Here is a 110,252-nt window from a genome sequence, read left to right as displayed (position 1 = left end):
CGGTGCAGGATGCGCTGCACGGTCTGGACCACCACCGTGGGCATGCGGCGCCGGCGCTGGATCGAAGCGAGGGTCCTGGTCCGTACATGCCCCTGGCGCAGGTCCGGCGCCATCCGTTCCGCGGCCGCCACGGCGTCCTGGATGGCCAGGTTGATGCCCACCCCGCCCGCGGGCGACATCGCGTGCGCAGCGTCGCCAATGCACAGGAACCCGTCGACGTACCATCGCCGCAGCCGGTTCAGCCTGACGTCCAGCCAGTGCAGGTCCGCCACGCTGCGGATCGAATCGACACGGTCGGCGAGGTCGGGACGGAGTGCTGCCACCCGTTGGCGGAACTTTTCCACGCCTCCTTCCCGGATCCTGGCGTCCGAGCCTTTGGGCGTCAGGTAGCCCATTTGGTAGTAGTCGGTGCGGTTGAGCGCGATCATGGCGTCCCGGTTCCCCAGCGAGGGCACCACGCCCGCAACGTCGCCCTGCTCCGAGGCGTGGCGGGGGATCTTGAACCACCACGTATCGAAGGGCACCGGATACTCCTTCGCCCTCATCCCTGCTGCCTGGCGCAACACCGAATGGCGGCCGTCGGCGGCCACCACAACGTCGGCATGCAGCACGCGTTCAACGCCGTCCACGGCGTCGCCGGTGGAGCGGTAGCGCACCCCGGTGACGCGACCGCCGTCGAACTCCAGGCCGGTGGCCTCGGTCTCCATGAGCAGGGTGAATGTCGGTTCCGCTGCGGCGGCCGAGGCCAGGAAATCCAGGAAGTCCCACTGCGGCATCATGGCCACGTAGTTGTACGGGGGCTTCAGGGAGTCGAAGGCCGCCAGCGTGACCAGCCCGGCGCCGGGGACCGGGACGGCTACATTGTCCAGCCGGCTTTGCGGCAGGGCCCGGAATCCGGCACCCAGGCCCAGCTCGTCGATCAGCCGGATGGTGGACGCGTGCACCGTGTCGCCGCGGAAGTCCCGCAGGAAATCCCGGTGCTTTTCCAGGACAGCAACGTGCACTCCGGCCCGTGCCAGCAGCAGGCCAAGCATCATTCCTGCGGGCCCGCCGCCCACCACGGCACATCCCGTCCGCTCCATGCCATAAAGCTACGCCGCGCGGGGGCCGGCCGGAACAGTTGAGGGTTGTTGACAGCGCTGGCTAGGCTGGACAGCATGCGCGAACTCCAGGCCAAGATCATTGAAGAAATGGGCGTTCAGCCCCGGATCGATCCCGCGGGGGAGGTGCGCAAACGCGTCACTTTCCTCAAGGAATACTTGAAGGCCACCCACACCAAGGGCTTTGTCCTGGGCATCTCCGGCGGCCTGGATTCCTCGCTCGCCGGAAGGCTGGCCCAGCTGGCGGTGGATGAGCTTGGGGCCGAGGGCGTCGAGGCCAACTTCGTTGCGGTCCGCCTCCCCTACGGCGTGCAGCACGATGAGGAGGACGCCCAGGCAGCGCTGGACTTCATCAAGGCCAAGACGGAATGGACGTTCAACATATCGGCAGCGGTGGACGGCTTCGAGGACGAGTTCGAGAAGACCGTGGGCTCGGAAATCTCCGACTTCCACAAGGGAAACACCAAGGCCCGCACCCGGATGATCGCCCAGTATGCGCTGGCCGGCGAGTTCAACTACCTGGTGATCGGCACGGACCACGGCGCAGAGTCGGTCACGGGCTTTTTCACCAAGTACGGCGACGGCGGTGCGGACATCCTGCCCCTGTTTGGCCTGAACAAGCGGCAAAACCGGGCCCTCCTGGCTGAGCTGGGCGCACCGGCCCGCGTGTGGGAGAAGGTGCCCACCGCGGACCTGCTGGATGACCGGCCGGGCCGCACGGATGAGGACGAGCTGGGTATCAGCTACGACCAGATCGACGACTACCTCGAAGGCCGCGACGTTCCGGACGCGGTGGCCGAATCCATCGAGCAAAAGTACCTCCGGACGCGCCACAAGCGCACCGTGCCGGTGACCATCTTTGACACGTGGTGGAAGGGCGAGGGTCCTGTGGAGCCCCGCGCCGGGCTGTAGCCTTCCGCTGATCTTCCCCACCTTTGGGACGTACGACGGCGGGCCGCGCCGGAAAAGCGCGGCCCGCCGTCGTGGTTTCACGCCAAAGCCGGGGAGACTCAGCGGGTGCGCCGGCCGCCGTCCACTCCCCCGCCCAGCTGCTGCGTGATCCGGTGGGCCTCTGCCATCAGCAGCCCGCCCAGCTCCTCCTGCCGTTCGGGCTTGAAGCGCGGTTCGATACCTGTCAGCGACAATGCCCAGGCGGGCCGCCCTGACCGGTCGAACACCGCAGCGCCCATCCCCCAGCTTCCTTCCAGGACCAGCCCCGGGTTCACCGAGTAGCCGGCCAGCCGGGTGCGGGCCAGGTTCTCCCGGACCCGATCGACCGTATGGTTCGCCGCGAACGCGCCGGCGTGCTCCACCCACCGGCCCAGCAGCTCCTCCTGCTCATCCTTGGGCAGGAAGGCCAGGATGGCTGTACCGGCCGACGCGACGCCCAACGGAAACCGGACTCCCTCGTGCAGGACAAAGGACCTGACGGGGAAGGTCCCCTCTTCACGCAGCAGGCACACCGTCTCATTTCCCCGGCGGATGGAGAAGAAGGCGCTTTCCCCCGTGGCCTGGGCAAGCCTGCGCAGGCTGGGCCGGGCGATGTCCTCCATGGGGAACCGGGCCGACGCCACCGATCCCATGAGCAGGATTTCCGGGCCAAGGACCCAGTTGCCCGTGACGGAATCGTGGTCCAGCAGGCCTTCCGCGGCGAGCGAGGCCAGGAGCCGGTGGACGGTTGGCCGGGTCAGGCCTGATTCCCGGACCAGGACCGCGAGAGGCAGCCCCTCGGCGCTGCGGCCCACCAGCCGGAGCAGTCCCGCGATCCGCGCCACCACCTGGGCGCCCTGCACCGGCGTCGATGCCATCACTTCCCCCTTGTCCACAATATGGATGCTTTTAGCCGTACTGTCCATACTGTATGCCATTTACCAGTGATTCTTGACACGTTCTCCCAGGCCGCCGTAGTCTCCAAACTCAGATCCCAAGCGTCCACAAAGTGGACTACCGCGCTCAACGAGGAGACGTCATGAAGAAACTCCAGGATTCTGCCGCCGCCGCCCTGGACGGGGCACTGCATGACGGCATCACCCTTGCCGTCGGCGGATTTGGCTTGAGCGGCATCCCGGCCGACCTGATCGAAGCCGTCCGCGACTCCGGAGTCCGTGACCTCACCGTGGTCTCCAACAACATGGGCGTGGACGGCAAAGGGCTCGGCATCCTGATCGAAGCCGGCCAGGTCCGCAAGGTGATCGCCTCCTACGTTGGCGAAAACAAACTGTTCGCCGAGCAGTACCTCGCCGGCAAGCTGGAGGTCGAGTTCACCCCGCAGGGCACCCTGGCCGAGCGGCTCCGCGCCGGCGGCGCAGGAATCCCGGCCTTCTACACCAAGACAGGCGTGGGCACCCTGGTGGCCGAAGGCAAGCCGCACGAGGTGTTCGACGGCGAAACGTACGTCCGCGAGCGCGCCATCGTTGCCGACGTCGCCCTGGTCCATGCGCACACCGCGGACACGGACGGCAACCTGGTCTACCGCTACACGGCCCGGAACTTCAACCCGGTGGTGGCCACGGCGGGGATCCTGACCGTCGCCGAGGCCGAAGTGGTCGTGGCGCCCGGCGACCTGGACCCGAACCACATCGCCACGCCCGGCGTCTTTGTCCAGCGGCTGGTGCAGGCCACGGACCGGGTCAAGGACATCGAGCAGCGCACCGTCCGGCAGCGCACCGGCCTCGTCTCCGCCTGACGGCCCACTCCTGCCCAGGTCCACGCCCGTCCCTGATCCACAGCACTCGATGGAGAGACAACCCTCATGACCACCACGCAAACCGACCACCCGGACGTCCGCCAGAAGGGTTTGGCCCGGATGGCTGAAACGCTGGCCGGCTGGACGCAGAAGTGGTTCCCTGACGCGTACATCTTTGCCCTCGCCGGCGTCGTGCTGGTGGCCCTCGCGGCGCTGGCCATCGGCGCGTCACCCAAGGCCGTGGTGGATTCCTTCGGCAACGGGTTCTGGGACCTCACGGCGTTTACCCTGCAGATGGCCATGGTGGTATTGACCGGTTATGTGGTGGCAACGTCGCCGCCCGTTGCCAGGCTGATTGACCGGCTGGCACAGGTCCCCAACTCCGCGCGCACCGCCGTCAGCTTCGTGGCTGTCCTGTCCATGTCCGTGTCATTCGTGAACTGGGGCCTGAGCCTGATCTTCGGCGGGCTCCTGGCGCGGGCGGTGGCCCGGCGGGCAGACCTGCACGTGGACTACCGCGCCCTCGGCGCCGCAGCCTTCATGGGCCTGGGCGCCGTCTGGGCCCTGGGCATGTCCTCCTCCGCCGCGCAGCTGCAGGCGACCAAGGCCTCCATTCCCCCGGCGCTGCTGAAGGTCACCGGCGTCCTGGACTTCGGCACCACCATCTTCACCTGGCAGTCCCTGCTGACCCTGCTCATCCTCATGGTCCTCACCACCGTCATTGCGCACTTTTCGGCACCGACGGGAAGCGCCGTGAAAACGGCGGCCGACCTCGGCGTCGACCTCGATGACCAGCCCGAACCGCCGGCCGAAAAGTCACGGCCCGGCGAATGGCTCGAATACAGCAGGGTCCTGCCCATCCTGGCCGGCGTGCTCACCCTCGGCTGGCTGGTGTCCCAACTGCTGACCCTGCCCATCCTCAGCGTGGTCAGCTCACTCAATGGCTACCTCCTGGTCTTCCTGATGCTGGGACTGGTCCTCCACGGAACCCCGCGCAAATTCCTGCAGTCGGTCACCAAGGCGGTCCCGGCAACGGCGGGAATCCTGGTGCAGTTTCCGCTATATGCCGCGATGGCCGCCATCCTGACCAAGGCCACCGGCGCCGGCGGCCTATCGGTATCCGAGCACCTGGCCCACTTCTTCACCAGCATCGGCGGCAACGGGGCGTTCGCCGTCATCATCGCCATCTACACAGCCATCCTGGGCATGTTCGTCCCGTCCGGCGGTGGGAAGTGGCTGGTGGAGGCACCCTACGTCATGCAGTCCGCCACGGACGTGAATATGAACCTTGGCTGGACCGTACAGATCTACAACATGGCCGAGGCCCTGCCGAACCTGGTCAACCCGTTCTTCATGCTCCCGCTGCTCGCGGTGCTGGGCCTGCGTGCCCGGGACTTGGTGGGCTTTACGTTCCAGCAGTTCCTGTTCCACCTGCCGGTGGTGCTGCTGCTCGCGTGGCTGCTGGGCATGACGTTCGAGTTCGTGCCGCCGGTAATACCCAACTAATCCAACGAGAACAGCTAGAAGACCAAGGAGAAACCCCATGGGATGGACCAGGGATGAAATGGCTGCCATCGCGGCCGCGGAACTGAACGACGGCGACTACGTGAACCTGGGAATCGGCATTCCCACACTGGTGGCCAACAACTTGCCCGAGGGCGTGCGGGTGGTCTTGCAAAGCGAGAACGGCCTGCTGGGCATGGGGCCGTTCCCCTACGACGGCGAGGAGGACGCGGACCTGATCAACGCCGGCAAGCAGACCGTCACGGTGTTGCCGGGCGGGAGCATCTTCGACTCGGCCACCTCGTTCGGCATGATCCGCGGCGGCCACGTCAAGGTGGCCATCCTTGGCGCCATGCAGGTCTCCGGCAACGGCGACCTGGCCAACTGGACCATCCCGGGCAAGATGGTCAAGGGCATGGGCGGCGCCATGGACCTGGTGGCCGGAACCCCGCGCGTCGTGGTCCTCACTGAGCACAACGCCAAGGACGGCACCGCGAAAATCGTCCGCGAATGCACGCTGCCGCTGACCGGGCTCAGCTGCGTGGACCGGATCGTCAGCGACCTCGCCGTGTTCGACCTTTACAAAACGGACGACGGCGGCCGGAAGCTGACGCTGACCCGGCTGGCCCCGGGGGTCACGGTAGAGGAGATCCGGGAAAAGACCGAAGCCGGTTTTGAGGTCCGGCTCGAGAACGAGGACGTGGCGGCATGAGCCTGAAGGAACAGTTCGGCAAGGACGTCCTGCTCACCGGCTGGGGCCACAGCCGGTTTGGCAAGCTGACGGAGGAGACCCTCGAATCCCTGATCGTCCAGGTGGCCACCGAAGCGATCGGGAACGCGGGGATCGAGCCCGGGCAGATCGACGAGATCTACATCGGCCAGTTCAATTCCGGCATGATGCCGCTGGCGTTCCCGTCCTCCCTGGCCCTGCAGGCCTCACCGGCCCTGGCCAACGTACCCTCCACCCGGGTTGAAAACGCCTGCGCTTCGGGTTCGGCGGCGTTCCAGCAGGGCACCAAGTCGCTGCTGGCCGGCACCGCCCGGACCGTCCTGGTGATCGGCGCCGAGAAGATGACCCACGCCGGTGCGGACGTGGTGGGCGCTGCCCTGCTCGGCGCTGACTATGACATGGCGGGCAAGCCCTCCACCACGGGCTTCACCGGGCTTTTTGCCGAGGTCGCGAAGCACTACGAAAAGCGGTACGGGCCCGTCTCCGATGTGCTGGGCAGCATCGCGGCGAAGAACCACCGCAACGGCGTGGACAACCCCTACGCCCAGCTCCGGAAGGACCTCGGCGAGGACTTCTGCCGCACAGTTTCGGACAAGAACCCGATGGTGGCGGACCCGTTGCGCCGCACGGACTGTTCGCCCGTCTCGGACGGTGCGGCCGCCGTCGTGCTGTCCGTCTCCCCCACAGGGGGCGCCACCGCCCCGGTCCGGCTCGCGGGCTTCGGCCAGGCCAACGACTTCTTCCCCGCCGAACGCCGGGACCCTACGGCTTTCGCCGCAACCCGCGCCTCCTGGCAACGGGCCATGGCGATGGCCGGCGTGGGCCTGGGGGACCTGGATTTCGCCGAGGTGCACGACTGCTTCACCATCGCGGAGCTGCTCATGTACGAGGCCATCGGACTCACCGAACCAGGCCAGGGTGCCCGGGCCATCGAGGAAGGCTGGGTCTTCAAGGACGGCAAGCTTCCCATCAACGTCTCCGGCGGCCTGAAAGCCAAGGGCCACCCAGTGGGGGCCACCGGAGTCTCCCAGCACGTCATCGCCGCCATGCAGCTCACCGGCACAGCCGGGGACATGCAGCTCGCGGGACCGCGCCGGGCGGCTGTCCAGAACATGGGCGGAGTGGGCATCGCCAACTACGTCAGCGTCCTGGAAGCCGTCTGAGCTGACGGCCCGCTGAATCTCCCCCCGGCTTCCAAGCCCGACGGCGGCGCGTCGCACCAAAAGTGCGGCGCGCCGTCGTCGTTATCCGGCAAAGGTGGGGAAACCCGGCGGTCCCGCACGCCAACGACCTAACCCCGGCCGCGGATCACGGCGGCTATCTCCGGATAACCGAGTTGCTCAGCGTTCTGCAGCGACGTCCGGCCTTTCGGGTCGCGGATTCCGGGGGGTATCCACTTCCTGCGGCTGGCCGGGACTGGCCTGGCACGCGGCCAGGTGCAACCCCAGCGCGGCCACGGCCATGAGTGCTGCGATGCTTCCGGGCCTCATGCGTCCAGCCTATTTCGCGGCGCCGGCGATGGCCTCAGCGCCGGCCGCCGCGCAGGCTTCATCCAGGGCGCCGTCAGGGGCCCCACCGACGCCGATGCCGGCCACGGAGACCCCGTTGATCTTCAGTGGGACACCGCCTGCGAGGAACAGGGTACCCGGCAGGTCCGCGATGGAGGGACCGTTGCCGTTGACGCGCCTGGCCAACTCGCTGGTGGGGGCACCGAACGCGGCTGCCGTATAGGCCTTCTGCTTTGCCGCTTCGATGGTGTGGGCGGCGGCGTTGTCGCCCCGGAGCAAGGCCTGGACAGTACCAAAGCGGTCAACGAGGGCCACCGTGACGAACGGCAGCTTGTCGGCCTGGCACTTCGCGAGCGCCGCCGTGACGGCCTGGGCGGAGGCACCGGCGGCAATGCGGTTTTGCTGCACCACCGTTTCCGGAGCCGGCTGGACATCAACGGCAGGTACGACGACGGGTGCTTCCACAGTGCCCGCGGTACCGGCGTTGGCGGCAGCCGTTGCTCCGGCAGTGATCAGGAGGGCGCCGGCAGCGGCGGCGGCGAGGGCTTTGGTGGACTTCTTCAAGGTGTTTCCTTAGGTCAGAAAGGGATCGTGTTGCCGGTTTCCATATTTCCGGGAAGAACGGGCCCTTCCATCGGGCCTTCGTCTGGTCCCGGCTCCGACGAAAGGCCAGCCGTATCAGCCAAAAGGATGAGGCACCGGACAACCGGTGAGCCCTAGCATGGAAGGCAGCACTTCCCGCCACCAGATCCGGATCCAGCATGCCCGCCAGAGCCACCCCCCAACGCATCGGGCCAGCCCAGGCCGCCGCCGGTCAGAGCGCCGGCTCCCGCCGTCCGCTGCATGGCAATGCCAAAGGCGGGCTGGGCAGCATCGAGGCAGCCGTCCACCTGGGTTTCGCCGTCCTCCTGGTGGCCTCGGTGGTCCGGTACGTCATGCGGCATACCCCGGCCGACAATCTCTTGGTCCTGGGGCTCGCCATTGCCGCATGCCTGCTCTACGCCGTCGTGGCCCTGCTCTTGGTACAGGACCGCCGCGGAACCCCGTGGATGGCTGCGCTGGTGGCGGTCTGGGCGGTCCTGGTTGTGGCTGCACCGAGTTTCGGGTGGTGTTCCTTCGCTCTTTTCTTCCTCTGCAGGAGCGCCCTGCGCGGTGCCGCGTCCTATCTCCTGGCCGGCGCCATCACACTCGCCACCGCCGCCGGCCTGTTCCGGCTGGGCAACGGTACCGACTTGGCCATGCTTTTGGGGCCCGTGGCCGTGGGCGTCATGCTGACACTGATTTACGACCGGATCCAGCACGACGCCGAGGAGCAGCGCCGCCTGCATGCGGACATTTCCCTGGCCCAGGGCCAACTGGCCGCCAGCGAGCGACGGGCGGGCACCATTGCGGAACGCGAGCGGGTGTCGCGGGAAATCCATGACACTGTCACCCAGGGCCTCGCCAGCAGCCTGCTCCTGCTCGAGGCCGCTGGCCGTGGATGGCCCAGTGCAGCAGCCCGTGACGGCCTTCTCCAGGCCACCAGCCTGCTCCGCGCGAACCTGGCGGAGACCCGGAGCCTGGTCCATGAGCTGGCCTCGCCCGGTTTGGAATCGGTTCCCTTGCCGGAGGCACTGCTGGCCACCGCCCGCCAGTACGTTCCCGGGATCACGCTGCTGGTGACCGGTGAGCTGCGGCCGGTTTCCCCTGACGTTCGCCACGCCCTGCTGCGCGTCGTGCAAAGCGCGGCGTCGAACATCCTGCTCCACGCTGCGGCGTCGGCGGCCACGGTAACGCTGGGCTTCCTGCCGGACGCCGTGACTTTGGATATTTACGATGACGGCGCCGGCTTCGATCCGGGGGCGGCAGCTCCGCCGTCGCACACCGGAGGCTACGGGCTGCGGGCCATGCGGCGGCGGGTGGAGCAGCTGGGCGGAACATTTTCCGTGCAGAGCGCCCCTGGCGACGGAACAATCGTGGCGGCGCAGCTGCCGGTGGTGGCGGGCGCATGAACAGCATCACCGTCCTGCTGGTGGACGACCACCTGGTAGTCAGGAGCGGACTGCGCGCATTGCTCAGCACGGAGCCGGACATCGAGGTGGTGGCCGAAGCCGCGTCCGGCGAGGATGCCGTGCAACTGTCCCAGGCGTTCTCCCCGGCGGTGGTGGTGATGGACCTTGCAATGGGGCCGGGCATGGATGGGCTCGAAGCGATCAGGCGGATCAGGGACCTCAACGGCCGGCAGGCCATCCTGGTGTTCACCACGTACGACTCCGACGCCGACATCGTCCGCGCCGTGGATGCCGGCGCCATGGGCTACCTGTTGAAGGATGCTGTCCCGGAGGAGATTTTTGCCGCCATCAGGGGGGCGGCCGTGGGCAGAAGCGTGATGAGCCCGCCGGTGGCATCCCGGCTGTTCCAGCAGCTCCGCAATCCCGAGGAAGTCCTGACGCCACGGGAGGCCGAGCTGTTGGGCCTCCTCACTGAGGGCCTCAGCAACCGCGAACTCGGCCGGCGGCTTTTTATCTCCGAGGCCACGGTCAAAACCCATCTGGCGCACATCTACGCCAAGCTCGGGGTGGACACCAGGGCCGCCGCCATCGCCACCGCGATACGGCGCGAGGGCATGCGTTGACGGCGCTTTATGGCGCATACCCTTGCACCCAGAGCCTGCGCCCCGTACGTTGGGGTCTGTGGGGGACTAACTCCCGCACACTCCGGGACGATCCCCGGGGAGAGAATCAGAGTCACATGAAGGAATGCAGCCATGGCAACAGGCACAGTTAAATGGTTCAACGCCGAAAAGGGTTTTGGCTTCATTGCCCCCGATGACGGGTCCGCTGACGTATTCGCCCACTACTCGGCAATCGCCACCAGCGGCTACCGCTCACTGGACGAGAACCAGAAGGTCGAATTCGATGTGACCCAGGGCCCCAAGGGTCCGCAGGCAGAGAACATCCGCCCGCTCTAAGTCTTCGGCGGCCTCCGGCACAGGCCGGGACCCCATCCAGCGGCCCCTCCAACCCAGGTTGGAGGGGCCGCTGTTTTTGTACCCGGCGTCTCTGGGTTTCCGCATTTGGGATAATTGATTCATGACCGGACAGGACCAGGACAGGGATCCTTGGGAGGAGTTTGACTCCCTTGGCCCCGCAGCGCCGGACCTCATCCCCGGGCAGCCCGGCGGGGAGCCGCACGGCTTCGGGTTCCGGACCGGGGTCCGCAGCGCCCGTGTGGCCGTGGGCTTCGCCGTCTATGCGCTCGGCCTGGGAACCGTCCTGGCCCTGACCGGATGCATCGTCTTCATCAGCCGCCAGCAGTGGCTGCTGCTGGGCCTGATGGTGCTCATTGAGGCCATCTTTGTCTTTGCGTTCACCCGCCTCGTGGCCCAGGCCAGGCACCGGGCCCCGCGGGACCGCCGGGCCGGCTGAACACCCGGAGTCGTTGCCCTTGACCTTGACGCAGCGTCAAGCCCTAGGCTCGCAGCATGCAGGATTTTTCCAACACCGGCGGCACGGACTGGTCCATCCAGGACGTAGCCAGGATCGCCGGCACCACCAGCCGCACGCTCCGTCACTATGACGACATCGGCCTGCTGAAGCCCAGCCGGGTAGGCCACAACGGCTACCGCTACTACGACGGCGCCGCCCTCCTTCAACTGCAGCGCATCCTGCTGCTGCGCGAACTGGGGCTGGGTTTGCCGGCCATCGCGGAAGTCTTCCAACGCCAGGCGGATCCCGTGGCCGCGCTGGGCCGGCACCTCGACTGGCTGGGGCAGGAGCAGCAGCGGCTGGCCCGGCAGGCTGAGTCCGTGCGGCAAACAATCGAAACAGTAAAGGCAGGAGGCCATCTGATGGCAGAGGACATGTTCAAGGGCTTCGACCACACGCAGTACAAGGATGAAGTTGAAGTGCGGTGGGGCAAGGACGCCTACGCGGCGTCCGATGCGTGGTGGCGCGGCATGGGGCCCGCGGAAAAACGGGAGTGGAAGTCCCGGGCGGAAGAGCTTGGCCGGGACTGGACGGCAGCGGCGGTTGCGGGTGTTCCGGCGGACGGGCCGGAAGCCCGCGAACTGGCAGCGCGGCATGTGGCGTGGCTGAAGTCCATTCCGGGAACCCCCGCAGCCGAAAACAGCGGCGACATCCGGGGATACGTCACCGGGCTGGCCGACATGTACGTGGAGGACCCCCGCTTTGCTGCCAATTACGGCGGAGCTGAAGGAGCCAGCTTCGTCCGGGAGGCCCTGCACAGCTTCGCGGCACAGTACCTCTAGGAGTTCCGGAAGCGGCAGTCAGCGCCGGGAGTCTTCCCGCTGGGCCTTGGCCCGCTTGGTCCGCCGGATGACCAGCAGGACCACGGCGACGGCCAGGGCCGCATAGACGGCATAGTTCAGGAACCGGGAATACTTCTCAATGAGTTGGTACTGGGTGCCCAGGAGGTAGCCCAGCCCAATGAGGGCGCCGTTCCACAGCCCGCTGCCGGCAAGGGTGAAGACGGTGAATGTTCCCAGCGGCATGGCCGCGGCGCCTGCCGGCAGGGAGATCAGGCTCCGGATGCCGGGCAGCAGGCGGCCGAAGAAGATGGACGACCTGCCATGGCGGCCGAACCACCCGGCGGCACGCTCAAAGTCTTCGCTGTCTACCAGCGGCAGCCTGGACAGCCAGCGGATGGACCGTTGCAGGCCCAGCTTTGCCCCGAGCAGGTAGAGCAACAGGGCCCCGAGGTAGGCCCCCAGGGTGCTGGTGGCAAAGACCAGGAGGAGGTTCAGGGACCCCTGCTTGGCGAGATACCCCGCCAGTGGAAGAATCACCTCGCTGGGAATGGGCGGCACGACCGTCTCCGCCAGGGTGAAAGCGCCTACGCCCCACTCGCCCAGCGTGTCGATGGCCCGGGCAGCGAAGCCCACGATTCCCGTGAGTCCTTCGGTGGGGCCGGCTGCACCGGCCACGGTTGTCCACGTCATCTGGCGGGTTTACCGGTGCTTGAATTCCGGCTGGCGCTTTTCGGTGAACGCCGCCATGCCTTCTTTCTGGTCCTCCGTGGCGAACAGGGAGTGGAAGAGCCGCCGTTCGAACACCACCCCCTGGGCCAGCCCGGTTTCGAAAGCGGCGTTCACGGCTTCCTTTGCCGCCATCGCCGCGGGCTTTGACTTTTCGGCGATGACGCCGGCCACCTTGAGTGCTTCGGACACTACCTCTGCCGCTGGAACCACCCGGGATACCAGCCCGCACCGTTCGGCTTCCCCGGCATCGATGAACCGTCCGGTGAGGATCATGTCCATGGCCTTGGCCTTCCCCACAGCCCTGGTCAGGCGCTGCGAGCCGCCCATGCCGGGGAGCACTGCAAGGTTGATTTCCGGCTGCCCGAACTTTGCGTTGTCCCCGGCGATGATCAGGTCGCACATCATGGCCAGTTCGCAGCCGCCGCCCAGGGCGAAGCCGGACACCGCCGCGATGGTGGGGATCCGCAGCCGGGTGAGTTCCTCCCAGCCCCGGAACCAGTCCGCGACATACATGTCCATGTAGCCCTGGTCCGCCATCTCCTTGATGTCGGCTCCCGCCGCGAAGGCCTTCCCGGAGCCGGTGATCACCACCGCGCCCACTCCGGGGTCGGAATCCATGGCCGTCACGGCGGCCACCACTTCCTCCATGGTGGCCTTGTTCAGCGCGTTCAGTGCCGCGGGCCTGTTGAGGGTGACCAGCCCCACCCTGCCCTGCTGCTCCACCAGGATGTTGGCGTACTCCGTCATTCGGGACTCCCGTCGTCGTGTGCTGTGGCGGCCGGACGCCGGCCCGGCGCCTCTGTGCCAGCGGCTCCTGCGGGGCCGTCCCCGGCCTGCCGTTCCGATGAGCCGCGGATGTCGGTGATGATGGCGGAGAAGTCGCGGCCCGCTCCGCCCCCTGCGGCAAACCTATCGTAGATACGGGCGGCGAGCGCTCCCATCTGTCCTGCCACCCCGGTGCTGTCCAGGGCGTTGACGGCAAGGTTGAGGTCCTTGGCCATGAGGGCCGCGGCGAAACCCGGCTGGTAGTCCCTGTTGGCGGGGCTGGTGGGCACCGGCCCGGGCACGGGGCAGTTGGTGGTCAGCGCCCAGCACTGCCCTGACGCGGCGGATGCGACGTCGAACAGGGCCTGGTGCGTCAGCCCGAGCTTCTCCCCCAGCACGAAAGCTTCGCTGACCGCGATCATCGAGACGCCCAGGATCATGTTGTTGCAGATTTTGGCGGCCTGCCCGGCCCCGTGGGCGCCGCAGTGCACCGCCCGCCTGCCCATGACCTCCAGGAGCGGCAGCACCTCCTCGAAGCCTGCCGCGTCGCCGCCTGCCATGAAGGTCAGGGTGCCTGCCTCGGCTCCCACCACGCCGCCGGAGACGGGGGCGTCAACGGACCGGTGGCCCGCTTCGATGGCCAGCTGGGCAGCCTCCCGTGCCTCGTCGACGTTGATGGTGGAGCAGTCGAGGAACATAGTTCCCCGTGGCGCGGCGGCCAGCAGTCCGGGCTCCCCCGGCTGCCCGGGATGTCCGGCGGCCCCCCGGTAGGCTTCGAGGACCTGCCGGCCGCTGGGGAACATGGTCAGCACCACGTCGGCGCCGGCAAGTGCTTCGACGGCGGTGGCCGCCACCGGCACGCCCTGCGCCCGGGCCGCTTCCACGGCTGCGGGCGACACATCGAACCCGGTCACCCGGTAACCGGCGCGGACCAGGTTCAGGGCCATGGGTCCGCCCATGTGTCCGAGGCCCAGGAACGCGACGCTGTCCTTTTCAGGCATGGTCCGCCTCCGCCCCTTCCATGTCCCTTCCGGGTTGCAGGTCAAGCTCCGGCCCGTCCAGCGGCTGGAAGAACCTGTCCACCTGGCCCGCCAGCACCTCGGCCAGTGTGCCCGGCTTCCACCGCGGGTTCCTGTCCTTGTCCACCACCTGGGCGCGGATACCTTCGCGGAAATCGGGGCCGGCGAGGAACCGCAGCCCGGCCCTGTACTCCTGGGCAAGGGCCTCATCAAGGGTCAGGTTCGCGGCCCGGCGCAGTGACGCCAGGGTGACCTTGACCGACGTCGGCGACTTGGCTTCGATGGTGTCCGCCGCCGCGGTGGCATCGTCCCGGCCGGGCCCGGTCCATGCCCGGAGCCTGGCAACAATGTCCCCGGCGTCGTCGCTGGCGTAGCAGGCATCGATCCAGTCCCGCTGGCCGGCCAGGGCAGAAGGCGGGGGCTGTTCAGCACAACGGGCGACGACGGCTTCCGGGGTTTCTGTTTCCAGTCCCGCCGCCAGGCCCGGCAGCGAGGCTGACGGGACGTAGTGGTCCGCAAGGCCCAGGAACAAGGCGTCGCCGGCGGCCAGGTGCGCCCCGGTCAGGGCCGCATGGGTTCCCGTCTCACCGGGTGCGCGGGACAGGAGGTAGGTCCCGCCGACGTCGGGCGCGAATCCGATGGTGGTTTCGGGCATCCCCATCCTGGTCCGTTCGGTGACCACGCGGACGTTCCCGTGAGCCGAGATTCCCACCCCACCGCCAAGGACCAGCCCGTCCATAAGGGCGACGTACGGCTTGGGATAGCGGGCAATGAGCGAGTTCATCCGGTACTCGGTCTGCCAGAAGCCAGCAGTCTGGTTTCCGCCGTGCAGCATGTCCCGGTAGATCGCCACGATGTCACCGCCCGCGCACAGGCCACGTTCCCCGGCGCCCTGCACCAGGACGGCGGCCACGTCGTCGTCCGTTGCCCAGGCGGTGAGCCGGCGCAGGAGCACGTCCACCATCCCCGCGGTGAGGGCGTTGACCGCCCGGGGCCGGTTGAGGGTGATCACACCGAGCCGGCCGCGGTGGCCGAAAAGCACCTCCGCGTCTCCGTTTCCTGCGCTGCTGTCCGTTGTGGTGCCCGTGGCTGCGGTCATCGGCTGGTGCTCCTTCGCATGGTGGCCGGGCGTGTGATCCAGGCCATTCTGGTGCGAATATACCCGCCGCCTGCTGCCCGGGACCAACCGTGCCCGCGCCGCGGCCGCGGCCTTTCGGGGGCTTTACCCGGTGCGTGGCCGCCAAGGTAAGTTAGGAACCGTGAAGATAGCTACCTGGAATGTGAACTCGCTCCGTGCCCGCGCCGACCGCGTTGAAGCCTGGCTGCAGCGCAGCGACTGCGACGTCCTGGCCATCCAGGAGACCAAATGCAAGGACGAGAACTTTCCGTGGGAACTCTTTGAACGGATGGGCTACGAGGTGGCCCACTTCGGGGTGAACCAGTGGAACGGCGTGGCGATTGCCTCCAGGGTGGGGCTGGAGGACGTGGAACGGACTTTCCTGGACCAGCCGTCGTTCGGCAAGGCCGGGAAGGATCCTGTCCAGGAGGCCCGCGCCATGGCTGCCACCTGCGGCGGTGTCCGCGTCTGGAGCCTCTACGTCCCCAACGGCCGTTCCCTGGATGACGAACACATGCCGTACAAGCTCAAGTGGCTCGAAAGCCTCCGGACGCACGCCCAGTCTCTGGTCGCGGAAAACCCGCAGGCGCAGGTGGCCCTGATGGGCGACTGGAACATCGCGCCTTTCGACGATGACGTCTGGGACATCGACCTGTTCATCGCCAACCGGGCAACGCACGTCAGCCCGCCGGAGCGGGAGGCGTTCCACGCCTTCGAGTCGGCCGGTTTCACCGATGTGGTGCGCCCCTACACCCCCGGGCCGGGCGTCTACACCTACTGGGACTACACCCAGCTGCGGTTCCCCAAGAAGGAAGGCATGCGGATCGACTTCATCCTGGCCTCCCCCGCCCTGGCCGCCCGCGTCACCGGCGCCTCGATCGACCGCGAGGAACGCAAGGGCAAGGGCGCCTCTGACCACGCCCCCGTGCTGGTGGAATTGGCTGACTGATGACCGCGACCTGGACCCATGCAAGGAGGCCGTCGTGACGGGGAACCTCTACCGGGGCCAGGCCGGCCTGCCTTTCTCCTCCACGCTGCGCGTCTACGAACCCTTGGAGGCCTTCCCGGAGGAACAGCGTCCGGACATCGCGGCGGCGGGGGCCCAGGCCGTGTCACGCGCCGCCGTCGAAAACGCTGAACTGCTCGCCTCGCTGGGACGGATCACCCGCTCCGGCGGGGACCCTTTCCCCACCGGACGCACCGACCTGGTGCGCGTCACCACGGCACCGGGGCCGGACGGCGGAACGGCCGACGACGGTGCTGGCGCCGGCATTGAGCCAGTCCTCCTGTATTGCCCCAGCCAGCTGGTCCTCCGCGCCGGGCTGGCAGCCAACGCGCTGATGGAGGGGATCCACGGGCCGCTTGCCGAGCTGCTGATCCCGGAGGAGCAACGGGACCGGCACCAGGAACGGATCGACCTGGTGAAGGCACGCGACGGGTCCGTCCGGGTCCACACCCGTGCATCCACCTGGGGCATCCCGTTCAGCTGGTTCTCGCTGTTCGCCGAATCCGACCGCAAGGATGTGGTGGAAGCCGGTGGACGGATCCTCACCGTGCGTGTCTGGACGCCCATCACCGATGCCCTGGAGCGGGCCCGCTACGCGGTGGCCAACCTGGCACTCGCCGCCCCGGACCTGGACATGCTCGATGACCTGGCGCAGCTGACCGAATGGCTTGAGCTGTTCCACGTGAACTCCATGGTGGAACTGGACTACGGGGCCGTGGCGGACAAGGTGTACCCGGACGAGTCTCCCATGGACATCAGGCTGGGCATCGAATGCCTGGCGGAGGGGGACATGACCGGCGCCGCGGCGGCCTACCGACGGCTGGCCTCGCGGTGGGTTCCCATCCGCCAGCTGGCCCGCGCTTCCTGAGCATGCCGGCTAGGGGGAACAACAGGCCCTAAACCTGTATCAGGTTTGGGGAGGCGCCGTGGTGCGCCGGATGATGAGTTCATGGGGCGCGACGGCGGAGCGGACAGCCCCGTCCTCGCCGTCCAGTTCATCCAGCAGCATCTTCGTCGCCAGTTCGGCTTGTTCGTCCGGGCGCTGCCCCACGGTGGTCAAGCCCATGGCGGCGGCGAAATCGTGGTTGTCGATGCCCACCACGGACAGGTCGCCAGGGACGCTGACGCCTATGCGGTTGGCTTCGAAGATGACACCCATGGCCATTTCGTCCGAGGCGCAAAATATGGCTGTTGGTTTCTGTCCCGGACCCGACCACAGCCGGCGGAAGGCCTCCTGGCCACTGCGGACGGTGAAGTCGCCCCATTCGTCCCATTCCGGCCGGGTGGGCAGCCCGGCGGCGGCCATGACGTCCTTGAAGGCCAGGATGCGGACCCGGGGAACGTCGAAGTTGAGGTCTGTCTCGTCGTCGCCGTGCAGCAGTGCGATATCACGGTGGCCCAAATCGATCAGGTGCCGGACCGCGGTTGACGCTGCGGCGTAGTCGTCGATGCCAATGTAGGGGCACTCCTCGACGTGCCCTCCCACCACCACTAGGGGGATGTCGATCTTTTGGAGGTGTTCGATTTCCTCGTGGCTGAGGGCCATGCAGAGCACCAGCAGGGCATCGATCTGCTTATAGACCATGGTCTTGCTGAAGAGCCGCTCGCGGTTGCTCCCGTGGCCGCCAAGGTTGAAGAGGGAAAGGTTGTAATTCCTGGCGTGCAGTTCGCGGTCTGCGCCCTCGATGGCTTTGGAAAAGAACCACCGGCTGACGAACGGGGCCAGGACGCCAATGGTTTTGGTGCGCCCCGTGGCCAGCCCGGAAGCGGAGGACGAGGCCACGTAGCCCAGGTTCCCGGCCACTTCCAGGATCTTCTCCCTGGTGGCCGGAGAAACCCTGGGCAGTCCGCGGACGGCACGGGAGACGGTGGCTGTTGAGACTCCGGCGGCGGCCGCCACGTCCTCGATGCTGACACCGTTATGGCCGCCCCGCTGCGACCTTTCCGTTGTCCGTGCCACCGTGTCCCCCTTTAACTCCTTTTCGGCGTAGGGCCGGCTGGCCCTGCGTTTACCCCCGGCCTTGTATTTTTCCATTCCGGGGACGGGCAGCGACTACCGACCCGGTGGCTGCGTCCAAGGTCACAGCCACCGGTATCCGGCGGTTTCTTCCCTATCGGCGGGCTGGAAGTTTCCGGCGCAGCCGTACCATGCCATACAGGGCCAGCAAGGTGGCCAGCAGGCCCAGCGCCCATCCAAGGGCAGGCTGGGCCGTGACTTCCATCCACACAGTGGCTACCAGGAGGACCAGCGCCCAGAACGCGAGGAAGCCGATGATGATGTCGAAGTCCTCCCCCGAGCGGACCAACCGGCTGCGGTTCCCCGCCCCCGGGGTCCGGGGGCGGGAACCTGCGTCCGTCACTTGACCGCACCTGCCGTGAGGCCGGCCACGATCTTGCGCTGGAAGACCAGCACCAGGATCACCAGCGGGATGGTGACGATGGTGCCGGCGGCCATGATGGCCGTGTACGGGATCTGGTTGGGCTGCGCACCGGCGAAGTTGGCGATCGCCACCGTCACCGGCTGGGTTGCGTCGCTGGACAGCTGGCTGGCAATCAGGAACTCATTCCACGACGAAATGAAGGCCAGGATTGCGGTGGTGAAGATTGCCGGAGCAGCCAGCGGCATGATGACCTTGCGGAACGCCTGCCCCTGGGTGCAGCCGTCAACGCGGGCTGATTCCTCGAGTTCCCACGGCATTTCCCGGAAGAACGAGGTCATGGTGTAGACCGTCAACGGGAGCACGAAGGAGATGTTCGGGATGATCAGCGCCTGGTACGTACCCATCCAGCCGATGTTGGTGAACAGCTGGAACAGCGGGGTGATCAGAGCGACGCCGGGGAACATGGATGCACCCAGGATGAAGCCGAGGACCAGGAATTTGCCCTTGAAGTTCAAGCGGGCCAGGGCGTACGCGGCGAACACGCCAATCAGCAGGGACACCACCGTCACGACGCCACCGATGAACACACTGTTCAGCAGGGCCTGGCCGAACCTGTTGCCGAACGAGGTATCGAAGGCGGTTATGAAGTTGTCCAGGGTTACGTGGGTGGGAAGGATCGAGGTGTCGTAGGTAAAGCCGACTTCGCGGAACGCCGTGACCACCATCCAGTACGCCGGGGCCAGGCACCAAAGCAGGACTATGACGGCGCTGAGGTAGGTCCGCCCCTGCGCCCACTTTTCACGGTTCTGGGCTGCCTTGCGGCCCTTGTCCTGCTGGGCCCGCAGCGCCGAGGCGTCTGCTGTTGCCGTGGTCATTTCTTCCCCTTTCCTGTGGCGCCGCTCTGCTCAACCACGTTCGCCCCAAGGAAGCGGACGAAGATGAAGGCGACGAGGAAGATGATGATGAACGTGATGGTGGACAATGCCGCCGCGGAGTTGAAGCCCTGCCTGATCTGGTTGATCACCAGGATGGACAGCGTGGTGGTGTTGTTCGCGCCGCCGGTGAGGATGTACGGCAGGTCGAACATGCGCAGCGCGTCGAGTGTACGGAACAGGATAGCCACCATCAGGGCCGGTTTCACCAGCGGAAGGGTGATCAGCCGGAACCGCTGCCAGGCCGTGGTCCCGTCCACTTTTGCTGCCTCATATACTTCTGCCGGAATCATCTGGAGGCCGGCAAGGATCAGCAGTGCCATGAAGGGTGTGGTCTTCCAAACGTCCGCGATGACCACGGCCCACTTGGCCGGCCACTCGCTGCCCGTCCACAGGATGGTGGTGTTGAACAGCTTGTTGGCGATGCCCTCAAAAGCGAAGATGAAGAACCAGAGCTTGGCCGTCACGGCGGTCGGGATGGCCCAGGGCACCAGGACAGCGGCGCGGACCAGGCTGCGGCCCCGGAACTCGCGGGCCATGATCATGGCCATCCAGAAGCCCAGGACCGTTTCAAATGCCACCGTCACCACGGTGAAGAAGAAGGTGGTGGCCGTGGCGGACCAGAACTGGCCTCCGAGGGTACCGGGCGGGCAGGCAACTGTTCCGCCGTCCGGTGACGAGCATTGCTGCGCGAGCCAGTTCACGTAGTTCTGGATGCCTGCCGAGCCGCCTGCGGTGAACAGGCCGGTGGCGGGATCAAGGCCGGCGTCCTTCTGGAACGACATGACGATGGCGCTGATGATCGGGTAGACGATCACGATGCCCAAGGCGACGATGGTGGGGGCGAGCAGCCAGGACGCCCAGCGTCCCTGGCTGGCGATCCTGTTGTCCTCGCCTACGCCCTTAGGCGCATGATGGACGGGGGTCCCGCCCGACGCCGGTGACTTTACCGGCGTCGGGCCTAGTTCGGTTGCCATGGCAGGACTACGATCCCGCACCGGCGGATTCGATGGATTTCTGCATGTCAGAGAGTGCGGAGTCCACTGTCTTTTCTCCCTTGATAGCGGAGTAGGCGTTGTCTTGGATTGCCTTGGTAACAGCCGGGTAGAACGGCGTCACAGGACGCGGTACGGCGTTCTGGATGGACGTCTTCAGCACCGGCAGGTAGGGCAGCTTGGCAACGAGTTCCTGGTCGTCATACAGCGATCCAAGAACCGGAGCCAACGAGCCCTGGGTAGCGTAGAACTTCTCGGTCTCCGCCGAGGTCATGAACTTCATGAAGTCAAGGGCAGTTGCCTTGTTCTTGGAGTACACGCTGGTGGCAAGGTTGTGGCCGCCGAGTGAGGATGCACCGGGTCCATCCTTGCCCGGGAGTGCAGCCAGCCCCGTCTTGTCCTTGACGGCCGACGAACCTTCAGTAGTGATCAGGTTGAAGGCGTAAGGCCAGTTGCGCAGGAACAGGAGCTTACCGCTCTGGAACGCCTGGCGGCTGTCCTCTTCCTTGTACGTGATGGCTTCCTTGGGAATGTTGCCGTCAGCGTATGCCTTGGCCAGGTTCCCCAGGCCGGCCTTGGCCTCGGCCGTGTTCAAGTTGGGCTTGCCGTCCTTGTCCAGGACGGAACCGCCGGCGGAGTTGATGGCCTCGGACGCATTGACCGTAAGACCCTCATACTTGCTGAACTGGCCCGCGTAGCATCCGATGTTGTTCTGCTTGGCGATGGAGCACATGCTCATCATCTCGTCCCAGGTCTTGGGAGGGGTGGGTACCAGGTCTTTCCGGTAGTAAAGGATGCCGCCGTCCGAGGTTTGCGGGGCCGCATACAGGGTGCCCTTGTAGGTTGCGCTGTCCACAGTCGGCTTGAGCATGGCGCTGGTGTCAATCGCCATCTTGTCCTTCAGCGGCTGCAGCCAGCCCTTGGCTGCGAATTCAGCGGTCCAGACGACGTCCACATCCACGACGTCGTAATCCGACTGCTTTGCCTGGAAGTGCTGGACCAGGTCGTCATGCTGCTGGTCGGCCTGGTCGGTCTGTTCCTTGAAGGTGACCTTTTCGTTCGGGTGGGCCGCGTTCCACTTGTCCACCAGGGGGCGCACAACGTTGCTGTTGTCTTTGCCCTGGACGTAGGTGATGGGACCGCGTCCGTCGAGGTTGGCGCTGGCGTCACCGCCTCCACCGCCGCCCCCGGTGGTGCCCCCTCCACCTCCACCGCCACAGGCGGACAACGTCAGGGCCAGAATGCCGGCAGTGGCAGCCGGAAGCAGGAATCTCGGGGTTTTCATTAGCTTGAAGCTCCTCGCTGAGTGACAAGTAAGTCGACAGAACGCTTGTAGGTGAGGTTGATGTGGTGACCATCACACTAGTAAGGTGACTGTCGGTAATGCAAGCGTTTACATCAAAAAGTTATCAGAGGGGAACCAAATGCCAGTCCCGTCCGTTCCCGCACCCTTCCGAGCCTCGTCACCCTGGTGGGCGGACGCCGTCGTCTATCAGATCTACCCCCGGTCCTTCGCGGACGGTAACGGTGATGGCATGGGCGATCTCCGCGGTGTCACGGGCCGGCTTCCCTACCTCGAGGCTCTTGGAGTGGATGCCATCTGGCTCTCCCCGTTCTACAAGTCGCCGCAGGCAGACGGCGGATACGACGTAGCCGACTACCGCCAGGTGGACCCGATCTTCGGCTCCCTGGAAGACTTCGACGCCATGTTGCGGGAGGCCCACCGGCGCGGCCTGAAAGTCATCGTGGACCTGGTACCCAACCACACCTCCGACGAACATGCCTGGTTCCAGGAGGCGTTGGCGGCACCTCCGGGAAGCCCCGCACGGGACCGGTATATGTTCCGGAACGGCAAGGACAAGGTGCCGGGATCCGGTGACGGCGGCCGGGCCCCCAACAACTGGAAATCCGTGTTCGGCGGACCGGCCTGGAGCCGTGTGCAGGAGGCGGACGGTTCACCTGGCCAGTGGTACCTTCATCTTTTCGATACCAAGCAACCGGACCTGAACTGGGACAACCCGGAGGTCCAGGAGGAAATGCGGTCGGTTCTCCGCTTCTGGCTGGACCGCGGCGCAGACGGCTTCCGGGTGGATGTTGCCCACGGACTGGTCAAGGAATCGGGACTTCCGGACTGGGATGGCGTCGCCGCCATGGTGGAGGGAACCTCCGCTGCACACTTGGAGAGCCATTTGCCCGGGGATGCACCCCACGCCCACACCGACGCCGAAGAACCCCACAGGGCCGTTTCCCCCATGTATCCGCCGTCTCCCTTTTTCGACCAGGACGGCGTCCACGCCATCTACCGGGACTGGAACCGCGTCCTGGCGGAGTACGACGGGGACCGCATGATGGTGGCTGAGGCCTGGGTGGAACCGGCCGAGCGGCTGGCCCGCTATGTCCGGCCGGATGAAATGCAACAGGCCTTCAACTTCGACTTCCTCCTGGCAGGGTGGAATGCCGATCGCATGGCTGAGGCCATCGACGCATCCCTGGCAGCGGCAGCGTCAGTGGGCGCTCCGTCCACCTGGGTGCTCAGCAACCACGACACCGTGCGGCACACCACCCGGTTCGGCCTCAAGGATCCCACCACCTTCCCCAAGGGCATCGGGGCCGCCGACGAACAGCCCGACCCGGCCCTGGGCCTGGCGCGGGCCCGCGCCGCGACGCTGGTTGCGCTGGCATTGCCTGGCTCCGCCTACCTTTACCAGGGCGAGGAACTGGGCCTGCCTGAGCACACGTCCCTTCCTGACGATGCCCGGCAGGACCCCACGTTCTTCCGGACCCATGGTGCCGAAATCGGGCGCGACGGCTGCCGGGTCCCGCTGCCATGGACGGCGGCCCAGCCCGGGTACGGGTTCTCGGGCGAGTTGTCCGGGCAGGCCCCAGGGCCGTGGCTCCCCCAGCCGGAAAGCTTCGGGCCCCTGGCCGCAGACCTGCAGGACGGCGAGGAGGGCTCAACCCTTGAGCTGTACCGGGCAGCCTTGGCTTTTCGGGCGGCACAGCAACTGGGCAGCGGCAGTGTGGAGTGGACGGATGAGCACGCGCCGGACAGCGGCCTGCTGGCTTTCCGGAATGGAGCCGTGACGGTCCTGTCCAATATGGGCTTCGCTTCCGCACCCGTGCCTGAGGGTTTGGCCGTGGTGCTGTCCAGCGGCCCCGAACCGGCCGAAGAATGGACCGCCATGCGGGAGGTGCCCGTGGACACCACCGTGTACCTCATGGGCGGCAGGTAGCAACAGCGAGCCCGGACGCCGTCCGGCGGCAGGTCAGCGGACGCGCTCAGCCCTGCTGAAGCGTGTCCGTGCCCCGGCGCCAATGTGGATCAGGACGGGAACCTCCTTGCCCACCACGGCCTCCAGGGCGTCCACGAGTCCGGCGACCTCGGCGGCGAGCAGGTGCGGGGCCACGCCCTGGCGCGGCAAGAGCCGGACCTTCAGAGCCGGCGCTCCCTTGACCTCATACGTGGTGACGGTGGCACCGGCGAGGTCCGGACGCCCTTCGAGGGCGTGCCGGAGCGCCTGTTCCGCCACTCCGCCTCCGATCCGCACGTCGCCGGGGGTCTCACCGGGATCGTATTCGGCGGCCAGCAGGCTTGACTTGCCCTTGCCCTGCTGCGCCATCCAGGCGACCATGAGCCCCATCAGTGCCAGCAGGGCCACAGCCACCACAATCCATAACCAGCTTTCCGGCCGGCCCGGGAACCGGGTGGAATCGAACAACTGGTTGATGCCGCCCCAGGCCCCTGAAGACCAGGAGTGCCACCAAGTGCCCACGGAGGGAACGGTGGCCAGCAGCACCAGGAGGAGCCCGGAGCCCAGCAGGAGCAGGCCCAGCGCGGTGAGCAGGATGCGGTTAAGCAGTGTCGGGGTGCTGTTCATGCCCCGATCACCCCCGATGGCGCCACATTGACGCGGGGAACGGGTGCCGGTTCCAACAACATCTGGTCCAGCTCATCCCGTACAGCCTCCAGTACCCTGTCCGGGTTTACCGGGACGCCGGAGGTAGGACGGACATTCACCAGCACCTGCCGTTGGGAGACGACCACCATGACCTGGTCCGGCGTGACATTGGCGGCGAGGCGCGCGCGGCGGGCCAGCGACGATGCGATGACCTCGTCGTCCACCACCACGGCGGGGAGCCCTTCCCCGGCTGCGCCGGCCAGCAGGTGGCGTGCGCGCTTTCCCGGGAGGATCCCGTTCAGCAGGAAGATCAATCCCAGCATGGCGAGCACGGCGCCGATCGCGGCCAGCAGCAGCGGGGGCATGCCGGCTGGAAGATCCACGATGCGCTGGGCAGCGACCTGCGGCTCCACCAGCCACGCCGGCTGCCCCACTGCGTGCACCCCGGATTCGAGGACGCCGTAGCCAGCCAGCACGAGGACCAGGACGGCGGCCACGACCGATACCACGGCCCTGCCGGAATGGGTCTCCCGGTAGACCACCCTGCGCATGTCCGGGCCGTTGCTTCTCCGCGACCCGCTGCCGGCCCGGCGGCTTTCCACGCTGCTGCTCACCGTACCCGCCCTTCTGTGCTGATCCTTGCCCCGCTGATGCGGATGTCCACCCGGCTCACCTGGGAACCGCTCAGTTCAGACACCTTTGCCAGGATGCTTTCCTTGGCGTTCACGGTTCGATCCCAGATGGATCCTCCAATTGCGCCGATCCTGGCCCGGTCTGCTGCCACAGCCTGTAACGGCGGGATGCTGATGGGGGCGACGAGGGACAAAGCCAGCAGGCCGTCGTCGTCCGTCCAGTCCGCACGGATGTCCTGGGCGTCGACGCCCAGCGCCTGCGCGGCCGCCGCCTTGGCAAGGCTGGTTAAAGCCTGCGTACTGATCCGGTTATGGCCGCTGAGCGCCTGCGCACGCACAACGGGCGCGGGCGAACTCATGAGGACGAGCGCCGGCCAACGATGGCATCGAGAATGCCGCGCAGGTCCAGCTTTCCTTCGGCCGCGCGGCCCAGGAGGGCCCCGATGGCCATGAAGAGAAGGGAGACCAGGAAGCCCCAAAGGCCGAACTGCAGGGACATGAACGCCACGAATGCGCCCATGGCCAGGCCTGTCACGGTGAGGTTCACAGCAGCGCCTCCCGTTCTGCAGCGGCCGGAACGGCGGTCTTGACCGATGGCGGGACATAGACATCGGTGATCTCGACGTTCACCTCAATCACCTGCAGACCCACCAGTTCTTCCACAGCCCGGTAAACGGCGGCACGGACGTCGTTGGCCAGCGCATGCAGGGGCGTTCCGTAGCTGGCCACCAGGGTGATATCGACGGCTACCTGGGTTTCGCCTACTTCCGCGTGGACGCCGGCGGCGTGGTCGGAGCTCCCCACGGCGTCGCGGATGGCGCCCAGGGCACGGGACGGGCCCGACCCCAGGGAGTAGACGCCGGGAACCGCGCGGGCGGCAATCCCCGCAACCTTTGCCACGGCGGTCTCGGAAATAACTGTCCGGCCCGGGCCGGGAGCCGGACTGGCGGCAGGACGGTTGGGCACCACGGGTTGTGGGTTCTGGTATTCCATCAGGCACTCCCCCTTCTGTTGGTTCCACCCTATCCCCAGCCTGCGACAGATGGGCTGGAAACTCGTCGGCGCCGCGGCACGGGACTTGGTCCAGGGGTGGTTGACGGAAAGCGGCTAAAAAACCAGGCGGGGAGCCGTGGGGCTCCCCGCCTGGTTTATGTACTGCTTGTAGCTGTCGCGGCCGCCTCGATCTACTTATAGAGGCCCTCGCCGCCGACCCTGACGTTGGTGGGCAGGTAGCCGAACGGGCCGAGGCCGTTCTTGCCGAAGCTGCGGTCCACCTGGGTCACGCCGTTCTTGAAGTTGATCTTGACGGTCGGGGACAGTGAACCGCCCCGGACGCCGTTGACGTTGTCGATGAACGACTGCACCAGGCCGCCCGGCTGGACGTAGTGCGAGTATGCCTGGAACTGGCGGCCGTTCTGCTGCCCGGAGATGGTGCCGCTCGGGTTGTTGGCCGGCATGTTGAGGTCGGTCGGTGAACCGAGCGCCAGGCCGCTGTTGTTCACCGGCTGGAAGTCGGAGCGGACTCCGTCGCCCACGAAACCATAGACGCCGTCGGGACCGCGCATGCCGTCCGCGTAAGTGAACTGGTGGCTGATCGTGTACAGGTAGTACTTGTTCTTGCCGTTCTCGTTCTGGATGAAGATCTGCGGACGCTCAGTCTGGTCGTTGACGCAGTTGGCCGACAGGATGGGCGGCAGGAAGGACCACTTGGTCAGATCCTTGTTGTCCGCCACGGCCAGGCCCACGCTGGCGGTCTGGTACTTGGCGCCGCTGTTCTGGACATCGGTCAGGCTTTCGGCATGCGGATCGCCCGGCTGGTAACCCAGGTCCCCGCCCTGGCACTGGTATTCGCCGCGGTTGCCGGCGGTGTTGCCTTCGAACACCATGTAGGTCTTGCCCGGGTGGGCAGGATCGGCGAAGGTGTACGGGTCCCGGAACGCGAAGCCCGCGTTTTGCGCCTTGTTCTGGTACAGCTTTCCGTCCGGCTCCAGGAGCTTGGTGTGCTGGAAGCCGTCGAACGTCACGCCGTTCTTGTCGGCGTGGATGTTGCCCAGTGCCTTCGCGATGGCCGCGTCCGGGGCGATGCCGCCGCCGCCCGCGTTGCGCTCCGCCTTGTCGTAGAAGGTGGTGGCTGTATAGAACACGTTCACGTGGTCACCCTGCATCAGGCGGGTGGAGCCGGACCATTCCGTGTTGCCGATGGACGTGTTGTCCAGGAAGAGGTGGCCGCCGTAGTTCCACTTGTCCTTCGCTGGGTCGGCGTTGGTCTTGCGGAAGAAGTAGCCGATCCGGGCGTTCCAGTGGCGCTGGTCGAAACCGTAGCCGGCGTGGCGGTCAGCGACCAGGGAGAAGATGACGTCCCAACCCTTGTAGCTGATCTGGTTGGCATTCTCGTCCGTGAGGGACCAGGTGTCCCAGACCCATACGTCGTCGTTCATGGCGGGGAAATCCTGCGGGATCTCCGGCATGGTGACGTCGGGGCTCATGGAGTTCTGGCCCGCTGCGACGTTGGGGTTGCTTTGCGCCATGATCTGCTTGGCGTCGGCGCGGGTCCACTTGGAGGTGAAGTCCGACGCCGGATCGAAAGCCTGCTGCGTGTGCTGCGTCGGCAGGGGGAAGCCTGGCGTGGGGGCAGGCAGCTGCTGGACTGCAGGCGGATCGGAGGGCTCGTTGGCGTGTGCCGAGGGGACGGCCAGGAAAGCCGACGCGGCCAGGGTCGCCGCCAGCGCTGCGGCGGCGGTGCGCCACCGCAGCAGCCGGGGTTGGGGGTGCTTGTGCATTTCTTGCTCTTCTCGCGGAGTTGTGACTTTTCGTGGAAGGCGGGCGTGTGCCCATGATCCCGAAACAAACCGCGACCCCGGAGACACCTCAGGAGTCATCGGGGACGCCGTTGTGCTGTGGGGAGAGACAGGCCTGGGTAGGGCCTGGCCGGCCGGTGGAAAGCATGCTGTCCTCCGGCCGCGCTCCACCGTAGACGGGGTGGAACGGACACTTCAAACCCTGTTTCACGGGCCAAAACGGGTTACCGGCGAGTATTGTGCAAGCGCTTACACACTCCAATGCGCGCGCGTGCCATATCCCTGCGGCAGGGGTCAAATGTTTCGTCGGGTGCCCAAAGATTTCTTTCGGGGGGGGTTGCGATGTTGCGCGGGCCGCAGGGCGGGCACCCCTCCGTGGCGGATGGCGGCGTCAGGACAGTCGCGAAGCCCGGGCAAGGTTGCCAGGGCCAGCGCTAAAGCTGCCACGCCAGCGTTAAAGCAGAAAAGCACCAGTTCCGAAGAACTGATGCTTCCCAGTGGTGGCTCCGACCGGCGTCGATCCGGTGACCTTTCGATTTTCAGTCGAACGCTCTACCAACTGAGCTACAGAGCCTAGGTGACTAGTCACCATGACAGCCGGAATTTCTTCCAACAATCAGAGCGACCCTGACGGGACTTGAACCCGCGACCTCCGCCGTGACAGGGCGGCGCGCTAACCAACTGCGCTACAGGGCCTTGCGTTTCTTGCTTTGCAGTATCTCTACCGCTTTTTTCAAGGCCTCCAGCCTACCAGACTTTTTTAGTCTGTTTGACCAGTTCCTTGCGTACCCCCAACGGGATTCGAACCCGTGCCGCCGCCGTGAAAGGGCGGTGTCCTAGGCCGCTAGACGATGGGGGCCAGAACCCGTTCGGAACAAAATAAAAGGCGTCAAGCGGGGCTTTCCGTCTTTGTCCTCTGCGTTTCTCCGAACTGGACTCTAAAACTATAGGGGCTAACCGGGAATATTCCAAAATCGGCGAAAATCCCCGCCGTTTGGCCCTGGTACGGGCCAAGATGGACGGATGGATGCCGTCGATGCGCTCAATGAGATCGCTTTCTGGCTGGAGCGCGGACGCGCCGCCACCTTCAAGGTGCAGGCCTTCCGCAAGGCGGCCGCTGCCATTGGCGCCCTGGAGCCGGAGGAGGTGGCCTCGCGCGCACTGTCCGGGCGGCTTAAGTCCATGAAGGGGATCGGGGACCGGACTTTCACGGTGATCCGGCAGGCGGTGGACGGCCAGGTCCCCGAGTACCTGGCAGACCTTCGGGAGAAGGGTGCCGAGCCGCTCGCGTCCGGCGGCGCGGAGATCGGCAGGGCCCTGCGCGGGGACCTGCACAGCCACAGTGAATGGTCCGACGGCGGCTCCCCCATTGAGCTGATGGTGGCGGCCGCTGAGGTGCTGGGCAGGGAGTACCTGGCCTTGACCGACCACTCACCCAACCTCACCATCGCCAACGGGCTCTCGCCTGAACGCCTGCGCAACCAGCTGGACGTGGTGGCAGGCATTAACGGCAATGGCGGCCGCACCCGGCTCCTGGCCGGGATCGAAGTGGACATCCTGGAAACCGGCGGGCTGGACCAGGAACCGGAGCTGCTGGACCGGCTGGACATCGTGGTGGCCAGCGTTCACTCAAAACTCCGGGCAGACCGGAAGACCATGACCGCCAGGATGCTCGGGGGCATCACGGCCCCGCAAACCAACGTCCTGGGCCACTGCACCGGGCGGCTGGTGGAAGGCTCGCGCGGAACGCGGCCGCCGTCGGACTTCGATGCCAAGGAAGTGTTCGCGGCGTGCGCGGAGCACAACGTTGCCGTGGAGATCAATTCCCGCCCGGAGCGGCAGGACCCGCCCGATGACTTGATCCAGCTGGCCCTGGAAGCCGGGTGCCTGTTCTCGATCGACAGCGATGCCCACGCCCCCGGGCAGCTGGACTTCCTGCAGTACGGCGCCGAGCGGGCGGCCCGCAACAACGTTCCGGCAGACCGGATCATCACCACGTGGCCAGTGGGAAAGCTGCTCGCCTGGGCTTCGCGGAGCTAGGCACGCCCCTGGAACCGCCAGCGGCGTGGTGCGCGGCTACTTGACGGCGTCGGCCAGCTTCTGGCGGAAGTCCGCCTTGGTGGACAGCGTGAGCTTCTCGCCATTGAGGAAGAACGTGGGGGTGCCGTTGACGCCGAGGGTATTGCCGTCCGCGATGTCGGCCAGGATGCGTTCCTCGGTGTTCGGGTCGGCCACCACGGCATCGAACTGCGCCAGGTCCAGGCCCAGCTGCCCGGCGTAGGTGCGGAACAGAGGCGCCTGGGACTGCTGGCTGCCGGACCACTGGGACTGGTTCTCAAAGAGCTTGGCGGCCATCTGCTGGTACTGGCCCTGCTGCGCGGCCGCTTCCGCCGCCAGTGCGGCCTGGCCGGAATTGGGGTGCGCAGAGAGCGGGAAGTACCTGTTGACGAACGTGATCCTGTCCCCGAACTCCGCCTTGAGCTCCTCCACGAAAGGGTGGACCGCTCCGCAGGACGGACATTCGAAGTCCAGGAACTCCACCAGCTGGGCCTTCTCCTCGGCGGGCGCAGTGAGGCGGTGGCTGTCGGCACGAACGAGCTGCTCGGCGCCCGCGGCCGGAGGCGCCGCCTGCTGGGGCTTCGTGGCGGTAAAGATGGCATACCAGGCGACGCCGCCCAGGACGATGACAGCCAGCGCGATCCAGGTGATTTTCCTGACCGGGCGCGGGGTGTCACGGGCGGGAACCGAGGGAGAAGCCATGGTCCGCATCCTAGCCCGGGGGCATCCACATGGCCGATTTCCGCCAGTCCGGCGCCTGCGGCAGCCGTACATTTGACTCATGCCTTCCACCAGCCCCGCCCGTCAGCCCCTGGCTTCCCCCACTGCAGCACCCACGCCCGTGAAGGCCCTTGGCGTGGCGGCCATGGTGGCCACCGTCGTGCTGTGGGCCTCCGCGTTCGTCGGCATCCGCGCCATCGGGCCCCACTTCTCCCCCGGCTCCCTGACGCTCGGCAGGCTGGCGGTCGCCGCCGTCGTCCTCGCTTTCCTGGTGGTGCCGCAACTCATCAGGAGCCGAGTGCTGCCCAGGGGACGCGAATGGCTGCCGATCCTCGCCTATGGCGTGATGTGGTTCGGCGGCTACAACGTTGCCCTGAACGCCGCCGAACACATCCTTGATGCCGGCACCAGCGCCCTGCTGATCAACGTCAACCCGATCCTGGTGGCCATCATGGCCGGCATTTTCCTCAAGGAGGGCTTTCCCCGCTGGCTGCTCATCGGCAGCACGGTGGCGTTCGCGGGGGTTGCACTGATCGCTCTCGGTTCCGGACAGCCGCGCAGCCCCGGGGAAAGTTCGACGGCGGACCTGGCAGGCGTGGCGCTTTGCCTCCTTGCGGCGGTGCTCGCCGCAGTCAGCGTCATCATCCAGAAGCCGGTGGTGCGGAAGTTCCCGGCGGCGCAGGCAACCTGGTTCGGCATTATCGTGGGCGCGGTGTGCTGCCTGCCGTTCGCCGGGCAGCTGGCGTCCGAAGTCCAGGCCGCCCCTCCGCAGGCCACGTGGGCGCTGGTGTACCTCGGCGTGTTTCCCACTGCGATCGCCTTCACAACCTGGGCCTACGCACTCTCACTCGTGGACGCCGGGAAACTGGCCGCCACCACCTACCTGGTACCGGGGACCACGGTGCTCATCTCCTGGCTGCTGCTTGGCGAGATCCCCACAGCCTGGGGACTGGTGGGCGGACTGGTATGCCTGGTGGGAGTGGGACTGACCCGGCGCAGGACGCGGACACGCGGGCAGCGGCCCGGGCGCTAGAGTCGGGGTATGCCAGCCAGCCTTCCGCCGGGACTGCCCATCATTCCTGAAGGGCCGCATGAACCGTCGGGTTTCACCATGTCTCCTGACGAATTCGAGGCAGCCGTCCAGGATGCCCTGGACAGCATCCCGGAGCGGCTGGCCCGCGCCATGGACAACGTGGCCGTCTTCATCGACGACGACTATGTGCCCGGCCCGGGGGAAGACCCGGATACCGTGCTCCTGGGGCTCTACGAAGGTGTCCCCCTGACTGAACGCGATTCATGGTGGGACGCCGGCTCGCTCCCCGACCGGATCACCATCTTCCGCGAACCCATCCTGGAAATCTGCGCCTCCCGGGACGAGGTGATCCACGAAGTGGCCGTTACCGTGGTCCACGAGATCGCCCACCACTTCGGGATTTCCGACGACCGGCTGCACGAGCTGGGCTGGGGCTAGCCTTGTAGGCATGGGACACGACCACAACCACGGCCACGGGATCACTGCCACCGGGCGGCACCGGAAACGGCTGGTGGCCGTCCTGGGGATCACGCTCGGCGTCGTGGTTATCCAGATCGTCGGCGCGGTGCTGTCCGGGTCGCTTTCCCTGCTGGCAGACGCCGGACATATGCTCTCCGACGCGGCCGGAGTCACCATCGCCCTGCTTGCCGCCTGGATCGCCGGCCGCCCGGCGAGCGACCAGCGAACCTACGGCTACCAGCGGGCGGAGGTGCTCGCGGCGTTGGCGAATGCGCTGATCCTGATCGTGATCTCCGTGGTGATTTTCACGGAAGCCATCCGCCGGTTCGGTGCACCCCCTGAGGTGCATACGGACATCATGCTGTTCGCAGCGATCCTCGGTGCCGTGGCGAACCTGGTGTCGCTGCTGATCCTGCGTGGGGGGCAGGAGGAGAGCCTGAACGTCCGCGGCGCCTACCTGGAGGTACTGGGCGATCTCCTGGGCTCGGTAGCCGTCATCATCGCCGCCGTCATCATCATGGCCACCGGTTTCCAGGCAGCAGACACCATCGCATCGGTCCTGATCGCCCTGATGATCCTGCCCCGCGCCTGGAGCCTGCTGCGCGACGTGGTGGACGTCCTGCTGGAGGCCAGCCCGAAAGGAGTGGAGGTCCAGATGATCCGCGAGCACATCCTGTCGGTTGCCGGTGTGACCGATGTCCATGACATCCACATCTGGACCATCACGTCCGGTGTCCCCGTTTTCTCAGCCCATGTGGTGGTGGAGGACGGGGTGCTCAACGCCCGGGGGGCCGACCAGTTGCTGGACAGGCTCATCACCTGCCTGGGCTCCCATTTCGACACCGACCACTGCACCTTCCAGCTGGAGCCTGCCAGCCATTCAGAACACGAGGAACACCAGCACGCCTGACCCCGACACACCCTGTGGAATTCCCCACCAAATGACATTGTTGTGGTTTATGTTATTGATGTGACTGCTGTTGCCAATGTGCATATCGTGACGTAACCTCGGACTGCTGGCGAGCAACTGAGGGGCACCGTCGTGCCGCATCCAGAACCTCACTCCCAGCCTTACCGTTGCGAGGTCTCTGCAGATGGCTTTACCCGGATCCGGCCGCAGGACTGCCGCGCTGTGCGCCGCCGTCGTACTCTTTGCATCTGTGGCCACGCCCGCGCTGGCGGTACCGGCACCATCCGCACCCGTGGCCCTGCCTGCGTCACCGGAGATCCCATCCCCGGACGACATCGCCGCCGCAAAGGCAAGCGAGTCCGCCACGGCGGACCAGGTCACCGCGATCGAGCGGATCCTGGCGGATGCTTCGACTGCCCAGCAGGCGGCCTTCGCGGTGGCCATGCAGGCCAACAACTCCTACAGTGAAGCGCTCGTGGAACTACAGCAGCGGACCGAGGCGGCTTCCGTTGCCGCCGCCAAAGCATCGTCCGCCCGCGACCAGCAGGACAGGACACGGAAGCAGGTGGGGCAGCTCGCCGGCGACCTGTACCGCAACGGCGGCTTGAACCCCACCCTTGGAACCCTGGCCAGCGGCAGTGACAGCCTCCAGCAGGCCGCCACCCTCGAGGCACTTTCCGCCAGCCGCAGCCGCGCATTCGAAGCTGCTGACGCCGCGGCCACCGCCTACCGCTCCCTGACCGCGGCCGCGGAGGACGCTGCCAAGGCTGCCGATGACGCAGCCAAGACCGCCGAGCAACGGAAATCCCAGGCGGAGCAGGCCAACGCCGCGCAGGCAAAGGCAGTCGCCGATGCCAAGGCGCAGCGGACCGTCCTGGTGGACCAACTGGCACAGCTCCGCAACACCACCGTGGCGCTCGAATCCGCCCGGGTGGACGCCCTTGACCGGCAGCGCGAAGAGGCACGCCTTGCCGCTTTGTCCGCCGCCGCCGACAAGGCAGCAGCCGATAAGGCACCACAGGACAAAGCCGCCCAGGACCAGGCCGCCAGCCGGAACAGTGCGGGACAGAACGGCGGCGGGCCGGTGGCTGCTCCTGCGGCTCCCGCTCCCGCCCCGGCAGCTCCCGCGCCTGCCGCGCCGGTGGCCGCCGCACCGGCACCCGCTGCTCCCGCCCCGGCACCCGTTGCAGCGGCCCCCGCCCCCGCCGCACCGGCACCCGCTCCGGCCCCTGCCCCGGTTGCACCGGCACCGGCCCCTGCACCTGTGCCTGCGCCTCCTGCAGGCTCAGGCACGTTCGAGGCAGCAATCTCCGTCGCCATGGGCAAGGTGGGCGCACCGTACTTCTACCAATGGGGCGGCACGGGGCCGTACGGTTTCGACTGCTCGGGCCTGGTGCAGAATGCGTTCGCCGCAGCCGGTACCTACCTTCCGCGCACCGCGTCCCAGCAGTACGCGGCAGCCCCGGTCCACGTTCCGATTTCGCAGGCCCGCCGGGGCGACCTGCTGGTCTGGGGTTCCGCCCCGAACTTCTACCACGTGGCCATCTACCTGGGTAACGGCCAAGTGGTCCAGGCGCTGAACCCGCAGGAAGGCATCACCGTATCCACCATCAGTTCGATGGTGGGCATGGACCTGTATCCGTACGCCGCCCGCTACTGAACTGCAACCTTGGGATGCAGCCTCTGAAGGCTCCCGCCGCCGTCGTCAGCTCAAAATGTCTTTGGTGACGAACTGGCCATAGGCGAGCACCCCGAATACCGCCACGTAGCCGGCCTGGAGCAGGGCGTTGCTGCCGAACGAGTCCCACACCAGTGGCTGGCGCAGCACGTCGGCGAAACCAAGCCAGTAATGGCTAAAGAGCCACGGGTGCAGCCACTCCAGCTGCGGAAGCTGATCCAGGACCTCGGAAACCACAGACACCACCACCGTGGCAGCCATCGCCCCGACCGGAACAACGGTCAGCGTGGACAGGAACAGCCCGATTGCCGAGAGCCCGGCGAGGGACAAGGCCAGGTAGGCGGCGATCAGCACTATCCGCAGGAAGGCTTCGCCAGGCTGTACCACCCCTCCGGAGAGCAATGTCACCGGGCCGACCGGGAACAGCGCGGCTCCAATGGCCGCACCAGCCAGGCCCACGGTCAACGGAGCCACGATGCAGAAGGCCAGCGCCCCCGCGTACTTCACCAGGAGAAGCCGCACCCGCCCGGCCGGGGCCACCAGCAGGTACCGGAGGGTGCCCAGGTTGGCTTCTCCGGCGATCGTATCGCCGGCCACCACCCCTACCGCGAGCGGCATGAACAACGGGACGGAGACCAGCATGGCGGTGAATGCCACAAACAGGCCGTTCTGGGTGATCCGGTCGAGGAATGCAGGGCCCCGGCCGGGCGGGACCGCGGAAGAAACCTTCACGGCCACCGCGATGAGAACCGGGATGGCGGCGAGCGCCAGCAGCAGCGCCCAGGTCCGCCGCCGCCCAAACAGCACTCTGAGTTCCGACCCCAGCAGGGACAGTCCCTGGCTGCGCGGCGTAGGAGCGGGCCGGGCGGCCTTGGCGGTTTCCGGAATGTCGGCGGGAACGCTACTGGGCAACGTCGAATCCTTCCCCCGTCAGGGCAACAAAGCGGTCCTCGAGGCTTTCGCGTTCGACGGCGAAGCCCCGGACGCGGACCCCAGCCTGCACCAGGGCCGCCACGACGTCCTCGGGCAGCACAGCGGGCTGGCCGGTTGCGTCCAGCGCCGCGACGATCGTCTCCCCGTCCGGTTGGGCCCTCCGTGGTTCCGGCAGCCCCTGCGGGCCTGGACGGCCCGAACGTTCAGGCTGGGCCTCGGCGTCCCCCTGCCCGGGTACCAGCCCGAGCCCAGCCAGGACCTGCCGCGCCGCACCGCCGTCGGGTGTTACCAGCCGGAGGCGTGTGCTTCCAGCCTGGCGCAGCTCGGCCAGCGGGCCCTGCGCCACCAGCTTGCCGGCGCTCATGACCGCAGCGTGGGTGCACATCTGCTCCACCTCGGCCAGCAGGTGGCTGGAGACAAAGACGGTGGTGCCCTGGTGCGCCAGCGAGCGCACCAGGTTGCGCACTTCGCGGGTGCCCTGCGGATCCAGGCCGTTGGTGGGCTCGTCCAGGACCAGGAGGTCCCGGGGCGAGAGCAGTGCGTTGGCGATGCCCAGCCGCTGCTTCATTCCCAGGGAGTACGCGTGCACGCGCTTCCCTGCGGCGTGTTCCAGGCCTACACGCTCCAGGGCCTCCTGCACGCGGGCCCTGCGGGTGGCAGGCACGGTGTGCGGGCTGGCGGAGTCGAGCCGGTGGAGGTTGGCAGCGCCGGACAGGAACGGGTAGAACGCAGGGCCTTCCACCAGGGCGCCGACGCGCGGCAACACCTCCTGGAGTTTTCCCGGCATCTCCTGGCCCAGCAGTGTCACGGTGCCTGCGGACGCGGCAGCCAGTCCCAGCAGCATGCGGATGGTGGTGGTCTTTCCGGACCCGTTGGGTCCGAGAAATCCGAAGACCGTCCCGTGCGGGACGGCCAGGTTTACTTGGTCGACGGCGGCCTGCTGGCCAAAGTGCTTGCTGAGGCCCTGGGTCTCAATCGCCAACTCCGAGTCAGCCTGGGCTGCTCCGGCCCGGCCGGCACTCCCCCGTCCGTCCAATGCCTACCGCGCTGCTGCTGCGGCCTGCAGCCCCTCAGGCGGCACCATGCCAGCGAAGATCCGGCCGTCGTCGGTCACCAAGATGTTTAGCAGCGCCGTGGAAAGCAGCCGGCCGCCGGGTACGGCGATGGCGGCCTGGGACAGCAACGGGTCCTGGAGCAGCGGTTCGGCGGCAGCGGCGGATCCGGCCGCCGTGCCCACTACCGTCTCCCAGCCGGTGCCGGTGACGGAAGCCTTCCCCTTCGCGTCGCCGTGCATGGCAGCGGGACCATGGGCATCGGCGGGATCATGCGACGTGGCGGGGTCATGCGGCTTGTCCGGGACCGGGAGTTCCTGCACCGTGCTGCCCGGGGGCGGGCTGAAGCTGAAGACTGACGGGTCCGGCGCATCCAGGGAGAGGCTGGTGAACCCGGAGGCGAAGGCAGGTTTGTCCGCGCCGCGCGCGGTCACCTGGACGGACAAGGGCATCCCGCTCTCACCGTCGACGGCGATGGCCACCTTGCCCACCAGCGTTCCGTCCGTACGGGGCTCGAGCAGCAGGTTGTAGGCAGCACGCCCAGCAACGGATACATCGGGGCCTACGGAAACTGCAGTACTCGGGTCCATCTTTGACAGGAACTGCTGGGCCAGTTCAGCAGGAGTGTGCATGCCGGGCGTGCCGTGCGGGTGGTTCGGCAGCCCGGGGGCGGTTGTATCGGCAGGGTCCTGGGCCTGCTGGGGCAACGCCAGATGGGCTGCCGAATTGTCCGTTGAGGAGTAGAACCAGACGTCGCTTCCGTGGCGCACCACGTCCCGTTCGGCCAGTTGGTCCATCATCTGGACACGGGCGTTGTCCTTGCCGTCCACGTAGATGCGCGCGGTATGCTTGCCCGTCAGGAGTTCAATCACCGAAGCCACGCTGCCGGCGGACATAGGACCGGACGCCGGCCCGGATGGCTTCCCGGCGGCCGGGAGTTCCGGCAGCCCCAAGTCAGCTGACTGTTCCACCGTGCCGGAGAACGTGTGCACCTGGTGGCTGGCCGCCAGCTCCAGGACCTGGGCGGGCGTCTTGGCGGGAAGCGGGTTGCTGGCGCCGGCCGGAAGCGACCCGACCAGGGCTGCGGAGGCGATGGCCACCGGAGCCGCGACCGCGGGAAGCCACCGCAGCCACGCCTTGCGGCCCTTGGCGCTGCTTCGTTGCACCGGGGTATGTCGAGACTGTCCGCTGGAATCCAGCCTGTGGGAGCCCATACACCAAGACTACGCCCGCGCAGGGGGGTCCGTGTCGCTGGGAACGGATCCGTTCCGGGGGGAACCGGTGCGTTCCGGCACGATGGTTCCCGCGCCGCCGTCGACCGTTATTCTTTGGCCCGTGCTGATCAGGCCGGTGGCATCCGGCACTCCGACCACCGCGGGAATACCGTATTCCCTGGCCACGACGGCGCCGTGGGAGTTGGCCCCGCCCATCTCCATCACCAGTCCTCCTGCCGTCAGGAACAGCGGTGTCCAGCCTGGGTCCGTGGACGGGGCAACCAGGATCTCGCCGGGTTCCAGGCGCGCCCCGACCGGGTCCAGGATGACCCGTGCCGCAGCGGTCACCGTCCCTGCCGAGGCCGGGCTGCCGGCCAGGGCTCCGTTGGGCAGGTTTCCATTAGGCGGGGTTCCATTAGGCAGGGTTCCGTTCCCGGTGGTTCCGACGGCGGTACGCACCGCTTCAGGTTCGGTGCCGTCCGAGAGCAGCACCCGGGGGATGTGCCGGCGCCTGAGCTCCACGGCATAGTCTTGGCGCCGTGCCGCTACGAGGGTCCGCAGGTCACGGAAGGCAGCCCCGTTGTTCCCGGCCGTTCCGGTAAGTGCCTGCCGGGCCTCGGCGAAGTCCAGGAAGAACACGTCGTCGGGCCGTTCCAGCGTTCCCGCGCGCGCCAGCTGGCCGCCCACCACAAGCAGTTGCCGGCGGACTTCCCCGAGGGCCACCACCAGCTGGTATTTTGGCAGCTCGCGCAGGCCGGCGAACAGCCGTGCCCTGCGGAGCGCGGCCTGCACCAGCCGTCCCCGGATCCTGCCGCGGGCGGAGGCCCTGGCCACAAGCCGGGCCACCTGCGCTTCCGCGTCCTCGGCCGCCTTGCTGAACTGGGCGTCAGGTGCGAAGGCCGGGTTCTCCAGCCGCAGGTAGTTGGCAAGGATCCCCAGGATGTGTTCCGGCTCCTCCGACCACCGCGGGAGTCCGACGTCGATCTCGCCCACGGCCCGGTGTCCGTACCTGTCCAGGAACCTCGTCAGGCCGGCGTCCAGGCGCGCCGGCAGCCGGCCGGCCTGGAAGGCGGCAGCCAGGGCAGCGGAATCACCGTCGAGCAGGGCAGTGCGTGAATCGGCATCCTCCTGGATTGCCTGCGCCAGGTGCCACAGCTCCAGGTCCATTTCCGTAGTGACGTTGTTGGGCAGGCCGCGGATCACCGGCTGCAGCTCGTCCCAGGAATCCCCGCCCAGCAGCTTTCCGGCAACACCCAGCATCGCGAAGCCAAGGGCGGGTAGGGGAAGGATCGCCGGAACGATCGGGAACAGGCGTGACCCCACGAGTGACTCTGCGTGCTCCAGGCGTGCCAGTGCGGTGGCGCCGTCGCCCAGGGCAAGGGAGGCATCAAATTCCCGGATGAAGCGGTCCAGCCGCCGGAAGGCCGCGCCGGGCCGGATCATCGCACGGAGGAAGTTGGCGGGGACCTCCGCACGGACCGCCACGGGCACAACGTGCCGGAGCAGCCCGAAGGGCGTCCTGGTGGTCACCGAAAAGGCGGGGTCCGCGAACAGTTGCCGCATGACCGTTGCCGTCCGGGCTTCCATGATGTCGAAGACGCGGGGGACGAGGCGGCGGCCCACGCTGCTGCGGATGGGCGTGGTGAAGTCGATGTAGATCCGCTGCCCCGCCTCAGCGTACGGGGACGGTCCTCCCCGGGGGTCGGGAACGGGGAAACCGGCAGTGGTGGCCACCGATGAGGCGATGAGCCGGATGGCCGCGAGGCCCATCGGCGTAAGCGGGCGGGTGAGTCCCTGCGCGAGGCTGAAGCAAAGGTACGCCCTGGTGCCTCCGCCGGTGGAACCCGGAGGCACCCGGCCGGCGGCACCGTTGCTCCTGGGGACCGGATAGAGGGTGGTGATGGGACGCGACTGGGTGAGCCACAGGGCGCCAGTGCCGTCGATGGCCCATTCCGTGTCCTGCGGGGCACCAAAATGTTCCCCGGCCCGCAAGCCGAGCCCCACCAGGCCCGCCACCTGCCGGTCGGTCAGGCAGGCGGCACCTTCGCGGCCGGGCACCTCGCGAAGCTCGGTTCCGCCGCCGGCGGCGGCCCGTATCTCAACGGTCTTGTCGCCGGGCGTGCTTTCCAGCATCCTCCCGGTCAGTGCGTCCACCACGAAGTGGTCCGGATTGACCGCGCCGGAGACCACGGCCTCGCCCAGGCCCGGGCTGGCATCGATCACCACCTGCCGGCGGCTGCCGGTGACGGGATTCGCCGTGAACATCACGCCCGCCGCCTCCGCGTCCACCATCCGCTGGACCACTACCGCGAGCGACACGGCTGCCGGGTCGATTCCAAGGGTTGCCCGGTACGCGGTTGCGCGGTCGGTCCACAGCGATGCCCAGCACCGCCGGACCGCATCCAGCACCGCGGCGGCGCCCACCACGTTCAGGTAGGTGTCCTGCTGGCCGGCGAAACTCGCAAAAGGAAGGTCTTCCGCTGTGGCCGAAGACCGAACTGCCACGGGGACCTCGGTGCCCAGGGCCGTGTAGGCCTGCTCCACAGCGAGGGCAACGCCAGCGGGAATGGGAGCCGCAAGGATTGCGGCCCGGGCCGTTCCAGCGAGTCCTGCCACGTCGGGTGGCCCCCCGCGGGCCGCCGCTTCATCCCCCAGCCCGGCGTGGACCGCAGCCAGCGCGGGCAGCACGTCATCGGGGGCGCCCGTAGCCTGCCGGTACGCGGCGGTGGTGAGGCAAAACCCTCCCGGAACCGGCAGCCCGGCCGACAACAGCTCCCCAAGGTTCGCAGCCTTGCCGCCCACCAGCGCCAGCATTCCGGCGTTGAGCTGGGCGAGGTCCAGCACCAACCCGCCGGATCCGTCATCGGTTGGGGTGCGCTGCGTCATGTCCGCGGTCCTCCGCCGGCTCGCCGGAAAGGCTCTCTACGCGGCGTCGCCCAGTATGGGGCCGAACCGTGCACGGTCCGCCAGTCGGGGGTCCTCCCTGTCCGGGACAGCCATGACAGGGCCCTTTGCATGGTGGAGCACGCCATCCGACGTTGAGCCCAGCAGCATCCCGGTGAAGCCGCCGTGGCCGCGGGTACCCACCACCACCAGCTCAACGTGCCGGCTTTCCTCGACGAGTACGTCCACCGGCGAGCCGTCCTTCAATTCGTACTCTGCCTGGAGCCTGGGGTAGTGGCTGCGGAGCCACGCCATGCCGGCTTCCAGGGTGACGCGGATATCGTCGAACAGGGCCTTGCGGTCCATGGGCGCGGGAACCCAGGCCAGCGAGCCGCTGTACTGGGGAACGGCACAGACCACGCGGAGGGAGGCCCCCAGCCGCTCTGCCTGGTCGGCTGCTTCGAGGACAGCGACGCGGGCCTGCTCGGAGCCATCCACGCCGACCACCACCACGTTCTCCACCGGCCGGTGGCCGGATTTGGCCTGTTCAGCCTTGACGCGGCGGTCCTCCGTTGGCTCCCCCAGCCGGTCCGAGCAGAACAAGGGAACCGTCACGGTGGGGCACTTCGCGTGGGCGGGCAGGGCACTGCTGACCGAACCAAGGAGCCGCCCCACGAAGCCACCGCGGCCGCGGGTTCCCACCACCAGGAGCTCAGCGGTTTCGGAGATCTCCAGCAGGACTCCGGCGGCGTCGCCGTTTTCCACCGAAGAAGTGACATCGACGTCGTACGCGGCAACCTTTTCCAGGGCCTGCCGGAGGATGGCCTCGGCGCCTTCGCGGATAACGGAGTCGTCCACGGTGGCGTATCCGCCATCCAGGCCGGACGCGGCGAAGATCGGCACCGAGTAGGCGGTGACGATATGGAGGGGACGGCGGCGACGCTCGGCTTCGCGCGCGGCCCACACCAAGGCGCACTGGCCATGGTCCGAACCGTCCACGCCGACCACGATGCCCCGCGGGGCGGAAGGTGTACCGCCGCCGTCCCGGGCCGGGTCCGGATGCAACTCTCGTGAGCCCATGGGGGCCGCCTCCTCGCGATACGCCTGATGTTGCGGCTATTCTGCCAGAAAACGGGCCGCTTCCTGCGCACCTGGCGCACCAACGGCGCCGGCAGGAACAGGACCGCTCCTGCTCCCCACTATTCTCCGTCCCCTACCGCTTAGCAAGCCTGTTCAGGGGCATGGGGGCGAAGTTATCCACAGGCTTTCGGGGCGTTTCCGGAAAGCGCCTCCACAGGCAGAAAATGTTTTCTCCATTGGTCTATCCACGGCCGCGTTTGTTCTGTAGTCTTCAGGACATTGTTGGTCCGGGACGCCAACTGCATCTTCCTGCCAGGACGGTCCCGGGCCATGCGCTGCGGCCGTACTGGGGGGTATCGGAACGCGGGCCGGCGAGGATGCCGGCACCTGCCGAAGCTCCAAAGGAGGGAAACTGTAGTGTCAAGCATGCCTGGAAATTCCGGGACCGAACAGACCACCACTGTCGTCATTGGCACTGGCCTGTCCGGACTGGCGGTGGCCGCTGAACTGCGCCGCCATGGGGTGGACTCCATCGTGGTGGACGGCCTCGATATCCTCGGCCAGGCACAGCCGGCAAACACTGCTTCACTGCAACGGTGCGACGCCGCGGACAGCGACACCCTGCGGGAACGCAACGAGATCCTGCGCCACCTCCGCAACTACGCTGCCAGCCACAGCGTGGATGTCCGGAACACCACGCGGGCGGTCCAGCTGACCATGCTCGAAACGCCGGACCAGGCGGCGCCCCAGTGGCAGGTACACACCCCCACGGGCGTCCTGGTGGCGGACCATATTGTGCTCACCCGCTGCGCCCACAGCCAGTTGCGGCGCATGCTCAACGATTTCGGCATTGCCGTAGGCCGGAACGTGGCTGCCGCCATGCGGGCCATCGGCATCTACCTGGTGGGCGTGGGCGAACTCATCACGCCATCACCGAAGGAAGTGCTGCGCCAGGCCAAGACCGTGGGCCAGGCCATCTCCGCCAAGGTCAACCCGGACAACGGACAGGCGTCCGGCGGCCGGATCTCCGGCAGCACCTTCCCGGCCGCGGGCGGCTTTGCGCTACTCACCTGCTGAGGTTCCGCCGAATGGGCGCCCGGCAGGATCCCACCGCCCCGGGCGGGCGGGACTACTCCCCGTCTTCCCCGTCCCCGGTGAGCCTGCGCCTGGCCATGACGCCGAGCGCTACCAGCAGGCCAACGGCGACCACCGCAAAAATCACGATGCTCCACTGGAACGGCTCGCCCGCGCCCGCAGGCTCCGACGGCTCTTCCGTGGTCCCCGGCTGCGCGGTGCCCATGCCCGGGACCGCGCCGGCCGCCGTCGAACTTCCCCCTGTGGGCGTCCCTGACGCTGCGGCGCCGGACGCCGCAGAAAAGGTGAAGGTACCCTCGATGGGGTGTGAGTCCGAGCTGACCACGCGCCACGCCACCGTGTACGTTCCCGCCGGGCCGCCCGGCCGGAGCTTTTGGATGGCCACGTTGTCCACGATCTGCACGGAGCCGTCAGCCCATTCGGTTCCGCCGGCGTCCTTGACGGAGAAGGACGATCCGATGCCCAGCGGCTTGCTACCGAACGTCACCGAAACCTCGGCGGGCGGGGCAGCCAGTGCCGCCCCCTGCGCCGGACTGGTGGACTCAGCGGCATCATGGGCGGAAGCCGGGGCCGCCAGGCCCAGTGCAGCGGCTGCGAGGACAAACACACCGAGCACCAGGCTCAGCAACTGGCGGTGGACTTGGCGCATGGTAGGGCTGCTCCTCGTGTTGGCTTCCTTACAGACTAGGCGAATTTGGCGGCCTGTCCCTGGCCGCACCATTAGGATGCAGGTATCCCCACACACTCCCCCGGAGGACTAATGCTTAAGCAAGGCTCTGCCCTGGACCGGTATTTCAGGGTCACCGAGCGCGGTTCCAACCTGTCCCGCGAGATCCGCGGCGGGTTCGCCACGTTCTTCGCCATGAGCTACATCGTAGTGCTGAACCCCCTCATCCTGTCCGGCGCGGACTCAAACGCTACGACCTTGGGCTTCACCGCCGTCGCCGCCGTCACCGCCCTGGTGGCCGGCGTCCTCACCATCCTCATGGGGGCCTGGGGACGGCATCCCTTCGCCCTGGCCACAGGCCTGGGCGTCAACGCCTTCGTAGCCGTCACCGTCGCCACCAACCCCGGACTGACCTGGCCGGACATGATGGGCCTGGTGGTCCTGTCCGGTGTCACCATGCTGATCCTGGTCCTGACCGGATTCCGCACCGCTGTGTTCAAGGCCGTTCCGGACGGACTCAAGACAGCCATCGTGGTGGGCATCGGGCTGTTCATCGCCTTGATCGGCCTGGTCAACGCCGGCTTCGTGCGGCGCATCCCGGACGTCGCGGGAACCACCGTGCCGGTTGGCCTGGGCTTCGAAGGCAAGCTCCTGGGCTGGCCGACCGCCGTCTTCGTGTTCGGCCTGATCCTGACCATCGCCCTGGTGGTGCGCAAGGTCAAGGGCGCCATCCTGATCGGCATCATCACCTCCACCGTGCTCTCCGTCATCCTCGAGATGACCCTGCACATCGGCCCGAGCTTCGACGGCAAGAACTTCAACCCGCAGGGCTGGTCCCTGGTGGCCCCGGCATTCTCCGGCTGGGCCGCCCCGGACCTGTCGCTGATCGGCAAGGCCAACCCGTTCGGCGCCTTCGAGCACCTGGGCTTCGTGGCCGCCACCCTGCTGGCCTTCGTCATCCTGCTCAGCATCTTCTTCGACGCCATGGGCACCATGGTGGGCCTGGCCAACGAAGCCGGCACGGTGGACGAGAACGGCAACATTCCCGACGTCGACCGCGTGCTCCAGGTGGACGCCCTCGGCGCCATCATCGGCGGCGGCGCCTCCGTCTCCTCCAACCAGATCTATGTTGAAGCCGGCGCCGGAATCGGCGAAGGCGCCCGCACGGGCGTGGCGTCCATCGTCACCGGCCTGCTGTTCCTGGTGGCCATGTTCTTCACGCCGCTGATCAACCTGGTTCCGTTCGAGGCCGTGGCGCCCGCGCTGGTGGTGGTGGGCTTCATGATGGTCTCCCAGGTGGGCAAGATCGACTGGCAGGACTGGGGCATCGCCATCCCGGCGTTCCTCACCTTCACATTGATGCCCTTCACCTACTCCATCGCCAACGGCCTGGGCGCAGGCTTCATCGCCTACGTCCTGATCCGCACCGTCCAGGGCAGGATCAAGGACATCCACCCGCTGATGTGGGCCGTGGCCGCAGCGTTCGCGCTGTTCTTCGCCATCGGCCCCATCGAGGCGGCCCTGGGAATGAAGTAACCATCTCCGGCAAAGGGCTGGTGCGGCGTCCGCCGCACCAGCCCTTTTGCTTGCCCGGGGCTTTCCGGGCCGGGCACCTACACCGGGGTGTTGGGGGCGAGCCCCTCATCGCCGGAGACAGCCAGCGCCTTCCGCTGCCGCAGCCGGTCCAGCCGGTTCATCAGGGGGGACGTGGTGGCTCCATGGATCACGATGGACAAGGCCACCACCAGCCCAACAAAGGACCAAAGCCAGCGCGCCTGGTCGGTAAAGTGGCCTTCGCCCAACGCAAAGGCGAGGTAGTACAGGGACCCGATTCCGCGGATGCCGAAGAATGACAGTGCCACGCGTTCCCGCGGACCGGTCTTGCCTCCCAGCAGGCCCAGCCAGCCTGCCAGCGGCCGAACCACCAGCAGGAAGGCAAGTGCCACCAGCAGTTCCGGCAGGCCGATCCCGGCCAGCAGCCCGCGGGCGATGGCCCCGCCGAGCAGGACCAGGATCACCACCGTGAGGAGCCGCTCCAGCTGTTCCACATAGGAGTGCAGCACCCGGTGGTAGCCGTGGGTGCGTTCTGCGGCGCGGATGGTCACGGCGCACACAAACACCGCAATGAATCCGTAGCCCTCCACCATTTGCGTCAGCCCGTACGCCAGGAACGTCGCCGCGAGGGCCACAAACCCCTCCGAGTGGTTGGAGAGCCGGAGGCTGTCGGCACGGGCTGAGAAGAACAGCCTGGCGAGCAGCTTTCCGGTGAGGAACCCCACCACGAGCCCGACAGCCAGCCGCCACACCACGTCCAGTCCGAACCATTCGCCGAACCAGGCTGCGGGGTCCGCTCCGGCAACGCTGATGGCAATGGCAAGGTAGACGAACGGAAACGCCAGCCCGTCATTGAGCCCGGCCTCCGAGGTCAGGCCGAACCGGACCTCGTCCTCCTTGTCGGTGTGGTCGTCCTCGTCGGCAGGTTCGCCCACCTGCACCTCCGAGGCCAGGACGGGGTCCGTGGGGGCCAGGCTTGCGGCCACCAGCAGCGCCGCACCGAGCCCCAGGCCCAGGAGCCACATCCCCAGCACGGTCAGCCCCACGATGCACAACGGCATGGCAATACCGAGGAGGCGCCACGTGGTGGACCACCGCCGGCGTCCCACGGGGCGGTCCAGGGCAAGCCCGGCGCCCATCAGCGAGATGATCACGCACACTTCGGCAAGGTGCATGACGAAGTCGCTGTGCTCTAGCGGGTTGGGACTTGGCAGCGAGGGGATCACTGCGAAGGCTGCCATCCCGGCGCCCAGGAAGACCATGGGCATGGACAGCGGAATGTCGCGCAGAAGCTTGGGCAGGACCGCCGCGATAAAGACGGCCAGGCCGGCGGCGGCAAAAAGGATGTCGGGGGCTTCAAACATGGGCTCTCCAGCCTGGAATTGTTTCGACGCCGGCCCGCAGCCATTCCCTGTGCCTGCGGTTCGGCCCGGTCTCACCCTATCCCCCATACCCACCGGCGGGACGTTCCCCACGAACGCCAGGCGCCTTCCGGATTCTTGGATTCCGGACAGGACGACGGCGGGCGTGCTGGTTTTCGCGCCCGGCATGCGGTGAGCTTGGAGCATGTCCCTCCAGCTTCCCGCCGTTGATGTCCCGCCCCAGCCCTGGAACGGAAGGTTCGACGGCGATGGGCCCGGCCACCGCCGCTGGTGGCAGGCGGTGAATTCAGCCCCAACGCCGGGCCCGGGAGCGGCGAAGGAGGCACCGGCAGACGGGATGCCGCATCCGTCCAGCGGGCAGCCGGCGGCCCTCCTGGGGTTTTCCAGCGACGAGGGGGTGCGCCGCAACAAAGGCAGGACCGGCGCGGCGGCGGCGCCGGCAGCGCTGCGGAAAGCACTGGGTCCGCTGGCCTTCCACCTGGACCGCTCCGTGGCCGACGCGGGCGATGTGGTGGTGTCCGGGGAAGACCTGGAGGCCGGCCAGGAACGGCTTGGCCAGGTGCTGGCGGAACTGCTGGATACCGGCCACCAAACCGTGGTGCTGGGCGGCGGCCACGAAACCGCCTATGCCAGCTACCTCGGCGTCAGCGCATCATTAGCTGTACGGTCCGGGCAGCGCCTCGGCGTCCTGAACCTTGACGCCCACTTCGACCTCCGGGACGAGCCGGTGGCCAGCTCCGGCACGCCCTTCCTGCAGATGGCCCGGGCGGAAGCGGACGCCGGACGGGAATTCCGCTACGCCGTCGCCGGCATTTCCGAGCCGAACAACACCCGGGTCCTGTTCGACACCGCGGACAAACTGGGGGTCCGCTACCTGCTGGACGAAGACTGCGACGCGGACCGGACCAGGGACTTCGTGGCGGAGTTCCTGGCAGACATCGACGTGCTGTACCTGACCATCGACCTTGACGTGCTGCCCGCGGCGGTGGCACCCGGCGTCAGCGCGCCCGCAGCCTATGGTGTGCCGCTGACCGTCATTGCGGCCGTCTGCCGGCAGGTGGCCCGGAGCGGGAAACTGCTGCACGTCGACGTGGCGGAGCTGAATCCGGCTTTCGACATTGACGGCCGGACCGCCAAAACCGCTGCCCGGCTGATTGACACGCTGCTGCGCTGAGGGCTGGTTCCCTGAGACGCGCCCGCGGGCCGTTTCAGGGTTTCAGCACGTACCGCCGTTCGGGCCGCCCCACCCCGTACTTGAGCCGCACGTCCAGCGTCCCTTCGTCGTGCAGGTACTCAAGGTAGCGGCGGGCGCTGACGCGGGAGGTTCCAAGTTCCTCAGCCACTTCCGCTGCCGACACGTCTCCGGTGGCGGCGTTCAACGCTGCCTCCACCAGCTTCAGCGTCTCGATGCTGCAGCCTTTGGGCAACGGCCGTTCGGCGCGGTCCAGCCCGAACACCCGGTTCACGTCCGACTGTTCGGCGACGTCCTTGGATGCATCCAGCCCCTGGTACGCATTCCGGTAGTGCTCCAGCCGCTCCTGCAGGTCCGTCTGGGAAAAGGGTTTGATCAGGTAATGGACAATGCCGCCGCGCAGGGCCTTGCGGACGGTCTCGACCTCGCGCGCGGCACTGATGACCAGTACGTCCAGCTCCGGGGCGACAGCGCGCAGGCGTTGCATCAGGTCCAGGCCGTTGATGTCCGGCAGGTGGATGTCCAGCAGCACCAGGTCCGGCTGGAGCCGCCCGGTTTCCGCGACGGCCTGCGCCCCGGTATGGGCGGCCCCCACCACGGTGAAGCCGGGGGTGCGCTGGATGAAGCCGGCATGCACCTTGGCCACCATGAAATCGTCATCGACGATCAAAACCTTGATCACGGCCGGGTACTCCCTCGTTTCAGCACGGCGGTAAAGACTGCACCATTATTGTTCGCCACCGTCAAGTTCCCGCCGCTGCGGCGGCACACTGCCCGCGACAACGCCAAGCCGAAGCCGCGGCTGCCAGCGGGGCCGGGGTCCTTGGTGGTGAAGCCCTGGCGGAAGATCCGGTCGGTGGCACCCCCGGGGACGCCGGGACCGTTGTCCCGCACCGTCACCACAACGTCCCCCGCCCCCTTGCCCTCCACCAGCACCCTGACGGCTGCCTGCGGAAGTCCGGTGACGGCGTCGAACGCGTTGTCCACCAGGTTTCCCACCACGGTGGTGAGGTCCCGGGACAACCCCTCATCCACGCTGTCCAGCACGGAGTCCGGGTCCAGCTGCAGGGCCGCGCCCCGTTCGGCGGCGAGGCTCGACTTCGCGATCAGCAGGGCAGCGAGCGCAGGATCCTTGATGCGGGCCGACACTTCGTCGTTGAGCCGGGTCCGGTCCACGGTGGCACCGTTGACGAACTGGACCACGGAATCGTACTCGCCGATCTGGATCAGGCCGGAGATGACGTGGAGCTGGTTGGCGAACTCGTGCGCCTGAGCCCGGAGGGTGTCCGTGGCGGTGCGGGTGGTGCCGAGCTCATGCTCCAGTTCCGAGAGCTCGGTCCGGTCGCGAAGGGTTGTCACCGAGCCGATCACCCGGCCGCGGGACTGGAATGGTACCCGGTTCATCACCACCAGCCGGTCCCCCACCAGCACCAACTGGTCGGGTCCGGGCTGCTCCCGGGTGAGGACTTCCTTGAGGGCGGGTTCGACGGCGAGCGCCGCCACCCGCTTGCCCACGCAGTCGGGCGGGAGTCCCAGCAGGGCTCGCGCGCTGTGGTTGGCCACCGTGATCCGCTCGTGCAGGTCCAACGCCACGACGCCTTCCTTGAGGCCGTGCAGCATGGCCTCGCGGTTTTCCACCAGGCTGGTGATCTCGCTGGGCTCCATGCCAAGGGTTTGCCGCTTGACCCGGCGCGAGAGCAACAAGGACCCGGCGATGCCCAGGACGCTCGCCACGCCCAGGTATGTCAGGAGGTTGGGCACGGCGTCGCCCAGGCGTTCGAGCACCGTTGGATAGTTGCGGCTGATGGAGGCGATCCCGATCATGCGCCCGGTGTCGTCCAGGACCGGGACGTGCGCGGACAACAACGGCGCAGGGGTCCCGCCCACCACTCCCGTCCAGGCACGGCCCTCCATGACCCTGCTGGCACCCAGCTCCAGCGGCTCACCGATCAGGCTGGGGTCCGAGGACGCCACCACCGTACGGTCGATGCGTGCCAGCGCCACCCGGGATGAGCCGGAAACGATCCGGACAGACTCCGCCACCGCAGGCAACACTGCCCCGCCGCGCGGTTCCGTCTCCGGCAGGAGCTCACGCACCACCGGGTTGCCGCCCAGGGCTTCGGCAGCTGACAGGGCCCGCCGGCCCTCGATCCGTTCGAACGCCGCCGCGGACTGCGCCAGGGAGATGGCCACCACGCCCACCAGCACGGCCAGGACTATGAGCAACTGCAGCAGCAGGTATTGCCCCGCAAGGGACATTCCTCGTCGTCGAGTCACAATGGTCTTCCTGGTAATTGCGGGCGGGGCAACGGACATCCGGCGCCGGTGGCGGCCCGCGGTGCGCGCAGGATATGGGCGCGGGGCCTGGGGTGGTGTACCGGGAACTATATCCCAAGCCCGCAGCAGGCCGCTGTGGGATGCCGGAAACGTGAACGCAATGAACACAACTTTCTCTGCGTACACAAGAGTGATGGGCGTCATGGCCGCCCCTAGCATCGGAAAGCACAAGGCATCGGAACCACGAGTCGGCCGATGCCGGCCAGAATTGTTTTTGAGAGAAGAGGAACACATGCGCCAGATCCGCGCATTGCGAGTTGCCGCCGTTGCTGCCGGCATCGCCCTGATGGCCACCGGCTGCGGTGCCACCAGCAAGAGCTCCACGGGCCCGGAAAGCTCCGGCGCCGCCGCCGGACCCATCACCGGCCTGCAGATCATGGTCCCCAACACCCCCGGCGGCGGTTACGACACCACCGCCCGCGCCGCCGCGAAGGTCCTCGATGACGAGAAGATCTCCACCAACACCGAGGTGTTCAACCTTGCCGGTGCCGGCGGCACCGTGGGCCTGGCCCGCATCGTCAACGAGAAGGGCAACGGCGACCTTGCGATGCTCATGGGCCTGGGCGTTGTGGGTGCCAGCTACACCAACAAGTCCGAGTCCAAGCTGACGGACACCACCCCGCTGGCCCGCCTCATCGAAGAACCCGGCGCAATCATGGTCAGCAAGGACTCGCCGTACAAGACCATCGATGACCTGGTGAAGGCCTGGAAGGCGAATCCCGGTTCCATCGCCGTAGGCGGCGGCTCCTCCCCCGGCGGCCCGGACCACCTGCTGCCCATGCAGCTTGCGGGTGCCGTGGGCATCGACGCCACCAAGGTCAACTTCGTCTCCTACGACGGCGGCGGCGACCTTCTCCCCGCGATCCTTGGCAACAAGCTCGGCTTCGCCGCCTCCGGCGCCGGCGAGTACCTGAAGCAGATCGAGTCCGGCGAGGTCCGCGTCCTGGCCACCAGCGGCGAGAAGCGCCTTGACGGCGTGGACGCACCCACCCTGAAGGAATCCAACATCGACCTGGTGTTCACCAACTGGCGCGGCGTGGTGGCCCCTCCGGGAATCAGCGACAAGGACAAGGCGGCACTGATCGCGGCCCTGGAAAAGATGCACGGCACCGAGGGCTGGAAGGAAGCGCTGAAGACCCACAGCTGGACCGACGCCTTCATCACCGGCGACCAGTTCAAGACCTTCCTCAGCGAGCAGGACAAGCGGGTGGCGGACGTCCTGACCAAGCTTGGGTTGGCGTGACGTCCCTGGCAACAGGTCTCAAAGGCCGCTCCGAGCTGGGAGTTTCCCTCCTGCTCGGGGCGGCCGGCGTCTTGGTCTTCCTGGACGCCAACGGCCTGGTAACCCCGTATTCGAAGTCTGACCCGGTGGGGCCCAAAACGGTCCCGTTCATCGTGGCCGGGATGCTGGTGGCCTGCGCCGTCCTGCTGGCCATCAACGTCCTGCGCGGCGGCAAGGGCGAGGCCGAGGGCGGCGAGGACGTCGACCTGGCACACCCCGCCGACTGGAAAACCGTCCTGCCGCTGGCCGGAGCCTTCATCCTGAACATCCTGCTCATCGACTGGGCGGGCTGGGTGGTCTCCGGAACGGTCCTGTTCTGGGGCAGCGTCCTGGCCCTGGGCAGCCGCCATTATGTCCGGGACGGGTTGATCTCCGTGGCCCTGTCCCTGTTGACCTTCTACGGCTTCTACCTCGGCCTCGGCATTGCACTGCCGGCCGGCCTCCTGGAAGGAATCCTCTAAATGGACGTCTGGTCCTCCCTGATGGACGGTTTTGCCACCGCCCTGACCCCCATGAACTTCCTGTACGCCGTCATCGGCGTCATCCTGGGCACCGCCGTCGGCGTCCTCCCGGGCCTGGGCCCGGCCATGACCGTGGCCCTGCTGCTCCCCGTCACCTACGCGCTGGAACCCACCAGCGCCTTCATCATGTTCGCCGGCATCTACTACGGCGGCATGTACGGCGGCTCCACCACCTCCATCCTCCTCAACACCCCCGGCGAATCGTCCTCCGTGGTCACGGCCATCGAAGGCAACAAGATGGCCAAGGCAGGCCGGGCGGCGCAGGCGCTGGCGACGGCGGCAATCGGCTCGTTCGTCGCAGGTACCATTGGCACCGCCCTGCTGGCCGTCTGCGCACCGGTCGTGGTGAAGTTCGCCGTCAGCCTGGGCGCCCCCAGCTACTTCGCCATCATGGTCCTTGCCCTGCTGGCCGTCACCGCCGTGCTCGGCTCGTCCCGGCTGCGCGGCTTCGCCTCCCTGGGCCTTGGCCTGGCGATCGGCCTGGTAGGGATGGATTCCGTCACCGGCCAGCGCCGCCTGACGTTCGGCCAGCCGCTCCTCGGGGACGGCCTGGACATCGTGGTGGTGGCCGTGGCCATTTTCGCCGTGGGCGAGGCCCTTTGGGTGGCGGCACACCTGCGCCGCACTCCCCTGCACGCCATCCCGGTGGGCCAGCCCTGGATGGGCAAGTCCGACTGGAAGCGCTCCTGGAAACCGTGGCTGCGGGGTACCGCCTTCGGCTTCCCGTTCGGTGCCCTGCCGGCCGGTGGTGCCGAGATCCCCACGTTCCTCTCCTACGTGACGGAAAAGCGCCTGAGCAAACACCCTGAAGAGTTCGGCAAGGGCGCCATCGAAGGCGTGGCCGGTCCGGAAGCAGCCAACAACGCTGCGGCCGCCGGAACCCTGACCCCCATGCTGGCGCTGGGACTGCCCACGAATGCCACCGCAGCCGTGATGCTGGCCGCCTTCACCAGCTACGGAATCCAGCCGGGCCCGCAGCTCTTCACCAGCGAAGGTCCCCTGGTGTGGGCGCTGATCGCGAGCCTCTTCATCGGCAACCTCCTGCTGCTGATCATCAACCTGCCTTTGGCACCGATGTGGGCCAAGCTGCTGCAACTCCCCCGCCCGTACCTGTACGCGGGCATCCTGTTCTTCGCCACGCTGGGCGCCTACTCGGTGAACCTGCAGGCGTTCGACCTGGTGATCCTGCTGGTCCTGGGCGCCCTCGGATTCATGATGCGGCGCTTCGGGCTTCCCGTGCTGCCGCTGATCCTGGGCGTGATCCTTGGCCCGCGGATCGAAGGGCAGCTCCGCAAGACCCTCCAGCTGAGCGCCGGCGACCCGGCAGGGCTCCTGGGTGAGCCGATCGCCGTCGGCATCTATGCCATTATTGGCCTCATCCTGCTCTGGCCCTTTGCCTACAAGGTGTACCGCCGCAACCGTCCGGAGCGCAGGCCGCTGCTCCCGGCCAACTCGGGTGCAGCGGATTACAGTGACTAAGCAGCCGCACCAAAGCCATCCCCGCACATCGAGCAGAAGCAAGGAGACACCATGACGGTCGTTGTGGGATACGTCCCGACACCCGAGGGCGAAGCTGCCCTGGCCCAGGCCATCACCGAAGCCCGGAAGAGCAACAGCACCCTGGTGCTGATCAACTCCTCCAAGGGCGAAACCACAGTGGACACCCGTTTCGCCCAGGAACGGGACATCCAGGACATCGAGCAGCGGCTGGCCACCCAGGGCATCCAGTACGTGGTCAAGCGGCCCGTCCGCGGCCACGACGCCGCAGCTGAGGTGCTGGACGCAGCCGAGGAACACAACGCCGACCTGATTGTGATCGGGCTGCGCCGCCGCACCCCGGTGGGCAAGCTGATCATGGGCAGCACCTCACAACGCATCCTGCTGGAAGCCGACTGCCCGGTCCTGGCCGTCAAAGCGGGCTAGGCCGTCGTGGCCGCCCGCGTCCGGAACAGCTCCTGGCGCTGGCGGCCCAGGCCTTCCACCTCTACCTCCACCACGTCGCCGGGCTGGAGGTAGGGGAAACGGCCGCTTAAGGCCACCCCCTGCGGTGTACCGGTAAGGATCACATCTCCGGGCTCAAGCCGCATGTACTGGCTGCAGTGGTGGATCAGGGTGGGCGCATTGAAAATGAGCTCCGCCGACGTTGAATCCTGCCGCGGCTGGCCGTTCACCCAGCTGCGCAGCCGCAGGTTGCCGCCGTCGATCTGGTCCGCGGGCACCAGCCACGGGCCCAGCGGCGTGGATCCGGGAAGCGATTTGCCCTTGGTCCACTGGCCCGCAGCCCCCGGCAGCTGGTACTCCCGTTCGGAAAAGTCATTGGCAGTGACGTAACCGGCTATGCAGCCGGCAGCTTCGTCCGGCGAGGCAAGGTAGCTGGCCTCCTTGCCGATCACGATCCCCAGTTCCACCTCCCAGTCGTATTGCGTGGAGCGGGGCGGAAGCGGGGCCGGGTCGAACGGGCCCGTGACGGTGTTGCTCGGCTTGAGGAAGACCACGGGAATGGTGGGCGGCTCCGCTCCCGATTCCGCGGCGTGGGCGGCGTAGTTCATCCCGATGCCAACCACTGAGCCGGGCCGGGCAACGGGGGAACCCACCCGCAGGCCGGCAGCGCCTTCCAGGTCCGGCAGCTCCCCCGCCTCGAGCGCCTTCCGGGCCTTTTCCAGGCCGCCGTCAGCAAGGAAGGCACCGTCCACGTCGGCGGTGAGGGGCAGCAGGCTGAAATACCGGTCCGGGCCCTCCGGGGAGGTGACCAGCAAGGCCGGCTGCTCGCGGCCGCTGTCGCCCAGGCGCATGATCTTCATACCGTGTTCTCCTCAGCTGTTTCGACGGGATTTCCGGGCCCTCCGGGTACCCACTTCCATGGTCCCCGATAAGGGCGCGGCGCCCGGAACGGAACGCTTTGTGACCGCATCTGGGGCTGGCGAAAGAGCAGTCATCTGACATATAACGTCATCAATAGGTAGAATGTTGGAGCCATACTGGCACGAAACACAGAAAGTTCAGCACATGACTACAGCCACCTTGGAGCGCGTAAGCGCCGCCCAGACCGCCGAAGGACCTGCTTCCCGGTCCATCAGCCTGGAGTTTTCCAGCGCCAGTGAGGTCCACGCCGGACTGGAAGAGGCGGTGGCAGAACTGATCGAAGTTGCAGCCAAGGACGCTGCCTGCGGAATCCTGGTCACCAGGCTGCACCCGGGACGCTACACGGTGGCCCTGGACGAATCAGTCCCCTTCGGCGAAACCTACGAGTCCATCGCCGCCTGACCAAAACCAGGAAAATCCCCGCCCTCCGATTGGGAGTGCGGGGATTTTTGTTGCTCCTGGGTACTGCCTGGCCCGGACCGTCAGCCGCGGCGGACCTGCACGCCGTCGGACTTCAGGAAAAGCTGCTTTTCCGCCGGACCTGACGGGCCCGCCGGCACCAGCCAGAGGACGTTGCCGCTCTGCGACACCTCTTCCACCTCCCCCGCTGCCACCACATGCGCATGCTTGATGATCTCGACGCGGTCCCCGGCCTGGAGTGCCCTCCAGTTGGAAACCGCGGCGGAATGGGCATTGCGCCTCGACAGGACTGCCCCACGTGCTTTCATTTGAACTTCTACCCCTTTGTATCGTTCTGCCGCCACAGCCTCTTTGATGTGACTTTCACTACATCTTCAGTTCTACTACACTCCCGGCGCCACGGCGTGCCGTGGCGCCGGATATTCCGCGTTGCGGACGGTGGCGCAGCAGCCCCTGAAGATCCTTCGGTGTCAGGCGAGCGGCCCGACGGCGGATTCGGCCGCCGCGCGGACGTCGCCTGAAGCGACCAGCCGGTCAGCCGCTTCCAGTTCCGGGGACAGGAAACGGTCCGTCCCCGGCCCCTCCACCACCTCACGGAGCGCTGCCACCACCGCGGTTCCGGCCGGCCCCGGAGTCAGGACGCCGCCGGAGAGCTGGGTACGGATATCCAGGGCCCGGGCGGAGGTCACCAGTTCAATGGCCAGGACGCGGCGGAGGTTCTCCACGGCTTTGCGCAGCTTCCGCGCCGCGTGCCAGCCCATGGACACGTGGTCCTCCTGCATGGCCGAGCTCGGAATGGAGTCCACGGACGCCGGGACCGCGAGCCGCTTGTTGTCCGAGACCAGCCCGGCCTGGGTGTACTGCGCGATCATCAGGCCGGAGTCCACGCCGGGGTCTGCTGCCAGGAACGCCGGGAGGCCGTGCGAGCGGGCAGGGTCCAGCATCCGGTCGGTTCGGCGTTCGGCGATGGAGCTGAGGTCTGCGACGGCGATGGCCAGGTAGTCCAGGACGTAGGCCACCGGTGCGCCGTGGAAGTTGCCGTTGGAGCTGACCCGGCCGTCGGGGAGCACTACCGGGTTGTCGATGGCAGCGGCCAGTTCGCGGGTGGCCACCAGCTCGGCGTGGTCCACGGTGTCGCGGACGGCGCCGGCCACCTGCGGGGCGCAGCGCAACGAATAGGCATCCTGCACCCGGGAATCCCCCACCTTGTGCGAGGCCACGATGGGCGAATTCGAGAGCACGCGCAGCATGTTGTCCGCGCTGGCCGCCTGGCCCGGGTGTGGCCGCAGCGCGGCGTGCAGCTCGGGCAGGAACACCTGGTCGGTGCCCAGCAGCGCCTCGACGCTCAGCGCGGCCGTGATGTCCGCCGTCGCCAGCAGCTGGCGCAGGTCCGCGATGGCCATCAGGAGCATGCCCAGCATGCCCTCGGTGCCGTTGACCAGCGCCAGCCCTTCCTTCTCAGCCAGGGTGACCGGTTCGATGCCGTGCTCTGCAAGCAGGTCAGCGACAGTCCGCTCTCCCCGCCCGCCATACGTGGCGCCGTCGGGCCCGGCCGCTTCACCCTCCCCCATCAGGACCAGTGCGCAGTGGGACAAGGGCGCCAGGTCACCGGAGCAGCCCAGCGAACCGAACTCGCGGACCACGGGGGTGATGCCGGCGTTGAGGACGTCTACCATGGTCTGCAGGACCACGGGGCGGACGCCGGTGCGGCCGGAGGCGAGTGTCTTGGCGCGCAGGAACATGATGCCGCGCACCACCTCGCGCTCCACTGCCGGGCCCATGCCCGCCGCGTGGCTGCGGATCAGCGATTTCTGCAGCTGGGTGCGCAGCCCGCCCGGGATGTGGCGGTTGGCCAGTGCGCCGAAGCCCGTGGAGATGCCGTAGGCAGGAGTGTCGCTGGAGGCCAGGCTGTCGATGTGGGCGCGGACCTTGGCCACGGTTTCAAGTGCTTCGGGGGCGATGGCCACCTTGGCGTCGTGGCGCGCGACGGCGAGCACATCCTCAGGCGTGACGCCGGCGGATCCGAGGGTGACGGTCAGCGGTTCGTGGGTAATCGTGGTCATGGCTACTTGCTCTCATTCATGGGGATGCGGACGCCGCGTTCCTTGGCGACGTCGACGGCGCGGTCGTAGCCGGCGTCGACGTGACGGATGACGCCCATGCCGGGATCGTTGGTGAGGAGCCGTTCGAGCTTCTCGGCGGCGAGGTCCGTACCGTCCGCGACGGACACCTGGCCTGCGTGGATGGACCGGCCGATGCCGACGCCGCCGCCGTGGTGGATGGACACCCAGGTGGCACCGGAGGAGGTGTTGAGCAGGGCGTTCAGGAGGGGCCAGTCGGCGATGGCGTCCGAACCGTCGGCCATGGCTTCGGTTTCTCGGTACGGGGAGGCGACAGAGCCGGAGTCCAGGTGGTCGCGGCCGATCACGATGGGCGCCTTGACCTTGCCTTCCTTGACGAGCTGGTTGAACAGCAGGCCCGCTTTGGCGCGTTCGCCGTAGCCCAGCCAGCAGATGCGGGCGGGCAGGCCCTCGAACTCCACCCGGTCCTGGGCGGCGTCGATCCACTTATGCAGGTGCTTGTTCTCCGGGAAGAGCTCCTTGATGGCCTCATCGGTGACGCGGATGTCCTCCGGGTCGCCGGAGAGCGCCACCCAGCGGAAGGGGCCAAGGCCTTCGCAGAACAGCGGGCGGATGTAGGCGGGGACGAAGCCGGGGAATTCGAAGGCACGGGCGTAGCCGCCCTTGCGGGCCTCGTCGCGGATGGAGTTGCCGTAGTCGAAGACCTCGGCGCCGGCGTCCTGGAATTCCACCATGGCCTGCACGTGGCGGGCCATCGAGGCCTGGGCCTTCTTGGTGAATCCTTCGGGATCCGCCTCGGCTTCGCGGTGCCATTCGGCCACGGAGATGCCCTCCGGCAGGTAGGACAGGGGGTCGTGGGCGCTGGTCTGGTCGGTGACGACGTCCACGGTCAGCTCGCCGGCCTTGTGGCGGCGCAGCAGTTCCGGGAAGATCTCGGCGGCGTTGCCCACGTAGCCCACGGACCAGCCGCGGCGTTCTTCCTTGGCCTTGAGCACTTTGGCGATGGCGGCGTCGAGGTCTGTTTCCACCTCGTCCAGGTAGCGCTTGCCGGCACGGCGGCGCAGGCGTGTCTCGTCGACGTCGACGATCAGGCAGGCGCCGTCGTTCAGGGTGACGGCGAGCGGCTGGGCGCCGCCCATGCCGCCGCAGCCGCCGGTCAAGGTAAGGGTTCCGGCGAGCGGTCCTTCAGTGGAGCCTTCGGCTGCGGGTGCGGGATGGCGGCCGGCTTCCGCGAGTTTGCGTCCGACGGCGGCGAAGGTTTCGTAGGTGCCCTGCAGGATGCCCTGGGTGCCGATGTAGATCCAGGAACCGGCGGTCATCTGGCCGTACATCAGCAGGCCCTCGGCCTCAAGCCGGCGGAATTCGGGCCACGTGGCCCAGTCGCCCACGAGGTTGGAGTTGGCCAGCAACACGCGGGGAGCCCATTCATGGGTACGGAAGACGCCCACCGGCTTGCCGGACTGGACCAGGAGGGTTTCGTCCTTTTCCATGTTTTCCAGGGTGCGGGTGATGGCGTCGAACGCGGCCCAGGAGCGGACGGCCCGGCCTGTGCCGCCGTAGACCACCAGGTCATCGGGGCGCTCGGCGACCTCGGGGTCCAGGTTGTTCATCAGCATGCGCAGGGGTGCTTCGGTCTGCCAGGACTTGGCGGTGAGCTCGGTGCCGCGGGCTGCTTTGACCGGGCGGGCACCGGTGGTGAAATCGGCGGGTGCCATGGTGGCTCCTTCTGGTGATTTGTCTGATGGAGGAAAGAAGTTCTGTATCAACTAAAGCCCCCGGAGGAAGGGATCCACAGGGCTTTTTCGAGGGTGCTGTCCGGAATGCCAGACGCACGCCGGACCTTCTGCCGGGGCTTGGTGGACGGCTTTACTTGGTGGGACGTCCGTGGATCCGGACAGAGAGTTCGTCGGCCACTTTTTGGACGCGGGCGGCCAGGAGCGGCCATTCTTCCGCGGTGAGCTTGTCCTCCAGGAAGGTGACGGCAACGGCGGCCGTGGGCCAGCCGAGATGGTCCGTGACGGCTGCGGCGATGGAGCCGAAGCCGGGGGTCACCTCCCCATGCTCGGTGGCGTACCCGCGCTGCCTGACCTGGTCGAGGTGGGAGGACAGTGCCGAGTACTTCATGATGGCGCCCTCCACCTCATGGCGGGCGCTGAAGGCTGCGGCATTCGGGTAGAGCGCACGGACCTGGGACTTGGGCAGGGCGGCGAGGATTGCCCGGCCGCTGGCGGTGAGGTGGCTGGGCAGGCGGACGCCGACGTCGGTTACCAGGGACGGGCGGTTCTTGGCCCGCTCTTCCACGATGTACAGGACATCCCTGCCGTGAAGCACGGCAAGGTGCGCGCTTTCACCTATGGCATCCACCAGGCTGGCGAGCAGGGGTCGGCCCAGCCGGGACAGCGGCTCCTGCCGGGAATAGGCCGAGCTAAGTTCAAAGGCGCTGATGCCAAGGCCGTAGCGCTGCTCCTCGTGAAGATGGAGGACGAAGCCGTTCGCCTCCATCACCCCCAGCAGGTGGTACACGCTGGAGCGGGGAAGGTCCAGGCTGGAGGCGATCTGGGATGCCGCCATTGGCCCGCGCCTGGATGCAAGCAACTTGAGGATGCGCAGGGTGTTTTCCGCGGCAGGCACTTTTGACGAAGCCTTGGCCGCTGCACGGGGGGCGCGGGCTTCGGTGCCTGATGTTGCGGAGCCCCGTGGTGCGGTGCTTAGTGGTTCGGTGCCGGGCGTTTCAGTGCCGGGTGTTTGGGCGGTTCGTGCTGCGGCGCTTAGTGCTGTGCTCATGGGCGAAAAGGGTCTTTCTGCGTAGCTCTGTCCGGTATCCCGTACTCAAGCTTGCGCCCTGGGCCTTGGCCATTTCGTCTCATGGTAAAGCTGCAGTGTCTGCAATACCAGACATTGGACCGTATCCTCCCCAAGGGACGGCTCCGTTGGCCGCGGGTGCGCGTTGGGCTCGATTACAAACGCGACGCCTCATCGAGCGATTACCGGCAGTTCGTCGAAGTCCAAAAAACAAGTTCCACTCCGGGAAAGGGTCAGCGGGGAGCTGGCCTTCCAGGGGTCCTGGATCGTCAGGAACACCAAGCTCCTCAAGCAAGCCGGGGTGTTCGGGTACGCACACGTCCGGCCACTCCAGTGCCCCTGTTGGAATCTCCCGTTCTGAGGCGTCGCTGAACAGTGCCAGGAGCCAGTGTGGCCAGTGGGTTGGTTCTGAATCCTGCCGTTCGGGGTTGTAGTGGCGTCCGGTGGGTGAGGTCCAGCCGGGTGGTTCATTCTTGTTGGCCGGGCCGGGTGTCCATTGGCTGTGGTGTTTGAGTCGATGGTGTTTGGGGCAGAGCTGGGCCAGGTTGCTGACATCAGTGGTGCCGCCGTGTTCCCAGGCTTGGAGGTGGTCGGTGTCGTTGTCAGGGGTCTTGTTGGTGCAGCCGGGGAAGGTGCATTTGGCATCGCGCATCCTGATCCAGTGTTTGATGGGGCCGGTGAGCCGGTAGTTCTTCCGGCCAATTTCCAGGGGTGCCCCGTCCCTTGGGTCGACCAGGACCCGGTAGAAGGAGTCGGCGCCGTCCGCGACCAGCCTCCGCGCCATGGACGCCGGGATGGGTCCGAAGCCGTCGAGTTCGGCCGGCTCATCCGTCGTCCCGAGCATGGAGAGTACCGGCACCAGGACGAGTACGTCGGCCCGCGGGGTGGGAACCTTGCCGACTTCGGCAGGGTTACCAGCTCCGAGTAGCAGGGAGGCGGCGATGTCGGGGCGGAGTTGGGTGAGGGTGCGGGGTTCGTTGGGGCCTTGGAGTCCGCGGGCGGTGGCGGTGGTGCGGTTCCAGATCGCGCACGCGGTGTCCCCGGGGAGGTAGAGGGAGAGCCAGGCCATGCCGTCCGTGTCGGGGGTGTATTCCATCCTCCGGTCAGCCGCCCCTTTGGCGTGGCGTTGCTGGATCGATTCGGGGTGGTGGCGTTCCCGCCAACCACGGACCTTGGCCCGGAACCGGGACGGAACGAGGTCCCCCGGGGCGGCACCCCGGGCGGGGTTCGGTGCGGCCGGGTCGAAGAAATGCGCCACCAACGCAGCCGCGGACTCAGGGGTAAGGCCTTCGGTCTCGTCTGCGATTATGCGGGCGTGCTGCCACGACATCGCCCCGGCGGCCAGCGTCTCGAAGGCCAGCGGGAGGGAACAGATCCGGCGTGACTGCTCCACCAACGCCCCCGCGGCCGCGGAGCTGATGGTCAGGACCCCGGCGATCTCCTCGACCACGGACATCCGCACATAAGTGCAGTCCGTAACGGAGGCGTCCGGCGGCGTCATGGCCTCCTGGAACCCAACCGACTCGGCGGCGTCCTGTGCTTTGACCGCGGCGAGCTGCGCTTCCAGCCGGGCCGCAACCTCCAACCGTTCCAGCCGGATCTCATACCGCCGCTGCAACACATCAACCTCAACACCCGCGGAGGTCAACGCAGCATCGTCCAGGTTCTGGTCCTCAAAAGTGAGCGCATCCAGGGCGGCAACAGAGGCACGGACACCCTCCAAAACCACCCCAACACCACCGCCGATTCCCATACCCACATCATCCAACGACCCACTGACATTCAAGCCGGGCGCCGCCGTCGTAAGCGTATTCGCTGCGCAACCTACCTTTCGCACCCCAAATACCCCGCGCGAAAAGGAACCTGCGCAGCGCAAGAACCCGCCCTCCGCGAAAGGTGCCACCGACAGTCTGGAACCGAAGACACCAACCCTGCGTGAGCCTCATCACGAAGGGCCCGAAAATGGTCTGCTGGTTAGCGGCTCCCCTCCCAAAGACGAGAAGGTAACTCTATGCAACCCACCCCAACCCGGACCCAAAGTCCGGTGGAAACGCACAAGCCGGCAGCCGTCGTCGGACAAGTCCTCAACAGGGGGCTCAATGTCCGGCATATCCGCTTCATGGCCCTGGGCTCGGCTATCGGCACGGGCCTCTTCTACGGCTCCGCCTCGGCGATCCAGAAAGCAGGGCCGGCCGTCCTGCTGGCCTACATCATCGGCGGCGCCGCGGTGTTCATGGTGATGCGGGCCCTGGGCGAGATGGCGGTGCGGCACCCGGTGTCGGGCTCCTTCAGCCAGTATGCGAGCCGTTATCTTGGCCCCCTGGCCGGCTTCGTGACCGGCTGGACGTACGTGTTCGAGATGGCGATCGTCGCCATCGCCGACGTCACGGCGTTCAGCATCTATATGGGCTTCTGGTTCCCGCAAGTGGACCGCTGGATCTGGATCCTGGCCGTCATCTGCTTCCTGGCAGCGCTCAACCTGCTCAGCGTCAAGGTCTTTGGCGAGCTCGAGTTCTGGTTCTCGCTGATCAAGGTCGCAGCCATCATCGCCATGATCGCCGGCGGCGCAGCGATCATCGTTTTCGGCTTCCAGACAGCCGATTCCCCTGTCGCGCCAGGGCTTGGAAACCTTGTTGCGCACGGCGGCCTTTTCCCCAACGGATTCGAAGGCCTCCTGGCATCCTTCGCGGTGGTGATGTTCGCCTTCGGCGGCATCGAGACCCTGGGCATCACGGCCGGCGAGGCGGCCGACCCCAAGAAGGTCATCCCCAAGGCCGTCAACACCGTCCCCGTGCGCGTCCTGTTGTTCTACGTCCTCACCCTGGGCGTCCTGATGAGCCTCTTCCCGTGGGACCAGGTGGGCACCAGCGGCGGTCCCTTCGTGCAGATCTTCAGCAGCCTCGGCATCCCTGCAGCACCGCACATCCTCAATGCCGTGGTCATCACAGCGGCGCTCTCGGCCATCAACAGCGACATCTTCGGTGCCGGACGCATCCTTTTCGGACTGTCCAACCAGGGCCACGCGCCCGCCGCCTTCGGGAAGGTTTCGCGGCACGGCGTCCCCTGGATGACCGTGGTGATGATGGCCGGGATCCTGCTGGTGGGCGTGGTCCTCAATGCCGTCATCCCGGAAGACGTGTTCCTGGTGATCGCTTCCATCGCTACCTTCGCCACCGTCTGGGTGTGGGTGATGATCCTGGCGTCCCATGTGGCCATGAAGCGGGAAATCGCGCGGAAGGGACTGCCGGCGTCGGAATTCCCCTCGCCATGGTGGCCGGCCGCGTCTATCCTGACCATCGCCTTCATGGCACTGGTGATCGCCGTGCTGGGCGCCTTCGAGGACACCCGGATCGCGCTGTATGTCGGCGCGGCCTGGCTGGGGCTGCTGGTCCTGGCCTACCGGCTGTGGATCAAGGGTGACGGACGACGGCGGGCCCACCTTGAGGACGAGACCTCACCGCTGCCCGTGGTTTCCTCCTAGGCGGCCTTGGGGAACACTCCTGCGCCGGCGAGCCCCGAGCGCGGCACCGTCTCCACTTTGGCGCAGATCCAGCGCCCCAGTTCGGTGGCCGCCCGCGGGTCTATCGAGGTGGCAAACCCTGCCCGTTCCAACATCCAGGCCAGGTCTTCCGTGGAGATATTGCCGGCCGCGCCGGGAGCAAAGGGGCAGCCGCCCAGGCCTCCCACGGCACTGTCAAAGACCCTGACGCCGGACGCCATGGCCGCGTAGGTGTTTGCCAGTGCAGTGTGGCGCGTTTCGTGCAGGTGGGCCCGCAGCGGCACCTCCGTTTCCGATGCCAGGGCGGCAAAGACCTCGTTGACCTGCCACGGGACGGCGCAGCCGATGGTGTCGGCTAAGGCAACCTCCGCCAGCTGGCCTCGCTGCAGTGCGCTGCGGACGACCGAGAGGGTCTGTTCCCCCGTTACGTCACCCTGGTATGGACAACCGAAGGCGACGGCGGCCGTGACCGTGACCGGGATGGCGGCAGCGGCAGCGATTCCTGATACTTCTTCCAAAGCGTCGAGGGCCTCGGCGACGGTGGTGTTCTGGTTGGCCGCCGCGAAGGCATCCGTCACCGGCAGGACGTAGTTGATCTCGTCCACCCCCGCGTCCACCGCCCTGTGCGCGCCGCGGGTGTTCAGCACCAGCCCGATGTAGCTGGCGCCGGCGTCCCGCGGCACCCCGGCCATGACGGCATCGGCGTCGGCCATTTGCGGAACTTTCTTGGGGTTTACGAAGCTCACTGCCTCAATCCGCCTGGCGCCCAGGGCAATCAGTTCGTTGATAAGGCGCAGCTTGTCGTGGGTGCTGACCGGAACCTTTTCGTTCTGCAGCCCGTCCCGGGGACTGACGTCCACGATGGAGACTGCGTCTCCGGCTGCTGTCATTCCGTTCATCAGATGGCACCTTCGTCCTTGGCATCCTGCAGTTCTTCGACATTCAGTTTGAGCAAACCCCCGTAGACGTCGCTGTTGTGTGAGCCGGGCACCAGAGGCCCGTTCCATGCGATGCCGCCACTGGTCCGGGACAGCTTGGGGATGATGCCCGGCTGGACCACCGTCCCCAACTGTTCATCAGCAACGTCCACCAGCATCCCGCGCGCCCGCAGCTGTGGGTCCTCGAAGATGTCCTCGATGGTACTCACGGTGCTGTTGGGAACCGCGTGCCGGTCCAGGCACGCCACCAGTTCCGAGTGGTTGAAGCCTGCGGCCCATTCGGCGATCAGTTGTTCCAACGCCTCCTGGTTGACGCCGCGGGAAGCGTGGTTGCTGTAGAGGGGGTCGGAAGCCAGCTCGGGGGCGCCCATCGCGGCAGCCAGCCGCACGAACACCGAGTCCTGGTTGGCAGCGATCACCACCCACTTTCCGTCGCTGGAGCGGAAAATATTCGACGGCGCTATCCCCTTCAGTCCGGAACCGCTGGGGCCCGGCACAACGCCCGCAGCCGCGTAATCGGGCACGGCACTTTCCAACAGGGAGAAGCAAGCCTCTACGAGGGACACGTCCACAATCTGCCCCGTCCCTCCCTTGGCATCCCGCCAGTACAAAGCCAACAGAATTCCCTGCAGCGCGTAGAGCGAAGCGAGGCTGTCCCCCAGCGAGATACCTGTCCGGGGCGGCGCCTGGTCCGGATATCCATTCAGGTGGCGCAGGCCGCCGCGGGCCTCGGCCACGGAAGCGTAGCCCGGTTTGTTCGCGTCCGGTCCGGTCTGGCCGTAGCCGGACACCCTGGCAATGACCAGGCCGGGGTTGCTTTGCCACAGCACCTCGGGGGCGAGGCCGAGTTTCTCGAGCGTTCCGGGGCGGAAATTCTCCAGGATGACGTCGGCTTCCCTGCAAAGTTCCAGGAACAGCTCACGACCGCGGGGTGACTTGAGGTCCAGCGTGACGCATTTCTTCCCCCGTGACTGGACCGACCACCAGAGCGTATGGCCCTGCACCCGGGCCCGGCCCCACTCCCGCATGGGATCGGGACGGTCGGGAGACTCGATCTTGATGACCTCCGCACCGAAGTCTGCGAGCTGCCGTCCCGCAAAAGGGCCCGCAATCAGCGAGCCGAGCTCCAGTACCCGCACGCCGGCGAGCGGTCCGTCGGCCGTTCCCACGGCGCCGAGGGCAGGTGCAGCCCCGGGGCCGGCCCACTCCCGGGCGCCCGGTCCGGAGTCTGTGTGCTGCCCACCGCGCATGCCGTCGGTAGGCGCGGTCTGTGAAGTTTCCACCATCTTTGGGACTCCTGTTCTGCCGGCAGCCGGTGTCCGGGCCGCGTTGCCCGGCCTGCCGTGGATCGCGAAGCATCGTTGGCCCGACAACTCATATTGTGGACCCAAAATCACAATGTGGATAGAGGGATCCGGGAACCGGCCTTACTGGGGGATGGTGCCGCCCATCACCCGGGTGCCCTCCTCGGCGGCCGCCAGCACCTGCTCCACCCAGGACGCGCAGACGTCGAAGGGCATCCTCAGCGCGGGACCCATCACCGTCAGGGCCCCGAAGAGTTCACCCTGCGGCCCGAAAATCGGAGCCGAGATTCCGCTGGCGCCGGACACGCGCTCACCGGTGGTGATGGCGAAACCGTCTGCCCGGACTTTGGCGACCGACTCCTCCAGGCTCGCGGCATCGGTGATGGTCTGGTCGGTCAGGGACGCCAGGCCGGACCGGTACACGCGCTCCGCGACGTCCGGGTTCCAAGCCAGCAGCACCCGCCCCGCCGCGCCGACGTGCAACGGCATGATTTCACCGACGCTCACCGCCCGCCGAAGCATGCGGCGGGTCTCGGCCAGGGCGATGCAGACGCGCTTTCCCTGGGATTCGCGGAAGATGCAGGCTGTCTCACCCAGTTCGTCACGAAGCCTCCGCAGCACGGGGGTCAGCAGTTCCAGGAAGTCCAGGCCCTGGGTTGCCGGCGCTGCCCAGTGGGCCATCCGCACCCCTACCCGGTAACGGTCGCCGTGCCGGTCCAGGATTCCTTCCTGCACCATGTTGGCCACCAGGCGCTGCACCGTGGAGTGCGGAACCCCAGTGCTGGAACGGATCTCGGCCAGCGACAACTCGGGCCGGACCAGGGAAAAGGCATCGAGGATGGCAGTGATCTTTCGCAGGACCAACAGGGGCGTGGTCGACGTGTCGCTGGAGCTCATGGGGAAAGTGTATGAGCCACGGAGGCGTTGAGTGTGACCGAAGTAACTGTTAGCATCAGGTCCACATCATGATGGAGAACCCACGATGTGGCAGGTGGACACCTGCTGATGAGCAATACCAACGGAGTCCGTACACGGGACTCTGGACGCGGACCGATGCACCACCATCGTTCCGACAGCGTGAACCAGCAGGGGGAACAAGCGGCCGGAGTTGGCCGGGAAGAGGCAAAGATGCCAACTGCACAGCCAGCCACGTCCGGATATGCCGTGGAGCTCACCGGGTGCACCAAACAATTTCCAACATCCGGAGGCGAGACCTACTTCGCAGTCCGCGACATCGACCTGAAGGTTGAACCCGGCCGCTTCGTCTCGATTGTTGGCCCGACCGGATCAGGAAAGTCCACCATCCTGAACATGGCGGCAGGTCTCCTGACTCCCAGCTTCGGCGAGGTCAAGAGCTTCGGCGAACCGGTGGCGGGAGTGAACCGCCGGGCGTCCTACATGTTCCAGCAGGACGCCCTGCTGCCGTGGAAAACCGTCATCGACAACGTCAGCCTGGGCCTGACCATGGCCGGCGTCTCCAAGGCCGAGGCCCACTCGGAATCCCGGCGCTGGCTCGAAAAGGTGGGCCTCAAGAACTTCGCGGACCGCTACCCGCACCAGCTCAGCGGCGGCATGCGCAAGCGCACAGCCATCGCCCAGGCCTGGATCGTCAACCCGGACATCCTCCTGATGGACGAGCCGTTTTCCGCCCTCGACGTCCAGACCCGCCAGATCATGGAAAACGAACTCCTGCAGCTTTGGCAGGAATCCGGCAAGGCGGTGGTCTTCATTACCCACGACCTAGACGAAGCGATTGCCTTGTCCGACGAAGTGGTCATCCTGGGCGCGGGCCCCGGAAGCACCGTGGTGGGAAGCTACCAGATCGACATTCCCCGCCCCCGCGACCTGCTGGACATCCGGGATGACCCGCGCTTCGTTGCCCTGCACCGGGAGATCTGGGGGCGCCTGAAAATCGAAGTCTCAAAGACCTACGAAAGCGCCATGGCAGAGGAAGGTGACGCAGCATGACCATCCTCGGTTCACGGAAGCCGGGTCCGCGCGGGAACGGCTCTCCCGGCAGCACCCAGGACCGCAGCCCCGCCAGCCGGTCCACCCGCCGGGGAGAAATGTCACCCCTGGCCATGCGGAGCATCCAGCTCCTCCTCACGGTCGTCGTGCTGGGAGCGTGGGAGGTCCTGGGCCGGGCCGGGGTGATTGACGAATTCTTCTTCCCCCTTCCCTCGGACATCTTCCAGACCGTGTGGCTCTGGGTGTCGTCAGGGTTCGTGTTCCCCCATCTCTGGGTGACCATGCAGGAAGCCATCCTCGCCTTCCTGGTGGGTGCCGCCGTCGGACTCCTCTTGGGCTTCATCCTCGCCCGCGTCCGTTTCCTTGAACGGCTGCTGGACCCCTTCCTCCAGATGTTCAATGCCCTCCCCCGGGTGGTCCTGGCCCCGATCTTCCTGCTGTGGTTCGGCCTGGGCATCTGGTCCAAGGTCGCTTTCGGCTTCACCCTGGTGTTCTTCATCGTCTTCTTCAACACCCTGGAAGGGGTCAAGAGCGTGGACCGGGTCTTGGTGGACAACGCCAGGATGCTGGGGGCCAGCGAAAAGCAGCTCCTGCGCCACGTCTTCATCCCCAGCGCCCTGACCTGGATCTTTTCCAGCCTGCACATCAGCGTCGGCTTCGCCATCACCGGCGCAGTGGTGGGCGAGTACCTGGGCGCGTCGGGCGGCGTTGGATACGCGATCGCCCAGGCCCAGGGCGTCTTCGATACCAAGGGCGTGTTTGCGGGGATGTTCATCCTCATGATCGTCGTCCTGATCATCGACCTCCTGGTCAACCGCCTGGAGCGGCACCTGCTCAGGTGGCGCCCGGTCCGGTCTGCCTGACCCCGCCCGGCCAAGAGCTGCTTTACCGGCGCAGAAACTCAACAACCCGCCTGAAAGGGACATCCATGACACAGAAAGCAACCCGGCGCCGTGGCCGGGTCCTCCTCCGGCCGCTGACCCTGATCGCCTCGGTTGCCCTGGCGCTCTCCGCCTGCGGCGCACCCGCGGCGGCCCCTCCCGGCCAAAGCGGATCGGCCGCTGCCGGCGGCGGGGGTGGCGGCAAGGTGGTCATCGGCGTCGGCGGACAGACCCTCCTGACCTACCTTCCCACCACCCTGGCCCAGCAGCTTGGGTACTACAAGGATGAGGGCGTGGACGTCGAACTCCAGGACCTCCAGGGCGGTTCCAAGGCCCTGACTGCCATGATCGGCGGCAGCACCAACGTGACCAGCGGCTACTACGAGCACACCATCCAGATGCAGGCCAAGAACCAGCAGATCAAGGCCTTCGTGGACATGGGCCAGTCTTCCGGCCTTGCGCTGCTGGTGGCACCCAAGAACGAAGGCCAGATCAAAACCATTGCCGACCTGAAGGGCAAGAACGTCGGCGTTACGGCTCCCGGCTCCTCCACGGACATGTTCGTGAAGTTCCTGCTGGCCAAGAACAACATGCAGCAGTCTGATGCAGCTGTTTCCGCCATCGGCGCCGGCTCATCTGCCGTTGCCGCCGTTGAGCAGGGCCAGGTTGACGCCGCAGTGATGCTCGAACCGGACGTCTCAGTGCTTACCAAGCGCATCGGCCACAACCCGGTGGTCCTGGAGGATGTCCGCAGCTCCGAGGGCCTGAAGGAAGTGTTCGCCACCGATTCCTGGCCTTCCGCCTGCCTGTACGCCAAGACTGACTGGCTCAACCAGAACAAGGACACCGCCACCAAGCTGGCCAAGGCCATCAAGCGGACCCTGGAGTACATCAACGGGCATTCGGGGGCAGAAATCGCGGCCAAGATGCCGGAAAACTTCGCAGGCGGCGACAAGGATCTCTACGCCAAGGTCATCGATGACCTCAAGAAGACTTTGAGCAAGGACGGCACTTTTACCGACGACGGCGTCCAGGCAGTCCTGAAGACCCAGCAGGTGGCCAACCCTGACGTGGGAAATAAGGACATCAAGCTTGCCGATACGTACACCAACGACCTGGTTAAGTAACCCGCGGGAAGCACAACCGCCGCCGGCACCGCAGGCAATAACACCCCAGCCCGCCTGAGCGGTTCAAAGCGAAAGGTGCCCGGCCCCCACAAAGGGCCGGGCACCTTGGCGTTCGCTTGGCTTATGCGGAGGCAGCGGCGGCGCGGACCGCCTGGCCCAGCGACGTCGTCGGGCGGCCGATCAGCCGGCGGAGGTCGCCGGTGCTGACCAGGAGGTCACCGCGCGCAATGCCCAGGTCGGAATCCGCGAGGATCTCTGCAAAGGCTTCCGGCACGCCTACGGACGCCAGCAGCCCCGCGTAATCGCCGGCAGGCAGGTCGTTGTAGCTGACGGGCTTGCCGGTGGCCGCGCTGATCTCCGCAGCGAGGTCCGCCATGCTGAAGGCCTCGTCGCCGCCCAGTTCGTACACCTTGCCGGCCTGGCCGTCGGCCACCAGGACCGCGGCAGCCGCGTGGGCATAGTCGGCCCGCGCTGCGCCGCTGACCTTGCCGTCACCGGCGCTTCCTGCAACAGCACCCTGCGCAAGGGTTCCGGGCAGCTGCTCCGTGTAGTTTTCGAGGTACCAGCCGTTGCGCAGCAGCACGAACGGCACCCCGGACCCACGCAGCAGCGCTTCGGTGGCCTTGTGCTCGTCGGCCAGCAACATGGACGTGGTGTCCGCGTTCGCGATGCTGGTGTAGGCCAGCAGTTCCACTCCTTCGGCCTTGGCCGCCTCAATGACGGTGCGGTGCTGGTCAACCCGCTGTCCCACTTCGCTGCCGGAAATCAGGAGCACCCGCGTGGCACCCTTCAAAGCCGCGGCAACCGATGCGGCGTCGGCGTAGTCCATCGGCTGTACTCGGACGCCCTGCCCGGCGAAGTCCGCGAGCTTCTCCACGGACCGGCCGGCCGCGACAATGTCCCCGGCCGCCACCCCGCGCTCCAGGAGTGCTTCAAGAACGTGGCGGCCCAACTGTCCGGTGGCGCCTGTAACAACGATGCTCACGATGATTCCTTTCGGGATTTTGCTCTGTCGAAGGGCACAACCAGCCCGCCGGCAGATAACTTCCCAGAAGGGAGTACGCACTTCAAAGTAAGGTACTGACCCGGGGGTAAGCTGGTGACATGGAAGCCGCTCCCCTCCCCATGGCCTTTGCCGACGGCGTGTTCCCGGCCGGGTGCCCCAGCCGGACACTGCTGGACCACGTCACCAGCAAATGGGGCGTCCTGCTCCTGATCGCCCTGTCGGAAGGCGAACAACGGTGGAGCGACCTGCGGCGGCGCGCCGAGGGCATCAGCGAAAAGATGCTGGCACAGACGCTGAAGACCCTGGAGCGCGACGGCCTGGTCAGCAGGAAGGCGCAGCCTGTCATTCCGCCCCGGGTGGACTACAGCCTCACCGAGCGGGGCTACGAACTGAGTGCGCTGCTGGTGCCGCTGGCAGCCTGGGCTTTTGACCACGCCGAGGAGATCATCAACGGGGCCGTCCCGGCCAAGTAGTCACGCCACGGCAAATTGAGTACCTGTTACTGGTGTGACTGATGTGAATAGCGCTTAGCGTGCTGGTACGGTGGCGGCCGGAATGGGAGGACATCCTCCGCTGGGAGCGTTCCGCCAACCAGCACCGTTAGCAGGCGGCAGGCTGCCGCTTGAAGGAGTTGGTCACATGGCCAGGGACTTCGCACAGGATCTTTCCGGCATGGGCCGGCCCATCAGCCTGGGGTCCGCCCTTTCCGGGGTGTGGGGCCGGACGGTGACAGTCTTCAGCCCCCGCTGCCCCTACCGGGTAGGGGACACAGTCATAGGCGACGACCCCTTCAGCGGCCGGCGCGAAGGGGTCGTCGTGTGGCAGGACCGCCGGTCAGTGGGAGTCAAGACCCCGTACGGCGTCTTCTTCTTCGACCACCGGCTGGTCAAGCCCCTGGACTGATGTCCTAGCGGGCAGACCAGCCACCGTCCATGGTGTAGCTGGCACCGGTGACCATGCCGGCGTCCGGGGACGCCAGCCAGGCCACCAGGGAGGCAACCTCGTCCGGTTCCACCAGGCGCTTGATGGCGGCCTCGGTGAGCATGACCTTCGCGAGGACCTCGGATTCCGGGATGCCGTGCATCTTGGCCTGGTCCGCGAGCTGCCTTTCCACCAACGGCGTGCGGACGTATCCGGGGTTGACGCAGTTCGATGTAACACCGTGCGGCCCCCCTTCGAGCGCGGTGACCTTGCTGAGCCCCTCCAGGCCGTGCTTGGCGGCGACATACGCGCTCTTGAACGGGGATGCGCGCAGTCCATGCACCGAGGAAAGGTTGATGACGCGGCCGAACTTGTTCGCGTACATGTGCGGCAGGGCAGCCCGGATAAGCAGGAACGGCGCCTCCAGCATCAGGCTGAGAATCCGGCGGAAATCTGCGGGATCGAACTCCTCGATGGGGTTGATGCGCTGGATGCCGGCATTGTTGACCAGGATGTCGCAGTCAAGGCTCAGCGAGGCCAGGGCGTCGACGTCCAGCAGGTCCACTTCCCAGGCGCTGCCGCCCACCTCATCGGCAAGGGACGCTGCGGCGGCGGCATCGACGTCGGCCACCACCACTTTCGCTCCGCGCGCCGCCAGTGCGCGCACGCAGGCGGCCCCGATTCCACTGGCACCGCCGGTGACCAGGGCCTTACGTCCATTCAACGTGTTATCCATTGCAATTCTCCTTGTGTACAGCCAACGGCTTGCTCGCCCAAACGGTCAACCGGTTAGGTCAACCCACCAGCCAGGTCAGCGGCGGCCGGCGGTCAGCAGCCCCTCGCGGGCCGCGTCTTCCTGGTCCACGTCCTCCAGGGCAACGCCCTTGGTCTCCTTCAGGCTTAGCACGGCCACGGCGGTGATAGCACAGGCCACCACCAGGTAGATGGCGGTGGGCACCCACGAACCGGTGTCCTTCAGCCACTGGGTGGCCAGCAGCGGAGCCAGCGAACCGGCGAAGATCGAGGTTACCTGCGAGCCGAGGGAAGCGCCGGAGTACCGCATGCGGGTGGGGAACATTTCGGCCATGATGGCCGGCTGCCCGGCGTACATCAGGCCGTGCATCATCAGGCCGATGGTAACGGCCAGAACGATCACTACGGCGTTGCGGGTGTCGAACATGGGGAAGGCGAAGAACGGCCAGGTGGCTCCGAGGATGGTTCCGGCCAGGTAGACGGGCTTGCGGCCAATGCGGTCCGCCAGGCGGCCGTACTGCGGAATGATGGCGAAGTGGATGACGTGCGCGATCAGCAGTGCCAGCAGGAGCGAGGAAGTGTCGTACTTGTGCACGCTCTTGAGGTACACGATCGCGAAGCTGACCACCAGGTAGTACATGATGTTTTCCGCAAACCGCAGTCCCATGGCCTGGAAGATGCCCTTGGGGTATTTGCGCAGGACCTCGAAGACTCCGTAGCTGACAGCCTGTTCCTTCTCCACCAGTTCCTTGGCTTCGAGGAAGATGGGCGATTCGCTGACGTTGGTGCGGATGTAGTAGCCCACGAAGACGATTACGGCCGAGAGCCAGAACGCCACGCGCCAGCCCCAGCCAAGGAAGGCTTCGCTGCTGAGGGTGGTGGACATGATGTACAGCACCAGGGTGGCCAGGAGGTTGCCCACCGGGACGGCCGCCTGGGGCCAGCTGGACCAGAAGGCTCGGGTCTTGTTGGGGCTGTGCTCGGCCACCAGGAGCACGGCACCGCCCCATTCGCCGCCCAGCGCGAAGCCCTGGATGAAGCGCAGGGCCACCAGCAGTGCGGGGGCCAGGTACCCGATGTCGGCGAAGCCGGGCAGGCAGCCCATCAGGAACGTGGAAATGCCGATGATGATGATGGTGAGCTGCAGCGTGGGCTTGCGGCCCAGCTTGTCGCCGATCTGGCCAAAGACGATGCCGCCCAGCGGGCGGGCGACGAAGCCCACGGCATAGGTCAGGAACGCCTGGATAATCCCGTCCAGGTCGTTGCCCGTGGCGGGGAAGAAGTACTTGCCGAAGACCAGGGTGGCCGCAGTGGCGTACAGGAAGAATTCGTACCATTCCACCACCGTGCCCACCATGGAGGCGGCAACAATCTTCTTCAGGCCCGATCCCTTGGGTGCATGCCCGGCGTCGTTCGCCAGGCCTTGCTCAATGCTCATGGTTCTCCTCAGTGTCCACATTGACACGTGCTGTGATCTCCAGCACAAGTGACTCAGATGAGTATTGCTGCACAAGAGCGGCTCTTCAATGGCCAAAGAAGCAGTCAACATGTGCACAATTGCAGATATGAACGCGAATCCCGATGACCTGCTGGTGCTCCTCGCGGTGTCCCGCTCCGCCAGGTTCACGACGGCGGCCCAGGCCTTGGGCCTGAACCACACCACCGTCTCGCGCAGGATCGCCGCGCTTGAGAAATCCCTGGGCGGCCGGGTCCTGTCCCGCGCTGCGGGCGGCTGGGAACTCACGGAGCTCGGCGAACGGGCCGTGCGGGCGGCCGAACAGGTGGAGGCGGTGCTGGGCACGCTGGGACCGGCCGGCCAGGCACCCGACCCGATTGCCGGCGTCGTACGGATGACCGCGACGGATGGCTTCAGCGCCTACATTGCTGCTCCTGCCGTGGCGCGGCTGCGGCGGGACCATCCGGGCCTGAGCGTGGAGGTGGTCACCATGACCCGCCGGGCCCTGCAGCAGCGGTCCGGGCTGGACATCGAAGTGGTGGTGGGCGAGCCGCAGGTGCACCGCGCGGAGGCCATCCGCCTGGGCGAGTACCGGCTGGGCATGTATGCCTCCCGCGCCTACCTTGCGGAGCATGGGACACCCGCCACCGTGGCCGAATTGAACGGGCATCCGCTGGTCTACTTCGTGGACTCGATGCTCCAGGTGGACGACCTCGATGCGCCGCGGCGGCTGGTTCCCGCCATGAAGGACGGACTGACCTCCACCAACGTGTTCGTCCATGTCGAGGCCACCCGGGCCGGTGCCGGCGTCGGGTTCCTGCCGTGCTTCATGGCCGACCTCCACGACGACCTGGTCCGCCTGCTGCCCGAAAAGATCGGCGAACTGCTCCCCTATTGGATGGTTCTGCGCCCGGACTCACTCCGCCGCCCCGCGGTGGCCGCCGTCGTGCAGGCCCTCAGGGAACGGATGGCCGAGCACCGCGACGCACTGCTGGGTAAGGCCTAAGGCTCATCGACTGCTCCCAAATTGCCGTTTTGAACGCTGAGAACGGCAATTACTCAGCAATCGATGGCGGAGGGTCGTGGCGGACCGGCGCCCCCGCCGCGAAAGCCCGCACCTGGGCGTCATCCCACAGGTGCGCCGGGACGGCCCCGCCGAGGAGCCGCCGGCGCAGCTGCGGATCGTCGCCGAAGGGCACGTCGCTGCCGGCCATCACCATGTTTCCGTAACGCCGGCCCTTCAGCATGGCGGGATCGGCGATGATCACGGTGTGCTTGAAGGCAGCCGCGATGGTGGCCGCGTCCTCGCGGGCGTTCTTCAGGTCCGGGGCATCCCCGGAATTGGCGACATACAGGCCGCCCGGCGCCAGGACCCGCTTGGCGTGCCGGGTGAATTCGGCGGTAGTGAGGGGCCGCGGGGTGAATGCTCCGGCGAAGACGTCCCGGATGATGAAGTCCCGGGTCTGCGCCGTGAGGGTCTCCGTCACTGCGCGGGCCTCGCCCACCCGGATCCGCAGCAGGGGCGCCTTGGGAAGGTCGAACCAGCCGCGCACGTACTCGGCGAGCTTCCCGTCCAGTTCCACCACCACCTGCCGCGCATCGGGGTAGGCGGCGGAGAAGTAGCGGGCCAGGGAGCAGGCACCGCCGCCCAGGTGCAGCCCGCGCAGCTTGGCCGAAGAAACGTCCGACGGCGGCCACCGCGACTCGATGAGCGCGGCCATCCACCGCATGTACTCAAAGTCCAGGAACAGCGGATCGGCCACGTCGATGTGCGAGCTCATGACGCCGTTGATCTTCAGGAGCCAGCCGGTGGAGTTGTCCTGGTCGGCAATGAGTTCGCAGTCGCCGGTGTCGATGTAGTAGACGCCCTCCACCGGACCGTTCACCGCGGATCCCTTGGGAACCTCCACTACACCGGCTGCCGGGCGTCCGGCCCGGTTCGCCGACCGTCCGCGTTTCGCCATTGCCCGTTGCCCCGCTTCAGTCCGTGTGAGTTGTACAGGGTCAACCCTAGTTGCTGCCCGCCGTCGGGGCGGAAGCCGGGAACCGTCCGAAGCCCGCACGCCCTGGAGGAAGGCTGGTGGTCTGCGGCGGCGGGGTCAACAAGCCCTCCTCCTGGCGCCCGGCGGCTTCGAGCTCTACCTCATTGAACGCGGCCCCCGCGAGGAGCACTATTCGGGTGGCCTGGGGCAGGTGCATCAGCTGCCGGAAACAGGAGGAGCGACGACGTCCGGCTACGGTGCGGTGGCAGCCCCCTGGCCGTCCCGGATCCGGTTCACCACGGCTGTGGTGGACCGTTCCGCCACGTAGTCCAGGATGGCCACGCGGCCGCCGTATTCTTCCACCGCTGGCGTCTCGGCCAGCATTTCGGGGGTGTAGTCCCCGCCCTTGGCGTAGACCTCGGGCCGGAGCAGGCTGATCAGCGGGGCAGCCGTGGGGGTGTCGAAGACCGTCACGTAGTCCACGCAGCTCAGCGCCGCCACCACCGCTGCCCGGTCCGCCATGTTGTTGATGGGCCGGTCGGATCCCTTGAGCCGGCGGACGGAATCGTCGCTGTTCAGCGCCACCACCAGGATGTCGCCCAGCTGCTTGGCCTGGTTCAGGTACCGGGTGTGGCCGCTGTGCAGGACGTCAAAGCAGCCGTTGGTCAACACGATCCTCTGGCCTTGGGCGCGGTGCAGCTCCAGTTGGCGCTCCAGTTCTTCCTCGCTCAGGGCAGTATCGGCAAACGCCTCCAGATACCGGCTGAGCTGGGCCGTGCTGCACACAGAAGTTCCCGGCTGGTGGACCACGATGTCGGCGGCCGACTGCGCCAGGTCCAGGCTGGCCGTGAGGGGGAGGCCGGCAGCACGGGCCAGCGTCAGGGCAGCCACGAACGTGTCGCCTGCCCCGGACGCCTGCTTCTCGGCGGCCGGCCGTGCCCACGTCCGGTGCCGCACGCCGTCGGGCGTCAGCAGGACGGTCCCGTCCCGGTCCAGGGTGACCACCACGGCACGCGCGCCGGTGCTGGCCAGAAGGTCTGCCGAGGCGCCCCCTACGGCTTCCACCCGGTCCTGCCCCTCCGGCAGCCGGCGGTCGAGCAGCCGCGCAGTTTCCTGGGAATTCGGCGTCACCAGGTCCGGCTGCAGGGCCGCCCACGGCCGGGGGTCGTGGGCGTCAACCACCACCAGCGGCCGGTCTTCCCCGGCCCGGTTCCCCAGGACCTCCGCGAGCGCAGCACGGACGGGGCCGCCCACCACCCCGGTCCCGTAGTCGCACACCAGGACAGCGTCCCGGTGTTCGACGGCGGCCCGCACCGAGGCGGTGAGCGCTTCAAGGGCGTCGGCCGGGACGGTAGTCGCAGAGTCGTCGAGGCGCAGCATCACCTGGCCTCCGCTGCTGATCCGGATCTTGGTGGTGGTGACCATCTCCGCGTGGGACCGCAGGTATCGGACATCGATGCCGGCTCCGGCAAGCTGTCCGCGCAGGTCCTCTCCGGCGTCGTCAGTGCCGATGATCCCGGCCACCGATACCTGTGCCCCCAGGGATGCCAGGTTCATGGCGGTGTTGGCAGCCCCGCCGGGGACCGACCCGCGGGATTGGAGTTCCACCACGGGTGCGGGAGCTTCCCGGCACAGCCGTTCGATGGTGCCGCTCCACCAGCCATCGAGCATCACATCGCCGATCACCAGGATGGATGGGTTTTCGGCCGCGAGCCTGCCCGGCAGCCAGTCGGACAGCGCCCGCTGGGTGGACAGGTCGATGGAGTCCGGGGACGCGTTCATGGCCGGTCCGCTCCAGCGCTGCCGGCACTGGCTGGGGCCGGCGGGGCCTCGATGTGCACCACCTTGACCTGGGTGAACTCGTCCAGCAGTTCGGGTCCGTAGCCGAACCCGGCGCCGCTCCCGCCGCGGGGCTGGGCGGCCCCGCCCGGGGCGCCGCCAAAGACCGCGTTGACCTTCACGGTTCCCACCGGCAGGGACGCCACTGCCTGCTGGATGTGCCCAATGTTGCTGCTCAGGACGGTGGCTGCGAGGCCGTACCTGCCGCTGCCCGCCAGGCGCAGGCCGTCGTCGAACGTGTCCACCACCTGGACCGGGGCAACCGGGCCGAACGTCTCCTCCGCCATGACCTGCATGCCTTCGGTGCAGCCCAGCAGGACGGTGGCCGGGTAGAAGGACCCGGGCCCGTCCGGCAGGGTGCCGCCTTCGACGGCGCGGGCGCCGCGGCCCAGGGCCTCCGCGACGTGCCCGTGGACGGCGTCGCGCATCCGGAGGTCCACCAGCGGTGCCACGGATCCGTTGGTGTTCCGGAGGGCCGCCTCGGCTTCCAGCGCGCTGCAGAAAGCCTCGGCGATGTCCTTGTGGACGTAGATGCGTTCCACGGCCGTGCAGATCTGGCCGCTGTTGCTGAAGGCGCCGATGGCAGCCTGCTCCGCAGCCCACGCCGGGTCCACGTCCCGGTCCACCAGCAGCGGATCGTTGCCCCCGTTTTCGCGGATGACGTGTGCGCCGGTACGGGCTCCGGCCTGTGCGATCCGGGCACCGGAGGCGCTGGAACCCACGTGTGCGATCACGTCGACGTCCGCCCCTGACAGGGCTGCGCCCACGCCTGCGCCGCCGGAGACGGTCAGGAAGACGCCGGCGGGGAAGGCCGGTGCCAGGACTTCGCCCAGCGCCTCGCCCAGCCGGGGGCAGCGCTCGCTGGGCTTATGGATCACCGCGTTGCCTGTCACCAGGGCAGCACCGATCAGGCCGCAGGCGACGGCGACGGGGTCGTTCCAGGGGGTCAGCAGGACGGCCACGCCGCGTGGTTCGGCGATGGTGTAGTCCGAGGCGAGCCGGTTGCCGCGGAGGCTGTGGCCGCGGTGGACCGGGCCCAGTTCCGCGTACTGCTCAAGGGTGGAGACGGCGGCGGCGATTCCGGCCAGGGCTTCTTCTTCGGGCCGCCCGGTTTCGCTTGCGTTCAGGCCGGCGAGCTCCCGGGCGGCGGCATCGAGCGCTGTGGCGGCGGCCCGGAGTGCGGCACCCCGTTCGGCGGGAGCGGTTGCCGCCCAGCCGGGGGCAGCCCTGCGGGCCACGTCCAAGGCATCATTCACTGCGTCCGGGCCGGCTTCAGGCACCGTCCAGAGGTCTTCACCTGTTCGCGGGTCCTGGATGGTGATGCCGGCGCCCCGGGCTGCGTCGTTGCCTGCGGTTTTTTCAGTGGCTGTGGTGGGCATGGTGTTCCTCCCGCCTTTCGGTGCTGGTTTGTGGGTCGTGGTGGTGGTGCGTGCCACCGCGGTGGCCGGCTTATGGCCTAGGGCCAGGAGCCTTCTTCTTCGTGGCAGATCAGCATTTCCCTGACCTCGCAGCCGGTGGGCTGGTTCAAGGCGAACAGGATGGCCTGTGCGGTGTTGGCGGGATCGTTGAGCCGGGAATCGTCCTGTGGCTTGTACTGCTCGGTCCGGTCGTCGAAGAAACGGGTCTTCATGCCGCCCGGGATCATGGTGGTCACGCCGATTTCCCCTCCGGTTTCCGCGGCCAGCGCGTGGCTGAATCCCACCACGCCGAACTTTGAGGCGCAGTACGCGGTGGCATCGGCCACGGCACGTTTGCCCAGGGTGGAGGCCACCGTGACCACGCGCCCGTGGCTTTCCTTCAGGTAGGGCAGGGCGGCGCGCACGGTGGAAACAGTGCCCATCAGGTTGACCCCGATGACCTTCTCCCACTCGGTGGCTTCGACGTCGGCGAGCTTGCCGCATCGGTCGATCCCCGCCGCGGTGACCACGGCGTCGAGGCCGCCGAGGGTTTCGGCGGCTTCCCGGACGGCATGCTCCACGGCAGCACGGTCAGCGACGTCAACTTCAAACGCCTTGACCCCGGAGACGGTACTGATGTCGCGGTCCAGGACCACTGGAGTACCACCGGAGCGGAGGACGGCTTCGACGACGGCGGCCCCCAGCCCGGAGGCCCCTCCGGTGACAAGGACGCGTCCGGGCGTGGTGGCGGCAGTTGCGGTTGGTTCTGCGGTCATGGTGTTCCTTTCAATGGGAAAGCAAGACAAAAACGAGTGGTCAGCTGACCTTGGCGAGCGCGTCAGCCAGGCCGGTGGTGGAGCGGGCCGGATGGAAGGGAACGGTGAGGCAGCGGCCGCCCCACCCTTCCACCAGGCCCGCCTCGGGCAGGCGGGCCCCCTTGTAGTCGCCGCCCTTGACCCAGATATCGGGGCGGAGCCGGTCCAGGGCGGCTTCCGGGGTGTCCTCATCGAAGACCATCACCGCGTCCACGCATTCCATCGCGAGGAGCAGTTCGGCCCTGTCGTGCTGGCCGATGATGGGACGCTGCGGGCCCTTGAGCCGCCGCACCGAGTCATCCGAATTCAGGCAAACGATGAGGCAGTCGCCCAGGTCCCTGGCCGCGGCAAGGGACCTGATGTGCCCGGCATGGATCAGGTCGAAGCAGCCGCCTGTAGCCACCACCGTCCCGCCGTTCTCGCGCACGGAACGGGCCAGGAGCAGCGGTTCAGTGGTGCGCCGGAACGGTTCCGGCGCGGCCTTCCCCGGTGCAGCAGCTGTCCCCTCCGTGTCGGGCAGCGCCCCTACGCCCCCCGCGGCCAGGAAGTTGGCGGCCTCGTGCACGGCCAGGGCGGCCGCTTCCGGCAGGTCCCGGCCGGCCAGGAGGTGCACGGCCAGGCTGGCGGCCAGGCGGTCACCGGCGCCGCAGGGGTCGCCGGTCTCCACCCTGGGCGCGGGGATGGCATGGGAAGCGGCTACGCCCTCCTGCAACAGCACGGCCCCGTCCACGCCCCTGGTCACCAGGACGGCACGGGTGCGCCAACGCTCCAGCAGGACCTGCGCCACGCCCTCCACGGACGAGGGACCGGTCCCAGCCGCGGCCTGGACGGCTTTGGCCGCTTCGGAAATATTCGGTGTCACCACGGCAACCCCGGGCACCGGCTCCGGCCCCGAGGGGTGCGGGTCCCACACGATGGGAACCTCGCCCGCCAGCCGGCCCAGCAGTGCGCGGAGCTGGGGGTTGGCCGCCAACCCCCTGCCGTAGTCGGCCACGATGATTACGCCGGCCTGTTCCACGGCGCGCAGCATGGCCGGGCTGACGTCCGGGATCGGTGTCTTTTCGCAGCCTTGGTCAAAGCGGACCACCGGGTGTGAACCGGCCCGTACCCTGGTCTTGACGGGCGACGGATAGCCGCTGGTCCCCGCCACGAGCTGCACCCCGGTGAGGTGCGCGCGCAACTGGGCACCGGCGTCGTCATCCCCCAGGACTGTCACCAGGGTGACGGGCCAGCCGTCCCTTGCCAGCATGCGGGCCACCAGGCCTGCGCCGCCGGCACGGCGGCGGACACCTGACACGTCCACCACGGGGACGGGGGCGTCGGGGCTGAGCCGGGTGGCCTCCCCGGAGAGGTCGACGTCGAGCATGACATCACCCACCACGACGATCCTCATGGCCTGCCCCCTGTGGCCCTGCCGGGAACCTGGGCGGGCGTGTGCCGGGCGACTTCAAGGTCGAACGCCCGGCAGATGGCGTGCAGGGCGATCAGGTGCCCTTCCTGCGCGTTGGCGTTCAGGGCGTCGATCATGACGGCCTCATGGCACGCGTCCGCCAGTGGGTTGGGCCCGGCGCCGGTCAACGCCCAGGTGGTCACGTTGAGCCGGGCGGCCACGTCCGCTGCCCGCAGCAGGTTGGGGCTCTTGCCGCTGGTGGACAGGAGTATGAGCACGTCGCCGGAGCGGCCGTGGGCGCGCACCTGCCGGGCAAAGACGTCGTCATAGCCGTAGTCGTTGGCGATGGCTGTCAGGGCCGAGGATTCGGCGTGCAGCGAGATGGCGGAGAACGGGACGCGCTCGCCGTCGAAGCGGCCCACCAATTCCGCCGTCAGGTGCTGGGCCTCCGCCGCGGACCCGCCATTGCCGGCGGCCAGGAGCCGCTGGCCCCGGAGCAGCCGCTGTGCCAGCTCCACGCCCCAGGCGGCGAGCCGGCCGGACTGGCTGCGCAACGAGTCCAGTGCCGGAAGTACATTGTCCAGGTGCGCGCGGACGGCGTCGGCGCTGGCGGGATCAACGAACGTGGCACCGGGAAGCACTGCAGGCAGCGCCGGAGGTGCGGTCAGGGTACCCAGTCCCGCGTCGCGCAGGGATGGATTTGCAGTCACAGGGCCGCTCCTTCCATCGGGATGATGCCGGCCGGAGACCCGGCCACGGCCAGCTGGTAGGCCTTTTCCGTTTCCGCGGCTACCCGGTCCCAGGAGTACCGGGTGCGGGCGCGCTTTTCGCCCGCCCGGCCCAGGCTTTCCCGGAGGGCAGGGTTTTCCAGGAGCAGCGACAGGGCAGACGCGATGGCTTCCGGATCCCGGGGTGGGACGTGCAGCCCGGTGGCGTGGTCCACCACCGTGTCCCGAAGTCCGCCCACCGCCGCGGCCACCACGGGGACGCCACACGCCATGGCCTCGAGCGGCACGATGCCAAAAGGCTCGTACCAGGGGGCACAGACGACGGCATCGGCGCTGCGGAAGATGCCGGGCATGTCCGCCCGCGGCACCTGCCCCTGCAGGGTTACCTGTCCGGACACTCCGAGCTCGGCGGCAAGGTCCATCAGGCGGCGGATTTCCGGGTCCGCCTGCATCTCCTTCGAGTCACCGCCTCCGCCCACGATCAGGAGTTCGACGTCGTCGAAACCGGCCGCTGTGAGGTACGGGAGCGCACGGATCACCAGGTCGACGCCTTTGCGCGGAACCAGCCGCCCCACCGACAGGATGCGGTAGCGGCGCGTCCTGCCGGACGCGGGCCCCTCGGGGGAAAAGAAGTCGAGGTCCACACCGCACGGCGCGATTGAGATCTTTCCGGTGGCGATGCCCATGGCCTTGAGTTCAAAAACCTCATCGGAACATGTGGCGATGATCCGGTCCGCGGAGCGTCCCACGTTCGGTTCCAGCCAGCGGCGTTCCTCCGGGCTGGTGTCTTCGGCGCCCTGGTGCCTCCGTTTCACCGTGCCCAGGGCGTGGAACGTCTGCAGCATCGGCACCCGGTACCCGGCGTCAGGCCGCCTGGCGGCGTCCAGGGCGGCCAGGCCGGACATCCAGAAGTGTCCGTGAACCACATCCGGCGGCCGCTGGCCCCAGTCCCTGGCCACTCCGTCCGCGAGGTCACCGATGTAGGGGAGCAGTTCGTCCTTGGGCACATGCCGGGCCGGGCCGGCGTCCACGTGGACCACCTCCAGGCCGCGTGCCACCCGGACCCGCACGGGGAGCTCCGTTGCGTCCCTGCGGGTGTAGACGGTGACATGGTGGCCCCGCCTGGCCAGGGCCTCGGACAGCGCGGCCACGTGAACGTTTTGGCCACCGGCATCCACCCCGCCCAGTGCCGCCAATGGGCTGGCATGTTCGGAAATCATCGCGATTTTCATGGAGTCTTCCTCTCCCGTGCCGGAACGAGGATCCGCTCGTCCGGACGCTTGTTGACCGAGTGCAGGGGCCGGCTTCGCAGGTCCGCCAAGAGCCCATCCCAGCGGTCCTGGAACTTGCCCAGGCCGTATCGCTCGAGTGCGGCCTCCCGGGCGGCGAGTCCCCGCCGTCGTGCTTCATCCGGATTGGCAACCAGGCGCTCCGCGCAACGGAGCAGCTCATCCATGTCCGCCGAAACCGTGCCGGCTTCCTGCGGCACTGCCCGGGGGGCTTCCGTGGCGGCAACGACCACCACCGGCATCCCAAGGTGCATGGCCTCCAGGAGGGATAGCCCCAGCGACGTCCAGCGCATCGGATGGACATAGACGCGGCAGCGGGCAAGCTCCCTGTGCAGTTCAGGGGTTTTGAGGTCGCCCCGGGAAGTCAGGCGCGTGTCATCGATTCCTATGGCTGCGGCGAGCCCCTCGGTCTTCATGCCGAACACCTGCAGCGGTGCAACGGAGGCGAAGGCGGGCAGGAGGTCCGTGCCGGTCACCCGGCCGCGCCGCACGGGTTCGTTGACCACCACGCCAAGCTCGGGCAGTTCGCCTGTGTAGAGCAGCCCTGGGTCCGGGATCCCGTGCTCGATCACAGTGGTGGGGGTGGCGCCGTTGTCCCAGGCCAACCGGTTGAAGTGGGTCACGTGCACAACCGGGATGCGGTTCTGGCCGGCGAGCGGATGGCTGGTGTTCGGGAAATTTCCCTTGGGGGTGTTGTGCTCCACGAACACAGCCGGCACGTCGACGCCGGGCATCCGGCCCAGGGTTCGTGCCACTTCGTCGATTTCTTCGGGCCGCTGGAGCACGACGGCGTCCACGGCGTCAGCGTCGAGCGTCGCCAGGTCCACCTCCCGGACTGATTCGGGCCAGTCCCTGCCCGCGCGGCCCAATCCCCAGGCCCCACCTCCGGGCAGGACGGGAAGCAGGTACTCGTGCCGGCCGCGGACAAACGCGTCCGTCCAGGAACCGTGGACGTGCCAGAGCAGGATCCTCATCTGTTGCGGGCCTTTCTACGGGTGCTGACGTACGTGCTGAAGGAGCTCACACCGCTGATCAGGCGCTCCACCGCTGCCACCACTTCCTCCGGCGACACCGAGTCGAGGCAGGGGTGTCCGGGAACCGGGCAGTCGCGGGCGCGGGACATGCGGCAGGGCGCGTTCTGGTCGCCCAGGAGTTCCAGCGGAACACCGTAGGGTGCCCACCGGACCGCAGGGACCACGGGGGAAAACAGGCAGGCTACGGGAGTGCCGACCGCGGCCGCCAGGTGGGCCGGCCCGGTGTTGCCGCTGACCACGGCATCGGCGCCGGCCATGACGCCCGCCATGGTGGCAAGGTCGGTGCGGCCGCCGAGGTCCAGGGCGGAGGGGCCCGCCACCGTGGCGGTGAGCGACTTCTCGCCTGGACCGCCCGTCACCACCACGCGGTGCCCGGCCCCCTGGAGGAGTTCGACGGCGGCAGCATGGTGCAGGGGAGGCCACGCCCTTGCCGGGACGGCCGCCCCGGGGTGGACCACGACGTAGGGTTCGGTACCAACGATGCCAGCCACTTCGGCCACGGAGTTTATGCGCAGCTTGCCGTCGTCCCCGGCCGGGAGTTGGAAGCCCGCAGCTTCCGCGATGCCGAGGGCCCGCTCCGCTTCGGGCTGGTCCTCGGGGAAGTCCTCCCCCGGTTTAAGCCGGATATCGAGCAGTGAACCAGCGTAATCCGTGGAGGCGCCGGTGATGCGCTCCACTCCCGCCAGGCGCAGCAGGAGGGCCAGCGGCAGGGGCGATTGGTGGAAGGAGGTAAGGATGACGGCTTCGGTGATGCGGGAATTGCGGACATATTCGATCAACCGGTCTGCATGCGGACCCGTCATCCGCGGCGCCGGATTCATGATCCAGGGGCTGTCCCAGCTGTAGACGTCGTCGACCCCGGGGAGCATGGCAGCGGCGGCTTCACCCTGCCGGCCGCACAGCATCACCACCTGGTTGCTACTCCCGCCGTGCCGGGTGTGGCCGTTGGCCACCGCGCGGACGGCCGGGCCGGTGAGGAGGACATCGCCCATGCTGTCCAGCCGGGCCACCAGGACGCGCCCCATCAGGGCCTCTCCTGCAGCAGGCCCACGGCGGAGGACAGATCGGAGGCGACCAGACGCGCCGCGGCCACCTCCTCGGCACGGGTCACGGGCGTGGGGACCAGGACTCCGGTGGCGCCGGCAGCTTCGGCAGCCCCTACGTCGGCGCCAATGTCCCCAATGAGGGCGGCCTCCGATTCGCGGATCCCAAGTTTGCGGCAGGCGCTGTGCACCATGCCGGGAGCCGGCTTGCGGCAGGCGCAGCCGTCCTGTTCCGCGTGCGGGCAGACCTCCCACACATCGAACGGCCCCAGGAGTTCTTCCACCCGGGCATTGACCTTTGCCACGTCCTCGGCCGAAAGCAGCCCGCGGGCGATACCCGATTGGTTGCTGATCACACCTGTGGCAATTCCGTCCGCCCGCAGGGCGTCCAGCACCTCTTTCGCCCCGGCCATCGGCCTCACCTTGCCGGGATCCCCGTTGTACGGCACGTCGACCACCAGGGTTCCGTCCCTGTCGAACAGGACAGCCCGGAGCTTGGACATTTCAGAGCTTCCCATGACGAACCTGTTCCCTCCTGCTGCTGCTCCTAAACATGGCGGCCTGCCTTTCGGCCATCTCCGCGGCGTACTGGTACCGAGTTGAACAGGCAAGATAAGGGCCTGCGCCGCGCAGACGGCGGGACTGATACGTCGTCCCGGCGATGCAGATCTGCGCAGCAGCAGCCCCTTCGGCTGCGTAACCGGTACCGCCAGCCAAGACCGCGGTGGGCAGGGTGATTGCTACCTGGTTCCCGTTCCGCGGTGGTGAAGGTCCCCCCGCTTCGCGGTGCTGCCGGAGTGTCCAGCCCTCAGGGGCCGGTGGAATGGCGCAACAGCGTTAGCAGGGCGGCCTTGCCTGACTGCGCGGCCCTGCGTTGCGTTGCCTGCAGCGCGGTCCGCATCTCCGGCATGGGTGCCTTCCTCCAGCCTGCGCTGCAGTTCAACCAGCACCTTGGCCAGGCGGCGGGAAACCTGCATCTGGGACATACCCAGCCGCTTCCCGAGCTGCACCTGGGTTTCCTCGCAGAAGTAGCGCCGATACAGGAGCTCCCGGTCCGAGTCGCTCAGGTCCTGCATGGCGTCCCGCAGGCAGGACAGTTCTTCAAATCGCTCCAGCGGCGCCTCGGGGCAGGCCAGCACCTCGCCGATGGATGGTGCATCCGAGTTGGGGTTGACCGCGTCCAGGGAATCGGGGTGCATGCTGCTGGACGCCGACATGGCCTCCTGCACCTCGGCCGGGTCGCTCCCCAGTTCGCTGGCCAACTCCGTCACGCTGGGATTCCTGCCCAGCGACTGGGTCAATTCGGGTTCTGCCCGGAACAGCCGGGTCCGCAGGTCCTGGATGTGGCGCGGCGGGCGCACGACCCAGGTCCGGTCGCGGAGGTACCGCTTAAGTTCGCCGGTAATCGTGGGCGCCGCGTAGGCGGGGAAACTTTCCCCCTTAGCCTGGTCGAAGCCCCGGGCTGCCTTGACCAGGCCCAGATAGGCCACCTGGTTCAGGTCTGCCCGCTCCCGGCCGCGTGCTTCAAAGCGGGCAGCAAGGGCTTCTGCAAGGTCCAGGTATTTGAGGACCAGGTCATTTTCGAATGTCTCCCGAAGCCGCCCGGAGGTGGCAGGAGGGTTTTGGTTTTGTGCTGGCACCGGCGGCTGGTGGTGGACGGGTGCAGCGTCCACGGCAAGTGCGGCAAAGGATTCGGGCATGAGTGTTGGTTTCCCTCGGTCTGGTTCCGAAAGCCTGCGGCAAGACTTAGAAGCAGCAAATCATAAGCTTGCTTATAAAACAATGCTCCTGCGCTATAAGCTCGGAAAGTACGGGGAAGCCGGACCAAGCCGCGAAGGAGCCTTAGTCATGCGAATCGCCATTACCGGAGCAAGCGGAAACGCGGGTACAGCGCTGCTGCGCAATCTGCAGGGCCAGCTAGCCAGGAAGCCCGGCAGCCTGGAGCTGGTGGGAATCAGCCGCAGGCTTCCCAATACGTCCGGTGACCCCTACCGCGGCGTGCGGTGGCACACCCTGGATGTTGGGCTGGAGGGGAACATACCCCTGCTCGAAGAAGCGCTCGCCGGGGTTGACGCCGTGGTCCATTTGGCGTGGCAGATCCAGCCGAACCGCGACTTGGATCAGTTGCACCGGACCAATGTCACCGGGACCGGGAACGTCCTGGAGGCTGCTGCCCGGGCGGGAGTCAAGCAGGTTGTCTGCGCCTCCTCGGTGGGGGCCTACAGCGCTTCCGGCAAAGACCAGCGGCGGGACGAATCATGGCCGGCAGGTGGAATGGCTGGCTCACATTACAGTAGGCACAAGGCCGAGCAGGAGAAGCTCCTTGACGAATTTACGGCCGCACACCCGGACATCGCAGTCGCGAGGCTGCGGCCTGCGCTGATCTTCCAGGGACAGGCCGGGGCCGAAATCGGCAGGTATTTCCTGGGCCGCATCCTGTCCCGGCTGGTGCCGCCCAGGCCATGGTTGCCCCTACTTCCGGTTCCCGACAACCTGGTTTTCCAGGCCGTCCATGCGGACGACGTTGCAGAGGCCTATTGGCGGGCAGTTGACCAGCGCGCCGGCGGGGCCTTCAATATCGCCGCCGAGCCGGTTCTGACGCCCCGGGAACTGGGCCGCATCCTGGGCGCAAAGAGGATCCTCCCCATCCCCATGCGGCTGCTCCATGCATTGGTGGACCTGACATGGCGGGCCCGGCTGCAGCCTACCGACGCCGGATGGGTGGAGATGGCAGCCGGAGCACCCATCATGGACACCAGCCGCGCGGAGCGCATCCTGGCCTGGGAGCCGAAGGTGTCATCGGTCGATGCCGTCAAGGAGCTGCTTGCTGGCATGGGAGCGGGGGAAGGAGTCAGCCCTTCCCCCGTCCTCAAACCATGAAGTAATCGAAGAGTCGATTAGATGCCGGCGCCCTGGTCGCCGTCACGGTCATGCCGCACGCCAGGCCCTGCGGCGGCATCCCCAGCCTCCGCTTGGCGCCGCCGTCCCGGCTCAGCCCCCGGAATCCCGTCGCCTGCACCGGCGGCGGGAATGTTACGGTGGCCGCCAAAGCCATCTTCAACGCCGGTGCGACCGTCGTCGGCGTGGCCTGGCTCCCCGCGCAAACCCCTGTCAACGTCCGCTGCGGAACCCGTCTGGCCGGCACCGTGTTCAGCATGCCCCAACTCGCCGTTCGCGTCCTGCCGTTCGCCATACGCTTCCGTCCGGTCGTGCCGGCCGTCGTAGGCTTCGACGCGGTCCTGCCTGGCGTCGTGTATTACACGGCGATCCGTCCCGGCGTCGCGCATTTCCCTGCGGTCCGCACCGGCGTCATGGACATCGGGACGATCATGCCCGGCATCCATTCCGTCGCGGCGATCATCCCGGGCGTCGTGCACCACGCCGGAGTCCTGCCGCCCGCTATCCGGGCCGACGTCGGGATCCAGCTCGTCTGCCTTACGGGTACGGCTGGCAACGTCGCCCCGCAGGGTCTGGGCTTCCTGGCTGCGCTGTTCAGCTTCTTTTGCCAACCGCGCCGCATCAACCTTGGCCTGCTCGGCGTCCGCACGGGCCCGGATGGCCTTCGCTTCACGCTCGCGGGCATCGATTTCCATATTCTCGGCTTCGCGCCGGATCTCAGCGGCCTTCTCCCGGTGCTCCTGGTCCAGCTTTTCCTGCATTGCCTTCCGGCGCCTGCCTCCGGCCAGGAGCAGCAGCACGACCAGTGCCACCACAACAACGGCAACTACAACCCATACCCATGGAGCTGTGTCCACGTTTCCCACCACTTTCCACTTCGTTGTGACCGGGCAGGCCCTCGCCTTCCGGCTGACATTTTTGGAACGGTTATAACTCGTTTAGCAAGGGTACTTACCTTTCATTAGTAATCATGCTTATCATTTTACGGCCAGTATTGCTGGTTCTTAATCAACAACCGGCCTTCTTGGAAAGAGAGCGAAGATGACAGAGAACCAATGGCCCCAGGATCCCGCCTACACGGCTCCGCCGGCCAATGCAGGAATCCCTGGCGAGCGGGAGCCCGCCACCTTCCCCTCCACCGCCGCTCCCCTGGGCGGAGAAAGCCAGGCTGATGATCCCTACGGCTCGTCCCGCAAGGATCCAGCCAAGGAAGAAGCGGCCCATGTAGCCCGTACCGCCGCCGGCTCCGCGCAGAATGTGGCCCAAACGGCGAAGGATGAGGCTGCGAATGTTGCGCAGGAGGCGAAGGCCAATGCGCAGGACCTGCTGGGACAGGCGAAGTCAGGCCTGGCCAGCCAGGCCGGGACCCAGCAGCAGAAGGCCGCCGAAGGCATCCGCAACATCTCCACCCAGCTGCACAGCATGGCCAACGCCCCGGACCAGCAGGGCATGGCCGGTGACCTGGTCCGCCAGGCAGCCGAGCGCACCTCCTCGATGGCCACCTGGCTCGAAAACCGCGAACCGGGCGACCTCCTCAACGAGGTCCAGCGCTTCGCCCGCAACAAGCCCGGAACCTTCCTGCTCCTCGCCGCCGGCGCCGGCGTCCTGGCAGGCCGCCTCACCCGCGGCCTCACCGCAGGCCCGCCCGAGGCATCGACGTCCAAAGCTGCCGGCACCGGTGCCGGAGGCCAGTACTCGGGCACACCCTACGGCGACCAGTACAACCAGTCGTACCCGGTAGCGGGCGGGACCGTTCCTCCGCCGCCGGTCCAGCTTCCCGGCCCGGCCACCACCACGGCGGGTTACGACGGCGGCGCACCGGGCAGCAGCTATCCCGAGGCCGCAGGTCCGGCCAGCGGCCTGGACAGCCCGCAGCTCGTGGAAGAACCCTGGTCCGGAAACCAGCTTTCAGACGACCCGCTCCGGGACCGCGCCCTCGCCGACGACCCCATGGCCAATGATCCGCTCACCCAGGACCGCACCCGGGGTGGCCAGACGGGTGGTCTGTGATGAGCAGCCAGATACCGGAGCCGCCGCCCAGTGCGGCGCACCTGAAGGCGGAGAACGCCTCGCTCGGGGAGCTGCTCGGGGACGTCACCCGGGACCTGTCCACCCTGATGCGCCAGGAAGTGGAACTGGCCAAGGCCGAACTCAAACAAACCACCACCCGGGCAGGGAAGGGCGGCGGCATGCTCGCCGGCGCCGGGATCGGCGGACACTTCGTCCTGCTCTTCCTCTCCCTGGCCCTGATGTGGGCCCTCGGCGCCGTCATGGCCCTGGGCTGGGCCGCGCTGATCGTCGCCGTCATCTGGGCGATCATCGCCGCGGTCCTGGCCTCACTCGGCCGGAAGGAACTCAAGCAGATCAAGGGACTGCCCCAGACCGGGGAAACCCTCTCCGAAATACCCCCCACCCTCAAACCAGGCGAGGTAAACCGATGAGCGAAAACCCCGACGTCATCCGAGCAGACATCGAAGCCACCCGGGCACGCCTGGGCACCAACGTCGACGCCGTGGCCGACAAAGTCACCCCGTCCAACATCGTCCACCGCCAAACCGACAGGGTCCGCGACGCCGTGACCGGCGTGAAGGAGAAAATCATGGGCGCAGCAGACCACGCCACCACAAACGTCCACGACGCCACCGCCACCGGGGCCGGGCACACCACCAACGCCATGCACACCGCCGGAGACAACCTCCACCAGGCAGGAGACGCGGTCTCCGCGAAACTCTCCGACGCCGGCGAGGCCGTCTCCCACGCCCCGGACCAGGTCAAAGCCAAAACCGCCGGGAACCCCCTCGCCGCCGGGCTCATCGCGTTCGGCGCCGGGATGCTCCTGTCCTCCCTGATCCCGGCCAGCGAGAAGGAACGCGAAGCCGCGGACCAGCTCAAAACCGCCGCCCAACCCCTGGCAGAACAGGTCACCGACGCCGCTAAAACCATGGCCCAGGACCTCAAGGAGCCTGCCCAGGAAGCCATGGACAACGTCAAAGCCACCGCCACCGACGCCGCCCACAACGTCAAAACCGAAGGCCAAAACGCCGCCACCGACGTCAAAGACCGCGCCACCGACGCCAAAGACAACATCCAAAACACCTGACCCCACGCGGCGCTGTAGGCAACAGTTTGATCGGCAGGCCGGCACCGCGATGCGCGGGCCGGCCTGTCCGCTTGGCCCCCTGATTGAGAGGACACCCCATGGCCACTCACGACACATCCGAGACCAGTACCGCCAAGGCGGACCAGGCCCCGGATCCAAACGACTCCAGGAAACCCGGGAACCTGCGGGACTTGGAAAAGCCGTCCTGGAAGTACATCGCCAAGAAGACTCTCCGTGAGTTCACCAAGGACCAGTGCCCCGACCTGGCAGCGGCCCTGACGTACTATTCGGTGCTGTCGATCTTCCCGGCCCTGCTGGCGCTGGTGTCCCTCCTGGGAATCTTCGGGGACCCGCAAAAGACCACGTCCGCCCTACTAGATATCGTCCAGGGTTTCGCCCCCGGGCAGACCGTGGAGACGATCCGCCCAGTGGTCCAGGACCTCGCCAGCTCCTCGGCCGCCGGCCTCACCCTGATCCTCGGTCTCCTCACTGCCCTCTGGTCGGCGTCCGGCTACGTCGGAGCCTTCGGCCGGGCCATGAACCGCGTCTATGAAGTTGATGAGGGCCGTGCCTTCGTGAAACTACGCGGCACCATGCTCGGCGTCACTGTCGTCAACCTCCTGATCGTCGTCGCGATCGCGGCGATGCTGGTGCTGAGCGGCCCTGTGGCACAGTCCGTCGGAAACCTGATCGGACTCGGCGGCGCCTTCCTGGCGGCCTGGGACATCGCCAAATGGCCGGTGATGCTTGCGCTCATCATTGTCGCGATCGCCATCCTTTACTACGCCACCCCCAACGTCAAGCAGCCGAAATTTCGGTGGATGAGCATGGGGTCTGCCATCGCCCTGGCGGTATTCCTGCTGGCGTCGCTGGCTTTCGGTTTTTACGTTGCGTTCTCCAACAGCTACAACAAGACCTACGGCGCCATCGGGGGCGTCATCGTCGCTCTGCTGTGGCTTTGGATCCTGAACATGTCCCTTCTTTTCGGTGCCGAGTTTGACGCCGAGATGGAACGGGCCCGCGAGCTGCAGGCCGGGATCAAGGCCGAGGAAACCATCCAGCTGCCTCCGCGGGACACCAAGAAGAGCGAGAAACTGCAGAAGCAGATCGAAGAAGACATCAAGCACGGCCGCGAACTCCGGGAAAAATATGCCTCGGATAATGGCCAGGAGGGCTCCAGCGAAGACCGGGACGGGCAGCCTGCCGGGGTCGGCCAGGCCAGCGACCGGCCAGGCGAGCGGCACCGGGACCGGGTCCGCGACAAGGTGCAGCAGCGCGCCGGGAGCGGGGAGTCCGACGACAGAATCCGGCGGGGCGGGAGCGCTTAAGCAGCCAGGCGCAACCGCAGCGCAGAGGGACTAGGCAGGACCTTCAGGATGGAGGAAAATTCATCCTAGAGGTCCTGTTTGGTTTCCCGGGAGGCAGCATACCCGGGGCAATACGGGGTCGGCGGTGAGATGGCCTCTTCTGAGACCGAGGCCAGTCCCCCCAGTCACCGTCGGCCCCCTCAGGCCCATCCCTGTACCGTTCATGGCCGGACGGCGCGCCACTGTACAGGACCAAACCCCACAGACCGCAACCGCGCCTGGACCAACTGGACAAGCACGTGGAACTGCAATACTTTCTTGAATACCTCGCCGGAATTCCCCGGAAGACCGGCAAGGCCGCTGAAGCAGTCGGCGGGATTACTGTCAACCATTTATGAGCGGACATGCCTGCTACCCATTTTGAACAGTTTCTTGCCGAAGCAGTCATCGCGGACAGGGAGCCCGGACTGGGTCTCCGACGCGATGAGCTATACGGTCTCTACACAAGCTGGTGCCTCCTGCACAAGGCGGAGCTCCAGCCGCCGGCAACCCTTTGGGAGGCCCTCCATCACGCCGGCATCAACCCGGACAGCAATAACCTGTCCATGACCGGGCCGGCCGCGGCTGACTACATCGTTGCCAGCGCACCGGACCTGGTCTGACAGGGACGCCGGCCCGGCAGGGAGCCTTCATACACGTCGGTAACGGCCGCACGGATAAGTACGTAAAGGGAAAGGGTTGTTGCCGCAGGGCAGCAGCCCTTTTCCGCACCCAGCCTTCAGCGCGCTGCCGCTACGGCCGCGCGAGTGCCAGGAGATAGGCAGCAAACCCCTTCGGTGCCCGCCCCGCAGTCCGTCCCGACGTGAGCACCCGGGTGGTGTCCGTGGCAACAATGCGTGCGCCGCTGCGCCTCAGCCGGCCCACCAGGGCCTGGTCTTCATCGAAATCAACGCCGGGGAAGCCGCCCGCCGCCAGGTAGGAGGAAGCCCTGACCCCGAGGTTGGCACCGTAGACATGGGGGTGATTCTCGGTGCTGGTGTGCCGGGCGTGCCAGCGGGCGAGGAGCTCGTGGTGCATGCCGTGGGGGTCCGGCTGGACGGTGCCCAGGACAACATCGAAGCCCGCGGCGGCCAGTTCCAGCTGCCGCAGCAACCAGTGCCCGGGAACGCAGGAATCAGCATCTGTGTTGGCCAGCCAGATTTCCCGCATGGAACCACCATCTGCCGGCGCGCCCGCCTGCACGGACCCGGTGGCGTGATCCAGTGCAGCCCGGACACCGGCCTGCCGGCTCTTGCCCACGCTCCCGAACGTCACGGGAAGCAGCACGCACCGCGGGTCACCGGCAACTGCATCGGCGGCCACCGCCGCGGACCGGTCCGTGCAACCGTCCAGGACAACGACCACGCGCACTGTAAGGTCCGGCACTTCCGACTCGGCCCGGTCTGCCGCGCGCCTGACCGCGGTGAGAGCCCGTTCGAGGTGCTGCTCCTCGTTGTGGGCCGGAATGACCACCGCAACCTGCCGGATGCCGTGGTTTCCCTGGCCGACCGGTGGCAAGGGATCGGCGTTGCCCGGAGCAGTCCAGCTCATCCGGGCTTCCCGCCCGGAGCAACCAGGACTTCAAGCACAAAGTCGCGTTCCTGGTAGTGCCCGGCCGTCCGCCATCCGAACCGCTGCCGCGCCAGGGAGTGGACAGTATCCCCGTCGAGCTCCCACCCTTCGATGGGGTGCCGCCAGTGGCACAGGAGCAGGGTTCCGCCAGGTTCCAGGGACGCCTCCACCCTGTCCCACAGCTGCGCCAGCTCGGCCGGCGCCAGGTAGTAGCCCACTTCGGAGACCACCACCAGGTCGTACGTTCCTCCTGGCCAGGACCCGGGCAGCACACGCTGCTCGACCCGGGCCCCTGGCGTCCCCGCCAGCAGTTCCCCGGCGCGGCGCACAGCGGTTCCGCTGGCATCCACCCCCAGGAGGCTGCGGCACCGCGGAGCCAACGCGGCCGTCAGGGTGCCGATGGAACAACCCACTTCCAGGCCGCGTCCATAGGATTCCTCCGGAAGTGCGGCCAGCGTGAGGGCGCGTTTGCGGCGCTCGTACCAACTTTTGCCATAGTTCCAGGGATCCTCGGACCCGTCGTGGACGCTGTCGAAAACCTCCTCGGCGTCCCTGCTGGAATGCAGCCGGCCGGATGAACCGGGCGCCGGCGTCCAGGCGAAGACCTCATAGCTTCGCGCGAAGTGCTTCAAGAACGCCTCGCTGAGCAGGGTTTCGTCCCCCGGAAGGGGTGACAGCGGCTGCACTTGCGTTGCGTGCTCCTCCATGGCCCGCTTTTTGGCCCGGCGGGCGGATTCATCGAGATGGAAGCGGACCCAAGGCTGCCGCTCCAGGTAGCGTGGTGTGGCCCAGTGCCAGAACCAGATGGGATATTCCAGGAGGGCGTGGCCGTCGCGGTTGGCGATGTGTGCCGCTGCCGCCCCCAGCGCGTCATGGTCACCGTGGCCGTCGGCCCGGTATGGCGCCACGAGGGCCAGCCGGTCCCGGCTGCCGGGCAGCCGCCGCGCAGCGTCCCGGATGGCGCCGGCAATCGCGTCCGCATGGCCGGCCAGTCCCCGGTCCGGCAGCCCGAGAAACGTCCAGCGGTCCGCCAGGCCGAGGACGTCCAGGGCCGCCGAGAACTCGGTGAGCCGGACGGAAGCCAACTGTTCCGGGGTGGTGCTGGGCGACTCCGGATGCGATCCCTCCCCCGCCGTGCAGAGCACCACTTCCACCTCGGCGCCCAGGGCCACCAACGAGGCCATCAGGCCACCGGCACCAAGGGTTTCGTCGTCCGGATGCGCAGCCAGGACAACGAACCGCATGCCCGACAATTCGGCCGGATCGAGCGGCAGCTCAGGCGCCACAGCCAGCCTGCTCCGGGCCCAGGCCGCTTCACTGGTGCCGTCGTCCGTGTGCGAAAAGGTCACCACGGGCAGTCCCCTTTCAGCACGAGCCGGCCCAGCTGGGCATCATCCCGCGCACCGTGATGCTGCCGGACGTAGAGGGCCAGGTCCGCCATCCTCTTGGCATACTTTCCGTCAAAGGCGAGCGGCCCGGGACCACGGCTGGTCCCCACCAGGTGAAGGACACGTTCGACGGCGGCGGCAACAGTTCCGCGGACGCGCTGGGCCTCGCTCCAGGTGCTTTGGTTCCCGTCGGCACTGAGCGACCCGTCGTCAATGCGGGCCGCGGTGCGGGCAAGATATTGGAGGGCGGCCGTGATGGTCCGGTCCACCTCCCCCAAGGCCGCGAGCGCCAATTGGTCCGGTTCCCGGCCGATCTCGGCACCGGCCAGCAGGCCGTCCCGGAAGTCCCGCGCAACCCCTACGGCGCCGCCCAGCCAGCAGGCAGCAACGCCCATCCCGCCCCAGGCGAATCCGGGCCGGCTGTGGTACCAGCCGGCACCTCCCACGGGTGTTGCCGGGACCTGGTCGAAGTGCACGCTTCCGCTCGGTATCTCCCGGAGCCCGCGTGCGATCCATGCCGGTTCCTCGCATTCCACCCCTGGGTGGCGAAGGCTGACAGCGAAAGCCGCCCTGCCGCCGTCGTCCGTGTGGGCCGTGATGACGGCGCAGTCCAGGCTCCCGGCAAGTGAACACCAGGGCTTGGTCCCGTCGAGGACCACCCCGGTGCCTATGGAGCGCGCCTCGAGCCGGGCGTTGGGTGCCTCCGCGGCGAAGACGCCCCACGATGCGTCTGCGGCCCCTTCCGGCACTGGATGGTTCGCCGGTGACGCAGTGGCGGCTTGGGCGAGGATGGCGACGGCGTCGAGGTGCGGCTCAAACACCCTGGCGGCTGCCACGTCAATGGCGGCGACGGAGGCCAGGAGCTCCCACAACATCGTGGTGCGCCCCTCACCCGGTCGCGGCCAGGTGTGCCCTGCGTCCACGGCAAGGTCCAGCAGGGCGGGCACGTCACCGGCAGCACCGCCGGCCGAGTCAAGGATTGGGAACCACGGGGAGAGCCCGGCGGGAGTGGAGCCCAGGAGCACGGGGGTAATTGTCGCTGGCAAGTACGTCCTCCATGAAAGGTGTCCGGTGGCACCGGATGCATCTCAACAGCTTACTTACTATTTTTCGGCAGGATGCGCGCCAGGGCGAACCCGTCCCAGCCCTTGGAGCCGACGGTCTGGATTACCGTGGCGTCCAGCCGAGGGTGATCGCCCAGCAGCTTGAGGGCGTCGATGATGCCGGGCGCGTTGACGGGGTCGATATCCGGGTCCAGGACGGCGCCTTCCCAGATGGTGTTGTCCAGGACCACTGCTGCTCCGGGCCTGCCGAGCCGGACAGCGAAGTCCAGGTAGCGGCTGTTGTTCTCCTTGTCGGCGTCAATGAAGATGAAGTCGAACGGCTCCCGTTCCTCTTCCTCGAGGGCAGCCAAGGTTTCCAGCGCAGGGCCCAGCCGGATTTCCACCCGCTCGCCCAGGCCGGCCGCGTCAATATTGGCCCACGCCACCTCCGCATGTTGCGGTAGGTATTCGCAGGTCACCAGCGTGCCGTTATGCGGAAGTCCCCGGCCCATCCAGATGGTGCTGTAGCCCGCGAGCGTCCCAATCTCCAGGATGCGCCGCGCACCTGTGAGCTGGACCAGGAGCTTGAGGAGCTTCCCCGCGTTCGGCGCCACCTCGATGGGGGGCATCCCGGCCTCCGCGGCGGCGCGGATTGCCTGCTGGACGCCACGGTCCGGATGCACCACTGCGTCGGACAGGAACTCCTCGGTGGCAACCCATTCCGGCCGGGGTTTGTGCTCGAACATTGCCACAGTTTGGCACGCGGCGCCCCGGCGGTCCAGACAATCCGGCCCCTTGAAAAACGGTTAGGGCTCCTGTGCCAGCGCGTCTTCCAGGCGGTCGACCTTCGCCGTCAGCTCGCCACTGTAGCCGGGCCTGATGTCTGCCTTGATCACCAGCGAAACGCGGCTTCCGTAGCGTCCCACGGCTTCGGTGGCGCGCTTGACCACGTCGAACACTTCGTCCCATTCGCCTTCAATGGTGGTGAACATGGAGTCGGTTTTGTTGGGCAGCCCGGACTCGCGGACGATCTTCACTGCGGCCGCAACGGCATCGTGCACTGACGCGTCGTTGGGCCTGGAGCCCTCAGAGGGGACGCCTGACGGGGCAACTGAAAATGCAAGCAACATGCTCCCCAGTCTCGCACGCGGCAGCGGGCGGCCACATGGCGGGGCACCGGCCGGCTGCGTCACATAAGCGGCTACCCCGAAGTAACCATGGTGGCGGCAGGCTCCGTTGCTACCCTTTTTGGCATGAGCCTCGCAGTCGCCCGAAAGCCCCTCCGCGCAGACGCAGCGCGGAACGTGGATAAGATCATCACTGCGGCGCGCCAGTGCTTCCGCGAGTTCGGCCCGGAGGTGCCGCTCCAGACCATCGCGACTACCGCCGGCGTTGGCCCGGCAACCCTGTTCCGAAATTTCGCTGACAAGGAGGAACTGGTGCTGGCGGCGCTCAACCGGCAGCTCCGGCTGACCGTTGATCCCGTCATGGACGGCGCCCTTGCCGATATCGATGCTGCCGCAGGGATGTTGCGCGTCCTCGAAGCCCTGATGGCCGCAGCAAGCGACGACGCCAACCTGCTGTGTGCGGTGGCGGGCCGGCGCGAGCTCCTCACCGGGATCACGGGCTCGCTGATGGAGTCCATGGGAGTGCTGCTGGTCCGCGGGCAGGGCCAGGGGAGCCTGCGGCCGGATATTTCGATGACGGATATGTTCCGGCTGCTGGCCATGCTGATCGGTGTGGTGGACACCATGGAACCGGGTTCCGACGCCTGGCGCAGGCCGCTTGCGCTGGTGGAGGATGCCATCCGCACAGTCCGGCCCACGCGCCCGCTTCCGGTGTTCGTGCCCGTCCCCGCCGCACCTGGTTTCACCACCACGCAGGGCCAGCCCGGCGCCCGGGCCGAATAGCCTGCCGGAGCAAGCATGCCGGCCGGGACCGCCGGCTACGAGCGGGGTCCATTGTTACCAGGAGGTACGTGCAATAGACTCGAAGGTGGGGTTAGGCAGCCAGCCTCGGCACTTCCATGTTGGAGCGACCCATGCACTTCGCGCCTGGCCCCCAAGCAACGGCTGCACTGCAATGAACCATTCGAAGCTTCTCCACTACCTCACTGATCCCCTCGGACCGGAAGAAGTCCTGCCCGGGCTCACGACGGCGGAGCTGGTGGAGCTCCTTGACGCGCTGTACCAAAACCTCGATACCTCCGAGCCGGAATTTGGCGCCCAGGTCTGGTACGAAATGGGCGTGGAGGAATGCGGCCGCAGGTCTGTCTCCCCTGACGGTGCGGCCCACGGGGTAGCCTAGCTACCCGCTCATTCCGATTCCCTTCGCAGGGTCAGGCTTTGTCCGCACCGTTTTCGTCGGCCGGGCTGTCCCCGGCGTGGGATTCACTGGCATGCCCAGCGTCCGCGTGACCATGCTCGGCGTGGCCGTGACCCTGGTAGCCGTGGCCGGGGTGCTCGTGGAATTCGTTGGGAACGTGCTCCTTGGCTTCCATCAGGTGCTGCTGGAGCTTCTCTTCGGCATCCCGCCGCCGCCTGGCGGTATCCCGCAGCTCGCGCGTTGATTCCGAGCCACGGGGGTCCAGGTAGTTGGCCCGGGATTTTGCGGGCTGTTCTGCGGCCGGCGCCCCGGCGCCTTGCTCTCCCCTGGCGTTCCTGCCGGTATCTTCGGTACCCTGGCCGCCCTGCGGCTCAACCGGCCGTGACTGTTCGTCCATCTCGAATCCTCCTTTGGTGGCCGCCTGGGTGTGGGCTGCCTCTCTTCCAGTGCATCACAGATGGCTGCCGGAATGTTGGGCCACTAGGCCTGGGCTGTGTCTGCCCGCCTGCGGTTTTCCTCCCGCAGCAGGGCCTGCAGGGCAGGAACGGGCGACGACGGATCCACGTCGAGTGCCGCCCGCAGCCGTTGGGAGAGAATTTCCAGTTCCTCTTCCGGCACGTCCGAAAGTCCGGAAAAGCGCCTGAAGAACCGTTTGGCGGGAAGGCCCGCCCGCCGTCGGGCGTTCTTTTGGCGGAGCCTGCCCGCCAAGCCACCCGCTGAGTGCAGCTGATTTTCCATGGTTGCCGTTCGATAAGGAATTCCATGGCCAACTGCATAAGCCGCTTTCATACTACAACCGGCACCTGCGCAAAAATGTGACCCGGGTTACCCTGCCTTGGCGGGGATTTACCGGATCAGTTCCACCCCAGCATCCGCAGCAGCGCCGCCGTGCCCGCTCCGGCGATCACTACCACCAGGAATGGAGCCCGCAGTACCAGGGCGATTGCGGCCGCGGCCAACGCTCCCAGCCTGGCATCCGCGGCAAGCCCCTGTCCCGACACCACGGCGTTCACCACCGTCAGCGAGGCGAGCAGGCCGATCGTCATGGTTCCCGCAATGCGTGAGGTGCGCGGGTCCTCAAGGAGTTTGGCGGGGACGAGGTAGCCCACCAGTTTCCAGGCATAGGCGAGCAGGCAGGCGATGAGCAGCCAGATCCACAACGTCACGCCCCCTCCTCCGGGTGATGGCCGTGGCGGTGTTCGGCGTAGGGTTCGACGTCGGGCTCAAGGCCTTCGTCGCGCCGCCCGTGGCTGAACCAGCCCACCACCGCGGCGACGACGGCGGCCACCAGGATGGGCACGCCCGCCGGGACAAAGGGAACGGCAACCACCGTAGCCACGGCACAAACCACGGCGATGGCTATCGGCTCGCGTCCTTTGAGCCGGGGCCAGAGCAGCGCCAGGAAGGCTGCGACGGCTGCCCCGTCAAGGCCCCACTGCTTGGGGTCGCCCAACCCGCTGCCGGCCAGCGCGCCCACTGCCGTGAAGAGGTTCCAGAGCACGTAGACCCCAACACCCGCTGTCCAGAAGCCGCGGCGCTGTTCGGCCGGGTCCGTCTGGCCCGTGCTGGTGGCCGTGGACTCGTCGATGGTCAGTTGCGCCCCGATGTACTTGCGCCAGCCGGTGGGCCGGAGCAGCGCGTTCAGCTGCATGCCGTAGATGCCGTTGCGCATGCCCAGGAGGGTCGCCGCGCTCATTGCCGCGACGCCGGAACCGCCCCCTGCCACCACCCCGATGAACGCGAATTGGGAGCCGCCGCTGAAGAGGAGCAGGCTCAACGCCATGGTCTGCCAGAAGGTGAGCCCGGACGTTACCGCCAGCGCGCCGAACGAGATGCCGTAAAGACCGGTGGCAATGCTGATGGAGATGCCCACCTTCACCGCCGGCGAAGCCAGCAGCTTCACCCCCGGCCTCCCGGCTTGCCCGCGGGCCCGGCGGCTCTTCGCAGCCTCCACGCCCACAGGATCAGCGGCCCCTGGAGGGGAAGCCGCACGGCATGGATCTTCCGTCGCCGGGGAGTGCCCTGCGGCCCATACGCCCTCAAGAGGGCGTCCACATGCCCGGCAAGGAATGCCGTGAACATGGCAGTGAGGGCAGTGGCCGTGGGCTTTCGGGTGGGTGGGAGCAGGATTCCGACGGCGGCGGCGAGCTCCAGCAGGCCGCTCAGGGCGATCCATTCGTCTCTGGAGAGGACGGCCCACGGATGCTGGGGTGTGCCGTTGCGGGGTTCGCCGGGCGCCGGGTCCTGCCGGCACAGGTATTCGGGAACGACGTCACGGTAGAAACCTGGGTCCCGGAAATGCTTGCCGGCGCTGGCCAGGAGGAGGGCTCCCATGGCCGCTGCGGACACGTGCCGCAGGGCCGGCCCTTGGATGAAATGGGACGGAGCGGACCAGCCCTCAGCAGCGGTGCGGGACCTGGGAAAAGACATGGAACCACTCAACCACAGCCAAAGCACGGCGCAGAAACCGGCGTCCAAGGGCCGGCGGCAGGGGCACACCGGTGTCGGCGTCGCGGCGAGGGTGGGCACCGCGGGCGGCAGGGGCACACCGGTGTCGGCGTCACTGCTCTGCCCCTGCGTGGTTTCACAGCCACGCGGGCCGCGAGCTCCCATACGGTGGCGGCGGTGACGGGAAATCCAGGGGATGTCCCGCGTCAAGCAGGGGCGGGCCCACGTAGCGAAGTTCCCCATAGCTGCTGGCCACGGACCGGTGTTCGGGGGCTTGAAGTTCAGCAGGGCTTTCCGTGCTGGTTGGGTTATCCGGGCCGCCCGCGTTTTGCGTACCGGTCAGGGAAAACAGCGCCTCCGCAGTGCGGGCCAGCGACAGGTGCGCGGCACCGCCCAGCCCGGTCCGAAGGCGCGCAGCCAGAAGGCGGACGGCGGCCGCGGCCACCCCGTAGCCTGTGGCGTGGTCCAGCGCCTGGACCGGCAGCGCACCCGGGCGCCACCCGCCGTCGTCCTCCAATCCGTAGGCGTGGGCGATTCCGCAGGCGGCCTGGACAATACTGTCGAAGCCGCGCAGGCTGCTCCAGGGTCCCGCGCTTCCCCAGCTGTCCAAGGTGACCACCACCAGTTCCGGCCTTGCTGCCAGCAGCTCCGCGGGGTTGAGTCCAAACCGGTCCAGGGCACCGTGCCGGTAGCCGCTGACCACGGCATCCGCCCTGGCCAGCAGCTGCTGGAGGTCCTTCCGGTTTGCCGCCGCCCCCAGGTCGAGTACTGCGCTGCGCTTGCCGAACGCCGTGTCCACGAACTGGTCCTGGATCTCGGGAAAGGCGGCCGGGTCGATCCGCAGGACGTCTGCCCCGAGCGCGGCCAGCAGCCGGGTAGCGACCGGACCGGCGATGACCCGCGTCAGGTCCAGGACCCGCACCCCGGCCAGCGGCAGGTCCCTGGCGCCGTGTCCCGCGCCGGAACCGGCGCCTGTTGCCGCGGCAGCGTCCTGCAGTCCGAAGCCACTGGTAGTGCCGTCCGGATACTCCACCGCGATCCATGGTCCCGAGCCGGCCGCCCGCCCCATTTCCGTTGCGAGCCATTCACCGCGGGTCCGAACGGCTCCGGCAATCCCTCCCTGTTCCTGGATGGCGGCCTCGGCGTCCAGCGCGGCCATGGAGCGGAGTTTCCTGTCCACATCCGCCGCAGTGCTGGCAGACAGCGCGCGCAGGAGCCGCTGTTCGTGGTGCGGATAGTTTGCGTGCAGCCGGATCCAGCCGTCGGCGGTCTGCCGGAAGCCGGACAGGGGCGCGAAACCCTGCGGCTTGCGCCCCGCAATCCGCAGGTGGCCGAAGGAATCGAAAGCGGGCGCGGTGAGTTCGGGTGTGGTGCTGAAGCGGCCGGGCGTTCCTGAGAACACGTTCAGCGCCTGGGCCGCGGCTTCCACCGACTGCAGCGCCAGCCCTTCGACGTCGAGCTTCCCCGCCCACCACCGGGGCGCGGAGGGTATGCCGGGGGTACCCATGTCCGCGCTACTTTCCCTGCGGTGCGGGCACGTGGAGCTGTTCGAGGACACGCGCCGGCACGTTGGAGGTGATCTCCTGGATGCCCAGTTCCCGGCAGAGCGAGACGTCCTCAGGGGAGTCCACGGTCCACACCCTGAAGCGGCGGCCGGAGTCCAGCCAGCGGCGGACTGTCCCGGGGCGTTCACGGACGTATTCGATGCCGGGGCCGGCCATGCCCACCTCGCAGTCGTCCAGGATCCGTTCGCCCTCCAGCTGGGTGGCTTTCATCAGGTTCGCGATGGCGCCCCCGGTAATCGGCCCAACCCCCAATCCGCCACGGATCTCATGGATGGTGAGGTCGTCCACCAGCTGGCAAATGTACTGCGGCGGTACCGAGAGGAGCAGGTGCCGGACTGAGTCCGGGCTGAAACTCATGAACGTCACGGCCACGTTGTCCACGGTTGAGCTCTGCGGTTCCCAGCCCTCGCTGCGCAGAACCTCCAGGACCCGGTCCTCCAGTTTGAGCTGGTAGGGGCTGGGATGTTTGAGCTCTATGGCCAGCTTCACGGGCCGGCCCGCGCCGCGAAGGATGTCCAGCAGTTCCGTTAGGGTCAGGAGCTGTTCGGAGCGCGCCCCGAACGCTTCAGGAATGCGGACGCCCTTCCAGGACGAGAAATCCAGCTGGCGCAGCTCCTCCAGTGTCCGTTCGGCCACCGGTCCTGTTCCGTCCGAGGTGCGGTCAAGGTTGGCGTCGTGGAGCAGGACCACGTGCTGGTCGCGCGTCAGGTGGACGTCGCACTCAACTCCGTCGGCGCCGTCGGCCAGGGCCTGGAGGTAGGCGGCGCGGGTGTGTTCGGCATAGGTGCCGCTGGAACCGCGGTGGGCAAAGACCAGCGGCCGCTGGGGCACTGACTCGTCAATTGTCATGGACACACGGTAGCCGACCGGCCCCCACCTTCAGGGCTAGGCTTGGCACATGCAGGTGAACTCTGAGGCAACTACTGGGCCAACCACGCAGCAACCACCCACCGAACCAGCGCGGGAGCCGCAGCCGGGCACTATGCCGGCAGGCGCCGTCGTAACCCGCCAGCTTGGCGCCGGTGACGCCGAAAAAGCGGCAGCGCTGCGGAAAATGAAGTTGCTGGCGCTGAGCCTGCTGATCGCCATGGCCGTGATTTTCGTCTTCGCGTTCGCCCTGCAGAAGGAGTATCCGTGGCTGCAGTACGTGCGTGCGGCGGCGGAGGGCGGCATGGTGGGCGCACTGGCTGACTGGTTCGCGGTGACCGCCCTGTTCAAGTACCCCATGGGCATCAAGATTCCGCACACCGCCATCATCCCGCGCCGCAAGGACCAGATCGGCGCCTCCCTGGGTGAATTCGTGGAGACCAACTTCCTCTCCGAACAGGTGGTCCAGGACAAGCTGGCCAGCGTCAACATCGCCCGCCGGGCAGGTGTTTGGCTTTCGGCACCGGGTGGGGCCGACCGGGTGGCCAAGGAGGGTGCTGCGGTGATCCGTGGCGCGTTCAAGGTTCTGAATGACGACGACGTCCAGGCCGTCATCGAGGGCATGGTCCGCAAGCACCTCCTCGCTCCGCCGTGGGGACCGCCGGTGGGCAGGCTGGCGGAGCGGGTTTTCCATGACGGGCACCACCACACGCTGGTGGACCTGCTGGTGGACCGCGCCGCGGACTGGGTGGATGACAACCACGAGACCGTCACCCGCCTGGTGTCCGACCGCTCCCCCACCTGGGTTCCGCAGTTCGTGGATGGCCTGGTGGGCGACAAGGTCTACCTCGAAATCCTCAAGTTCGTGCGGGCCGTCCAGGCCGACCCCCGCCACCAGGTGCGCCAGTCGATCGACAAGTACCTGAACGACCTCGCACAGGACCTGCAGCACGATCCGGCGATGATTGCCCGCGCGGAGGACATCAAGGCGCAGGTGCTGGGCGATCCCGAGGTGCGCGAGCTGGCGTCCCGGACCTGGGGCACCGTGAAGAACGCGCTGCTGGGTGCCGTGGACGATCCGGACAGCGAACTCACCATCAAGTTCAAGGCAGCCGTCCGCGATTTTGGGTCGCGGCTGGTGGACGATCCCGAGCTGGCCGGCAAGGTCAACGCCTGGATCGGCGACGCCGCGGGATACCTGGTCCGGACCTACCGCTCCGACATCGCCGGAGTCATCACGGATACGGTTGCGCGCTGGGATGCCGAGGAAACCTCGCAGAAGATCGAGCTCCAGGTGGGCAAGGACCTGCAGTTCATCCGCATCAACGGCACAGTGGTGGGGTCCCTGGCCGGGTTGGCGATCTTCACGGTGGCGCAGCTGATTTTCGGGTAGTCCCCTTCGGGATTTTTCGCGGCGCAGATTCCTTTTCGCTGCGGGTATGCCTTTTAGCTGCGTGCATTCCTTTTCGCTGCGCAGGTTCATTTTCGCACGGGGTATTTGGGGTGCGGGGAGGAGCCTGCGCAGCGGGAATGCGCACGACGGCGGCAGGCGGGTTAGCGGGTCAGGGCGCCGTCCGCTGCAGAGGGGCTGGCGGCCACGGCTTCCGGCCTAAATGTCAGTGGGTCGTTGGATGATGTGGGTATGGGAATCGGCGGTGGTGTTGGGGTGGTTTTGGAGGGTGTTCGTGCCTCTGTTGCTGCCCTGGATGGGCTCACTTTTGAGGACCAGAACCTGGAAGATGCTGCAATGACCGCCGTTGGTTCCGGTGTTGATGTGTTGCAGCGGCGGTATGAGATCCGGCTGGAACGGTTGGAGGTTGCGGCCCGGCTGGAGGCGCAGCTCGCCGCGGTCAAAGCACGGGATGCCGCCGAGTCGGTTGGGTTCCAGGAGGCGCTGACTCCGCCTGACGCCTCCGTTACGGACTGCACTTATGTGCGGATGTCGGTGGTGGAGGAGATCGCCGGGGTCCTGGCCATCAGCTCCGCGGCTGCGGGGGCGTTGGTGGAGCAGTCACGGCGGGTCTGTTCCCTCCCGCTGGCCTTCGAGACGCTGGCCGCCGGGGCGATGTCGTGGCAGCACGCCCGCATCGTGGCGGACGAAACCGAAGGCCTTACCCCTGAGTCCGCGGCTGCGTTGGTGGCGCACTTCTTCGACCCCGACGCACCCCACCCTGCCCGTGGCGCCGCCGCCGGTGACCTTGTTCCGTCCAGGTTCCGGGCCAAGGTCCGTGGGTGGCGGGAACGCCACCACCCGGAATCGATCGAGAAACGCCATGTAAAGGGGGTGGCTGATCGGCGGATGGAATACACCCCCGACACGGACGGCATGGCCTGGGTCTCGCTCTACCTCCCCGGGGACACCGCGTGCGCGATCTGGAACCGGACCACCGCGACCGCTCGCGGCCTCCAAGGCCCCGACGAACCCCGCACCCTCACCCAACTCCGCCCCGACATCGCCGCGTCCCTGCTCCTCGGCACTGGGAACACCACACAGACCGGGAAATTCACGGAGGTCGGGAAGGTCCCTGCCCCGCGGGCCGACGTCCTGGTCACGGTGCCGGTGTTCGCCCTCCTCGGCCTCACCGACGAACCAGCCATGCTGGATGGTTTCGGACCGATCCCGGCGTCCATGGCGCGGAGGCTGGTCGCGGACGGGGCCGACTCGTTCTACCGGGTCCTGGTCGACCCAAGGGACGGGGCACCGCTGGAGATCGGCCGGAAGAACTACCGGCTCACCGGCCCCATCAAACACTGGATCAGGCTGCGCGATGCCAAATGCACCTTCCCCGGCTGCACCAACAAGACCCCTGACAACGACACCGACCACCTCCAAGCCTGGGAACACGGCGGCACCACTGATGTCAGCAACCTGGCCCAGCTCTGCCCCAAACACCATCGACTCAAACACCACAGCCAATGGACACCCGGCCCGGCCAACAAGAATGAACCACCCGGCTGGACCTCACCCACCGGACGCCACTACAACCCAGAACAACAAGACGCAGAACCAACCCACTGGCCACAATGGCTACTGGCACTGTTCAGCGGCACCTCGGAACGGGACACCTCGACAGGCGCAACCAAGCAGGCGGACGAGCACGCAGCCGCCCCATGCCCGTGCCTGGAAGCCAGCCTCGAAAACCTCCCTCAGTGGGAACCCGACGACGAAGCATCCATAGACCCCAGCGACCTCTCCCCCGACGATCCCCTATGGGCCGAACTCCTGGCCACGCCTTTAGTGCCGTCGGGATGATGCGGGCCCTGGAGAGTACAACGGTCGGTCTCTGAGTCGTGAGCACACCTCCGCCTTCTACGCGAAAGCCTCCAGCTCCACGCCTGCGGCCTCAAGAGCAGTCCGGATGCGGGCCGCCGCCTCTACGGCTGCGGGGCTGCCGCCGGGCAGGCGAATGGAGTCCGGCTGGACCCTGACCACCGAACCGTCAACGGCCACCACTTCGCCTCTGGTAGCCAGCCGCACGGCCCGCTCAACGATCGCGTCGACGTCGTTCAGCATGGCGTCTTCCCTCGACAGCGGCACCAAAGTGCCGTCAGCGAAGTAGGCACGGTCGGCGTAGGCCTCGGTGAACACAGGGTGGCCGGCCTCCTTGACCTGCTTCAACAGCTCCGAGCCGGGGAATCCCAAAATAGGCAGGCCGGGATCGTAGGCGTTCACGGCCGCAACGAGCGCGGAAGCCTGCTCGGCGTCGTGGATCAGCGTGTCATACAGCGCACCGTGCGGTTTCACGTAGTCCACCGAAGCGCCCACGGCATGCGCGACGCCGTCGAGCGCGCCCAGCTGGTACAGCACGTCGCCGAAAAGCTCATCAAAGCTCATGTCCAGCGAGCGCCGGCCGAACCCGGCCAAATCGCGGTAGCCGAGGTGCGCACCCACGGTGACGTCCAGTTCGTAAGCGGCCCGGCAGGTGTCCAGCATGGTGACGGGATCGCCCGCGTGGAGGCCGCAGGCTACGTTGGCGCTTGTGGCCAGCTGGAACATCGCCGGATCGCCTCCCGCGGTCCAGGAACCGAATGATTGGCCTATGTCAGCGTTGAGATCCAAGGGTGTTGCCTTCCAGGGTCAGGTTGTCCGCCCCGGCAGCCGCGGTCAGCTCCCCGGGGATGGTGTCCGGCATGGGTCCGAACGCCTCCCTGGCGTTCTTGGCCACTGCACGGCCCATCACGAGGTTACCGGCTCCGCCCACAACCGCCCCTATGCCGAACGGGAGGGCCCGTCCGAACAGGGCGGTGCCCTGCCGCTTGAGAAGGTTCTTGAGGAAGGCGTTCTGGATCCGCTTCCGGACGCTGCCGAAGCCCGGGATCGAAGACCTGGACAACACGTTTCCCCAAACGTCCGCAGGCTTTGCTCCGCCGGCTGCCTGTCCACTCAGCGTTCCCAGCAGGGCGGTTCCCTCCTCGCCCAGCATGATGGCCATGACCATGGTGCCGGCCTTCTCAGGGTTGGTGAGGCGAATGCCGTGGAGCTCCGCCAGCGACGTCGCGTAGAGGGCTGTCGCCTCCAGGAAGCCAACGGTCGCGGCCGCGGAAAGTCCCAGCGACGCGACGGTGCCCACACCCGGGACGACGGCGGTGGCGCCCACGAGGGCTCCCCCGCCGGCTACCGCCCGCAGGTAGTCGCGCTCCGCGATGTCTGCCAGTTGCGCTGCGGTGGCCCGCGGATGCTTCTTCTGGAGCCGGCGGATATAGGCAACCACCAAGGGCCGTTGGACCTGCACTGCCTTCAGGAGCATGTTGTGGACGCCGGGCTTGGGCTTGCCGTCTGCATCGAACATTGCGTTGTGGGCGGTTTCCTGTGCGATTCGTACTGCGGGATTGCTGCGCCTGGCCATGGTCACCTTCATTCAAATCGACCTGCAGCGGGTGGGCTGCCGTGCTTATCCATCCTATGTGGACAAACACTAAGCATGCTGAACTTTTCGCCCGGCACGTGGTTCGCCCAGGCCGCTCGTCCTTAGCTGCGGGCACCCGCCAGGTTGTTGAACGTGTACAGATGGACGCCCTTCACCGCCCCGGCGGCTTCCAGCTCCGCAAGGATCGCCTGCGGCGAGTAGAGGCCGTCCTTGAGCAGGCGGCGGCCAAGCGGGCCCCTGCGATTCAGGAATTTGAGGGACGGGCCCACACCGATTTTCAGTGCGGCACGAATGAGCTGCGCCCGTGGAACGGCGCCGGCAACTCCGGCCCAGACGGGCAGCCGCACCCCTTCGCGATGGAGCGTTTCGGCGTACCACTGGATGCGGGGCGCTGAGAAGCACAGCTGGGTCACCACGGAGGATGCCAGATGCTGCTTTTCCAGCAGCGCATCCAGCATGTGCAGTTCGCTGTGGCCGGGATGGCCTTCCGGGTAACCTGCCACGCCTGCCCGGATGGTGCCGCCGGACAGCTCTGCGAGGTCCTCCAGCAGCGGAAGGCTGCTGTCGTAGGGGCCGGCCGGCTGCCCTGCGTCACCGCCGACGGCGAACACTTCGGTGATCCCGGCATCGTGGCAGTTCCGGACCACACCGGCCAGCTGCCCACGGCTTTCGATGCTCCGCGCGGCCAGGTGCGGGACAACTTCGAAGCCGAGGTAAGCAAGCTCGATGGCTGTCCGGATGGTCGGCCCCACACCTTGGCGCGGCAGGCAGGTCACCGTCAGGGCCGTGCCTGCGGGTGCGTGCGCCTGGACGAGCGCGGCCACGTCCTCGGTGGGATTGACCTGCATCCGGACTGGCAACGCGGCCCCGGAACCGGAGGCCTGTCCTTCCGCGGGGATCGGTGCAGCGGCTGGTGCCATCAGGGATTGAATCGTCATGAGGAACTCCAGGTTTGGCCGGCCACGGGTGGCTCGGCATGGATCGGGTCCCTCCCCGCTCTGTATTGGACCTGAGAGATTCCGCAAACCCAGCCAGGGCCTGCTTGCACCGTCGGTGAGTGCCGCCTCAGCAGCACTGCTTTCCAGAGTCGCCTCGCCGTGACGGTACATGGGCCTGAGAGATTCCTGGGGAGGATTTGCTCCTACGGCGCCTGCCCGGTGATGGCCGGGAGAACTCTCCCGCCACAGCTCGAAAGGCT

110 protein-coding genes, 3 tRNA genes, 1 pseudogene and 1 riboswitch (1 of these 115 running past the window's edge) are annotated in these 110,252 nt (G+C 67.2%); of the genes and pseudogenes, 43 read left to right on the top strand and 71 right to left on the bottom strand.

What is annotated here, in order from left to right:
- Window positions 1-1,082, bottom strand: a pseudogene (locus ACFVTD_RS12285) (FAD-dependent oxidoreductase) (its annotated part extends 178 nt beyond the left edge of the window); the annotation flags it as partial.
- 75 nt (window positions 1,083-1,157) lie between these two features.
- Between ACFVTD_RS12285 and nadE the strand changes: the two are divergent.
- Window positions 1,158-2,012 carry an ammonia-dependent NAD(+) synthetase gene (nadE, locus tag ACFVTD_RS12280; RefSeq protein WP_387563014.1) on the top strand — a complete coding sequence of 285 codons (855 nt, stop codon included), beginning with the start codon at window positions 1,158-1,160 and terminating at the stop codon, window positions 2,010-2,012.
- 98 nt (window positions 2,013-2,110) lie between these two features.
- Here the strand turns inward: nadE and ACFVTD_RS12275 are convergent, their stop codons facing one another.
- Window positions 2,111-2,908, bottom strand: coding sequence for an IclR family transcriptional regulator (locus ACFVTD_RS12275; protein ID WP_387563011.1), 798 nt, complete (start codon window positions 2,906-2,908; stop codon window positions 2,111-2,113).
- A gap of 161 nt (window positions 2,909-3,069) precedes the next feature.
- Between ACFVTD_RS12275 and ACFVTD_RS12270 the strand changes: the two genes are divergently transcribed.
- From ACFVTD_RS12270 to ACFVTD_RS12255, 4 genes are all read left to right on the top strand, one after another.
- Window positions 3,070-3,786 (top strand): CoA transferase subunit A, encoded by a 717-nt coding sequence (locus ACFVTD_RS12270; protein ID WP_387563007.1) that lies wholly within the window; start codon window positions 3,070-3,072, stop codon window positions 3,784-3,786.
- A gap of 66 nt (window positions 3,787-3,852) precedes the next feature.
- Window positions 3,853-5,292, top strand: a complete 1,440-nt coding sequence (locus ACFVTD_RS12265) for a short-chain fatty acid transporter (RefSeq protein WP_387563004.1) — start codon at window positions 3,853-3,855, stop codon at window positions 5,290-5,292.
- Between the two features lie 37 nt (window positions 5,293-5,329).
- Window positions 5,330-6,001: a CoA transferase subunit B gene (locus tag ACFVTD_RS12260; protein ID WP_387563002.1), complete on the top strand. Its 672-nt coding sequence runs from the start codon at window positions 5,330-5,332 to the stop codon at window positions 5,999-6,001.
- Complete coding sequence (locus ACFVTD_RS12255; RefSeq protein WP_387562999.1) at window positions 5,998-7,182, top strand: acetyl-CoA acetyltransferase; 1,185 nt, start codon at window positions 5,998-6,000, stop codon at window positions 7,180-7,182. Before ACFVTD_RS12260 ends, ACFVTD_RS12255 begins: the two co-directional genes overlap by 4 nt.
- A gap of 177 nt (window positions 7,183-7,359) precedes the next feature.
- Here the strand turns inward: ACFVTD_RS12255 and ACFVTD_RS12250 are convergent, their stop codons facing one another.
- A complete protein-coding gene (locus tag ACFVTD_RS12250) occupies window positions 7,360-7,509 on the bottom strand; it encodes a hypothetical protein (protein WP_387562996.1) in 150 nt (49 codons plus the stop codon).
- Window positions 7,510-7,518: 9 nt separating this feature from the next.
- Window positions 7,519-8,091, bottom strand: a complete 573-nt coding sequence (locus tag ACFVTD_RS12245; protein WP_387562993.1) for a heme-binding protein — start codon at window positions 8,089-8,091, stop codon at window positions 7,519-7,521.
- 197 nt (window positions 8,092-8,288) lie between these two features.
- Here ACFVTD_RS12245 and ACFVTD_RS12240 point away from each other — a divergent pair, with 197 nt between their 5' ends.
- The 5 genes from ACFVTD_RS12240 (at window position 8,289) to ACFVTD_RS12220 (ending at window position 11,776) form a co-directional block, all read left to right on the top strand.
- Entirely contained in the window at window positions 8,289-9,518 is a 1,230-nt protein-coding gene (locus ACFVTD_RS12240; protein ID WP_387562990.1) for a sensor histidine kinase, read from the top strand.
- Entirely contained in the window at window positions 9,515-10,141 is a 627-nt protein-coding gene (locus ACFVTD_RS12235) for a response regulator (protein WP_387562987.1), read from the top strand. Before ACFVTD_RS12240 ends, ACFVTD_RS12235 begins: the two co-directional genes overlap by 4 nt.
- Before the next feature lie 132 nt (window positions 10,142-10,273).
- Complete coding sequence (locus tag ACFVTD_RS12230; protein ID WP_009357211.1) at window positions 10,274-10,477, top strand: cold-shock protein; 204 nt, start codon at window positions 10,274-10,276, stop codon at window positions 10,475-10,477.
- Window positions 10,478-10,598: 121 nt separating this feature from the next.
- Complete coding sequence (locus ACFVTD_RS12225; RefSeq protein WP_387562984.1) at window positions 10,599-10,934, top strand: hypothetical protein; 336 nt, start codon at window positions 10,599-10,601, stop codon at window positions 10,932-10,934.
- 56 nt (window positions 10,935-10,990) lie between these two features.
- Window positions 10,991-11,776 (top strand): TipAS antibiotic-recognition domain-containing protein, encoded by a 786-nt coding sequence (locus ACFVTD_RS12220; RefSeq protein ID WP_387562981.1) that lies wholly within the window; start codon window positions 10,991-10,993, stop codon window positions 11,774-11,776.
- An 18-nt stretch (window positions 11,777-11,794) separates the two neighbouring features.
- Here the strand turns inward: ACFVTD_RS12220 and ACFVTD_RS12215 are convergent, their stop codons facing one another.
- From ACFVTD_RS12215 to ACFVTD_RS12200, 4 genes are read right to left on the bottom strand one after another with little or no spacing between them, the layout of a single operon-like run.
- On the bottom strand, window positions 11,795-12,466 hold the full coding sequence (locus ACFVTD_RS12215) for a DedA family protein (protein WP_387562978.1): 672 nt from the start codon (window positions 12,464-12,466) through the stop codon (window positions 11,795-11,797).
- 9 nt (window positions 12,467-12,475) lie between these two features.
- Window positions 12,476-13,252: an enoyl-CoA hydratase gene (locus tag ACFVTD_RS12210; RefSeq protein WP_387562975.1), complete on the bottom strand. Its 777-nt coding sequence runs from the start codon at window positions 13,250-13,252 to the stop codon at window positions 12,476-12,478.
- The gene (mmsB, locus tag ACFVTD_RS12205) at window positions 13,249-14,271 is read right to left on the bottom strand and encodes a 3-hydroxyisobutyrate dehydrogenase (RefSeq protein WP_387562972.1); all 1,023 of its coding nucleotides are present in this window, start codon (window positions 14,269-14,271) and stop codon (window positions 13,249-13,251) included. The genes ACFVTD_RS12210 and mmsB overlap by 4 nt, the downstream gene beginning before the upstream one ends.
- Entirely contained in the window at window positions 14,264-15,388 is a 1,125-nt protein-coding gene (locus ACFVTD_RS12200; protein ID WP_387562969.1) for an enoyl-CoA hydratase/isomerase family protein, read from the bottom strand. The genes mmsB and ACFVTD_RS12200 overlap by 8 nt, the downstream gene beginning before the upstream one ends.
- A gap of 160 nt (window positions 15,389-15,548) precedes the next feature.
- Here ACFVTD_RS12200 and ACFVTD_RS12195 point away from each other — a divergent pair, with 160 nt between their 5' ends.
- Window positions 15,549-16,355, top strand: coding sequence for an exodeoxyribonuclease III (locus ACFVTD_RS12195; RefSeq protein WP_387562966.1), 807 nt, complete (start codon window positions 15,549-15,551; stop codon window positions 16,353-16,355).
- 34 nt (window positions 16,356-16,389) lie between these two features.
- Window positions 16,390-17,280, top strand: coding sequence for a hypothetical protein (locus tag ACFVTD_RS12190; protein WP_387562963.1), 891 nt, complete (start codon window positions 16,390-16,392; stop codon window positions 17,278-17,280).
- A 39-nt stretch (window positions 17,281-17,319) separates the two neighbouring features.
- Here ACFVTD_RS12190 and ACFVTD_RS12185 read toward each other — a convergent pair whose 3' ends face one another.
- From ACFVTD_RS12185 to ACFVTD_RS12165, 5 genes are all read right to left on the bottom strand, one after another.
- A complete protein-coding gene (locus ACFVTD_RS12185; RefSeq protein ID WP_387562961.1) occupies window positions 17,320-18,372 on the bottom strand; it encodes a LacI family DNA-binding transcriptional regulator in 1,053 nt (350 codons plus the stop codon).
- A 151-nt stretch (window positions 18,373-18,523) separates the two neighbouring features.
- Window positions 18,524-18,772: a hypothetical protein gene (locus tag ACFVTD_RS12180; RefSeq protein WP_387562958.1), complete on the bottom strand. Its 249-nt coding sequence runs from the start codon at window positions 18,770-18,772 to the stop codon at window positions 18,524-18,526.
- Window positions 18,769-19,668 carry a carbohydrate ABC transporter permease gene (locus ACFVTD_RS12175; RefSeq protein ID WP_387562955.1) on the bottom strand — a complete coding sequence of 300 codons (900 nt, stop codon included), beginning with the start codon at window positions 19,666-19,668 and terminating at the stop codon, window positions 18,769-18,771. The genes ACFVTD_RS12180 and ACFVTD_RS12175 overlap by 4 nt, the downstream gene beginning before the upstream one ends.
- Entirely contained in the window at window positions 19,665-20,702 is a 1,038-nt protein-coding gene (locus tag ACFVTD_RS12170; RefSeq protein ID WP_387562952.1) for a carbohydrate ABC transporter permease, read from the bottom strand. Before ACFVTD_RS12170 ends, ACFVTD_RS12175 begins: the two co-directional genes overlap by 4 nt.
- Before the next feature lie 7 nt (window positions 20,703-20,709).
- Entirely contained in the window at window positions 20,710-22,005 is a 1,296-nt protein-coding gene (locus ACFVTD_RS12165; protein ID WP_387562949.1) for an ABC transporter substrate-binding protein, read from the bottom strand.
- 139 nt (window positions 22,006-22,144) lie between these two features.
- Here ACFVTD_RS12165 and ACFVTD_RS12160 point away from each other — a divergent pair, with 139 nt between their 5' ends.
- The gene (locus ACFVTD_RS12160) at window positions 22,145-23,953 is read left to right on the top strand and encodes a glycoside hydrolase family 13 protein (RefSeq protein ID WP_387562946.1); all 1,809 of its coding nucleotides are present in this window, start codon (window positions 22,145-22,147) and stop codon (window positions 23,951-23,953) included.
- A 33-nt stretch (window positions 23,954-23,986) separates the two neighbouring features.
- Here the strand turns inward: ACFVTD_RS12160 and ACFVTD_RS12155 are convergent, their stop codons facing one another.
- The 9 genes from ACFVTD_RS12155 to ACFVTD_RS12115 form a co-directional block, all read right to left on the bottom strand.
- Entirely contained in the window at window positions 23,987-24,598 is a 612-nt protein-coding gene (locus ACFVTD_RS12155) for a hypothetical protein (protein ID WP_387562943.1), read from the bottom strand.
- Complete coding sequence (locus ACFVTD_RS12150) at window positions 24,595-25,233, bottom strand: hypothetical protein (RefSeq protein WP_387562940.1); 639 nt, start codon at window positions 25,231-25,233, stop codon at window positions 24,595-24,597. The genes ACFVTD_RS12155 and ACFVTD_RS12150 overlap by 4 nt, the downstream gene beginning before the upstream one ends.
- Window positions 25,230-25,610, bottom strand: coding sequence for a hypothetical protein (locus tag ACFVTD_RS12145; protein ID WP_387562937.1), 381 nt, complete (start codon window positions 25,608-25,610; stop codon window positions 25,230-25,232). Before ACFVTD_RS12145 ends, ACFVTD_RS12150 begins: the two co-directional genes overlap by 4 nt.
- A complete protein-coding gene (locus ACFVTD_RS12140; protein ID WP_387562934.1) occupies window positions 25,607-25,798 on the bottom strand; it encodes a hypothetical protein in 192 nt (63 codons plus the stop codon). The genes ACFVTD_RS12145 and ACFVTD_RS12140 overlap by 4 nt, the downstream gene beginning before the upstream one ends.
- Complete coding sequence (locus ACFVTD_RS12135; RefSeq protein WP_387562931.1) at window positions 25,795-26,244, bottom strand: Asp23/Gls24 family envelope stress response protein; 450 nt, start codon at window positions 26,242-26,244, stop codon at window positions 25,795-25,797. Before ACFVTD_RS12135 ends, ACFVTD_RS12140 begins: the two co-directional genes overlap by 4 nt.
- Before the next feature lie 191 nt (window positions 26,245-26,435).
- The gene (locus ACFVTD_RS12130) at window positions 26,436-28,031 is read right to left on the bottom strand and encodes a glycoside hydrolase family 68 protein (protein WP_387562928.1); all 1,596 of its coding nucleotides are present in this window, start codon (window positions 28,029-28,031) and stop codon (window positions 26,436-26,438) included.
- A 516-nt stretch (window positions 28,032-28,547) separates the two neighbouring features.
- Window positions 28,548-28,623 (bottom strand) — tRNA-Phe (locus tag ACFVTD_RS12125).
- Between the two features lie 48 nt (window positions 28,624-28,671).
- Window positions 28,672-28,745, bottom strand: a tRNA-Asp gene (locus ACFVTD_RS12120).
- A 90-nt stretch (window positions 28,746-28,835) separates the two neighbouring features.
- A tRNA-Glu gene (locus ACFVTD_RS12115) sits at window positions 28,836-28,908 on the bottom strand.
- A gap of 164 nt (window positions 28,909-29,072) precedes the next feature.
- Here ACFVTD_RS12115 and ACFVTD_RS12110 point away from each other — a divergent pair.
- The gene (locus ACFVTD_RS12110) at window positions 29,073-30,089 is read left to right on the top strand and encodes a PHP domain-containing protein (protein WP_387562925.1); all 1,017 of its coding nucleotides are present in this window, start codon (window positions 29,073-29,075) and stop codon (window positions 30,087-30,089) included.
- A 36-nt stretch (window positions 30,090-30,125) separates the two neighbouring features.
- Here the strand turns inward: ACFVTD_RS12110 and ACFVTD_RS12105 are convergent, their stop codons facing one another.
- Window positions 30,126-30,818, bottom strand: a complete 693-nt coding sequence (locus tag ACFVTD_RS12105) for a DsbA family protein (protein WP_387562922.1) — start codon at window positions 30,816-30,818, stop codon at window positions 30,126-30,128.
- Window positions 30,819-30,888: 70 nt separating this feature from the next.
- On the opposite strand from ACFVTD_RS12105, the gene ACFVTD_RS12100 reads away from it, so the two are divergent.
- The 4 genes from ACFVTD_RS12100 to ACFVTD_RS12085 all read left to right on the top strand — a co-directional run bounded on the left by ACFVTD_RS12100 (window position 30,889) and on the right by ACFVTD_RS12085 (window position 34,889).
- A complete protein-coding gene (locus ACFVTD_RS12100; RefSeq protein WP_387562919.1) occupies window positions 30,889-31,860 on the top strand; it encodes a DMT family transporter in 972 nt (323 codons plus the stop codon).
- Window positions 31,861-31,869: 9 nt separating this feature from the next.
- Window positions 31,870-32,298 (top strand): metallopeptidase family protein, encoded by a 429-nt coding sequence (locus ACFVTD_RS12095; protein ID WP_387562916.1) that lies wholly within the window; start codon window positions 31,870-31,872, stop codon window positions 32,296-32,298.
- A gap of 10 nt (window positions 32,299-32,308) precedes the next feature.
- On the top strand, window positions 32,309-33,229 hold the full coding sequence (locus ACFVTD_RS12090; protein ID WP_387562913.1) for a cation diffusion facilitator family transporter: 921 nt from the start codon (window positions 32,309-32,311) through the stop codon (window positions 33,227-33,229).
- 184 nt (window positions 33,230-33,413) lie between these two features.
- Complete coding sequence (locus ACFVTD_RS12085) at window positions 33,414-34,889, top strand: C40 family peptidase (protein WP_387562911.1); 1,476 nt, start codon at window positions 33,414-33,416, stop codon at window positions 34,887-34,889.
- Window positions 34,890-34,934: 45 nt separating this feature from the next.
- On the opposite strand, the gene ACFVTD_RS12080 is transcribed toward ACFVTD_RS12085, so the two are convergent.
- Genes ACFVTD_RS12080 through ACFVTD_RS12060 form a run of 5 tightly spaced genes read right to left on the bottom strand, consistent with a single transcriptional unit; the run spans window position 34,935 to window position 42,069 of the window.
- Window positions 34,935-35,819, bottom strand: coding sequence for an ABC transporter permease (locus ACFVTD_RS12080; protein ID WP_387562908.1), 885 nt, complete (start codon window positions 35,817-35,819; stop codon window positions 34,935-34,937).
- Entirely contained in the window at window positions 35,809-36,822 is a 1,014-nt protein-coding gene (locus ACFVTD_RS12075) for an ABC transporter ATP-binding protein (RefSeq protein WP_387562905.1), read from the bottom strand. The genes ACFVTD_RS12080 and ACFVTD_RS12075 overlap by 11 nt, the downstream gene beginning before the upstream one ends.
- Before the next feature lie 57 nt (window positions 36,823-36,879).
- The gene (locus ACFVTD_RS12070) at window positions 36,880-38,058 is read right to left on the bottom strand and encodes an outer membrane lipoprotein carrier protein LolA (protein WP_387562902.1); all 1,179 of its coding nucleotides are present in this window, start codon (window positions 38,056-38,058) and stop codon (window positions 36,880-36,882) included.
- Between the two features lie 57 nt (window positions 38,059-38,115).
- On the bottom strand, window positions 38,116-40,992 hold the full coding sequence (locus tag ACFVTD_RS12065; protein WP_387562899.1) for a PEP/pyruvate-binding domain-containing protein: 2,877 nt from the start codon (window positions 40,990-40,992) through the stop codon (window positions 38,116-38,118).
- 36 nt (window positions 40,993-41,028) lie between these two features.
- On the bottom strand, window positions 41,029-42,069 hold the full coding sequence (locus ACFVTD_RS12060) for a universal stress protein (protein WP_387562896.1): 1,041 nt from the start codon (window positions 42,067-42,069) through the stop codon (window positions 41,029-41,031).
- Window positions 42,070-42,495: 426 nt separating this feature from the next.
- On the opposite strand from ACFVTD_RS12060, the gene ACFVTD_RS12055 reads away from it, so the two are divergent.
- Complete coding sequence (locus tag ACFVTD_RS12055) at window positions 42,496-43,146, top strand: NAD(P)-binding protein (RefSeq protein WP_387562893.1); 651 nt, start codon at window positions 42,496-42,498, stop codon at window positions 43,144-43,146.
- A 52-nt stretch (window positions 43,147-43,198) separates the two neighbouring features.
- Here ACFVTD_RS12055 and ACFVTD_RS12050 read toward each other — a convergent pair whose 3' ends face one another.
- The gene (locus ACFVTD_RS12050; RefSeq protein WP_387562890.1) at window positions 43,199-43,813 is read right to left on the bottom strand and encodes a copper resistance protein CopC; all 615 of its coding nucleotides are present in this window, start codon (window positions 43,811-43,813) and stop codon (window positions 43,199-43,201) included.
- 111 nt (window positions 43,814-43,924) lie between these two features.
- On the opposite strand from ACFVTD_RS12050, the gene ACFVTD_RS12045 reads away from it, so the two are divergent.
- Window positions 43,925-45,367, top strand: coding sequence for an NCS2 family permease (locus ACFVTD_RS12045; protein ID WP_387562887.1), 1,443 nt, complete (start codon window positions 43,925-43,927; stop codon window positions 45,365-45,367).
- Between the two features lie 77 nt (window positions 45,368-45,444).
- Here the strand turns inward: ACFVTD_RS12045 and ACFVTD_RS12040 are convergent, their stop codons facing one another.
- Complete coding sequence (locus tag ACFVTD_RS12040; protein ID WP_387562884.1) at window positions 45,445-46,749, bottom strand: cation:proton antiporter; 1,305 nt, start codon at window positions 46,747-46,749, stop codon at window positions 45,445-45,447.
- A gap of 202 nt (window positions 46,750-46,951) precedes the next feature.
- Between ACFVTD_RS12040 and hutG the strand changes: the two genes are divergently transcribed.
- Window positions 46,952-47,941 carry a formimidoylglutamase gene (hutG, locus tag ACFVTD_RS12035; protein ID WP_387562881.1) on the top strand — a complete coding sequence of 330 codons (990 nt, stop codon included), beginning with the start codon at window positions 46,952-46,954 and terminating at the stop codon, window positions 47,939-47,941.
- A gap of 34 nt (window positions 47,942-47,975) precedes the next feature.
- On the opposite strand, the gene ACFVTD_RS12030 is transcribed toward hutG, so the two are convergent.
- Together ACFVTD_RS12030 and ACFVTD_RS12025 are read right to left on the bottom strand one after the other, a co-directional pair.
- Complete coding sequence (locus tag ACFVTD_RS12030) at window positions 47,976-48,641, bottom strand: response regulator (protein ID WP_387562878.1); 666 nt, start codon at window positions 48,639-48,641, stop codon at window positions 47,976-47,978.
- Window positions 48,638-50,218 carry an ATP-binding protein gene (locus ACFVTD_RS12025; protein ID WP_387563587.1) on the bottom strand — a complete coding sequence of 527 codons (1,581 nt, stop codon included), beginning with the start codon at window positions 50,216-50,218 and terminating at the stop codon, window positions 48,638-48,640. The genes ACFVTD_RS12030 and ACFVTD_RS12025 overlap by 4 nt, the downstream gene beginning before the upstream one ends.
- Window positions 50,219-50,528: 310 nt before the next feature.
- Between ACFVTD_RS12025 and ACFVTD_RS12020 the strand changes: the two genes are divergently transcribed.
- From ACFVTD_RS12020 to ACFVTD_RS12005, 4 genes are read left to right on the top strand one after another with little or no spacing between them, the layout of a single operon-like run.
- Window positions 50,529-51,539: a Bug family tripartite tricarboxylate transporter substrate binding protein gene (locus ACFVTD_RS12020; protein ID WP_387562875.1), complete on the top strand. Its 1,011-nt coding sequence runs from the start codon at window positions 50,529-50,531 to the stop codon at window positions 51,537-51,539.
- Window positions 51,536-52,039, top strand: coding sequence for a tripartite tricarboxylate transporter TctB family protein (locus tag ACFVTD_RS12015; protein WP_387562872.1), 504 nt, complete (start codon window positions 51,536-51,538; stop codon window positions 52,037-52,039). The genes ACFVTD_RS12020 and ACFVTD_RS12015 overlap by 4 nt, the downstream gene beginning before the upstream one ends.
- Window positions 52,040-53,578 (top strand): tripartite tricarboxylate transporter permease, encoded by a 1,539-nt coding sequence (locus tag ACFVTD_RS12010; RefSeq protein WP_387562869.1) that lies wholly within the window; start codon window positions 52,040-52,042, stop codon window positions 53,576-53,578.
- 51 nt (window positions 53,579-53,629) lie between these two features.
- Window positions 53,630-54,022 carry a universal stress protein gene (locus ACFVTD_RS12005; RefSeq protein ID WP_387562866.1) on the top strand — a complete coding sequence of 131 codons (393 nt, stop codon included), beginning with the start codon at window positions 53,630-53,632 and terminating at the stop codon, window positions 54,020-54,022.
- Here the strand turns inward: ACFVTD_RS12005 and ACFVTD_RS12000 are convergent.
- Window positions 54,019-54,900 carry a fumarylacetoacetate hydrolase family protein gene (locus tag ACFVTD_RS12000; protein ID WP_387562863.1) on the bottom strand — a complete coding sequence of 294 codons (882 nt, stop codon included), beginning with the start codon at window positions 54,898-54,900 and terminating at the stop codon, window positions 54,019-54,021. The two genes, ACFVTD_RS12005 and ACFVTD_RS12000, sit on opposite strands and share 4 nt — an antisense overlap.
- A 205-nt stretch (window positions 54,901-55,105) precedes the next feature.
- Between ACFVTD_RS12000 and ACFVTD_RS11995 the strand changes: the two genes are divergently transcribed.
- Entirely contained in the window at window positions 55,106-55,363 is a 258-nt protein-coding gene (locus ACFVTD_RS11995) for a hypothetical protein (protein ID WP_387562860.1), read from the top strand.
- Window positions 55,364-55,443: 80 nt separating this feature from the next.
- On the opposite strand, the gene ACFVTD_RS11990 is transcribed toward ACFVTD_RS11995, so the two are convergent.
- The 5 genes from ACFVTD_RS11990 to ACFVTD_RS11970 form a co-directional block, all read right to left on the bottom strand.
- The gene (locus ACFVTD_RS11990; protein WP_141158359.1) at window positions 55,444-55,689 is read right to left on the bottom strand and encodes a hypothetical protein; all 246 of its coding nucleotides are present in this window, start codon (window positions 55,687-55,689) and stop codon (window positions 55,444-55,446) included.
- A 162-nt stretch (window positions 55,690-55,851) separates the two neighbouring features.
- Entirely contained in the window at window positions 55,852-57,444 is a 1,593-nt protein-coding gene (gene hutH, locus ACFVTD_RS11985; protein ID WP_387562857.1) for a histidine ammonia-lyase, read from the bottom strand.
- Window positions 57,445-57,446: 2 nt separating this feature from the next.
- A complete protein-coding gene (locus ACFVTD_RS11980; RefSeq protein WP_387562854.1) occupies window positions 57,447-59,177 on the bottom strand; it encodes a urocanate hydratase in 1,731 nt (576 codons plus the stop codon).
- A 151-nt stretch (window positions 59,178-59,328) separates the two neighbouring features.
- Window positions 59,329-60,246 (bottom strand): IclR family transcriptional regulator, encoded by a 918-nt coding sequence (locus tag ACFVTD_RS11975; RefSeq protein WP_387562851.1) that lies wholly within the window; start codon window positions 60,244-60,246, stop codon window positions 59,329-59,331.
- Window positions 60,247-60,325: 79 nt separating this feature from the next.
- Complete coding sequence (locus tag ACFVTD_RS11970; protein ID WP_387562847.1) at window positions 60,326-62,017, bottom strand: HNH endonuclease; 1,692 nt, start codon at window positions 62,015-62,017, stop codon at window positions 60,326-60,328.
- Window positions 62,018-62,275: 258 nt separating this feature from the next.
- Between ACFVTD_RS11970 and ACFVTD_RS11965 the strand changes: the two genes are divergently transcribed.
- Window positions 62,276-63,745: an amino acid permease gene (locus ACFVTD_RS11965; RefSeq protein ID WP_387562844.1), complete on the top strand. Its 1,470-nt coding sequence runs from the start codon at window positions 62,276-62,278 to the stop codon at window positions 63,743-63,745.
- On the opposite strand, the gene ACFVTD_RS11960 is transcribed toward ACFVTD_RS11965, so the two are convergent.
- From ACFVTD_RS11960 to ACFVTD_RS11950, 3 genes are all read right to left on the bottom strand, one after another.
- The gene (locus tag ACFVTD_RS11960; RefSeq protein ID WP_387562841.1) at window positions 63,742-64,662 is read right to left on the bottom strand and encodes a hydroxymethylglutaryl-CoA lyase; all 921 of its coding nucleotides are present in this window, start codon (window positions 64,660-64,662) and stop codon (window positions 63,742-63,744) included. The genes ACFVTD_RS11965 and ACFVTD_RS11960 overlap by 4 nt on opposite strands.
- Complete coding sequence (locus ACFVTD_RS11955) at window positions 64,662-65,987, bottom strand: CaiB/BaiF CoA transferase family protein (protein WP_387562838.1); 1,326 nt, start codon at window positions 65,985-65,987, stop codon at window positions 64,662-64,664. Before ACFVTD_RS11955 ends, ACFVTD_RS11960 begins: the two co-directional genes overlap by 1 nt.
- Before the next feature lie 141 nt (window positions 65,988-66,128).
- The gene (locus ACFVTD_RS11950) at window positions 66,129-66,902 is read right to left on the bottom strand and encodes an IclR family transcriptional regulator (RefSeq protein WP_387562835.1); all 774 of its coding nucleotides are present in this window, start codon (window positions 66,900-66,902) and stop codon (window positions 66,129-66,131) included.
- A gap of 231 nt (window positions 66,903-67,133) precedes the next feature.
- Here ACFVTD_RS11950 and ACFVTD_RS11945 point away from each other — a divergent pair, with 231 nt between their 5' ends.
- The 3 genes from ACFVTD_RS11945 (at window position 67,134) to ACFVTD_RS11935 (ending at window position 69,981) form a co-directional block, all read left to right on the top strand.
- On the top strand, window positions 67,134-67,973 hold the full coding sequence (locus ACFVTD_RS11945; protein WP_387562832.1) for an ABC transporter ATP-binding protein: 840 nt from the start codon (window positions 67,134-67,136) through the stop codon (window positions 67,971-67,973).
- Window positions 67,970-68,836 carry an ABC transporter permease gene (locus tag ACFVTD_RS11940; protein ID WP_387562829.1) on the top strand — a complete coding sequence of 289 codons (867 nt, stop codon included), beginning with the start codon at window positions 67,970-67,972 and terminating at the stop codon, window positions 68,834-68,836. Before ACFVTD_RS11945 ends, ACFVTD_RS11940 begins: the two co-directional genes overlap by 4 nt.
- Before the next feature lie 65 nt (window positions 68,837-68,901).
- The gene (locus ACFVTD_RS11935) at window positions 68,902-69,981 is read left to right on the top strand and encodes an ABC transporter substrate-binding protein (protein WP_387562826.1); all 1,080 of its coding nucleotides are present in this window, start codon (window positions 68,902-68,904) and stop codon (window positions 69,979-69,981) included.
- Between the two features lie 121 nt (window positions 69,982-70,102).
- Here ACFVTD_RS11935 and ACFVTD_RS11930 read toward each other — a convergent pair whose 3' ends face one another.
- On the bottom strand, window positions 70,103-70,966 hold the full coding sequence (locus ACFVTD_RS11930) for an SDR family oxidoreductase (protein WP_387562823.1): 864 nt from the start codon (window positions 70,964-70,966) through the stop codon (window positions 70,103-70,105).
- A 119-nt stretch (window positions 70,967-71,085) separates the two neighbouring features.
- Here ACFVTD_RS11930 and ACFVTD_RS11925 point away from each other — a divergent pair, with 119 nt between their 5' ends.
- Both ACFVTD_RS11925 and ACFVTD_RS11920 read left to right on the top strand, forming a co-directional pair.
- Window positions 71,086-71,460 carry a winged helix-turn-helix transcriptional regulator gene (locus ACFVTD_RS11925; RefSeq protein ID WP_387562820.1) on the top strand — a complete coding sequence of 125 codons (375 nt, stop codon included), beginning with the start codon at window positions 71,086-71,088 and terminating at the stop codon, window positions 71,458-71,460.
- Between the two features lie 166 nt (window positions 71,461-71,626).
- Window positions 71,627-71,890 (top strand): hypothetical protein, encoded by a 264-nt coding sequence (locus ACFVTD_RS11920; protein WP_387562817.1) that lies wholly within the window; start codon window positions 71,627-71,629, stop codon window positions 71,888-71,890.
- A gap of 4 nt (window positions 71,891-71,894) precedes the next feature.
- Here ACFVTD_RS11920 and ACFVTD_RS11915 read toward each other — a convergent pair whose 3' ends face one another.
- Window positions 71,895-72,644, bottom strand: coding sequence for a 3-hydroxybutyrate dehydrogenase (locus tag ACFVTD_RS11915; RefSeq protein WP_387562814.1), 750 nt, complete (start codon window positions 72,642-72,644; stop codon window positions 71,895-71,897).
- Between the two features lie 75 nt (window positions 72,645-72,719).
- Window positions 72,720-74,099: an MFS transporter gene (locus ACFVTD_RS11910; RefSeq protein ID WP_387562811.1), complete on the bottom strand. Its 1,380-nt coding sequence runs from the start codon at window positions 74,097-74,099 to the stop codon at window positions 72,720-72,722.
- A gap of 127 nt (window positions 74,100-74,226) precedes the next feature.
- Here ACFVTD_RS11910 and ACFVTD_RS11905 point away from each other — a divergent pair, with 127 nt between their 5' ends.
- The gene (locus ACFVTD_RS11905) at window positions 74,227-75,123 is read left to right on the top strand and encodes a LysR family transcriptional regulator (protein ID WP_387562808.1); all 897 of its coding nucleotides are present in this window, start codon (window positions 74,227-74,229) and stop codon (window positions 75,121-75,123) included.
- 49 nt (window positions 75,124-75,172) lie between these two features.
- On the opposite strand, the gene ACFVTD_RS11900 is transcribed toward ACFVTD_RS11905, so the two are convergent.
- The 11 genes from ACFVTD_RS11900 to ACFVTD_RS11850 form a co-directional block, all read right to left on the bottom strand.
- Window positions 75,173-76,081: a spermidine synthase gene (locus ACFVTD_RS11900; protein ID WP_387562805.1), complete on the bottom strand. Its 909-nt coding sequence runs from the start codon at window positions 76,079-76,081 to the stop codon at window positions 75,173-75,175.
- Window positions 76,082-76,351: 270 nt separating this feature from the next.
- Complete coding sequence (rfaE2, locus tag ACFVTD_RS11895; protein WP_387562802.1) at window positions 76,352-77,881, bottom strand: D-glycero-beta-D-manno-heptose 1-phosphate adenylyltransferase; 1,530 nt, start codon at window positions 77,879-77,881, stop codon at window positions 76,352-76,354.
- Window positions 77,878-79,317 (bottom strand): aldehyde dehydrogenase family protein, encoded by a 1,440-nt coding sequence (locus tag ACFVTD_RS11890; protein ID WP_387562799.1) that lies wholly within the window; start codon window positions 79,315-79,317, stop codon window positions 77,878-77,880. Before ACFVTD_RS11890 ends, rfaE2 begins: the two co-directional genes overlap by 4 nt.
- Window positions 79,318-79,394: 77 nt before the next feature.
- Window positions 79,395-80,111 carry an SDR family oxidoreductase gene (locus tag ACFVTD_RS11885; RefSeq protein ID WP_141183156.1) on the bottom strand — a complete coding sequence of 239 codons (717 nt, stop codon included), beginning with the start codon at window positions 80,109-80,111 and terminating at the stop codon, window positions 79,395-79,397.
- Window positions 80,112-80,151: 40 nt separating this feature from the next.
- Window positions 80,152-81,543 (bottom strand): PfkB family carbohydrate kinase, encoded by a 1,392-nt coding sequence (locus tag ACFVTD_RS11880; protein WP_387562795.1) that lies wholly within the window; start codon window positions 81,541-81,543, stop codon window positions 80,152-80,154.
- The gene (locus ACFVTD_RS11875; protein ID WP_387562792.1) at window positions 81,540-82,250 is read right to left on the bottom strand and encodes an SIS domain-containing protein; all 711 of its coding nucleotides are present in this window, start codon (window positions 82,248-82,250) and stop codon (window positions 81,540-81,542) included. The genes ACFVTD_RS11880 and ACFVTD_RS11875 overlap by 4 nt, the downstream gene beginning before the upstream one ends.
- A complete protein-coding gene (locus ACFVTD_RS11870; RefSeq protein ID WP_387562789.1) occupies window positions 82,247-83,500 on the bottom strand; it encodes a glycosyltransferase in 1,254 nt (417 codons plus the stop codon). Before ACFVTD_RS11870 ends, ACFVTD_RS11875 begins: the two co-directional genes overlap by 4 nt.
- Window positions 83,497-84,531, bottom strand: a complete 1,035-nt coding sequence (locus ACFVTD_RS11865) for a glycosyltransferase (RefSeq protein ID WP_387562786.1) — start codon at window positions 84,529-84,531, stop codon at window positions 83,497-83,499. Before ACFVTD_RS11865 ends, ACFVTD_RS11870 begins: the two co-directional genes overlap by 4 nt.
- On the bottom strand, window positions 84,528-85,616 hold the full coding sequence (locus ACFVTD_RS11860) for a glycosyltransferase family 9 protein (RefSeq protein WP_387562783.1): 1,089 nt from the start codon (window positions 85,614-85,616) through the stop codon (window positions 84,528-84,530). The genes ACFVTD_RS11865 and ACFVTD_RS11860 overlap by 4 nt, the downstream gene beginning before the upstream one ends.
- The gene (locus ACFVTD_RS11855; RefSeq protein ID WP_387562780.1) at window positions 85,616-86,152 is read right to left on the bottom strand and encodes a D-glycero-alpha-D-manno-heptose-1,7-bisphosphate 7-phosphatase; all 537 of its coding nucleotides are present in this window, start codon (window positions 86,150-86,152) and stop codon (window positions 85,616-85,618) included. The genes ACFVTD_RS11860 and ACFVTD_RS11855 overlap by 1 nt, the downstream gene beginning before the upstream one ends.
- Before the next feature lie 222 nt (window positions 86,153-86,374).
- Window positions 86,375-87,334, bottom strand: coding sequence for a sigma-70 family RNA polymerase sigma factor (locus ACFVTD_RS11850; RefSeq protein ID WP_387562777.1), 960 nt, complete (start codon window positions 87,332-87,334; stop codon window positions 86,375-86,377).
- A 148-nt stretch (window positions 87,335-87,482) separates the two neighbouring features.
- Here ACFVTD_RS11850 and ACFVTD_RS11845 point away from each other — a divergent pair, with 148 nt between their 5' ends.
- A complete protein-coding gene (locus tag ACFVTD_RS11845) occupies window positions 87,483-88,514 on the top strand; it encodes an NAD-dependent epimerase/dehydratase family protein (protein ID WP_387562774.1) in 1,032 nt (343 codons plus the stop codon).
- A gap of 17 nt (window positions 88,515-88,531) precedes the next feature.
- Here ACFVTD_RS11845 and ACFVTD_RS11840 read toward each other — a convergent pair whose 3' ends face one another.
- On the bottom strand, window positions 88,532-89,389 hold the full coding sequence (locus ACFVTD_RS11840; protein WP_387562771.1) for a hypothetical protein: 858 nt from the start codon (window positions 89,387-89,389) through the stop codon (window positions 88,532-88,534).
- A gap of 184 nt (window positions 89,390-89,573) precedes the next feature.
- On the opposite strand from ACFVTD_RS11840, the gene ACFVTD_RS11835 reads away from it, so the two are divergent.
- From ACFVTD_RS11835 to ACFVTD_RS11815, 5 genes are all read left to right on the top strand, one after another.
- A complete protein-coding gene (locus ACFVTD_RS11835; protein WP_387562768.1) occupies window positions 89,574-90,542 on the top strand; it encodes a hypothetical protein in 969 nt (322 codons plus the stop codon).
- On the top strand, window positions 90,542-90,973 hold the full coding sequence (locus tag ACFVTD_RS11830; RefSeq protein WP_387562765.1) for a phage holin family protein: 432 nt from the start codon (window positions 90,542-90,544) through the stop codon (window positions 90,971-90,973). Before ACFVTD_RS11835 ends, ACFVTD_RS11830 begins: the two co-directional genes overlap by 1 nt.
- A complete protein-coding gene (locus tag ACFVTD_RS11825; RefSeq protein WP_387562762.1) occupies window positions 90,970-91,632 on the top strand; it encodes a DUF3618 domain-containing protein in 663 nt (220 codons plus the stop codon). The genes ACFVTD_RS11830 and ACFVTD_RS11825 overlap by 4 nt, the downstream gene beginning before the upstream one ends.
- A gap of 98 nt (window positions 91,633-91,730) precedes the next feature.
- Window positions 91,731-92,960 carry a YihY/virulence factor BrkB family protein gene (locus ACFVTD_RS11820; protein ID WP_387562759.1) on the top strand — a complete coding sequence of 410 codons (1,230 nt, stop codon included), beginning with the start codon at window positions 91,731-91,733 and terminating at the stop codon, window positions 92,958-92,960.
- 383 nt (window positions 92,961-93,343) lie between these two features.
- Window positions 93,344-93,601, top strand: a complete 258-nt coding sequence (locus ACFVTD_RS11815) for a hypothetical protein (RefSeq protein WP_387562756.1) — start codon at window positions 93,344-93,346, stop codon at window positions 93,599-93,601.
- Between the two features lie 130 nt (window positions 93,602-93,731).
- On the opposite strand, the gene ACFVTD_RS11810 is transcribed toward ACFVTD_RS11815, so the two are convergent.
- Genes ACFVTD_RS11810 through ACFVTD_RS11790 form a run of 5 tightly spaced genes read right to left on the bottom strand, consistent with a single transcriptional unit; the run spans window position 93,732 to window position 98,111 of the window.
- A complete protein-coding gene (locus ACFVTD_RS11810) occupies window positions 93,732-94,529 on the bottom strand; it encodes a glycosyltransferase (protein ID WP_387562753.1) in 798 nt (265 codons plus the stop codon).
- Window positions 94,526-95,902: a PIG-L family deacetylase gene (locus ACFVTD_RS11805; RefSeq protein WP_387562750.1), complete on the bottom strand. Its 1,377-nt coding sequence runs from the start codon at window positions 95,900-95,902 to the stop codon at window positions 94,526-94,528. The genes ACFVTD_RS11810 and ACFVTD_RS11805 overlap by 4 nt, the downstream gene beginning before the upstream one ends.
- Window positions 95,896-96,984, bottom strand: coding sequence for a hypothetical protein (locus ACFVTD_RS11800; RefSeq protein WP_387562747.1), 1,089 nt, complete (start codon window positions 96,982-96,984; stop codon window positions 95,896-95,898). Before ACFVTD_RS11800 ends, ACFVTD_RS11805 begins: the two co-directional genes overlap by 7 nt.
- A 50-nt stretch (window positions 96,985-97,034) precedes the next feature.
- Window positions 97,035-97,727: an O-methyltransferase gene (locus tag ACFVTD_RS11795; protein ID WP_387562744.1), complete on the bottom strand. Its 693-nt coding sequence runs from the start codon at window positions 97,725-97,727 to the stop codon at window positions 97,035-97,037.
- A 60-nt stretch (window positions 97,728-97,787) separates the two neighbouring features.
- Complete coding sequence (locus tag ACFVTD_RS11790; protein WP_387562742.1) at window positions 97,788-98,111, bottom strand: MTH1187 family thiamine-binding protein; 324 nt, start codon at window positions 98,109-98,111, stop codon at window positions 97,788-97,790.
- A gap of 123 nt (window positions 98,112-98,234) precedes the next feature.
- Here ACFVTD_RS11790 and ACFVTD_RS11785 point away from each other — a divergent pair, with 123 nt between their 5' ends.
- Complete coding sequence (locus ACFVTD_RS11785) at window positions 98,235-98,891, top strand: TetR/AcrR family transcriptional regulator (protein WP_387562739.1); 657 nt, start codon at window positions 98,235-98,237, stop codon at window positions 98,889-98,891.
- A gap of 172 nt (window positions 98,892-99,063) precedes the next feature.
- On the top strand, window positions 99,064-99,288 hold the full coding sequence (locus ACFVTD_RS11780; RefSeq protein ID WP_387562736.1) for a hypothetical protein: 225 nt from the start codon (window positions 99,064-99,066) through the stop codon (window positions 99,286-99,288).
- A 31-nt stretch (window positions 99,289-99,319) separates the two neighbouring features.
- Here ACFVTD_RS11780 and ACFVTD_RS11775 read toward each other — a convergent pair whose 3' ends face one another.
- From ACFVTD_RS11775 to ACFVTD_RS11745, 7 genes are all read right to left on the bottom strand, one after another.
- Window positions 99,320-99,703 (bottom strand): hypothetical protein, encoded by a 384-nt coding sequence (locus ACFVTD_RS11775; RefSeq protein WP_387562733.1) that lies wholly within the window; start codon window positions 99,701-99,703, stop codon window positions 99,320-99,322.
- Between the two features lie 83 nt (window positions 99,704-99,786).
- On the bottom strand, window positions 99,787-99,924 hold the full coding sequence (locus ACFVTD_RS11770) for a hypothetical protein (protein ID WP_387562730.1): 138 nt from the start codon (window positions 99,922-99,924) through the stop codon (window positions 99,787-99,789).
- A 236-nt stretch (window positions 99,925-100,160) separates the two neighbouring features.
- A complete protein-coding gene (locus ACFVTD_RS11765) occupies window positions 100,161-100,472 on the bottom strand; it encodes an AzlD domain-containing protein (RefSeq protein ID WP_387562727.1) in 312 nt (103 codons plus the stop codon).
- A complete protein-coding gene (locus ACFVTD_RS11760; protein ID WP_387562724.1) occupies window positions 100,469-101,209 on the bottom strand; it encodes an AzlC family ABC transporter permease in 741 nt (246 codons plus the stop codon). Before ACFVTD_RS11760 ends, ACFVTD_RS11765 begins: the two co-directional genes overlap by 4 nt.
- Window positions 101,206-101,640: a hypothetical protein gene (locus tag ACFVTD_RS11755; protein ID WP_387563584.1), complete on the bottom strand. Its 435-nt coding sequence runs from the start codon at window positions 101,638-101,640 to the stop codon at window positions 101,206-101,208. Before ACFVTD_RS11755 ends, ACFVTD_RS11760 begins: the two co-directional genes overlap by 4 nt.
- 250 nt (window positions 101,641-101,890) lie before the next feature.
- Window positions 101,891-103,261, bottom strand: coding sequence for a CoA transferase (locus tag ACFVTD_RS11750; protein ID WP_387562721.1), 1,371 nt, complete (start codon window positions 103,259-103,261; stop codon window positions 101,891-101,893).
- Between the two features lie 7 nt (window positions 103,262-103,268).
- Complete coding sequence (locus tag ACFVTD_RS11745; RefSeq protein WP_387562718.1) at window positions 103,269-104,168, bottom strand: glycerophosphodiester phosphodiesterase; 900 nt, start codon at window positions 104,166-104,168, stop codon at window positions 103,269-103,271.
- 49 nt (window positions 104,169-104,217) lie between these two features.
- On the opposite strand from ACFVTD_RS11745, the gene ACFVTD_RS11740 reads away from it, so the two are divergent.
- A complete protein-coding gene (locus ACFVTD_RS11740; protein WP_387562715.1) occupies window positions 104,218-105,579 on the top strand; it encodes a DUF445 domain-containing protein in 1,362 nt (453 codons plus the stop codon).
- A gap of 249 nt (window positions 105,580-105,828) precedes the next feature.
- On the top strand, window positions 105,829-107,439 hold the full coding sequence (locus ACFVTD_RS11735) for an HNH endonuclease (RefSeq protein ID WP_387562712.1): 1,611 nt from the start codon (window positions 105,829-105,831) through the stop codon (window positions 107,437-107,439).
- Window positions 107,440-107,496: 57 nt separating this feature from the next.
- On the opposite strand, the gene ACFVTD_RS11730 is transcribed toward ACFVTD_RS11735, so the two are convergent.
- From ACFVTD_RS11730 to ACFVTD_RS11720, 3 genes are all read right to left on the bottom strand, one after another.
- Complete coding sequence (locus ACFVTD_RS11730; protein ID WP_387562709.1) at window positions 107,497-108,246, bottom strand: LamB/YcsF family protein; 750 nt, start codon at window positions 108,244-108,246, stop codon at window positions 107,497-107,499.
- Window positions 108,230-109,033 (bottom strand): hypothetical protein, encoded by an 804-nt coding sequence (locus ACFVTD_RS11725; protein ID WP_387562706.1) that lies wholly within the window; start codon window positions 109,031-109,033, stop codon window positions 108,230-108,232. Before ACFVTD_RS11725 ends, ACFVTD_RS11730 begins: the two co-directional genes overlap by 17 nt.
- 122 nt (window positions 109,034-109,155) lie before the next feature.
- The gene (locus ACFVTD_RS11720) at window positions 109,156-109,992 is read right to left on the bottom strand and encodes a methylenetetrahydrofolate reductase (RefSeq protein ID WP_387562703.1); all 837 of its coding nucleotides are present in this window, start codon (window positions 109,990-109,992) and stop codon (window positions 109,156-109,158) included.
- Between the two features lie 153 nt (window positions 109,993-110,145).
- Window positions 110,146-110,245: riboswitch (glycine riboswitch) on the bottom strand.
- Between the last annotated feature and the right edge of the window lie 7 nt (window positions 110,246-110,252).

Source organism: Pseudarthrobacter sp. NPDC058119, from assembly GCF_042884655.1.
Classification (GTDB): Bacteria; Actinomycetota; Actinomycetes; order Actinomycetales; family Micrococcaceae; genus Arthrobacter.
The sequence above is the reverse complement of the archived record's forward strand: the minus strand, read 5'-3'. Positions and strand labels throughout refer to the sequence as shown.

Coding starts and splice junctions, on each gene's coding strand:
- ACFVTD_RS12225 (WP_387562984.1), top strand. CDS start 10,599: ATGACCGGACAGGACCAGGACAGGGATCCTTGGGAGGAGTTTGACTCC.
- ACFVTD_RS12005 (WP_387562866.1), top strand. CDS start 53,630: ATGACGGTCGTTGTGGGATACGTCCCGACACCCGAGGGCGAAGCTGCC.
- ACFVTD_RS12065 (WP_387562899.1), bottom strand. CDS start 40,992: ATGACGCAGCGCACCCCAACCGATGACGGATCCGGCGGGTTGGTGCTG.
- ACFVTD_RS11735 (WP_387562712.1), top strand. CDS start 105,829: ATGGGAATCGGCGGTGGTGTTGGGGTGGTTTTGGAGGGTGTTCGTGCC.
- ACFVTD_RS11910 (WP_387562811.1), bottom strand. CDS start 74,099: ATGAGCATTGAGCAAGGCCTGGCGAACGACGCCGGGCATGCACCCAAG.
- ACFVTD_RS12155 (WP_387562943.1), bottom strand. CDS start 24,598: ATGAACAGCACCCCGACACTGCTTAACCGCATCCTGCTCACCGCGCTG.
- ACFVTD_RS11740 (WP_387562715.1), top strand. CDS start 104,218: ATGCAGGTGAACTCTGAGGCAACTACTGGGCCAACCACGCAGCAACCA.
- ACFVTD_RS11885 (WP_141183156.1), bottom strand. CDS start 80,111: ATGACCGCAGAACCAACCGCAACTGCCGCCACCACGCCCGGACGCGTC.
- ACFVTD_RS11945 (WP_387562832.1), top strand. CDS start 67,134: ATGCCAACTGCACAGCCAGCCACGTCCGGATATGCCGTGGAGCTCACC.
- ACFVTD_RS12040 (WP_387562884.1), bottom strand. CDS start 46,749: ATGTTTGAAGCCCCCGACATCCTTTTTGCCGCCGCCGGCCTGGCCGTC.
- ACFVTD_RS11835 (WP_387562768.1), top strand. CDS start 89,574: ATGACAGAGAACCAATGGCCCCAGGATCCCGCCTACACGGCTCCGCCG.
- ACFVTD_RS12000 (WP_387562863.1), bottom strand. CDS start 54,900: ATGAAGATCATGCGCCTGGGCGACAGCGGCCGCGAGCAGCCGGCCTTG.
- ACFVTD_RS11975 (WP_387562851.1), bottom strand. CDS start 60,246: ATGAGCACAGCACTAAGCGCCGCAGCACGAACCGCCCAAACACCCGGC.
- ACFVTD_RS12025 (WP_387563587.1), bottom strand. CDS start 50,218: ATGTCCCTTGCGGGGCAATACCTGCTGCTGCAGTTGCTCATAGTCCTG.
- ACFVTD_RS11745 (WP_387562718.1), bottom strand. CDS start 104,168: ATGACAATTGACGAGTCAGTGCCCCAGCGGCCGCTGGTCTTTGCCCAC.
- ACFVTD_RS12050 (WP_387562890.1), bottom strand. CDS start 43,813: ATGCGCCAAGTCCACCGCCAGTTGCTGAGCCTGGTGCTCGGTGTGTTT.
- ACFVTD_RS11795 (WP_387562744.1), bottom strand. CDS start 97,727: ATGTTCGAGCACAAACCCCGGCCGGAATGGGTTGCCACCGAGGAGTTC.
- nadE (WP_387563014.1), top strand. CDS start 1,158: ATGCGCGAACTCCAGGCCAAGATCATTGAAGAAATGGGCGTTCAGCCC.
- ACFVTD_RS11830 (WP_387562765.1), top strand. CDS start 90,542: ATGAGCAGCCAGATACCGGAGCCGCCGCCCAGTGCGGCGCACCTGAAG.
- ACFVTD_RS11950 (WP_387562835.1), bottom strand. CDS start 66,902: ATGAGCTCCAGCGACACGTCGACCACGCCCCTGTTGGTCCTGCGAAAG.
- ACFVTD_RS11860 (WP_387562783.1), bottom strand. CDS start 85,616: ATGGGGCGCGTCCTGGTGGCCCGGCTGGACAGCATGGGCGATGTCCTC.
- ACFVTD_RS11865 (WP_387562786.1), bottom strand. CDS start 84,531: ATGAGGATCCTGCTCTGGCACGTCCACGGTTCCTGGACGGACGCGTTT.
- ACFVTD_RS12215 (WP_387562978.1), bottom strand. CDS start 12,466: ATGACGTGGACAACCGTGGCCGGTGCAGCCGGCCCCACCGAAGGACTC.
- ACFVTD_RS11850 (WP_387562777.1), bottom strand. CDS start 87,334: ATGCCCGAATCCTTTGCCGCACTTGCCGTGGACGCTGCACCCGTCCAC.
- ACFVTD_RS12145 (WP_387562937.1), bottom strand. CDS start 25,610: ATGAGTTCGCCCGCGCCCGTTGTGCGTGCGCAGGCGCTCAGCGGCCAT.
- ACFVTD_RS11915 (WP_387562814.1), bottom strand. CDS start 72,644: ATGGATAACACGTTGAATGGACGTAAGGCCCTGGTCACCGGCGGTGCC.
- ACFVTD_RS11750 (WP_387562721.1), bottom strand. CDS start 103,261: ATGGGTACCCCCGGCATACCCTCCGCGCCCCGGTGGTGGGCGGGGAAG.
- ACFVTD_RS12105 (WP_387562922.1), bottom strand. CDS start 30,818: ATGCGGACCATGGCTTCTCCCTCGGTTCCCGCCCGTGACACCCCGCGC.
- ACFVTD_RS12265 (WP_387563004.1), top strand. CDS start 3,853: ATGACCACCACGCAAACCGACCACCCGGACGTCCGCCAGAAGGGTTTG.
- ACFVTD_RS12110 (WP_387562925.1), top strand. CDS start 29,073: ATGGATGCCGTCGATGCGCTCAATGAGATCGCTTTCTGGCTGGAGCGC.
- ACFVTD_RS11925 (WP_387562820.1), top strand. CDS start 71,086: ATGGAAGCCGCTCCCCTCCCCATGGCCTTTGCCGACGGCGTGTTCCCG.
- ACFVTD_RS12200 (WP_387562969.1), bottom strand. CDS start 15,388: ATGACCGCAGCCACGGGCACCACAACGGACAGCAGCGCAGGAAACGGA.
- ACFVTD_RS11845 (WP_387562774.1), top strand. CDS start 87,483: ATGCGAATCGCCATTACCGGAGCAAGCGGAAACGCGGGTACAGCGCTG.
- ACFVTD_RS11755 (WP_387563584.1), bottom strand. CDS start 101,640: ATGGGAGCCCTCCTCCTGGCCAGCGCCGGCAAGCATTTCCGGGACCCA.
- ACFVTD_RS11725 (WP_387562706.1), bottom strand. CDS start 109,033: ATGGCCAGGCGCAGCAATCCCGCAGTACGAATCGCACAGGAAACCGCC.
- ACFVTD_RS12170 (WP_387562952.1), bottom strand. CDS start 20,702: ATGGCAACCGAACTAGGCCCGACGCCGGTAAAGTCACCGGCGTCGGGC.
- ACFVTD_RS11775 (WP_387562733.1), bottom strand. CDS start 99,703: ATGGACGAACAGTCACGGCCGGTTGAGCCGCAGGGCGGCCAGGGTACC.
- ACFVTD_RS12270 (WP_387563007.1), top strand. CDS start 3,070: ATGAAGAAACTCCAGGATTCTGCCGCCGCCGCCCTGGACGGGGCACTG.
- ACFVTD_RS12175 (WP_387562955.1), bottom strand. CDS start 19,668: ATGACCACGGCAACAGCAGACGCCTCGGCGCTGCGGGCCCAGCAGGAC.
- ACFVTD_RS11815 (WP_387562756.1), top strand. CDS start 93,344: ATGCCTGCTACCCATTTTGAACAGTTTCTTGCCGAAGCAGTCATCGCG.
- ACFVTD_RS12160 (WP_387562946.1), top strand. CDS start 22,145: ATGCCAGTCCCGTCCGTTCCCGCACCCTTCCGAGCCTCGTCACCCTGG.
- ACFVTD_RS12275 (WP_387563011.1), bottom strand. CDS start 2,908: ATGGCATCGACGCCGGTGCAGGGCGCCCAGGTGGTGGCGCGGATCGCG.
- ACFVTD_RS11890 (WP_387562799.1), bottom strand. CDS start 79,317: ATGCCCACCACAGCCACTGAAAAAACCGCAGGCAACGACGCAGCCCGG.
- ACFVTD_RS12130 (WP_387562928.1), bottom strand. CDS start 28,031: ATGCACAAGCACCCCCAACCCCGGCTGCTGCGGTGGCGCACCGCCGCC.
- ACFVTD_RS11820 (WP_387562759.1), top strand. CDS start 91,731: ATGGCCACTCACGACACATCCGAGACCAGTACCGCCAAGGCGGACCAG.
- ACFVTD_RS11790 (WP_387562742.1), bottom strand. CDS start 98,111: ATGTTGCTTGCATTTTCAGTTGCCCCGTCAGGCGTCCCCTCTGAGGGC.
- ACFVTD_RS12095 (WP_387562916.1), top strand. CDS start 31,870: ATGCCAGCCAGCCTTCCGCCGGGACTGCCCATCATTCCTGAAGGGCCG.
- ACFVTD_RS12045 (WP_387562887.1), top strand. CDS start 43,925: ATGCTTAAGCAAGGCTCTGCCCTGGACCGGTATTTCAGGGTCACCGAG.
- ACFVTD_RS12210 (WP_387562975.1), bottom strand. CDS start 13,252: ATGACGGAGTACGCCAACATCCTGGTGGAGCAGCAGGGCAGGGTGGGG.
- ACFVTD_RS12235 (WP_387562987.1), top strand. CDS start 9,515: ATGAACAGCATCACCGTCCTGCTGGTGGACGACCACCTGGTAGTCAGG.
- ACFVTD_RS11905 (WP_387562808.1), top strand. CDS start 74,227: ATGAACGCGAATCCCGATGACCTGCTGGTGCTCCTCGCGGTGTCCCGC.
- ACFVTD_RS12020 (WP_387562875.1), top strand. CDS start 50,529: ATGCGCCAGATCCGCGCATTGCGAGTTGCCGCCGTTGCTGCCGGCATC.
- ACFVTD_RS11970 (WP_387562847.1), bottom strand. CDS start 62,017: ATGGGAATCGGCGGTGGTGTTGGGGTGGTTTTGGAGGGTGTCCGTGCC.
- ACFVTD_RS11955 (WP_387562838.1), bottom strand. CDS start 65,987: ATGGTGGAAACTTCACAGACCGCGCCTACCGACGGCATGCGCGGTGGG.
- ACFVTD_RS11980 (WP_387562854.1), bottom strand. CDS start 59,177: ATGGCACCCGCCGATTTCACCACCGGTGCCCGCCCGGTCAAAGCAGCC.
- ACFVTD_RS11900 (WP_387562805.1), bottom strand. CDS start 76,081: ATGGCGAAACGCGGACGGTCGGCGAACCGGGCCGGACGCCCGGCAGCC.
- ACFVTD_RS12085 (WP_387562911.1), top strand. CDS start 33,414: ATGGCTTTACCCGGATCCGGCCGCAGGACTGCCGCGCTGTGCGCCGCC.
- ACFVTD_RS11780 (WP_387562736.1), top strand. CDS start 99,064: ATGAACCATTCGAAGCTTCTCCACTACCTCACTGATCCCCTCGGACCG.
- ACFVTD_RS12230 (WP_009357211.1), top strand. CDS start 10,274: ATGGCAACAGGCACAGTTAAATGGTTCAACGCCGAAAAGGGTTTTGGC.
- ACFVTD_RS12240 (WP_387562990.1), top strand. CDS start 8,289: ATGCCCGCCAGAGCCACCCCCCAACGCATCGGGCCAGCCCAGGCCGCC.
- ACFVTD_RS11960 (WP_387562841.1), bottom strand. CDS start 64,662: ATGAACGGAATGACAGCAGCCGGAGACGCAGTCTCCATCGTGGACGTC.
- ACFVTD_RS11825 (WP_387562762.1), top strand. CDS start 90,970: ATGAGCGAAAACCCCGACGTCATCCGAGCAGACATCGAAGCCACCCGG.
- ACFVTD_RS11940 (WP_387562829.1), top strand. CDS start 67,970: ATGACCATCCTCGGTTCACGGAAGCCGGGTCCGCGCGGGAACGGCTCT.
- ACFVTD_RS12220 (WP_387562981.1), top strand. CDS start 10,991: ATGCAGGATTTTTCCAACACCGGCGGCACGGACTGGTCCATCCAGGAC.
- ACFVTD_RS11990 (WP_141158359.1), bottom strand. CDS start 55,689: ATGAAAGCACGTGGGGCAGTCCTGTCGAGGCGCAATGCCCATTCCGCC.
- ACFVTD_RS11810 (WP_387562753.1), bottom strand. CDS start 94,529: ATGAGCTGGACTGCTCCGGGCAACGCCGATCCCTTGCCACCGGTCGGC.
- ACFVTD_RS11935 (WP_387562826.1), top strand. CDS start 68,902: ATGACACAGAAAGCAACCCGGCGCCGTGGCCGGGTCCTCCTCCGGCCG.
- ACFVTD_RS11855 (WP_387562780.1), bottom strand. CDS start 86,152: ATGGGAAGCTCTGAAATGTCCAAGCTCCGGGCTGTCCTGTTCGACAGG.
- hutG (WP_387562881.1), top strand. CDS start 46,952: ATGTCCCTCCAGCTTCCCGCCGTTGATGTCCCGCCCCAGCCCTGGAAC.
- ACFVTD_RS11880 (WP_387562795.1), bottom strand. CDS start 81,543: ATGAGGATCGTCGTGGTGGGTGATGTCATGCTCGACGTCGACCTCTCC.
- ACFVTD_RS12055 (WP_387562893.1), top strand. CDS start 42,496: ATGCCTGGAAATTCCGGGACCGAACAGACCACCACTGTCGTCATTGGC.
- ACFVTD_RS12090 (WP_387562913.1), top strand. CDS start 32,309: ATGGGACACGACCACAACCACGGCCACGGGATCACTGCCACCGGGCGG.
- ACFVTD_RS12255 (WP_387562999.1), top strand. CDS start 5,998: ATGAGCCTGAAGGAACAGTTCGGCAAGGACGTCCTGCTCACCGGCTGG.
- ACFVTD_RS11920 (WP_387562817.1), top strand. CDS start 71,627: ATGGCCAGGGACTTCGCACAGGATCTTTCCGGCATGGGCCGGCCCATC.
- ACFVTD_RS12165 (WP_387562949.1), bottom strand. CDS start 22,005: ATGAAAACCCCGAGATTCCTGCTTCCGGCTGCCACTGCCGGCATTCTG.
- ACFVTD_RS12135 (WP_387562931.1), bottom strand. CDS start 26,244: ATGGAATACCAGAACCCACAACCCGTGGTGCCCAACCGTCCTGCCGCC.
- mmsB (WP_387562972.1), bottom strand. CDS start 14,271: ATGCCTGAAAAGGACAGCGTCGCGTTCCTGGGCCTCGGACACATGGGC.
- ACFVTD_RS12100 (WP_387562919.1), top strand. CDS start 30,889: ATGCCTTCCACCAGCCCCGCCCGTCAGCCCCTGGCTTCCCCCACTGCA.
- ACFVTD_RS12010 (WP_387562869.1), top strand. CDS start 52,040: ATGGACGTCTGGTCCTCCCTGATGGACGGTTTTGCCACCGCCCTGACC.
- ACFVTD_RS11995 (WP_387562860.1), top strand. CDS start 55,106: ATGACTACAGCCACCTTGGAGCGCGTAAGCGCCGCCCAGACCGCCGAA.
- ACFVTD_RS12060 (WP_387562896.1), bottom strand. CDS start 42,069: ATGGGCTCACGAGAGTTGCATCCGGACCCGGCCCGGGACGGCGGCGGT.
- ACFVTD_RS11785 (WP_387562739.1), top strand. CDS start 98,235: ATGAGCCTCGCAGTCGCCCGAAAGCCCCTCCGCGCAGACGCAGCGCGG.
- ACFVTD_RS11720 (WP_387562703.1), bottom strand. CDS start 109,992: ATGACGATTCAATCCCTGATGGCACCAGCCGCTGCACCGATCCCCGCG.
- hutH (WP_387562857.1), bottom strand. CDS start 57,444: ATGACCACGATTACCCACGAACCGCTGACCGTCACCCTCGGATCCGCC.
- ACFVTD_RS11965 (WP_387562844.1), top strand. CDS start 62,276: ATGCAACCCACCCCAACCCGGACCCAAAGTCCGGTGGAAACGCACAAG.
- ACFVTD_RS11870 (WP_387562789.1), bottom strand. CDS start 83,500: ATGAAAATCGCGATGATTTCCGAACATGCCAGCCCATTGGCGGCACTG.
- rfaE2 (WP_387562802.1), bottom strand. CDS start 77,881: ATGAACGCGTCCCCGGACTCCATCGACCTGTCCACCCAGCGGGCGCTG.
- ACFVTD_RS12260 (WP_387563002.1), top strand. CDS start 5,330: ATGGGATGGACCAGGGATGAAATGGCTGCCATCGCGGCCGCGGAACTG.
- ACFVTD_RS12250 (WP_387562996.1), bottom strand. CDS start 7,509: ATGAGGCCCGGAAGCATCGCAGCACTCATGGCCGTGGCCGCGCTGGGG.